Here is a 111,635-nt window from a genome sequence, read left to right as displayed (position 1 = left end):
TCGTCGCCGCGGTCATGGGCGCGATCGGCATCGTCTACGTGGCCCACACCATCCTGGCACCCTGAGCCGGAGCCGGCCCGGCAGGAACCGGGGGCCGGAACCTGGGGCCGGAGCCCGCGTTGGAGCACCCTCAACCCTGCCAAGGGAGGTTGCTCGTGAAATCCACGCATATCCTTGCACATGTCGCGGCGGCGGCCCTGCTGGCGGCCCTGCCCGTCCTGGGGGCCATCCCGGCCGATGCCCAGGCGAACCGGCGCACCGTCGAGACGACGACGACGCGCGAGACGACCGTCACGGTCGAGACGTTGCGCGACAAGGTCGAGCCGATGGGTCGGTTCGTCCGCGTCGCCCAGGTGGGCCAGGCCTGGCGGCCGGCCGACGTCGACCGCGACTGGAAGCCCTACACGCACGGCCGTTGGATCTACAACGCCGACGTGGGCTGGTATTTCGAGTCCGACGAACCCTGGGCCGAGGTGACCTACCACTACGGACGCTGGTTCGAGGATCCCGACCAGGGCTGGGTCTGGGTGGCCGACACGAAATGGGCTCCGGCCTGGGTCGAATGGCGGCGCAGCAAGCGGCATATCGGCTGGCGGCCGCTGCCGCCCGAGAACGTTCGCGTCACGGTGCGCCGCGACCGCTCCACCCCGATCCGCGAGGAGGAGGAGTGGGTGTTCGTGCCCGCCCGCGACATCACCGCCCAGCGCGTCAGCACCGTCTTCGTGCGCGAGACCGAGGTCACCGAGGTCTACCGCGAGACGCGGCCGGCCGGCCGGGTCGAGGTGCGCGGCGCCTATGCGGTGAACCTGGCACTGCGGCCCGAGGTGCTCGAGCGCGAAAGCGACGTGCGCATCGAGACGCGCAACATTCCGCGCGCCGAGGCCGTGCCCGTCCCCGCGCCGGTGCGCGCCATCGCCACCGAGGCCCGCACGGCTCCGGCCACGGCGCCTCAGCCGACGCAGGCCACGACCCCGCAAGCCACGCCCCCCAACGCGCCGGCCGCCGCCGACACGCCGGCGGGTACGGCCAGTGCGCCCGACGCCGCCACGGCTCCGGACGCCGCGGCCAGGGCCCGGCAGAACAGCGCCACGGCACCGGCCTCCCCGGGAGCGAAGGACGCCGGCAAGGTCGACGCGGCCCGAGAGGCGGACAAGCCCGGGACCAAGGACGCGGCCCAGACCGCTCCCAAGGACCTGTCCAAGGACGCCTCGAAGGACGCGACCAAGGACGACGCCAAGGGTGCCGCCAAGGATGCGGCGCGCAACGGCGACCCGTCCAAGGCCGATACCGCCGCGACCCCGCCCGCCCGCGACAAGGCGCGTGACACCGCGTCCGAGAAGCCGCGCGGCAACGACGCGGCGGGCCAGAACGCCGAGCGGCGCAAGCCCGCGAGCGACGGGCCGGACCAGAAGGCCGCCGAAAAGCCGGAGAAGACCCCGGCCAACGGTCGCGCCGAACGCCAGCCGGAGCCGGGCCAGGGCCGCTCGACGGCCGAGGACACCGGTCGGCGTGGCGCGCAGCCCGAGCGGGCCCAGTCGGACGAACGGCCGAGCCCGGGCGAGCAGCCGAAGGGCCGGGCCCAGGCCGACGAGCAGCAGCGGCCTCGGATGGGCGGCACGCCGGCCGAGGGTGCAGGCGCCCGTTCTGGCCAGCGCGCGGAACCCCTGGGAGCGGCCCAGCGCGCCGAACCCGCCCAGCGCAACGGCGGGGCTCCCTCGGAGGCGACCGGCACGGTCCGGCCGCGTTCGGGCGGCGCGGATGCGCCGTCGCGCGCCGCGCCGGACGGCGCCGCGGAACGCGGTGGAGCCGCCATGGCTCCAGGTCGTGCGAAGGGCGGCGATGCCGCCGGCCAGCCCCAGCGCAAGCTGCCTGCGGGCCAATCCGGCGACTGACGATCTCGACGGGCGGGGGCCGCGCGTTGCGGCCTCCGCCTCCTACAGTTCTTCGTGCGCCGTCCGGGCCGACCAGCCCCGCTGGATCCACGACCAGCCCGTCACGGCCAGTCCGACGCCGGCCACCGTGCCGAGCACCCAGATGCCCGATCGCGGCCAGGTCCATACGAGCGCCAGCCAGACGACGATCGTGACCGCGGCCGCCACCGCGAGCATCGTCCAGCCGCGTAGCGGCCGATCCCGCAGCCATGCCGTGGCGCGATAGACCGCGCCGGTGATGAAGGCCGCCGCCAGCACCAGCGTCAGCCAGAACGATCCGGCCAGCGGGTCGGCGATCACCACCATGCCCACGATCACGTAGAGCAGGGCGGGTGCGAGATCCTTCACGAACTCGGTCCAGGCCCTGCCGAACACGGCGAGAATGCCTTCCGCCACGCCGCCGATCAGCATGAACAGGCCGATCAGCGTCGGGTTGTCGACGACGTTGAAATAGGACCGGTAGAAGCACAGCACCGCGAGCGCGACGAGACCGGCGCCGAGGCCGAAGGGCCAGTACCACGTGCGCGGCGAGGACAGGGGCGGTGGCACCGGTTCGGTCATCGACGGTCTCCCGAAGGCGGATGAAGGTCACTCCGCCGCGTTGCGCGCGCCCTTGCCGAAGCGACCCTCGATGTAGTCCTGCACGAGCGTCTTGAACTCGGCCGCGATGGTCGGGCCGCGCAGGGTCACGGCCTTGCGTCCGTCGATGAAGACGGGGGCGGCCGGCGTCTCGCCCGTGCCGGGCAGCGAGATCCCGATGTCGGCATGCTTGGATTCGCCGGGTCCGTTCACGATGCAGCCCATGACCGCCACGTTCAGGACCTCGACGCCCGGATGCGTCTTGCGCCACTCGGGCATGGACACGTTGATCCAGTCCTGGATGTCGCGGGCGAGCTCCTGGAACACCGTCGAGGTCGTGCGCCCGCATCCGGGGCACGCGGCCACCAGCGGCACGAAGGTACGGAAGCCCATCGTCTGCAGGATCTCCTGCGCGACCTTGACCTCCAGCGTGCGGTCGCCGCCGGGCTCGGGCGTCAGCGACACGCGGATCGTGTCGCCGATGCCGTCCTGGAGAAGGATGCCCATGGCCGCCGACGAGGCGACGATGCCCTTGGAGCCCATGCCGGCCTCCGTCAGGCCCAGGTGCAGGGCGTAGTCCGAGCGCGCCGCCAGCATCCGGTAGACGGCGATCAGCTCCTGCACGGCCGACACCTTGGCCGACAGGATGATGCGGTCGCGGGCCAGGCCGATCTCCTCGGCCCGTTCGGCCGACAGGAGCGCCGATTGCACCATGGCCTCGCGGGTCACGGCACGGGCGTCGAGAGGCGCGGCGCTCGCCGCGTTCACGTCCATGAGATGGGTGAGGAGCTCCTGGTCCAGCGAGCCCCAGTTGGCGCCGATGCGCACAGCCTTGCCGTGGCGGATCGCCATCTCGACGATGGCCGAGAACTGCCGGTCCTTCTTGTCCTTGAACCCGACATTGCCGGGGTTGATCCGGTACTTGTCGAGCGCCTCCGCGCAGGCCGGATGGTTCGCCAGCAGCGTGTGGCCGATGTAGTGGAAATCGCCCACCAGCGGCACGGCGATGCCGCGCTTCAGGAGCTTGTCCTTGATGTGCGGGACCGCCGCGGCGGCCTCGTCGCGGTCCACCGTGATGCGCACGATCTCCGAGCCCGCCCGCGCCAGCGCCGCGACCTGCGCGACGGTGGAGTCGATGTCGGCGGTGTCGGTGTTCGTCATCGACTGGACGACCACGGGCGCGCCGCCGCCCACCAGGACGGGGCCGACCCGCACGCCCACGGTCCGCTTGCGGTCGGCCGGGCCCGACGTCACGGGCGGCGGCAGGCAGGACATGGCGTCAGGGGAGGGGCTGGTCATCGGGCCGAACCGGGCGTTTGAGGAGGTTGTCACTTCACAGTGTCAAGCATGGCGTCGTGCCGCGTCAGGATCGGTCATCCCGCGTCCGCGCGCAACACCGGCCCCGCGCAGGGCTGTCAGGTACAATGGGAGCAGCAACCTGCCAATTCGATGACACGCGTGCGCGGCTGGAAACCCTGCGCCTGCGTCAGCCGCGAGAGGGCGCTCGCCAGGTCCTCCGACACGGCCTCGTCCACGCCGCCGCAGCGCTCGCAGATGAGGAACACCACCGGCTCCCCGGGCTTGTGGGTGAAGGGACAGGCGATGAACGCGTTGCGGCTTTCGAGCCGGTGGACGAAGCCGTTCTCGAGCAGGAAATCCAGGGCCCGGTAGATCGTGACGGGCGCATGTCGCTTGTCGCCGCCGGCGGCCAGCGCGTCGATGAGGTCATAGGCACTGGCCGGGCGGTGATTGGCGTAGAGCGCTTCCAAAACCTGCCGCCGGATGGGCGTGAGCCTCAGGCCGCGCGTCTCGCAGGAGGCTTCGGCCTCGTCCAGCGCCGCCGGCACGCGCTCGCTGCGGCCGACCGCGTGCGCGCAGGGACCCTCGTGGTGGTGATGATGGTGCGATCCCCCGGCGGGACCGTGGTCGTGAGCGTGATCGCTGTCCTGCGACATGGCCATCTCCGGCGCCGGCGCGGCGCCTCGCTCTAATCTAGGGGCTCAAGGGCCTTCGCACCACTGTGGGGCAACCATGCCGTCCATGCTGCATTGCAGAAAGACCGGCAAGGTTTATGTTGCACTGCATGATGCGGCTCGTCCCGGCCGACCGGGCGCCGCCCAGTGGAGAACGGGTCATGACTCTCTCAACCTCCCTCAAGGGCCGCAACGCGGTCGTCACCGGCTCGACCTCCGGCATCGGGCTCGCGATCGCCCGGGCACTGGCCGCCGAGGGCGCCAATCTCGTCATCAACGGCCTCGGCAGCGCCGACGAGATCGAGGCCGTGCGTGCGGGAATCGAGAAAGACTTCGGCGTGCGCGTCGTCTACTCGCCGGCCAACATGCTGGCGTCCGACGAGGTGACGGGCATGGTGGCCGATGCCGAGGCGGGTTTCGGATCGGTCGACATCCTGGTCAACAACGCCGGCATCCAGTTCGTGTCGCCCATCGAGGAGTTACCCCTCGCGAAGTGGGACCAGATCATCGCGATCAACCTCTCGGCGGCCTTCTACGCCATCCGGACGGCGGTGCCCGGGATGAAGAGGCGCCGCTGGGGGCGGATCATCTCGACCGCCTCGGCCCATTCGCTCGTGGCCTCGCCGTTCAAGGCCGCCTACGTCACGGCCAAGCACGGGCTCACAGGGCTCACCAAGACGGTGGCGCTTGAGCTCGCCCCCTACGGCGTCACGGTCAACTGCATCTCGCCGGGCTATGTCTGGACCCCGCTCGTCGAGAAGCAGATCCCCGACACGATGAAGACGCGTGGCCTGACGCGCGAGCAGGTGATCGACGACGTGCTGCTCGCCGCCCAGCCCACCAAGCAGTTCGTCACCCCCGAACAGGTGGCGGCCATGGCGGTGTTCCTGGCGAGCGACGCGGCGTCCCAGATCACAGGGAGCAACCTCTCGATCGACGGCGGCTGGACAGCGCAGTGATGTCGGGCGTCAGAGCGGCCGGCCGGCCGAAACCGGTCAACCTCGCCCTCCAGGGTGGCGGCGCCCATGGCGCCTTCACCTGGGGCGTGATCGATGCCCTGCTCGCGGACGGGCGCCTCGCCATTGAGGGCATCTCGGGAACGAGCGCGGGGGCCATGAACGCCGCGGTCATGCTGGGCGGCATCGCCGCCGGAGGCCCAGAAGTGGCCCGCACCAAGCTCGCCGCCTTCTGGCAGGCGGTCAGCGTGGACGGCAACCTCAGCGGCCCGCAGCGCGCGCTCCTCGACGTGTTCCTGGGAGCCTGGGGCCTGGGCGGCGGAAACGGCGCCGGCTGGCTGCCCTTCGCGCCCGTCTTCGCGGCACCGACGACCTTCAACCCGCTCGAGATCAACCCGCTGCGCGACGTCGTGGAGAGCCACATCGACTTCGACGCCGTGCGCCGCTACGACCCCATCAAGCTCTTCATCGCCGCCACCAACGTGCACACCGGAAAGGTCCGCGTGTTCCGCCGCGACGAGATGCGCGCCGACGTGCTGATGGCGTCCGCGGCGCTCCCGACCCTGTTCAAGCCGGTCGAGATCGGCGGCGTCCCCTACTGGGACGGCGGCTACATGGGCAATCCCGTGCTGTTCCCTTTCTTCACCGAGACACAGACCGAGGACATCGTCCTCGTGCAGATCAACCCGATCAAGCGCGACGAGACCCCCGACAACGCCCGCGACATCCTCGAGCGCGTCAACGAGATCACCTTCAACGCGTCCCTGATGCACGAATTCCGCGCCATCGACTTCGTCCGCCGGCTCATCGACGCCGGCCGGCTGAAGGACACCCACTACAAGCGCATCCGCCTGCACCGCATCGACGCCCAGCACGAGCTCGCGGGCCTGGGCGCCGCAACCAAGCTCAAGGCCGACTGGGACTTCTTCCAGCGCCTGCACGAGCTCGGCGTCGCGGCCGGGCGGCGCTTCCTCAAGACCCAATTCGACATGATCGGCGTGGAGGGAACGCTGGACCTGCAGAAGGAACTGGCCTGAGGCCCGTGCCCCAGGCCACCCCTCACGCCACGCCACCCCTCACACCAGGCCGCGCTCCCGGGCCACCGCGGCCGCGTGGGCGCGCGACGTCGCCTCCAGCTTGGCGATGACGGCGGACACGTGGTGGTCCACGGTCTTCGGAGAGATGCCGAGCGCGCGGGCGATGGCCTTGTTGCTGAGGCCACGGTTCAGGTGCTCCAGGATGTCACGCTCGCGCGGCGTCAGCCTGTCCGGCCCGTCGGCGCGGGACGATCGGGCGCGCTGGCCCGGCCGGTCCCGCAGGACGCGGGTCAGGGCGGCCGTCGCCTGCAGGTCCTCGAGGATGGCCATGGCCCGGTCGACGTCCGCATCGGGACGGCACGACAGGAACACCGCGGTCTCGAACGGCATGTCGGCGGGTGGCTCGTCCTCCTGCGACAGGACGCCGTCGGCGTCGGGCGAGAGCACCCGGGCCCAGAACGCCACGTCCCGGTAGAGCGACGCGTTGGGCCGCAGCGAGAGCACCTCGCGCAGGTGGTCCCGGGCCGTCGCCACCCCTTCGCCGGAGATCCAGGCGCGTTCCGCCAGCAGGAGCGCGTAGGTTGCCAGGCGCTGCAGCTCGCGGCCGGCGACCAGGTAGTCCTCCGCCTCGCGCACCAGCTCGCCGGCGGCATCCCCGCGCCGGACCCGCAGCCGGGCCAGGGCCACGCAGGCCGGGAAGCGCGCGAGCGGCGGCGCCATCGGATTGGAGAGGACGCGCTGCGCCCAGGCCGCCGCGTCGTCCCAGCGCCCGATGCGCAGCAGCAGCTCCGCCTGCCAGGCACCCATGTAGTCGCGCCAGGTGTCGAGGTCGCGGTCGGTGCAGTAGCCGATGCCCTCCTCCAGGACCCGACCGGCCGGGATGTGGTCCCGGTCCAGCACCATCACGTAGGCGAGGTTGGTGTAGGCGCGTGCCGCGTGTTCCTGGAGCTCGCCCTGCAGCGCGAGGGCGAGGGCGTCCTCGAGCTCCCGCCTGCCGGCCTGGGGATCGATCCAGTGCCGCGCCGCGCCCATGTTGTTGAGGGCGTGGCTCAGGATGTCCGGTCGATCGAGGCGGCGGGCGAGATCGGCCGCCATCCGCCCGTGCTCCAGCGCCGGCTCGACCTCGTCGGCGAGCATGGCGAGCTGGGACAGGTTGGACCGGGCCATGGCCAGCTCCGGCCCCTCGGGCAGGCTCTCGAGGCAGGCTACCGCCTCCCGCCCATAGGCGTCCGCCGCGGCGCGCTGGCCGGCGAGGTAGTTCAGGCGCGACATCCAACGCAGGCCGTCGCCCTCGCGCAGGCGATCGCCCGTTTCGCGGAAGACGGCCAACGCGCGGACGAGGCACTCCATGGCCTCCGCGATCCGGCCGGTGAGGTGCAGTTCCGTCGCGTACTGGACGAGCCGATTCGCACGGTCCGGCAGCGCGTCGCCGCCCGGCGCCCCGAGGCTTGCCGCCAGGATCGACGCCGCCTCGCGATGCGCACCGACCTGCGAGGCCTGGCGCGCGGCATCGGGCGCGAGATCGTGGATCAATTCGAAATCGCCGGCCTCGCGCGCATGGTGCACCAGGTGCACGGGCGGGGTGTCTCCGCGCCGGAGCAGCAGGTCCAGGACCCGGGCGTTGATGTCGCGGCGGCGGGCCGCGCCGAGCGAGCGTTCCACCACGCGTCGCGCCATCTCGTGCCGGAACTGCACGAAGGGGCCGACTTCGACGAGCAGGCCGGCGCCGATGCAGTCCTGAATGCCTTGCCCGGCGTCCGGCCCCAGCAGCGCCGCGATCGTGGCCGCCTCCACGCGCGACGGGAACACCGACGCCCGGTCGAGGACAGCCCGGGCCGCCGACGCGAGGCGGTCGGCCCGCAGGAGCACGGTGTCCTCGATGCCGGCCGGGGTGGTCTCGGCGCTGCCCGACAGCACGGCTTCGGTGACGAAGAACGCGTTGCCGCCCGTGGCGCGGTGAAGCGCCCTCGGGTCGATCCGTGTGGCGCGCGCCAGTTCGGCCACCGCATCAACGCTGAGAGGGGGCACCTCGATCCGCACCAGCGCCTCGGCGGGAATGTCGGCCACGGCCCGGCGGACCCGCTTTCGCGCCTCGCTGCTCTCGTTGCGCGCCGTCAGGACCATGATGATGCGGGTGCGCGCCACGCGCCGGCCGATGTAGCGCACGAAATCCAGCGTGGCGTCGTCCGCCCAGTGGATGTCCTCGATCGCGATCAGCGTCGGGACCTCGCCCGCCGAGAGGAAGCCGAGGACCTCCGAGAACAGGGCGACGGGGGCCGCGGCGCTGCGGGCCAGCGTCACGTCGGCCTCGCGGGCGAGATCCCACAGGGGTCCCAGCGGCTCGGAGATGGCGAGGTCGTCGCAGGCACTGCGCAGCACGCGGGCACGACCGGCGACCTCGCGGGCGAACGCCTCGATCAGGCTGGTCTTGCCGATCCCGGCCTCGCCAAGCACCGCCACGACACAGCCCTGGCCCGTTGCCGCGGCCTCCAGGCAGCGCGTCAGCCGGTCGAACTCGCTGGATCGCTCGAGGAGCACGGGCCGCCACGACGCTCGGGGTTGCAGGTCGGCGAAGCCTAGCGCGCGGCCTGGTCCTGGGGAACCGCGGCGACCCGGCATGGGGAACCTTCCCCATGCGACCGGCGGGTCCCAGCGGCATCCTGCAAGCATCGCCCCGCCAGGGCGTCCACAAGGAGACCGACGATGCCGCGCTACATGGTCGAACGCACCTTTCCCGACGGCCTGAAGATCCCCGCCGACCCGGCCGGGGCCAAGGCCTGCTCCACGGTCGTGGACCAGAACGCCGAAGGCGGCGTGACCTGGGTTCAGTCCTACGTCTCGCCCGACAAGACCAAGACGTTCTGCATCTACGACGGGCCATCCCCCGAGGCGATCCGCAGCGCCGCCCGGCGCAACGGCCTGCCGGTCGACAGCATCACCGAGGTTCGCGTCCTCGATCCCTACTTCTTCCATTGAGGGTGGCCGGGCGTGGAACCACCGCCGCCGCTTCCGGCTTGGGACAATGATCCCTGTCCGAGATCGGAGACACCCGGTGCGCCGTCGCAGCCTCTTCGCCCTCGCCATCGGCGTCGCGACGGTCGCCCTCCCGGCCGCCGCGCGCGAGGCCAGTACCCCGCGCCAGGCAAGGCTCGATGCGCGAGCCATCAACGCGGCCGCCTGGACCGGCCGCGGCACGCGCGCGGCGGACCCCGCGCTGATCCGCGCCGAGGTGATGCTGGATCGCCTGCGGTTCTCGCCCGGCCAGATCGACGGGCGGGGCGGCGACAACGTGGACCGTGCGGTGGCGGCCTACCAAAAGGCGCAGGGACTGGCCGAAACCGGCAAGCTGGACCGGGCGACCTTCGACCGGCTCACGACGGGGGGGCCGGACGCCGTCGTCAGCTATCGCATCGGCAAGGACGATGTCGCGGGACCATTCACCGCCTCGATCCCCAGCGGCGTCGAGAACCAGGCGAAGCTGAAACGGCTGGGCTATCGCAACGCCGCCGAGGCGCTGGCCGAGCGCTTCCACATGGACGAGCGGCTGCTGCGCACCCTCAATCCCGGGGCGCGGTTCGAGGCCGGCGAGGACATCCTGGTCGCCAACACCGCGCGCGGCCCCGAGGACCAGAAGGCGGAGCGCGTCGAGGTCGACAAGGGCAAGCGCCGCGTCCGGGTGCTCGGCGGCAACGGCATCCTGCTGGCGACCTTCCCCGCCTCGATCGGCAGCGAGGAAAAGCCGGCGCCCTCGGGCTCCTTCGCGGTCAAGGGCGTGGCCCGCAACCCGACCTGGACCTACAACCCGAAATTCGCGTTTCGCGAGGTGAAGGCCAAGCGCGTCCTAAAGCTCCCGCCCGGACCGAACAACCCCGTCGGCGCGGTCTGGATCGACCTCACGGCCGAGACCTACGGGATCCACGGCACGCCGGAGCCGCGCATGATCGGCAGGAGCTTCTCGCACGGCTGCGTGCGTCTGACGAACTGGGACGCTCTCGACCTTGCCAGCCTCGTGAAACCGGGCACGCCGGTCGACTTCATCGAGTAATCGACCCCCGCGGCGTCATCGAAAATCGCTCTTCGCATCAGTCACATAGGCTGCTGGCGGGCGGTGCCGCGCGTCACTTGTTAAGTAATTGTTAATATGCAACCGTAGGTCGCCTTTGCCGCTCCACGGGTTCGCCGTGGAGCTGCGGGACCGTTCGGTTGCGGTGTTTCGCCGGCGGGGTCGGGCGCGTCCAGGGGCGCGGCTCTCGGATCCCCGGTTTCCGGCTCCTCCCGCAACCGCGCGCCACGCCGACGAGCCCGCGGACGGGACGAGAGGAAGGGGACCCCCAATGGCGCATTTCTTGAAGCCCAAGAACGCCGGCAAGGAAGGCTTCAAGCAGCGCGCCGACGGTGTCCTCACCGCCATGAGCATCAAGGCCTTCGACAAGAGCAAGGACGTCGTGCTCTGGGGCGGCGGCAACGGTGGAGAGGTGCTGAGCCTTGTTGCCTACAACAACAAGGGAAAGCTGATGGCCAACTGCTACCTCGTCGGCCAGGAGAAGCATGCCTACGACCCCGACGGAGACCACCTCTGGTACAATATCTATCGTGTGATCCCGTATGACGCGCACGAGGGCACGGGGACGCTCACCGCCGTGGACAAGAAGGGCATGCCGTTCGCGCGCATCGCGCTCTCGATTGAGAAAGGCGGCGTCGACGTGAAACTGGCGTCGGGCGGCACGTTTGCCCCTGCCCAGGAGGCCTCCGTCGACATCAGCAGCTTCGCGTCCTTTCGCATGAAGACGGCGAAGAAGGGCGAGACGCTCCGGGTCAGCACCGCCTTCGCGACGGTGGCGAAGATGCGTTTCGAGGTGACGCGTGCCGGCACGACGTTCCACGTCGGCGCCTGCGTGCCCGAGGGCACCGTCGACTTCACCAAGGCCTACATCTTCTTCCATCCCGATACGATGGAGCCCAAGGACACTCCGAACTACGCCAAGTTCACCGGCCGCTGGACGAGTGTCGAGCGCTACACCTCGATCATGGGCGTTCAGGGAGGACAGGTCAGGAAGACGGTCGTCCTCATCCCGTTCATGACCATCGAATCCCGCTCCAACCAGGGCAACACCAACGTCTTCGGCGACCATGGGCTCGAGACCCTCGACGCGATCCTGCATGCCTGCGCGACGGCCGTGAAGCGAGAGGTCACCGGACCCGTCAACCGGGTCGGAGTGCTGAGCTACAGCTCCGGCATCCAGCATCTCGTCCGCTTTGCCAACAAGCTTGGCGGGACCGGCATCATCCGGGAGCAGTTCGACCTGGACGGCCCGCACTGGAAAGCCAAGCACAACTCCGCGCCGAAACTGAAAAGCGCGAAGAACGTCACGGTCTCGCAGGACGGTCCCACGGATCCGTCCGTGGAATGGATCCACCTGCATGCCGGCACCTGGACCTCGACGGCCTACGGGCCGCCCACCGACCACATGGCGCTGCACGAGAACATCGGGAAGCTGACCGCGCGCGCCCTCATCGCCGGGAGCGTGATGTCCTGATCCGGCGCACTATGGCGGCAGCCGCCACACCGTCGTGCGCTTGACCTCGTTGTCCTCCAGTTCCCGCGTCGTCGGCACCTGGTACACGGCAAGTTCTTCCAGCCGCTCGCGCGGCAGGTAGGACCGGCCGGGGTCGCCCACCAGCACCCGCGCGCCGCGCGAGGCCAGGAGGCCGAGCCAGTCCGTGACGGCTCTGGCCATGTCGCGCTCGTAGCAGACGTCGCCGGCCAGGACGACGTCCCAGCCGCGGTCCAGGCCCACCACGTCCTCCAGGGTCGCATGGACCTCGACGCCGTTCGCCGCGGCGTTCACCCCGGCGGCCGCCACGGCGAAGCCATCGATGTCGGTCGCCTCGACGCGCGCCGCGCCCGCCCGGGCCGCGGCGATGGCCACGAGCCCGGATCCGGTGGCGAAGTCGAGCACCCGCCGCCCGGCCACCTCACCCGGATGATCGAGGACGTAGCGGGCGAGAGCCTGACCTCCGGCCCAGGCAAAGGCCCAGAAGGGTGGCGGCAGACCGATCTCGCCCAGCTCCTCCTCGGTTTTCTGCCACAGCGGCGTGGCCTCCGTGGCGACGTGCAGCACGAGTTCGGGCGTATGCGGGGGCGGCAATGGGCGGGTGTGGGACAGGATGAACCCGACGGGGTCCTCGATCATGGCTTGCCGCGTCCCCTGCGCGTCAGTCGCTTGCGCGCCTTGCGCTCCAGGCCCGACGCCGGCCCGTGCCAGCGCGCGTGAAGGCGCACCGCCTCGCGCTCGAGCCGTCGCTGGCGCCGGGCCAACGCCGCGAGCACGGCCTTGCCCACCGGTGCGGGCGGGGACGACGCGGCGATCCGGTGCGCCAGCAGGGCCAGGTCGTGGTGCTCGCCCAGCGCCGCGCGCAGGCGATCGAGGCCGCGCAGCCGGCCCGCGAAGCCTCCGCCCGCCGCGGCCAGCGCCTCGACTTGCACGAGCACCCGCACCACACTCGTCCGGGCATCGTGAAGGGCTTCCGCGTCGCCCAGGGCCAGGGCCTCGGCCAGCGCGCGCCGGGCACGGCGGTGCCAGCGGCCGAGCGATAGCGCGAGGTCGTCCGGCGTTCGCGGCCAGGACAGGCCCGCGAGCCGGGTCTCGATCGCGGCGATCGCGCGGCGCTGCCGGGCGGCGCCCTGCCGGTTGATCTCGCCACGCGCGGCCGCGGCGTGAGCCGTCTGCGCGAGGGAGGCCAGCCACGCGGCCGCCTCGCCCTTGCAGCGGCCGGCCAGACCGTCGGCCGTGCGGGCGGCGACCCGCTCGTCGCGGGCGGGGGCGAGATGATCGGCGAGGGATTTCAGGCTTCGGTCGAGGACGGCGATGTCGCCCGAGCGTGCTTCGCGGTCCGGCCAGGCCAGGCGCAGGAGGCCGCGCATGCTCTTGACGTGGCGCCGGGCCCGGTGGACGGCGCGCTCACGGTCGTCCTTGCGCGCCAGGTCCTCTCGCAGCGTCGCGAAGTGGAGGCGCAGGAGAGCCGCGAGATCCTGTGTCCCCCGACCGGGCCGGCTGGTCGGCTCGGCGGACGGTCGGTGGGCGGGGCGGGCTGCCAAGCATCGGGCTCCGGATGTCGCCCGTCATGAAAGCATGGGGAGGCCGGGGCGGCAAACGCCGCACGGGGCGGGGAGACGGACTCAGCCGGAGAAGAAGCCGGTCTTGATGCCGATGACGGTGGTGGAGGCGAGCACCGTCGCCGCCATGTGGAGCGTGACGCCGCGCGGCGCCGAAAGGGGGAAGGGGCGATGGGCAGGCTCGCGACGACGGGCCAGCGCGCTCACCCGCGCGTAACGACGATCGTCCTTCAGGCAGGCCCGCAGCAGGGCCGCACCGGCGCGGTCCTTGTCGAGGATCTCGGCGGTCATAACGGTCATGGCGAGCTCCCTTGTTCTGGTCACGCTCGCACAGTCGTTTGCCAATCCGGCCCGCGAAGGGCCGCACCTTGGCGGGAATCCGGCTTTTTCGCCGCACCGTCACCGCAATTGAAAGGGCGGTGGATCAGCTCCTCACGTCGCCGAAACGGCGCGCCAGATCGAAGCCGTAGCCCAGCGGATCCTCCGGCTCGATCACGAAGGTGCCGCGCCCGGCGTAGTAGGCCATGCCGCTCACCTCGACGCGGACGGCGCCGGCGAGCGTGGGATCAGCCCGGGTCACGCGACCGCTGAACGGCTCGCCGGAAATGCCGCGGAACACCCGGCCCTGGCCCAGCCCCACCAGGCCTCGGGCGTGGTCGAGCGCCATCCGTGCCGTGACGCCGGACCCGGTCGGGCTGCGGTCGATCTGGCGCTCGGCAAAGACGCACAGGTTCCAGCTTTCCTCGCCGGCCGGGGCATCGTCGGTGAAGATCGTGCCGTAGAGGAAGCCGAGGTCCGGCTCGGTGGGATGCCGGATCGTCATGCCGGAGCGGATCGTGTCCGTCAGCGCCCCGGCTGCCGCCACCAGGTCCTCGACCGGTGCGGCGAAGAAGTCGAGCCCCATCCGCGAGGAGGGCAGGATGGCGTAGTAGGCGCCGCCATAGGCGATGTCGCACAGAACCCGTCCGAAGCCCTCCACCGCCACCGACAGGTCACGGGCATGGACGAATGCCGGCACGCTCTCGAAGGCCACGTTGGTGACCTTGCCGTCCTGCACCGCGCAGGAGAGGGCGAGCGGCCCGCAGGGAGCCTCGATGGTGAAGCGCGTGATCGGCTCGACGACGGGCACGAGCTTGGCGTCGACCACGTAGCGGCCGAGCGCCACGGTGGCGTGCCCGCACATGGTCGAATAGCCCTCGTTGTGCGTGAACAGCACCGCCATGGCCGAGGCCGGCAGGGCCGGCCGGACGGGGATGACCCCGTACATCCCCGCGTGGCCGCGGGGCTCCAGCATCATCGCGCGCCGCAGCCGGTCGAAGCGGCCTTTGGCGTCGCGACGCTGCTCCAGGACGGTCTCGCCGGCGAGATCGGGATAGCCCCGCGTGACGATTCTGACCGGTTCCCCGGCCGTGTGCATGTCGACATAGTCGAGTTCGAGACGGCGGGGGACGGGGTCATGAATCGGCATGCCCGCGATTTAGCCGACCCGGCCGCCGCGCGGCAACGGTTCAGGCGCCCGGCGCCTCCATAAAAAGGCTGCGGGCGGCCTTGGTCTGCTCGACGACGAAGTCCGCGGTGGCCCGCACGCGGGCGACGTCGCGCAGCTCCGCATGGACGATCAGCCAGAAGGTGCGGGTCAGCGACACGTCGTCGGCGAGCACGGGCACGAGGTCGTGTCGCCCGCGCACGACGAAGGCGGGCAGCACGCACAGCCCGGCGCCGGCCGCCGTCGCCTCGATCTGCGCGACCAGGCTGGACAGCTGGACGCGCGGGCGCAGGCCCCTGCACACCTCGTCCAGGTAGTCGAGCTCGGGCATGAAGATCAGGTCGTCGATGTAACCGATGAGCCGGTGCTCGAAGAGGTCGTCCCGGGCGCGGATGGGCGCGTGTCCGGCCACGTAGCCCGGCGAGGCATAGAGGCCCAGCCTGTAGTCGGTCAGCTTGCGGGCGACCACGCGGCCCTCCTTGGGCGGGCCGAGCGCGATGGCGATGTCGGCCTCGCGCTTGGAGAGCGACAGGAGCCTGGGCATCGCGACGAGCTGCAGCTCGAGCCCAGGGTGGCGCTCGGCCAGGGCGCCGAGGCGGGGCGCGAGGAAGAGGCTGCCGAACCCGTCGGGCGCGCCCACCCGCACCGTGCCGGAGAGGGCGAGATCGGCCCCGCCGATGTCGGCGGAGGCGGCCATGGCCGCGGTCTCGATGGCCTCGGCCGCGCTCACCAGCCGCTCGCCGTGGGCGGTCAGCACGTAGCCCTGGGGGCGGCGATCGAACAGCGTCGTCTTGAGGGCGCTCTCCAGCGCGGTGACGCGGCGGCTGACCGTGGCGTGGTCGGCGCCGAGCCGCCTGGCGGCCACCGTGAGGCGACCGGCTCTTGCAACGGCCAGGAAAAAGCGCAAGTCATCCCAGTCGAAGTGGCTCACGGTCACCTCCCCGGCGCGGCTGTCCCATCAGCCGATCCGGGATCGATATGGGGATTTTCGCACCGCAACGTGCCCAAATTTCCCATGGCCGTGCGCCGATGGCAATGCTAACGCAACGCCACGAACCAGGATCTCGGCCGCCGCGCGCGGCCGGCAAGCGGGAGGACCTCGATGGTCGCTGAACTCACCCATTTCATTGGCGGAAAGCACGTCGCCGGCAAATCCGGCCGCTTCACCGACGCCTACTGGCCCATGACGGGCGAGGTCGCCTCTCGCGTGCCGCTGGCCTCGACCGCCGAGGTTCGCGCCGCCGTCGAGAATGCCAAGGCCGCGCAGCCGGCCTGGGCCGCGACCAACCCGCAGCGCCGCGCCCGCGTGCTGATGAAGTTCCTCGAGCTCGTCGCCCGCGACTACGACTCGCTCGCCGAAATCCTCGCCAAGGAGCACGGCAAGACGATCGCCGATGCCAAGGGCGACATCCAGCGCGGCCTCGAGGTCGTCGAGTTCTGCATCGGCGCGCCGCACCTGATGAAGGGCGAGTACACCGAAGGCGCCGGCCCCGGCATCGACATCTACTCGATGCGCCAGCCGCTCGGCGTCGTCGCCGGCATCACCCCGTTCAACTTCCCGGCCATGATCCCGCTGTGGAAGTGCGGCCCGGCCATCGCCGCCGGCAACGCCTTCATCCTGAAGCCGTCCGAGCGCGACCCCTCCGTGCCGCTGCGCATCGCCGAGCTGTTCCTCGAGGCGGGCCTGCCGCCCGGCATCCTCAACGTCGTCAACGGCGACAAGGAAGCGGTCGACGCCATTCTCGACGACCCGGACATCAAGGCCGTGGGCTTCGTCGGATCGACCCCGATCGCCGAATACGTCTATTCGCGCGGCTGCGCGGCCGGCAAGCGCGTGCAGTGCTTCGGCGGCGCCAAGAACCACATGATCATCATGCCCGACGCCGACATGGACCAGGCCGTCGACGCGCTGATCGGCGCGGGCTACGGCTCGGCCGGCGAGCGCTGCATGGCCATCTCCGTGGCGGTGCCGGTCGGCAAGGCTGCCGCGGACGCGCTGATCGAGAAGCTGATCCCCCGCGTCGAGTCGCTCAAGGTCGGCCCGTCCACGGACCCGTCCGCCGACTTCGGCCCGCTCGTCACGAAGGCGCACCTGGACAAGGTGAAGTCCTACGTCGACCTCGGCGTGAAGGAAGGCGCGACGCTGAAGGTCGACGGCCGCGGCTTCACCATGCAGGGCTACGAGAACGGCTTCTACATGGGCGGATGCCTGTTCGACGACGTGACCAAGGACATGCGCATCTACAAGGAGGAGATCTTCGGACCGGTCCTCTCCGTGGTGCGCGCCAAGGCCTATGACGAGGCGCTCGCGCTCGCCAACGACCACGAATACGGCAACGGCGTCGCGATCTTCACCCGCGACGGCGACGCGGCCCGCGACTTCGCGGCCAAGGTCCAGGTCGGCATGGTCGGCATCAACGTGCCGATCCCGGTTCCGATCGCCTACTACACCTTCGGCGGCTGGAAGCGCTCGGGCTTCGGCGACCTGAACCAGCACGGCGGGGACGCCTTCCGCTTCTACACCAAGACCAAGACGGTCACCTCGCGCTGGCCGTCCGGCATCAAGGACGGCGCCGAGTTCGTCATCCCGACGATGCGCTGACGAGACAGACGGGGCCGCCTCCACTCGGAGGGCGGCCCCTTCCGTGTCTCGATCCAAAATGATATCGTTCGCGATATCGTGACGCGGAGATCGGCTATGGCGGACTTCTTGCTGCGCAATATCGACGATGACGTCATGGACACGTTCAAGCGTCGTGCCCAAATCAAGGGCCACTCGCTTCAGCAGGAGCTTGCAGAGGTCATCAGGACAGCTGCGAGGCCGACGCGAGACGAAATCCTGCGATTGTTCGAGGAGTTCGATTCGCTCGGCGACGGTATCCCAGCCGATGTCGATATCGTCGAACTGATCCGCGAGGAGAGAGAAGGTCGCGGATGGAGGTGATTGACGCCAACAGCGTGCTTCATGCCTTCTCGCAGGGCGTGCTCCGACAGCCAGGCCGTTTGGTCCTGTCCAGTGGCGCTTCGTTCCTTGCACCCGACATCTTCGAGGGCGAATGCGCCAATGCTCTGACGAGATTGGTCAGAGTTCGACAGATGCAGGAGATGGCGGCACGCAAAGCTCTGGTCACGATCCGGCGTGTCATCGGGGTCGTCTTCGCGACGTCGGGCTTGGTCGATAGAGCCTTCGATCGATCGCTCAGCCTCAACCATAGCGTCTTCGACTGCCTTTACCTCGAGGGTGCGCGAGACCACGGGACCAGGCTCATCACCGCGGACGAACGACTGATCACCAAGCTCCGCGGCACGCCCGACGCAAATCTTGTCGTTCACCTCGCCGACTGGCGCCCCGGAATCTCGTCATGACCCTCTTCGCCCTCACCGAGGACCACATCGCCGTCCGCGACATGGCCCGCGAATTCGCGGCCGACCGGATGGCGCCGCATGCGGTGGAGTGGGACGAGCAGAAACACTTCCCGGTCGACGTGATGCGCGAGGCCGCCGCGCTCGGCATGGGCGGCATCTACGTCCGCGACGACGTCGGCGGCTCCGGCATGACGCGCCTCGACGCGGCGCTGATCTTCGAGGCGCTGGCCACCGGCTGCCCGACCGTGTCGGCCTTCATCTCCATCCACAACATGGCGGCGTGGATGATCGACCGCTTCGGCTCGGACGAGCAGCGCGCGCGCTGGCTACCGGGCCTGTGCACGATGGATCTCATCGCCAGCTACTGCCTGACCGAGCCGGGCGCCGGCTCCGACGCCGCCGCGCTGAAGACGCGGGCGCGCCGCGACGGCGACGACTACGTGCTCGACGGCGTGAAGCAGTTCATCTCCGGCGCCGGCGTCTCCGACGTCTACGTGGTGATGGTGCGCACCGGGGAGGGCGGCGCCGCGGGCGTCTCGACCATCGTGGTCGAGAAGGGCACGCCGGGCCTTTCCTTCGGCGCCAACGAGAAGAAGATGGGCTGGAACGCGCAGCCCACCCGCCAGGTGATCTTCGAGAACTGCCGGGTGCCGGCCGCCAACCGGATCGGGCCCGAGGGCATCGGCTTCAAGATCGCGATGGCCGGCCTCGACGGCGGGCGCCTGAACATCTCGGCCTGCTCGCTCGGCGGCGCCCAGGCGGCGCTCGACAAGTCGGTCGCCTACATGGCCGAGCGCACCGCGTTCGGAAAGCGCCTGCAGGACTTCCAGGCGCTGCAGTTCCGCCTCGCCGACATGGCGACCGAGCTCGAGGCGGCGCGGACCTTCCTGTGGCGCGCGGCCGCGGCCCTGGACGCCAAGGACCCGCAGGCGACCCAGCTCTGCGCCATGGCCAAGCGCTTCGGCACGGACGTGGGCTTCCAGGTCGCCAACGACGCCCTGCAGCTGCACGGTGGCTACGGCTACCTCGCCGACTACGGCATCGAGAAGATCGTGCGGGACCTGCGCGTCCACCAGATCCTCGAAGGCACCAACGAGATCATGCGCCTGATCGTCGCCCGCGGCCTCGTCGGCCGGGGCCAGGGCAGCAACACCTGACATCCTAGGGAGACCACCATGGCCACCATCGCCTTCATCGGCCTCGGCAACATGGGCGCGCCGATGAGCGCCAACCTCGTCAAGGCGGGCCACGCCGTCACGGGTTTCGACCTGGTGCCGGCCAACGTCGAGGCCGCCGTGAAGGGCGGCGCCAAGGCGGCCGCCTCGGCGGCCGAGACGGTGCGCGGGGCGGACGTGGTCGTGACCATGCTGCCGGCCGGCAAGCACGTGCTCGCCGTGTGGGGCGACGTGCTCGGCCAAGCGAAGGCCGGCGCGCTCTTCATCGACAGCTCGACCATCGACGTCGACAGCGCCCGCCAGGCACACGCCGCGGCCGAGAAGGCCGGCATGCTCTCCATCGACGCGCCGGTCTCCGGCGGCGTGGGCGGCGCCACGGCGGGCACGCTCACCTTCATGTGCGGCGGCAGCGACGCGGCTTTCGCGGCCGCCAAGCCGCTGCTCGAGGCCATGGGCCGCAAGGTCGTGCATTGCGGCGGCGCGGGCGCGGGCCAGGCCGCCAAGATCTGCAACAACATGATCCTCGGCATCTCGATGATCGGCGTCAGCGAGGCCTTCGTGCTCGCCGAGAAGCTGGGCCTCTCGCACCAGGCGCTGTTCGACGTGGCCTCCACCTCCTCGGGCCAGTGCTGGTCGCTCACGACCTACTGCCCGGTGCCCGGCCCCGTCCCCACCAGCCCGGCCAACAACGCCTACAAGCCCGGCTTTGCCGCCGCGCTCATGCTGAAGGACCTGAAGCTCTCGCAGGACGCGGCCTCGGCCTCGGGCGCCACGACGCCGCTCGGTGCGCACGCCGCGAAGATCTACGAGGCATTCGCCGGCGACGGTTTCGAGGGCAAGGACTTCTCCGGGATCGTCGAGTACCTGCGCTCGGGCAAGGGCGCCTGAGGCGACCTGCCAGGCCTCCAGCAAGGCTCAAACCCCTTCGCGCGTCCTGCCCGGGCTCGGCCCGGGCATCCACGACTTTGCCGGGGCCGTCCTGAAGTCGTGGGTGGCCGGGCCAAGCCCGGCCATGACGGCGGAGAGATGCAGGATCAATCCCGGCGATCGCTCACCACACCAGCTTCACCAGCCCGACGACCACAAGGTAGCGCGCGAGCTTGGCCACCGCGACGACCGCGGTGAAGAGCCACAAGGGCGTGCGGAACACGCCGGCGATGGCGGTCAGCGGGTCGCCGATGATCGGCGCCCAGGACAGCAGCAGCGACCACACGCCCCATCGGGCGTACCAGGCCTCGTAGCGGGCGAACTGCGCCTCGGGGATGGGGAAGCGCGGGTGGTGGCGCCAGTGGGCGAAGAACCGGCCCAGCGCCCAGTTCACGCAGGAGCCCAGCGTGTTGCCGAGGGTCGCCACCGCGACCGCGGGCACGACGACCGTCCGGTCGCTCGCCAGCAGCGCGGCGAGCGCCGCCTCGGAGGAGCCGGGGAGCAGGGTCGCCGACAGGAAGGCGGCCAGGAACAGGCCGGCGAGGGCGAGCATGGAGGACGGGTCACCGCGAAAGGCGCTCCCGTCTTGCGGGCGCGGCCATCCCATAGCTTAATCGCCGCCCGCGACAAACCGGCGGCCCCAGCGAGGCCGCGCACATGAGGGAGGCCCCATGCCCGTCATTCTCGCCATCGACCAGGGCACCACCTCCTCGCGCGCCATCGTCTTCCGCGCCGACGCCTCGATCGCGGCCGTGGCGCAGCAGGAATTCCCGCAGCATTTCCCCGCGTCGGGCTGGGTCGAGCACGAGGCCGAGGACCTGTGGTCGACGACCCTCGCCGTCTGCCGCGAGGCCATGGCCAAGGCCGGCGTCACGGCCGCCGAGGTGGCGGCCATCGGCATCACCAACCAGCGCGAGACGACGGTGGTCTGGGACCGGGCGACCGGCAAGGCCGTGCACCGGGCCATCGTCTGGCAGGACCGGCGCACGTCCGAAATCTGCGCCGGCCTGAAGCGCGGCGGGCACGAGGCGCTGGTCACGGCCAGGACCGGCCTGCTGCTCGACCCCTACTTCTCCGGCACCAAAGTCGCCTGGATCCTGGACAACGTGCCGGGCGCCAGGGCCCGGGCCGAGCGCGGCGAACTCGCCTTCGGCACCGTCGACAGCTTCCTGCTGTGGCGTCTCACCGGCGGCGCCGTGCACGCCACCGACGCGACCAACGCCTCGCGCACCCTGCTCTACGACATCCACCGCGGCACCTGGGACGACGAGCTCCTCGCCCTGCTGCGGGTGCCCCGCGCGATGCTGCCCGACGTGCGCGACTGCTCGGGCGAGTTCGGCACCACCGTGCCGGACCTTCTGGGCGGCGCCATCGCGGTGCGCGGCATCGCCGGCGACCAGCAGGCGGCGACCGTGGGCCAGGCCTGCTTCGAGCCCGGCATGATGAAGTCGACCTACGGGACGGGCTGCTTCGCGCTGCTCAACACCGGCGACGCGCCGGTCGCCTCGCGCAACAAGCTCCTCACCACCGTGGCCTACCAGCTCGGTGGCAAGCGCACCTATGCGCTGGAAGGCTCCATCTTCATCGCCGGTGCCGCCGTGCAGTGGCTGCGCGACGGGCTCGGCATCATCAAATCGGCCTCGGAAAGCGGGCCCCTGGCCGAACAGGCCGATCCGGCCCAGTCCGTCTACCTCGTTCCGGCCTTCGTCGGCCTCGGCGCGCCCTACTGGGACGCCGACTGCCGCGGCGCGATGTTCGGTCTGACGCGCGGCACCGGGCCGAAGGAGATCGCGCAGGCGGCGCTGGAAGCCGTCTGCTACCAGACGCTCGACCTGCTGGACGCCATGCGCTCGGATTGGCCCGGCGCCTCGGACGCCCAGACGGTGCTGCGGGTCGACGGCGGCATGGTCGCGTCCGACTGGACCATGCAGCGCCTCGCCGACATCCTCGGCTCGCAGGTCGACCGTCCGGTCGTGAAGGAGACGACCGCACTGGGCGCGGCCTATCTCGCCGGGCTGTCGGCGGGCGTCTATCCCGATCCCGAGCGCTTCGCCGACCTCTGGCGGCTGGAAAACCGCTTCACGCCCTCGATGAGCGCCGCCGTGCGCGACCGCAAGGTTGCGGGTTGGCGGGATGCGGTCGGGCGGACGTTGTCGATGAGGCAGTAGGGTTTGGGCAGTAGGGCTTGGGCAGTAGGCAGTAGGAATTGTCTTCCTGCCCACTGCCCACTGCCTACTGCCCTCTCCCCAAGCTCCTAGCCAAACCCCTGAATTCGTGTATAAGCCCGGCCAACCGCCCTGGCTCCCGGCCTGGGCGGTCTTTCGCTTGACCGCGCTGGACGACATCCCGGCTCGGCCGCCCGTAAACCCCAGTACAAGGATTTGTCCGATGTCGATCACCGCCGAACGCAAGCAGCAGGTCGTCAAGGATTTCGCCACGAAGGCTGGCGACACCGGCTCCCCCGAGGTGCAGGTGGCCATCCTGACGGAGCGCATCTCGAACCTGACCGAGCACTTCAAGACGCATGCGAAGGACAACCATTCGCGTCGCGGCCTCCTGAAGCTCGTGTCTCAGCGCCGTTCGCTCCTCGACTACCTGAAGCGCATCGACGAGAACCGCTACAAGACGCTCATCGAGCGCCTCGGCATCCGCCGCTAAGGGCGGCTTCCGGGCCGTGGTTCGCCCCGGCCCGGTTCGACGTAGCCGCGGCGGCATCGTGCCGCCGCAATGTGCGTGTATCCGCGGCCGCAGGTGCGGCGCGGAACCGTGTGTCGGGACGTCGGGCATGGTGCCCGCGTCCTCATAACCGGCCAGGCCGACCGTTCATGGCAGGATCGCCGGACGCTCCCGTCCTTCGGGGATGGCAGCGTCGAGCCGTCTTGCTCATGGGGTCGGCCCGGCCAGGAAAGGCTAGGAAACCTCATGTTCGACGTCCAACGTGTTGAACTCACCTGGGCGGGGCGCAAGCTCACGCTCGAGACCGGCAAGATCGCGCGCCAGGCCGACGGCGCCGTGCTCGCCACCTACGGCGAGACCACCGTTCTCGCCACCGTCGTGTCCGCCAAGGACCCGAAGCCGGGCGTGGACTTCTTCCCGCTCACCGTGAACTACCAGGAAAAGGCCTTCGCGGCCGGCCGCATTCCCGGCGGCTACTTCAAGCGCGAAGGCCGGCCGACCGAGAAGGAGACGCTGGTCTCCCGCCTCATCGACCGCCCGATCCGCCCGCTCTTCGTCGAAGGCTACCGCAACGACACGCAGGTCATCGTGACCGTGCTGTCGCATGACCTCGAGAACGATCCCGACATCGTCGCGATGGTTGCCGCCTCGGCGGCCCTCACGCTCTCCGGCGTGCCCTTCATGGGCCCGGTGGGCGGCGCCCGCGTCGGCTACATCAACGGCCAGCTGCGCCTCAACCCGACCATCGCCGAGATGGCCGACAGCTCGCTCGACCTCGTCGTCGCCGGCACGGCCGACGCGGTGCTCATGGTCGAGTCCGAGGCCAAGGAACTGCCCGAAGACGTGATGCTCGCCGCCGTCATGCACGGCCACAAGGGCTTCCAGCCGGTCATCGACGCGATCATCAAGCTCGCCGAGCGCGCCGCCAAGGAACCCCGCGACTTCCAGACCCCGGACAACTCGGCCATCGAGAAGCGCATTCTCGACCTCGTCGAGGCGGATCTCCGCGACGCATTCACGACCCCTGCCAAGCAGGAGCGCCAGGACAAGGTCGCGGCCGCCAAGGCCAAGGTCGTCGCCGCGCTCTGCGGCGAAGGCGTCGAGAACCCGCTCGACAAGAACCTCGTCGCCACGGTGTTCAAGGACGCCGAGGCCAAGATCGTGCGCTGGAACATCCTCGACACGGGCAGCCGCATCGACGGCCGCGACGTGCGCACCGTGCGCCCGATCGTCGCCGAGGCCGGCGTCCTGCCGCGCACCCACGGCTCGGCCGTGTTCACCCGCGGCGAGACGCAGGCGCTGGTCGTCGCGACGCTGGGCACCGGTGACGACGAGCAGTTCATCGACTCGCTCGAGGGCACCTACAAGGAGACGTTCCTCCTTCACTACAACTTCCCGCCCTACAGCGTCGGCGAGACCGGCCGCATGGGCTCGCCTGGCCGCCGCGAAATCGGCCACGGCAAGCTCGCCTGGCGCGCCGTCCACCCGATGCTGCCGCCGCACCACGAGTTCCCCTACACGATCCGCGTCGTGTCGGAGATCACCGAGTCGAACGGCTCCTCGTCGATGGCCACCGTCTGCGGCTCGTCGCTGGCGCTGATGGATGCCGGCGTGCCGCTACGCTCCCCCGTCGCGGGCATCGCCATGGGCCTGATCCTCGAGGGTGAGCGCTATGCGGTGCTCTCCGACATCCTCGGCGACGAGGACCACCTCGGCGACATGGACTTCAAGGTGGCGGGCTCCGAGACGGGCGTCACGTCGCTGCAGATGGACATCAAGATCGCCGGCATCACCGAAGAGATCATGCGGGTCGCGCTCGACCAGGCCAAGGAAGGCCGCCTGCACATTCTCGGCGAGATGTCGAAGGGCCTCGGCGCCGCGCGCAAGGAGCTCGGCCAGTACGCGCCGCGCATCGAGACGATCAAGATCCCGGTCGACAAGATCCGCGAAGTGATCGGCTCGGGCGGCAAGGTCATCCGCGAGATCGTGGAAAAGACCGGCGCCAAGATCGACATCTCGGACGACGGCACCGTCAAGGTGGCCTCGTCGGACCTCAACTCGATCACCGCGGCCCTCAACTGGATCAAGTCGATCGCCTCGGAGCCCGAGGTCGGCGTGATCTATGACGGCACGGTCGTGAAGACCACCGACTTCGGCGCCTTCGTGAACTTCTTCGGCGCCAAGGACGGCCTGGTCCACATCAGCCAGCTCGCCGCCCAGCGCGTCAACAAGGTCACGGACGTGATCAAGGAAGGCGACAAGGTGAAGGTGAAGCTGCTCGGCTTCGACGAGCGCGGCAAGGTGCGCCTCTCGATGCGCGCGGTCGACCAGCAGACCGGCGAGGACCTCGAGAAGAAGACCAAGGCCGAGCCGGACGCTGCCGCCGGCGAGTAAGCCAGCGGCCTCACGGCCATGAGTTGCGAAAGGCGGCCCGCGAGGGCCGCCTTTTTGCGTTGCGAAGCCGTCGCCGGTCCCTCGAAGACGGACGCCATCCTGGCGTGTCCCCGCGCGGCTAAAAACAACCTCCAATTCGTTGCGCTCAATTTCGAAACAAAAAAGACTCGGATAGGTTGTATCGGAGTCTTTTCATGTTTAATTTCAAAGCATTGGCCGTTTTGGCCGGTCTGGCGCTCGTCTCCTCCACCCCCGCGGCGCACGCCGTCGAGCTGAAGCGTTCGGGCGCATCCCTCCTGCTCCAGGGTCCGCTCAACTGGGGTGACCATCACGTCTTCAAGGCCTTCGTCGATGCCCAGCCGCCCGGCATCAGGACGGTGGTCCTGAACAGCGGCGGCGGCAGCGTCGAGGCCGCCCAGGAGATCGGCCGGCGCATCCGCAAGGAAGGCTGGGCGACGCTCGTCGACGCGCGGCGTGCGCGCTGCGCCAGCGCCTGCACCGCCATCTTCGCCGCGGGCACCGCGCGTCACTACGTGGGAGCGGACGGGATTGCCGACGGCGCGGTCGCGCCGAAGGCCATGCGCGGCGGGCTCGCCTATCACCAGGGCTCCAGTCCCCAGTCGCTCCACGCCAATCACTACAGCGGTGGAGCCAGCGCCTACATGGTGGCCGTGTACTACGAGTTCGGCTCGCGCGGGGCGGCTTCGATCATCGATCTCGCCGCGCCGAACATGCTCTATGCGATCTCCGGCCGAACGGCGCTCGAGAAGGGCATCGCCACCAGCCTGGCGACGCCGTGACTCATCGGTGGCTGGCGTCAGTCCCGCCGGCGAGTTCGCTGGCGTGCCGCTTGAAGAGCCGGGCGATCGCGGCGCAGAGCGCCGCCAGCGCGTCGCGATCCGGATGGACGGCGGGGCGGAGCAGATAGACGTCCTCGGCCCAGCGGTCGTCGTCGGCCGGGACGCGCGCCAGATGCGGATCGGCATCGCCGAGCCAACACGGCAGGACGGCGATTCCGAGGCCCGTCCGGGCGGCCTCGTGGCGCGATGGCATGTCGCCGATATGCGCCACCACGCGCCGGCCTGCCGCGGTCCGCGCGACGAACTCGCGCTGCAGGCGAAGTTCGGGATCGTCCGGCGGCGCGATCAGGGGCAGGTCCGGAACGCCCGGGCGCCCATAGAGTGCGAAGGCGATCCGTCCGACACGCCGGCACCGCACGGCAGGGTCGTCGGGCAGCGACCGCATCCGCAGGGCGACGTCCGCCTCGCCGGCGGCGACGTCCAACCTCTGGCGCGTCGGGATGAACGCGATCGGCCGCGACGCGGTGGCCTGCGCGAGGTCGCCGAGATGTCGCGACAGGAACAGGGTGACCGACGACGTCGCGGTGATGCGCAGAGCCTCTCCGGGCGCGCGCCGGTGTGCCTTCGCCGTCGCCTCGGCTGCCAAGGCCGCCTCGCCCATGCCCTGCGCCCGCGCGAGCACGGCGGCGCCGGCGGCGGTCAACGTGGTGGCGTTGGGTCCGGCCTGGAACAGGGAGATGCCGAGCCGGCTCTCGAGGGAGCGCAGGCGCCGCGCCACGGTCGGCTGGCTGACGCCGAGCACCTGGGCGGCCCGGTTCATAGATCCATGAGCAGCCACGGCCAGGGCGGTCTGCCAGTCGTCCCACGAGGGTGACCGGGCGGGGATGGCGGCGGACACACCGGTCCCGTGAGCTTCGTCAACCATGACAGCAGGTCCAGGCGCCGGGGCTCCGGCGGCGAGGGCGTCTCGAAACGTTCGGTGGGGTGCTTGCGAGCCATGAGCGCCACTGTCGGCGCGTTCGCCTCGCGGGGCAGCCCACCGGAGCCGTTGAAGGCTCCACGCCGGTGTCGAACCCCAGCTGGCCGACATCGCTCACCGCCAGCAGCGGCCCTCGTAGTCGAGCACGTAGTCGGCAGGGTTCAGGGCGATGGCGGCCATGCCGTGCAGGACCGCGTCGGGGGAGACGATCAGGCGGGTCGCGATCGCCTTCGGCAGCCACTCGACCGGGGCCTTGGCCTCGAAGGCCGCGCGGAAGGCCGCGGGATCGATCAGGCTCCGGATGCGCGGCAGGATCCCTCCGGCGAGGAACACGCCGCCCGTCGCGGCGAAGGTGATGGCCATGTCGCCGGCATAGCGGGCGAGGATCGCCAGGAACATGCGGATCGTCCCGGCCTCGTGGCCGGCCGGATCGGCCAGGGCCGCCTTCACCACCCCGGCGGCATCGAGCCCGCCGTCCGGCCGCCCGTGCACGCGGCAACGCGCCTGGTGCAGGCGCGCCAGCCCGCTGCCCGACAGGATCGCCTCTCCGGTCAACCGGCCCATGACGGGGTCCGCCACGGCGAGCGCCCTGGCTTCCTCGGCCGTGCCGAAGGCGAGGTCCACGTGCCCGCCCTCGCTGGGGACCGGCACGTGCCGCCCGGCAGCGTTGACCAGCGCTCCGACGCCCAGCCCGGTGCCGGGGCCCAGCACCAGCCGCGGGCCCTTCCCCGGCGGCAGGTCGGGGCCGATGGTCATCAGGCCGTCCGGCGGGATGGCAGGCAGGGACAGTGCCTGAGCCTCGAAATCGTTGAGCAGCAGGCCCTGGTCGAGCGAGAGGTCGGAGGCGAGCGCGTCACCGTCGATCGTCCACGCGGCGTTGGTGAGCTGGCATCGACGCCCGTCGATGGGCCCGGCACCGCAGAGCACGACCGACCGCGGTGCGGAAAGGCCTGCCGCCACGCTGTGAATGGCCTGCGCGGGGCCGGGGAAGTCCGCGGTCCGCAGGTTGCCGAGCGGGCGCAGGGCCGCTCCAGGCGCATCGACGGCGGCCAGGCGGACATTGGTGCCACCCACGTCGGCGACGACGAGCGGCAGCGGAAAGGACGGCGTCGGCTGTGTCACGGGCAGGTCCACGAATGCGTCCGGGTATCTCGCGTAAGGGCCGCGCCGGTGTCAACGCAGGGCTGGCTCCCGCTCACGGGCGACTTCGCCCATCGACGACTTGGAAACCCCGTTCCGGCATCCTAGAAGCTGACAGCTCTTCAAACGTCTTGCCGCGAGATCCCACCATGGCCAACGCCGTCAACGCCCTCTTCCCCCTCGCAGAGGACACCACGACCTACCGCAAGCTCGACGTCGGCGGCGTCGGCGTCGAGACGCTGGGCACGCGCGAGCTGGTGACGGTGGAGCCCGGCGCCATCCGCGCGCTCGCCAAGCAGGCGATGATCGACATCAACCACCTGCTGCGTCCCGGCCATCTCGCCCAGCTCGCCAAGATCCTGGACGATCCGGAGGCCACGTCGAACGACAAGTTCGTGGCCTACGACCTGCTGAAGAACGCCAACATCGCCGCCGGCGGAATCCTGCCCATGTGCCAGGACACCGGCACGGCCATCGTCATGGGCAAGAAGGGGCGCTTCATCTGGACCGACGGCACCGACGAGGACGCCATCGCCGACGGCATCCGTGACGCCTATTTCGAGAAGAACCTGCGCTACTCGCAGCTCGCGCCGCTCTCGATGTTCGAGGAGGCCAACACCCGCAACAACCTGCCGGCCCAGATCGAGCTCTATGCCGAGGGCGACGACGCCTACAAGTTCCTCTTCGTGGCCAAGGGCGGAGGCTCGGCCAACAAGACCTTCCTCTACCAGGCGACGCCGTCGCTGCTGACGCGCGACCGCATGCTCGCCTTCCTGAAGGAGAAGATCCTGACGCTGGGCACGGCGGCCTGCCCGCCCTACCACCTGGCCATCGTCATCGGCGGCACCTCGGCCGAGCAGACGCTGAAGACCGTGAAGCTCGCCTCGACCCGCTATCTTGACGGGTTGCCGACGCAGGGCTCGGCGAGCGGCCACGCCTTCCGCGACCTGGAGATGGAGGCGGAGGTCCACAAGATGACCCAGAGCCTGGGCGTTGGCGCGCAGTTCGGCGGCAAGTACTTCTGCCACGACGTGCGCGTCATCCGCCTGCCGCGCCACGGCGCGTCCCTGCCGATCGGGCTGGGCGTGTCCTGCTCGGCCGACCGCCAGGCCATGGGCAAGATCAACCGTGACGGCGTGTTCCTGGAGCAGCTCGAGACCAACCCGGCCCGGTTCATGCCGGAGGTCGACGAGACCACGCTCGGCGGCGACGTGGTGAAGATCGACCTCACCCGGCCGATGGCGGAGATCCTGAAGACGCTCTCGGCCCATCCGATCCGCACGCGGCTGTCGCTCACGGGTCCGATGATCGTGGCGCGCGACCTCGCTCACGCCAAGATCCGCGAGCGCCTGGAGCGCGGCGAGCCGATGCCGGACTATTTCCGCGACCACCCCGTCTACTACGCGGGCCCCGCCAAGACGCCGGCGGGCTACGCGTCCGGCTCGTTCGGCCCGACCACGGCCGGGCGCATGGACAGCTACGTCGACCAATTCCAGGCGGCCGGGGGCTCGATGGTGATGCTCGCCAAGGGCAACCGCTCCAAGGAGGTGCGCGAGGCCTGCGGCAAGCACGGCGGCTTCTACCTCGGCTCGATCGGCGGCCCCGCGGCGCGCCTGGCGCAGGACTGCATCCGCAAGGTCGAGGTGCTCGAATATCCCGAGCTCGGCATGGAGGCGATCTGGAAAATCGAGGTCGAGGACTTCCCGGCGTTCATCGTGATCGACGACAAGGGCAACGACTTCTTCAAGGAGCTCAATCTGGGCTAAGCTGGCCCTTCATGGCCGGGGAGGGTTCATGCGGGTCTTCAGTTTCACGATCGTCGCGGCGGGGCTCGCCGCCTTCGCCCTGGACGTCCAGGCCGGCACCGTCGACACGGCCGAGTGCCGCCGCGACCTGATCGTCATGGACAGCGAGCTCTCCACGGCCCAGGCCAAGCTGGTCAAGGCGCAGGACAGCTCGCGCCAGGAGCAATGTGCGGTCTGGCGCGAGCAGATCACGACCTTCAAGAAGGCCTCGGCACTCTACAAGCGCTGCAAGACCGACACCGACCGTCGTGTGATGTCGGGCCAGATGGACAGCCAGGTGAACGATTTCCAGTCAGCGCTGACCCAGATGTGCAAGGGCCGGTAGGGCGGTGACGTCGACCTGCCGATCGGAACACTGCGCAGTATCGAGAAGCAGTCTGGGGTGTCGTTGAGGACGTGAGCCAATGCAGTACATCGCTCTGCTCCACAAGAGGAGAACAGCGACTTCGGGGTGTCGTTCCCTGATTTTCCCGGTTGCGTGACCGCAGGCACGACGCTGGAAGAGGCTCGCGCCATGGCGGTCGAGGCACTGGCCCTTCATATCGAGGGCATGCGACTCGACGGCGAAGACGTCCCCGCACCATCCACGCTGGACGCCATCATGGCCGTCCGCGAGAACCGGGACGGTGTCGCCGTTCTCGTTGACGGGCCCCCAGCGAAAAGCTTGCGCGTCAACATCACGATGCCCGAGGATGTCCTCAGGCAGATCGACCGTAGAGCCGAGGCGCAGGGAACGACCCGTTCCGGGTTTCTGCTGCGAGCGGCCCAGCGCGAGCTCGAGTCGACCTGAATCCGTCGCTCAGCTCTTCGGAGCCGGCTTCTTGGGATCGGGCTTGGCATCGGCCTTGGCGTCGGGCTTGCCCTTCCCCTTGGCGTCCTTGCCGTCCTTCGCGTCCTTGTCGTCACCCGGGACGAAGAAGCCCTTCACGCGGCCGGCGCTCGGGCCGGACTCGACCAGCGCCACGCCGGTCTCGGTGTCGTAGATCAGCTTCTCGCCCTTGGTGACGTTGTCGCCCTGGCTGAGCGCGACGTTGCCGGTGAGGACGATCTTGTTCGAGGCGCGGTCGAAGACCCCGTCGTTGCCGGTCGCGACCTGATCCTTGGAGATGACCGTCACGCCGCCCTTGGCCTCGACGCGGCGCAATTGCGTGCCACCCTCGCCCTGGGCCCCGGACGCGGCCGCCTGCTGGGCCTGCGCCCCGCCGGCCGCGGCGCGGTCCTGCTGGCGGTCGTAGAACACGATCATCGTGGCCGACTTGATCGTCGTGTCGCCCTGCACGGCGACGACGTTGCCCGTATAGACCGCCCGCTGTTCCTTGCTGAACACCTCCAGGCGATCGGCATCGATCTGGATCGGTTCCTTCGAGTTGCTGCCGAAGCCCGGCACCACCGACTTCTTGTCGCCTTTGGCGTCCGCCTTCGCATCCGGCTTGGCGGCCTGCGCGAAAGCGAGGCCCGGAAGGGTCGTCGCTGCGAGGGCAACGGCGAGACTGGCGGCGGTCAGGCGACGGATCATTGGCTCTTGTCCTTGGCGCTGGCCGACTTTTCCTGCTGCGGCGTCAGGATGGTGCGGACCCTGCCGTCGAAGATGATGTGCTGGCCATTGTCGGTCATGTCGAGACGGCCGGCGTCGATCGTGCCGCCCGTGAAGCGCACGCTCACCGGCTCCTGGCTGGAGACGTTGCCGCCCTTGAAGTCGATGCGCGCGGAGTTCATCCGCACATCATAACCGCTATCGGTGCGCACCCGAACATCCGTTTTCAGGTCGAGCTTCTCGATCGAGCTGTCGTAGACGCCTTCCACCGACGTGACGTTGGCCATGCTCTTGTCCTGCATGGCGATGCGGGCCCGCAGTTCCTTGAGCTCGATGATGCTCGGCGTCTTCACGTCCTGGGCGGCCCACTGGGCGGTAACCTCGTAAGGACGGCTGTCCTTCTTGAAGCCGGTGAGCTTGGGCAGCTCCATCGTGATCTTGGTGCCGTTGAGGCTGATGTTGGAGATCGACACGCCGTCCGGCAGCGTGCGGAAGGGCTGCACGATGCCCACGAACACGATCGCGGCCACGGTCGCGGCGGAGCCCACGGGGATGGCCTTGCGCAGGAAGCGGACCCAGCGCGTGTGGCGCACGGCCTCGCGATAGCGCCGCTGGACGAGCGCCGCACGCATCTGGCTGGCCATGGGTGTCGGTCCGGCGCTCATGGCGATGGTCGAAGTCTCCCGGGGTGAGGTGGCCGGCCGACGGGCCGCCCCTCAGAAAAGCAAGTTCGAGGCCGCGCCACGCATCACAACCTCGTGGCGAGAGTGAGACGGTCCTCTACACGAGCGGGGGTTAACGCTCAGGTATGGGCGAAGATGTCGACCTCCGGCCAGCCCATCAGGTCGAGCCGCGCCCGGGTCGGCAGGAAGGCGAAGCAGGCGTCGGCCACGTCGCGCCGGCCCTCGCGGTCCAGCAGGCCGTCGAAGGCCGCCTTGAGCGCGTGCAGATGCAGCACGTCGGAGGCGGCATAGGCGAGCTGCGCGTCGCTGAGGACGGGCGCGCCCCAGTCCGAGGACTGCTGCTGCTTGCTGATCTCGGCGCCGAGAAGCTCGCGCACGATGTCCTTCAGCCCGTGCCGGTCGGTGTAGGTGCGGACCAGCTTCGAGGCGATCTTGGTGCAGTAGACCGGAGCCGGCATCACACCCAGGGTGTGGTAGAGGACGGCCAGGTCGAAACGGGCGAAGTGAAACAGCTTGGTGACCGCCGGGTCGCCCATGAGCCGCGCGAGATTGGGCGCGCGCACCGACCCCTGCGGAATCTGGACGAGATCGGCCGTTCCGTCGCCCCGCGACAGTTGCACGAGGCAGAGCCGGTCGCGCAGGGGATTGAGGCCGAGCGTCTCCGTGTCGATGGCGACCACCGGGCCGAAATCGACCCCGTCGGGCAGGTCGCCGTGATGCAGGCGGATGGTCATGGTGCAGCGTTCCAGGCCTTGCGGCGCCAGCCGCGGCGCCTTTCGGACGCCCCGTTATCATGGCCGCGATCCCGAGGCCACACGCCGTTTCGCCCGCCATCCCGGCCCGGCGGAGGCTGGGCCTTCCATGCGGCCGGTCAGTCCGGCCTGTCCACGTATCCGTAGCGGGCGATGACGGCTTTCGCCTCCGGCCCCTTCAGGAACGCCAGGAAGGCCTTCGCCGCGTCGGACTCCGCGCCGGTCTTCAGGAGCACGGCGTCCTGGCGGATCGGCCTGTACAGCGTCTGGTCGACGAGCCAGCGAGACCCGTCGCTGCGGTTGACGACCTGCGACAGGGCGACGAAGCCGAGTTCCGCATTGGCCGTGTCGATGAACTGGAAGGCCTGGGCGATGCTGTTGCCCATGACGATCTTGCCCTTCGCCGCCTCCTGAATCCCCAGCGCCGTCAGGGTCTCGATCGCCGCGACGCCATAGGGGGCCGCGGCGGGATTGGCGATGGCGAGCCTGTCGTAGGCGCCGGCCTTCAGCGTCTCGGCTCCCTCCACCCGCGCCGGATCCCTGCTCCACAGCACGAGCTTGCCGACGGCATAGGTGAAGCGGCTGTCGGCGATGGCGAGACCGTCCGCGATGGCCTTGGCGGGGCGCTCCTCGTCGGCGGAGAGAAACACCTGGAACGGCGCGCCCTGGCCGATCTGGGCGAGCAGCTGGGCCGACGAGCCGAAGCTCAGCACGGCCTCATGGCCGCTCGCCTTGCCGAAGGCGGCTGCGATCTCCCTGGCCGCATCGGTGAAATTGGCGGCGACGGCCACGTTGACCTGGGCCGCGCGCGCGGGAAGCACGAGGAACAGGGCGGCCGCGGCAAGGACGACGCAGCGCAGGACCGAACGAGCCGTCACGACAGCACTCCATGGCAGGGGAACCGGGGCATCAGTCCACCGCGAGGATCACGCGGTTGGACTCGAACAGCGCGACAACCGGCACGCCGGCCGTCAGGCCGAGAGCGGCGACGGCCTCGGCCGTGACAGAAGCGGTGAGGGTGCGCCCGTCGCCGATGTCGAGCGCCACCTGACCGCTGACGTCGGACACTTCGGCGCGCGCGACCGTTCCGGGAATGCGGTTGCGCACCGCCACCTTCCGCGCGTCCTCCGCCGTCGCCAGCGTGACGAAATTGGCCTTCACCAGCACCAGCACGTCCCGGCCCACGGCGACGCCCAGGTCGGCGAGGCCCTCGGCCGTGATGTGCGCGTGGATGACCGTGCTCGCGCCGACGGCGACGCTCACCTCCGCATTCAGCGCGTCCGCGCGGATGGAGGCGACGGTGCCGCGCAGGACGTTGCGGGCGCTGGTGCGCAGCATGAAGCCGCCGAGCAGGCTCGACGCCGGCAGGCCCGTTCCGGCGAGGTCGCGCTCCATGGCCCGCAGCGCTCGCGCCAGTTCTCCCTCGAGCCGGGTAAAGGCGGCGACCACGGCCTGGCCGAGCGGGGTCAGGTGCGAGCCACCGCCGCTCTTGCCTCCCGTCTGGGTGACCAGGAGCGGGCCGCCGAACAGGTTCGCCATGGCGGCCAGCGCGTCCCACGCTCCCTTGTAGCTCATGCCCGCCGCCCGGGCGCCGGCACTGATCGACCCAGCCTGGGCGACCGCCTCCAGCAGGCGGATGCGCTCGTGCCCGACGGAGGTCAGGTCGCCGCCGATCAGGGACACGCTGGCACGCAGCGGATTTGTCATGAGGCGCTGGCTCTATATAGTGAACTACATAACGCATCCTGCGCAGGCCGCCCGCCGCGCGTCAACCGGGAGACGGTCCGATGAAGATCAGCGCCCGCAACCAGCTGAACGGCACCATCGTCGACATCGTGCGGGGCGCGACGACCTCGCACGTGCGCATCGACATCGGCGGCGCGGTCGTCACGGCCTCCATCACCAACGAGGCCGTCGATGAGCTGGGCCTCGCCAAGGGCCAGGCCGCCGTGGCGGTCATCAAGGCGTCGGACGTCATGGTCGCGGTGGGGAGCTGAAGCTCCCCGCCCTGGTCGTGGCCGGTGCGCCCGTCAGGACGGGCCCAGCGAGGGCGCGGCGGTCGTGCCGTCGAACACCAGCCAGGAGCGGCACGCGGTGCAGCGCAGGACGAGGCGGGGCGGGTCGAGGGTCGACCGGTCGGGCGCCGCCCACTCTTCCAGGACGACCGGCGATCCCGCCGGCAGGAGACGCTGCAGCGACGGCGGGTAGGCGGTGCAGTGAATTTCGGCGACGCCGCCGATGCGCCGCGTGACGGCGAGGCCGGCAGCCGCGCTGGCGGTCTCGATCGGCGCCAGGTGGACGCACGTGGCCGGCCCGGGCACGTCGACGGCCGCTCCGTGGGACAGGCCGGCGCGGCGCCGGTGGTGCAGGACTGCCAGGGCGACGACCCCGGCCGCCGTGCCGACGGGCGGGACGAACAGGAGCAGGATGGCGGTGACCGTGACGACGGGCCGCCCCCACACCCGGCCGCGCAACAGGCCGATGCCACCCAGGAAGGCCGGGCCGAGCAGCCCCACGACGAGGAGCATGAACACCGGCAGAAGGTGGATCGCCGGGACGTGCAGCCAGGGATCGCCGGTGTCCCGGAACGCCGACAGCGCCGCGAGCCCCGCCAGGATGCCGCCGCCGCCGACGAACACGAACAGCCAGCCGATGCCCCGCTCGGCTGCGCTGGTCGCCGGCACCGACACGCCAGCCACCGTGGCCCTCGCCAGCCGTCGCGCTTCGCGCCGGCGTGCCCAGGCCGTCACCGGCCACGGGAGCCGACCGGTCCAGGCCCAGGCCGCCAGCCAGGACCCGCCCGCGAGGGCAAGCGCCGGGCCGACGACGAGGAAAACCGTGGCGGCGATCATCTTGGTCGGATCGGGCGTGGGCACGAAGGACCAGAAGGTGAAGGCCGCGACCAGCACCAGCACGTAGCTCAGGAGGGTGCCGCCGACGAAGACGGCCAGGACGCGAAGCAGCCGGAGCATGTGGGGACCCGACCAGGGAAGGTCGAACGGAGGTCGGGCTACACTGGAACGGGCGCGCGAACGCGTAAAGCGGGATCGCTGGCGCCGCGCGACGTCACGCCGGCCTGGCGCCGTCGGCCCGGCGGGCGGCGAAGAATGCGACGATCCGCAGCGCCACCGCCGCCACGATGGCCGCGCCCATGACGGTCGAGAACACGCCCAGATGGGGCCAGCTGCGCAGGACCACGAGCGAGAAGAACTTGAGCAGGATCACCTGGGCGCCCACGCCGTGCAGGACGCCCCACCAGCGCCCGAGGACGCGCCGCGACGCCTGGTTGGAGGTCAGCGCCATCAGGTAGATGAACACGTAGGTCAGCCCGCCGCTGTCGATCACGTGCACCGCGTGCGGGTCCCGCGACACCGCGCCGTGCCCGAGGATCGCGCCGACATGGACGGTCATGATGGCGGCGACGGCGAGGCCGAGCGACCGCCGGTTCACCAGCAGGGCGCGCGGCAGGCGTCCGCCGAACACGCGCACGAGGCTCGAGGCGCAATAGGCGGCGAGGAACACCGGGACGGCGGTGCGCGCGGTCACGTTGGCTGCATTGCGCCAGCCGGTGACGATGTCGTCGGCCCGCAGCAGCGACAACCCGCCCAGCGCCGCCGCGACCACGGCGCCGGCCAGCATGGCGACAAGCGGAGACACTTTGACGTCAGCCGTGAGTCCGAACCGCTGCAAGCCGCCCTCCACCGAACGCCACCCATCGCCCGAGGAGTGCCACGACCGCCCCCGGCAGCTCAAGTCGCCAGAGCGCCGCGCGCGCAAGGCACGCGACCTGAACGACTCGACGCTGGGGACAGTCATTCGGGGCGAAACGAAAGCCGGCGTGGGGCTTTCCGCCGATCAGGCGCCGGGCGAACCCGCGGCCCCGGAGGGCCTTGAACCGCTCTTCGGCGGTGGGTCGGCGCACACAATCGAAAAAAGATTGGTGCCCAGGAGAGGACTCGAACCTCCACGGCTTTCACCACTGGTACCTGAAACCAGCGCGTCTACCAATTCCGCCACCTGGGCCCGGCGGGGTACATACGGGGACGGGAGGGTGGTGTCAACGGCGTCTGGGGCCGCTTTCGAAAGGAACCGGTGACCGTCACCGAAAGTTCACTCGTCGAAAGTGCGGTCTGCCCTTGTCCTGACACGGTTCTCGTCCCACCATAGGACAATCAGCACGGAGGCGGCGATGCCGAAGGACCTCGAGGACCTGTTCAAGCGCAACGAAACGTTGCGGCTCGTCCTCGCGCACGCCGGCATCGGCGCGTTGTTCGGATTCGCTTTCGCGGTCGCCCTGGTGGCGTTCGACGCCCATGGCATCGGCGCGCTGATCATGAATTCCGACAGCGGCGCCATCGCGTTCATCTTGCTGGCGGGTGGTTTCATGATCACCTTCGGCAGCCTCGTGGCGGGCAGCGCGGTCATGCTGCTGCCGCATGACGGCGATGACGGGCATGGCGGAGGCGGAGGCGGGCGTCGCGACCGCCGGGTGCTGGTGCCGATTCCCGTCCGGGCGCGCCGTCGCAACTGACCGCGCGCCGCCGCAACAGGCCAGCCGGCCCGGACTGCGCCGAAAATCCGAATTCCCCTTTCGGTCTGCATGTTCTAAGAGCCTGCGGGACATCGCTTCCGGAGGCACGAGAGCATGAGCACGGCGCGCAACCAGCTGGTCACGGTCTTCGGCGGATCGGGCTTCGTCGGTCGGCATCTCGTCCGGGCGCTCGCCAAACGGGGCTACCGCGTGCGCGTCGCCGTGCGCCGGCCCGACCTCGCCAAGTTCCTCCAGCCCATCGGCAATGTCGGCCAGATCCACGCGGTCCAGGCGAACCTGCGCTACCCGCAGTCGATCGCCCAGGCGATCTCCGGCGCCGACGCCGTCGTGAACCTCGTCGGCATCCTGTCGCAGGCGGGCCAGCAGACCTTCGACCGCGTGCAGGCCGAGGGCGCCGCGGCGGTGGCCCGGGCCACCGCAGCCGCCGGCCTCACGCGCCTGGTGCAGATGTCCGCCATCGGCGCGGACGCGAACTCCGAATCCGAATACGCCCGCAGCAAGGCCGCCGGCGAGCAGGCGGCCCTCGATGCCGTGCCGGACGCCATCGTCGTGCGTCCCTCCATCGTGTTCGGCCCCGAGGACAGCTTCTTCAACCGCTTCGCTTCGCTCGCCCGGATCGCCCCGGTCATGCCGCTGATCGGCGGCGGCGAGACGCGCTTCCAGCCGGTCTTCGTCGGCGACGTGGCGGAAGCCATGGCGCGCGCCGTCGACGGCACGGCCCGCCCCGGCACGATCTACGAGCTCGGCGGCCTCGAGGTGAAGAGCTTCCGCGAGCTCATCGAATACGTGCTGCAGGTGACGGAGCGCCGTCGCGCCCTCGTGCCGCTGCCCTTCGGCGTCGCCCGCCTGCAGGCCGGCGTGCTCGAAGCGGTCAAGTATGCGAGCTTCGGCCTCCTGCCGGAGGAGTTCCTCCTGACGCGTGACCAGGTGACCCTGCTCGGCCAGGACAACGTGGTCTCGCAGGCCGCGGTCGACGACGGCCGCACGCTGGCGGGTCTCGGCATCCAGCCCGAGATCATCGAGGCGATCGTGCCGAGCTATCTCACGCGCTACCGCAAGACCGGCCAGTTCGACAACCGTCGCCTGGCCTGATCGCCGCCCCGCCGCGGCAGGCCGGCCCGCTCAGGCGGCCGGCAGGGCCCGCGCCTCGCGGGCCGAGAGCCCCTTGTGGACGTGGACCATCAGCGCCACGCCGAAGAGCGGCGTCAGCAGGTTGACGATCGGGATGGCCGCGCAGCCGGCCACCAGCAGCCCGGCCAGCGCCACCGTGCCGGGATGGCGCTGGCGCAGCGCGCGCGCATCCTCCTTGGGCCGGAACCGGCCGGCGGCCAGCGCGAAGTACTCGCGTCCGAGCAGGAAGGCGTTGGCCAGGAAGAAGGCCACGATGTTGACCCCGGGCACGAACAAGAAGAGCAGGGCGAGAAGGTTCACGCCCAGGCTGAGGACGGCCAGCTTGGCCGCGTCCAGGAGCGCCGGGCCCAGCGGCAGCGGCTGGCCGGGCGGATCGGCGGGGTAGGATTCGGTCTCGACCTTCTCCGCGACGTCATCGAGGAAGAAGCCCGCCACGAGCATCGAGACCGACGGAATGAGGTAGGCAAAGCCGATGACCAGGCCGAAGCCGGCCAGCAGCACGGCATAGACGTCGAGCCAGGCATGGTCCGTCATGAAGGTCGTGCCGGCCACCCACCAGGAGAACAGCTTGGTGAGCGAGGCCCAGGCCAGCGCCAGCAGCGCGAGCGTCAGCCCCAGCGACTTCCACAGAAGGGAGCGCAGCCCCGGCGAAAAGACCTGTCCGATGGCTCGGAAGGCGGCGGCGATCAGCATGGTACCCTGTCCTTCGATCCGGGAAAGAGCCGGACCGGCCAACATATGGTGACGATATGGCCGTTGGTGAGGCCCGGACGTGCAACGGCGGCGGTCAGTCCCGTCCGGCGAGCGCGGCGGGATCGAGTAGGCCCTGCAGTCTCACGGCGGCGACCTGTCCGAACCGCACCAGGAGCGCCTTGCGCGTCGCGGCCGGAAGCCGGTGCTCGGGGGCCTCGCGCAGCACCTCGGCCCCGTAGGCGTCGGCCACGATCAGCCCGGCGTCCTCCGGCATGATCTCCGGCGGCACGTGCGGCGGGATGGCGAAGAACAGGCGGTCGCTGTAGGCGCGGTAGTCGGGCCACTTCGCGTCCGTGCGGAAGTCCTCGATGCTGGACTTGATCTCCACGATCACGAGGCTGCCGTCGCCCCCGAGCGCGAGGAGGTCGGCGCGGCGGCCGGAGGCGAGCGTCACCTCGGGCAGCGTGGCATAGCCGAACCCGGCGAACAGGCGCGACACGCCGCGCGCCACGGCGAGCGTGGTCTCGGACTGCCGCCCGTCCCGGGGCAGAGGCGCCGCCTCGCCGATGCCGACGACGACGTGCTCCACCACCATCCTAGGCACGGGCGTCCTCCCGCATCATGGCGGCGGCCTTCTCGGCGATCATCATCGTAGGCGAATTGGTGTTGCCGGAGGTGATGCGCGGCATGGCCGAGGCGTCCGCCACGCGCAGGCCCGCGAGGCCGCGGACCCGCAGGCGCTCGTCGAGGACCGCCAGGGGGTCCGACGCGGTGCCCATCTTCGCGGTCCCCACCGGGTGGAAGATGGTGGAGGCGACCTCGCCCGCGGCGCGGGCGAGATCCTCGTCGGAGACGAGGTGCGCGCCCGGCTTGAACTCCTGGGGATTGTACCGCTTCAGCGCCTGCGCCGAGACCAGCCGGCGGACCAGCCGCAGCGCGTCGGAGGCGACCCGGCGGTCTTCCTCGGCCGAGAGATAGTTGGGCGCGATCGCCGGGGGCGACGCAGGGTCGGGCGAGGCCGCGTGGATGCTGCCGCGGCTCGCCGGCCGCAGGTTGCAGACGCTGGCCGTGACGGCCGGGAAGGGGTGCAGCGGGTCGCCGAACTTGTCCAGCGACAGGGGCTGGATGTGGAACTGCAGGTTCGCCGTCGCGTAGTCGGGCGAGGAGCGGGTGAAGATGCCGAGCTGCGAGGGCGCCATGGTGAGCGGCCCGGTGCGGAACAGGGCGTATTCCAGGGCCATGCCCGCCTTCTTCAGGAGGGAGCGGTTGTCCACGTTGAGCGTGCGCACGTCCTGCACCGTGTAGACGGGGCGCACCTGGAGGTGGTCCTGCAGGTTCTCCCCGACGCCGGGGAGGTGATGCACCGTCTCGATGCCGAGCGCCTGCAGGCGCCCGCCGTCGCCGATGCCCGACAGCTCGAGCAGATGCGGCGTGGCGACGGCACCGGCCGAAAGGACGACCTCGCGCGCGGCGCGGGCAACCCGCTTTCCGCCGTCGGGGCCGCGGTAGACGACGCCTGTCGCGCGGCCGTTCTCGATCAGCACGCGCTCGGCGGCCACGCGGGTCTCGAGCTTCAGGTTGGGGCGGCCGAGCACGGGCTTGAGGAAGCCGCGCGCCGCGCTCCAGCGGCGGCCACGCCGCTGGTTCACCTGGAAATAGGACGCGCCCTCGTTGTCGCCGGCGTTGAAGTCGTCGACCTCGCGGATGCCCAGCTCGATCGCGGCGGCCTTGAAGGCGTCGAGGATCTCCCAGCGCACGCGGGGATATTCGACGCGCCACTCGCCGCCCGAGCGGTGGGCCGCGTTGGGCGGCGCGACATGGTCCTCCTGGGCGAGGAAGGCCGGAAGCACGTCGTCCCAGCCCCAGCCCGACAAGCCGAGCTGCCGCCAGCCGTCATAGTCGGCGGCCTGCCCGCGCATGTAGATCATGGCGTTGATCGCGGAGCAGCCGCCGATCACCTTGCCGCGCGGATAGGCGATGGCGCGGTTGCCGAGCCCGGGCTCGGCAACGGTGCGGTAGAGCCAGTCGGCGCGGGGATTGCCGATGGCGAAGAGGTAGCCCACCGGAACGTGGAACCACACCCAGTCGTCCATGCCGCCGGCCTCGAGAACCAGCACGCGGCAGGCCGGGTCGGCGGACAGGCGGTTGGCGAGGACGCAGCCGGCCGAGCCGGCGCCGACGACGACGTAGTCGAACTGCTGGTCCTGCGCCATGCGTCCCCCTCGGGCTGCGCTCAGCGCGCCGCCACGATTACGATTTCGACCGTGTATTCGGGTGCGGCGAGCTTGGCTTCGACCGTCGCGCGGGCGGGCGTGTTGCCCTTCGACACCCACGCGTCCCACACGCTGTTCATCTCGGCGAAGGTCTTGATGTCGGCGAGATAGATGGTGGCCGACAGGATCTTGGTCTTGTCCGAGCCGGATGCGGCGAGGGTCTCGTCGATCTGGGCGAGGACGTCCTTGGTCTGCTCGGAGACGCTCTTGCCCTTCGCCGTGTCGGCCACGTGGCCGGCCAGGTAGACGGTGTTGCCGTGGACGACGGCGGCGCTCATGCGCGGGCCGGGTTCGATGCGCTGGATGGTCATGAAGGGCTCCCTCTGCGGATTGGTCCCGCCGAGGTATCAGGGCGGCGGGCGGCTGTCATCCCGCCTCGCGCCCGGTCAGAGCCCCCCGGCGCTCGCGAGGCGAAGATCGACCCGCTCCAGGGCGGTGCGGATCGTGCTCGCCTGCCGGACCTGGATCCGGGCGACGGCAGGGTCGTCGACCTTGATCAGGGCGATGGCGCCGCGCACGGCCGTCAGCGCGTCGCGGACGGCGCTGCGGGCCTCGCCGATGGTGCGGGCCGACCGCACGCGGGCCGCGGCCTCCCGGATCACTGCCGAGATGCCGCGCAGCGGCGGGGGCAGCTGCAGCGCCCGGTCGTCGAGCGCCGACGCGAACTGGTTCATGGCGTCGCCGACGCAGCCGGCATAGCCCGCGCCGCCCCGCTCGCAATCGGAAAGCCTGGTCTGGAAGGTGTCCGCGCTGCGCTCGATCGAGGTGAGCGTGACGCGGGCGGTCTCCACGGTGGCCGGCTGCTGCCCGGAGCCCAGCGTTGGACCGCCGCCGCTGCCCGAGCCGCCGCCCTCGCCGGATCCGCCGGACGTCCCGGAGGCCGGCCCGCCGCCGTCGCCCGACGAACCCGACCCGCCTCCGCCGCCATTGAGGAGCGGGCCCACCAGCTCGTCCCCGGCACCGAGGCTGACCGGCACCGTGGAGAAGGACAGCGGCTCGCCCGGCTGGGTGAACGGGTTCGACGTGCTGACGAAGGTGGCCGCCACTTCGGTCGGGGGCGGGGCCACCGACAGCGGCCCGATGTAGAACGTCGTGTCGACGCCGTAGAGGGCGGGATAGATGCCAGGGCCACCGGGTGCCCAGACGCTCGTGAAATCCCAGCCGCTGGCGGTGGCCATGAATCCGGCCGTGTTCTGAAACTGGCCGGTGGTCAGCGCAATGCCGCCCGCGGACGTGGGGAGGCCGGATGCCGTGATGTCCCAGAAGGAGTTCGACACGGTCCCGACGAACGAGGCGACGAGCTGGGCGGTTTCCACGTCCCAGGTCGACAGCAGCGGGCTGGCATTGTCGAGCCCGACGAGGCCGCCGACGATGGTGGCGGTGCCCGCCACCGCCGGGATCGTGATGCCGCCGGTGGAGTACGAGTTGATGATCGATCCCAGGTTCAACCCGACCAGGCCGCCCGCGGCGCCGTTGATGGTCGTCGGGGTCGCCGGTGCGGATCGCGACACGGTGGCACCGCCGAACACGATCCCGACGCGTGCATAGCTGTTGACGATCGTGCCGCCATTGGCGCCGACGAGGCCGCCCACCGCGGTGGTTTCGGCAAGCCCGCGCACCGTCCCCGACCCCGATCCGGGCACCACCGCGGCCCCGGAAATGGTGCCGAGGTTGGTCCCCACGATGCCGCCGACGCTCGCTTCGCCGGTGAGGTCGGAGCTCGAAATGTCCGCGACGGTCACCTTCACGTTCGAGATGACGCCGCCCATGTCGTTGAGGCCGGCGATGCCGCCGACCTGCTGCAGGCCCGAGCCGAGGCTCGACACCGTGACGTCGGCCAGGGTCAGGTTTCGGATCTGACCGGCATTGGTGCCGAAGAGCCCGACCGTACCCGTGTCCGAACTCGCGATGGTGAGGTTGCTGATGGTGTGGCCCTGGCCGTCGAACGTGCCGGTGAACGTGCCCGTGATCGGGTCGAAGCGGGGGCCGCCGGCATTGATGTCGTTGGCGAGGGCGAAGCTGAGGCCGAGCATGCCGCTGGTGCCGATGCCCATGACGCCGTAGATGTCGCCGAGCTGATACGGCGTGGAGACGCCGTCGCCGCTGAGCACCCGCAGGAAGGTGGCCGACGGCGACAGCGCGAAGAGGTCGGTGACGGTGAAGGCCGGCAGCACGCCGCCCGATCCGACCTGCGACCAGGTTCCGCTGCTGAGGACGAAGGTGCCGGCGGAGATCGGGCCGGACGAGGTCAGGCTGGTCCCGCTCAGGACGAGGCTGCCGGCCGTCACCGATCCGCCGAACTGGACGGAGCCTCCGGTCACCGAGAAGCTCGAGCCGACGTCGTAGGTGCCGTTGAGGACGATCGATCCGGCGGAATCGCTCGTCAGGTCGAGCTGCGACAGCGTCGCGCCGCCCAGCGCGCTCGCGCCGCCGGCGGCGGTGACCGTCCCGTTGGAGCGGGCGACCGTGTTGTCGTTCTTGATCGAGGACGCGTTGATCACGACGGCGCCGGCCGGGGCGTTGAAGCCGTAGCCGATGTCGACGATGCGCTCCGCGTTCAGCGTCAGCGTCGATGCGGACGACCAGGTCACCGGCGCGCCGACGATGATGTCGCCGGCCTGCGAACCTCCCACCCCGTCCGACGAGCGCGTCGAAAGGGTGACGTTGGCCGTCTCCAGGGCGCTGGACAGCACGGTGACGTCGAGGACCGAATTGTCGGACGACGGCAGGAAGGAGCCCGACACCACCGCGTTGCCGTTGCCGGGGAAGGGCACCGCCTCGATGTAGAGGTCATAGGGGTCGAGCAGCAGTGTCCCGGTCCGGCCCGCCGAGGCGCGCAGGTCCGTGAAGCCGCGATAGTCGAGGATGCCCTTCGACGACACTTCGGCCTGGCCGCCGTCGCCCATCGTGACGCCGCCCCTGGCGAAGATGCTTCCGGCGAAGGTCGTGTAGCGGTCGGACCAGATCACCACCGATCCGCCCGTCCCGGTCGAACCGGCGTCGGCGAGGATGGTCGTGCCTGCGTCCACCGACGTCGTCTCCGCCCGCTGCAGGGTGCCGAGGCCCTTGTAGTCCCCGCCGATCCGGACGGAGCCGCCGCCGGCATCGCCACTCACGTCGATCCTTGCCCCTTTCAGGGCGACCTGCTTGCCGGTCACCGTGACCGAGCCGCCCTTGGCCTTGCTCCCGGCGGCCGCGGTCGCCGTGAGCTTGCCGGAGACGGTGACCCGGCCTCCGTCGCCGCCGCCAAGCACGATCGCGCCGGACCGGCCCGAGACGGTCTTGGCCTCCACGATCCCGGACAGGTTGATGGCGTTGCGGGCGAGGTCGCGGGCCGTGGCGGCCTTCATCTCGACGCGTCCGCCGTCGGCGACGATGCGGCCGCTGTGCCGGATGAGGTCCGTGTCGGTCGAAAGGCCGGTGGAGGGCAGGGCCACCTGGAGGAAGCCGTCTCCCGAGGGATCGAGGGTGACCTGCTCGCCGGCGCCCAGCCCGACCTTGCCCAGGGGCACCGTGATCGTGCCGCTGGAGTCGATGGAGCCGCCGATGAGCGCGGCGTAGCCGCCCGAACCGATCTCGATCGACCCCTGGTGGACGACGCCCCTGGACGACCCGGTGCCCCGGAAGGTCCGCTTGCCCGCGATGAAATCGTCGTCGGCGATGTCGAGGGTCGAAGCCACGAAGCCGCCGCCGGCCTTCACCGTTCCGGTGGGCGTGATCAGGATGCCGTTGGGGTTGATGAGATAGACCTGCCCCGTCGCCGTGAGCTGGCCGGCGATGGTGGAGGTGGTCGTGCCGGTGACCCGGTTGAGGAGCGCGGCGTCCGTCGAGGGCTGCTGGATGGAGACGACACCACCTTGCCCGATCGAGAAGCTCTGCCAGTTCACGATGGCCGTGGGCGAGGTCTGCACGACCGAGAGGGTGCCCGGGCCGCCCGGCCCGACGGTGACCGCGCCATACGCCACGCTCGGCGCGGAGGGCAGTTCCGCGGCGCGGGCCACCGTCGACCCGGCCAGGACGCTGCCGGCCAGGACGCTGCCCGCGAGCGCGGTGCTGGCCAGGAGGGCGGCGATCAAGCGTGCCCGTTTCGACATGTCAGAAGCACCCGTTCCTGAGGGCCCGGTTCAAAAGCGCACCGCCCCGACGACGGTGAACCGATTCGAGTCGGGTCCTCCGTCGTCGCGATAGGCACGGCCGAATTCGATGGTGACGCTGGCTTGCGAGAACACGTCGATGGCCGACAGCACGCGCAGCCCGAGGCCGATGGAGCTTGCGCGCGTGGTCGCCTGTTCCACCGCCGTCGGCTTGCTCAGGGAGAGGCCGGCGGTGGCGGCGAAGACGTAGGGGGCGACCCGCCACTGCAACTCCTCGAAGCGGACGTCCCACGGCGACGAGACTTCGCCGCGCACGACCCATCCGCTGTCGCCGCCGAGCGCGCCGGCGTTGAAGGTCGAGAGCTCCTGGAACGAGGCGAAGCCGATCTGCTCGGCCTGGGGTAGGGCCTGGTTGAACGAGGTCTGCGCGCGGGCATAGAGCGCCACGTCCGCGTGGTCGAACAGCCGCTTGCCGTAGCTCGCGGCGACCTCGAGCTTCTGGAACTCGGGCGACGACCCCGTCCGCGAGAGAGGGTAGAACGATGCGGCGGTTCCGGAGCGGGCGCCGAACGCGGGAAGCCCGAAGGACAGCGTCGCCTTGCCGGACACGAGGCCGAGCGTGTCGGTGTTGTAGGCCGCGTCCGACGACAGGCGCAGCACCCGCAGCCGGTCCTTCGCCACCGGCGTGTGCTGCTGGGCGAAGAGAACCCCCTGCAGGGCGTTCTCGATGTCGAACGACAGTTCCGAGGACACGGTCAGGGCACGAGACCGGATCCAGGGGTAGCGCAATCGGCCCGAGACGCGGTCGAAGGTGCTGTAGGACTGCAGCGCCGGCAGGCCCGGTGCCGGCTTCGGCGTGGTCCGGCTCTTGGCGGCCTCGAGGTTGAAGGTGAGCCCGTCCTGGCCCAGCGGCACGACCACGCCCGCGGCGAGGGTGCGGACGCGCGGATCCTCGTCCACGAGACCGCCGTTGCCGTTGGTCGTGTTGCCCAGGTGCCCCGCGGCCCTCAGGTAGATGAGCTCACCCTGGGACAGGACCGAGTTGGCGTCCAGGCCGACGGTCGTCTGGGAGCGGCCGAGCTGCCCGGACAGGGTGTTGTCGAAACCCACGAAGGATCCGAGCGCGTGGTAGCGCGGCTCCAGGACCAGGACCGTGGTCCCGGGGGTCTTGCCCGCCTTCAGGGCCGAGCGCAGCGCGACGCCGGGCGTGTCGCCGGCGATCAGGAGCCGCCGCTCGATCTCGGCGAGCGTGAGGCCCCTGCGGCCGACGAGGGGTTCGACCACGGCCGCGATGCGGCCTTTGATCCGGTCGGACATGGTGCGGTAGTCAACGCGCTCGATCACGCCGTCGACCACCGCCAGCTTGAGCAGGCCGCCGTCCTTCAGCGTCTGCGCGGGCAGCACCACGCGCATCAGCACGAAGCCCGCCCGGGCATAGGCGGCTTCCAGCTCGCGAACCGCGGCGAAGATCTCGGACGCGGGGATCCTCCGGCCGACGAGGCGTGCCTTCAGGGCCGCCAGCTCGCCGGTCCTGTCGGGCACGTCACCGACGACGGCGACGCCCGACAGGGTGACCGAGAGGCGGTCGGCGCCCTCGGGCGTATCGAGGCCGGGCTGCCCCGAGAACACGATGGACCCGCCGGAGCGCGTCGCGGCGGGACGAAAGCTGGGGGGCGTGATCTGGGAGGCGGACTGGGCCAATGCGCCCTCCGAACCGGCGGCCGCGATCACCACGCCGGCAAGGCAGAGAGGGAGTACCCGCAAATGACGAGTCACAACCATCGGGGGTCATATGTCCTAATCAACCCCTGCTTCTTAAACACAAGACGTGTGATTCGCGTAAACAGACTGGTGACTTACTGACTTTCTACCCTGGAGCGAGTCGAATTCGGAAAGTCGAATCCGTTCCGCGGTCCTCGCGCCTGCGTCCTCGCCTCGCTGCCGACAATCCTCGCCGGGCTCCTCGTCCGCTCGGGCGGCGGCATTAGCCAGCTGGAAATCACGCCTGGAGTAAACAGGGGCATGAACGCCCTTCCGAGGTGTCGATGATCCTGGCTCTCCTGCGCGCGCGACCGGCCCGGCCGTCGCGGCGGACGACGCGGACGCTGGCCGCCGCCGTCGCCTCGGCCATCCTGGCGGTGGCCATGGCGGCGGGCTTCCCGGCCCGCGCGCACGCCGAGCGCCGGGTCGCGCTGGTGATCGGCAACGCGGCCTATGCCGCCTTGCCGCAGCTCGACAAGCCCGCCAACGACGCGGCCGACATCCGGTCTGCGCTCGAGGCGCTCGGCTTCGAGGTGCGCCTGGGCGTCGACCTCGACCTGGGCGCGATGCGCGCGCTCATCGACGCGTTCGCGCGCGACGCCCGCACCGCCGACGTGTCGCTGTTCTACTATTCCGGCCACGGCTTCCAGCTGGGCGGCGCCAACGTCCTCGCGCCGGTGGACTTCAAGGGTCCCGACAGCATCCGGTCCGGCACGATCGCCGTCCAGGACGTGCTGGCGAGCCTGGAGGGAGGCGCGGGCGGCGCCGGGGCGGATCGGGGGCCGATCCACCTGATCTTCCTGGACGCCTGTCGGAACAACCCGCTCAAGGGTCGGCCCGGAGCCGACCAGCAGGTGCTGCGCGACGGCCTCGCGCCCGTCCCCAAGCGGCCGAACTTCCTGATGGCCTATGCCACGCTGCCCGATGCCTATTCGTACGAGGGCGACGCCGGACGAAACAGCTTCTACGCCAAGGCCTTCCTCACCCATGTCGGCACCCCGGGCCAGCCGCTGGAGCGGTTCATGCTCAAGGTGCGCAGCGAGGTCTTCCGGCAGACGGGCGGCGCGCAGTCGCCGGTGGACGAAAGCGCGCTCCTGAGGGAGTTCACCTTCGCCCAGGGCGAAGAGGACCTGGCGAGCCTGGAGACCCAGCTCTGGCAGTACGCATCCGCGACCGGCAGCACGAGCCTGATGGACGCCTACCTGCGCCGCTACCCCGCGGGCGTGCACGCCGCCGCCGCCCGCGACCGCATCCGGGTCGCCGCGCTGTCGCCGCAGGCCGCGCCGACCGGCCTTTCGCGAGGGCTCGTCGCCGGCGAGGAGGAGAAGCTCTGGGCGCTCGCCAGCCGCATGCGCGACCGCGCGCTCGTGCAGGAGTATCTGCGCCGCTTCCCGTCGGGGGCCCACGGTCCGGCGGCCCGCAGCCTGCTGCAGGCCGCGCCGGCGGCCGGCGACGACACCCCCGGCGCGCTCTGCGCGCGGCTAGCCACGCACGACCATGACGGTACGGACGCGGTGCGCGGCGTGCCCTGGGAGATGCTGGTCGACCAGGCCCAGGCCGCGGTGAAGGCCTGCGAGGCCGCCGCCGTGCGCTGGCCGGACGATCCGCTCTACAAGACGCACCTGGCGCGCGCGCTGAGCGCGGCCGGACGCCAGAGCGAGGCCATTCCCCTGTTCGAGGCCGCGGCCAGGGCCGGCAACGCCCGGGCGATGGTGAGCATCGGCCTGGCGCTGAAGCAGGGCACCGTCGTGCCCAAGGACGAGGAGGCCGCCTTCGCCTGGTTCGAGAAGGCCGCCGAAACCGGCTTCGAGGACGGCGTGATCAGCCTGACCAACGGCCTTCTGACTGACCCCAGGCGGCGCGATCGCGCGCGGGCGGTGCAACTCCTGACGAAGGCCGCCGATCTCGGATCCGCCAAGGCGACCTTCAATCTGGCGGTGATCGCCAACGAGGAGAAGCGCCAGGCCGAGGCGGCGCGCCTCTTCGAGCAGGCCGGCGATCTCGGCTATGCCGACGGCTACACCATCGCGGCCGCGTTCCTCGACAGTCCCAAGATGGGCCCCGTTCGCAATCCGGAGCGCTCGGCGAAGGTCATCCTGAAGGCGGCCGCCGCCGACACCGGGAGCTTCGTGCAGTCCTTCGCTATGAAGGCCTACACCGTGGAGACCGTGGCAAGCCTGGGCCGGCAGCTGCGCGCCATGGGGCACCTGTCCGGCGCCAAGCCCGGCGAGGCCGCCTTGAAGGACGCACTGCGCAGCTGGAGCGCCTACGGCAGCAACCCGAAGATGGCGAGCCGCTGAGCCGGATCGCGGCGCGGCACCCGGCCTTCAGCCGACGGGGCGCGTCTCGACCCGCCGGTTGGCGGGGTCCAGCGGATTGGCCGTCCGCGGCATGGTCCGGCCGAAGCCCTTGGCGATCAGCTGGCCGGGCGGCACGCCCTGCTCGGCGAGGAAGCGCACGACGGCCGCGGCGCGCTGTTCGGACAGGGCCTGGTTGTAGTCGTCGCTCCCCTGGCCGTCGGTGTGGCCGGCGACCTCGAACTTGAGCCCGACGAGCTTGGGCGACTTCAGCGCCTTGGCGAACTCCGCCAGGTTGCGCTTCGCCTCCGGCCGCAGCACGAAGCTGTCCCGCTCGAAGGTGACGACGAGGTCCATGGGCGCCGCCGGTGCGCCGACGGACGCCGGCACCGTCGCCGTGGTCTGGCATTCGTCCTCGGTGCCGAAGCAGACGGCCTTCTGCTTGCCCAGGCCCTGCTTTCCAACGTCCTGCGGCGCGAAGCGGTTGACGATCTCGTCGGCCGAATAGGCGGTCTGCGCCACGGCCTGGCCGGACAGGGGCGCTGCCAAGATGGCGATCGCGAGCATGCCGATCGGGCGGGGCAGCGCTTTCAGGAAGCGGTACTGGGTCATGGCGGGCAGGTCCGGTTGGGGCGTCGGGGCGTGGAAATGTCCTTGCCGGTCGTCGTCGGATCACGGTGTCCAGGGTTTGGCGTCGGTCGGCGCGACCGCGGCCGTCGGGCGCCAATAAGCCGCGGCCACGGCCGCACCGTCACCCCTCTCCCGCACCTCCTCGAGGAGTGCCGCGAGCCTGGCCTCGCCCGTCCGCCCCTTGCCACCCAGGCTGCGGAGCGGCTTGTCGGTGGCGATGGCGAGCGCGAGCTGCGGCTTCTCCAGGCTCGCCGCCGGCAGGCTGGGCCGCGCCGAGAGGACCGCCAGGCCGTCGCGACGGCGCAGCTGCGGGGTGAGGTCGTACAGCGTTCCGTCGTGGGCCACGACGACCAGCGCGAGCGAGCGGCTGCCGAGGTTCGACACCACGGCCGCGAGCGGCTGGCCCGGCCGCACGAGCGTGCGGGGCATGAAGATCTGCGGACCGGCCTCGTTGCCCCAGGCCAGCTCCTTCATGAGCGTGACGGCGCCGCATTGCGCCGGGCTGACGAGACGGGCGCGGATCTGCGCCTCGGCGCCGAAGCGGGTCTTGAACGCGTCGTCGAGGGCCGAGAACGGTGCCGGCACGGGCCCGAAGGCCTCCACCCGCAGCGCGCTTTCGCCGGAGCCGGCGGCCACGCCCATGGGACGAGCCGCGAAGCAGTCGCCGCCCGCATAGGAGCGCAGGAAGTCATCGACGCGCGAGCGGGCCGAGGAGACGGCGGCGGTCTCGTCCGCGGTGACGTGCGAGTCCCTGGCCGTCGCGGCCGCCAGCACCGCGGGCCGGGTCGCCGGATCCGGCACGGGCGCCTGCCCGGGCCGCGACTCGACCAGCCGCTCGCGTTCGCCGCGCGCGAGGTCGGCGTAGAAGCCCTTGCCGTTGCGGGCGAGGAAGACGTCCCACGCGGCTGCCGTGCCGGCGCGGCGAGCGGCCATGAACTCGGCCTGGACCGCCGTGTCCGCAGCCGCGTCGGATGCCGCGAGCCGCAGCGGCTGCGCCGCCGCGGGCGGCACGAAGTAGAAATCGTCGGCGGGCAGCGAGCCGTAGACGTAGGGCTCCTGCCGCCGGCCCGTGGACTTGAGCACGTCGTCGCGCACCGCGCGGAACACCTTGTTGAGCTCGAGCCCCTGCGTGCTCACCGCCTTCGCCAGGGCGGTGACGAAGGGGCTGTTCTGCCCGTCTCCGTCGAGCGCCACCTGCCCGACCTTGGCGGCGTAGGCGACGAGGGTGCCGCCGTCCGGATCGACCCGGGCCAGGCCGCGCGTGGTCGACCGCGTGGCGGACGATGTGCGCATCTGGGGGGCGAAGGGATTGTTGCGGCAGGCGTCGACGATCACCAGGCGCAGCTTCCTCGCGCCTTCGACCGACTGCAGCACCTGGTCCAGCGCCACCGTCTCGAATGGGACGTCGCGGTCGGTCTGCAGCCGCGCATCGACGGGAACCAGGAAGTTCTGGCCGCCCATCTCGAGCCCATGGCCCGCATAGTAGACGATGGCCCAGTCGGCCCGCTCGGCGTCGCTGGCGAAGTCGCGCAGCGTGCGCCGCATCGCCTCGCCGCTCAGGTCCGTCTCGATCCTGACCTCGAAGCCGGCTTTGCCGAGCGCCTCCGAAAGCAGGGCGACGTCCTTGGGCGGGTTGAGCAGGGGGCTGACGCCCTGGTAGCCCGCATTGCCGATCAGAAGGGCGATGCGCGTCTCGGCCCGGGCGCCCAGGGGCACCAGCCACAGCCATGCCGCGAGGGCGGCAGCGCACCAACGACCGACCTGGACCATGAGACCTCGCCACCCCGTTGACGGCCGGCGGAGCCGCGCCGAACTGGCCCGGTGCTACCATGGGTGACGTTAAGGTTCATTTGCCGAGCCCTGCTCGAAATCGAGAAAGCTCTTGGTTTATCAAACGCTAAGGCGGGACGCGCCGGAGCGGCTCCGGCCGTGCCGCGCGAGAGGGCAGCGCGGCACGTCCGGGGTCCGTTGGCCGGCGTCGAAGGCGGTGCCGGCGTTCTGGCGCGCCACGTCACTGGCGCCGCCGGCGCGTCTCGGCCCGCCGGGCGAGTTCGCCGGTCGGATCGATGTCGCGCGGCAGCGCCGAGACGTCGGACACGTCCGAGCGGGACAGGCCGATGTCGGCCAGTTCGTGGTCCGTCAGGCGCGCGACCTCGGCGAAGCGCGCCCGCGCCTCGTAGAAGCGCACCGGAAACAGCAACGCGCGAAGGGTGGCCCGGCCGAACCGGCCTGCGGCGGTCGGCAGGGGGGCGAGCGGGGTCGTTCCCGGCCGCGAGGCCGGGCTGCGGTAGAGCAGCGCAAACATGGTCTTCTCCCGTGGGCGTCTGAGCGCGGCGAACGCCGGCTCCATGCGGGGCGCCCCGGTTTTCGATCCGGGCGACGCACCGCCGATGCAAGTCAGGATGCCGCGCCTCAATTGATCGGTCCAACGAATGCTTGTAATGTGTCCTATCAGTGATGGAGATGGAACATGCTCGACACCGACCAGCTGCGAAGCTTCGTGTCCATCGTCGATACCGGCAGCTTCACCCGGGCGGCGGAGCGCGTGAACAAGACCCAGTCGGCCGTCTCGATGCACATCCGCCGGCTCGAGGAGCAGCTGGGCCGGCCTCTCTTCGCCAAGAACGGGCGCGGCGTGCGGCTGACCGACGACGGCGAGAAGCTCGTCGACTATGCCCGCCAGATGCTGCAGCTGGAGGCGGCGGCCTTCGCCAGCGTGTCCAACAAGGCACTTGCCGGCAAGATCCGTCTCGGCATCCCGGACGACTATGCCGAATCCTTCCTGCCCGACATCCTGACCCGCTTCATTCGCCGGCATCCCCTCGTCGAGGTGTCGGTGATCTGCGAATCCTCCCTGCAGTTGCATGAGCGCGTCACCGCCAAGGACCTGGACCTGGCCATCGTCACGGAATGTGCCGACCTGAAGGGGGCCGAGATCCTGCGCGAGGAGCCGTTACGCTGGGCCGTGGGGGCGACGTCGCGTATCCACGAGATGCGGCCGCTGCCGCTGGCGCTGTCGGGCCCGGCCTGCGCCTGGCGCCGCAACGCGATCAGCGCGCTGGACGCCGCCGGCATCGGCTGGCGCCAGGTGGTGGTGTCGGCCAATCAGGCCGCGATCAGCGCCGTGGTGCAGGCGGGCATCGCCGTCACCGTCTTCCCGGAGAGCGCGCTTCGCTCGGGCCAACGCCTGATCGACGGCCGCGAGGGATTGCCGGCGCTGGGCCCGAATCGCATCGGGCTCCTGGAGGGCGCCGGCCGGCGCACGGCCGAGGGCCTCGCGCTGGCCGAGGAGATCCGCTGCGCCCTGCGCTGCAGCCAGCGGCCCGCCGCCGAGGCCCGGGCCTCGGACCCCGTGCTGCCGATCCCGGTCGAGGCCATGCGCCAGCGCCGCAGGATGATCGCCGCGGAGTGACGCGGCGCTCCGGCGTCACTCGCCGGGTGCCTTGGCCGACACCGCCAGCGCGTGAAGCCCGCGCGCGAACGCGTCGGCGGCGAGAGCGTTGACCATGCGATGACGCTCGACCCTGCTCTTGCCACGGAAGGCTTCGGCCACCACTTCAACCCTGAAGTGGGTTTCTCCCCCCTCGCGCCAACCGCCATGGCCGATGTGGCCGTCCGATTCGTCGATGACGGCCAGGGACACTGGGGCCAGGGCCTCCTCGATTCTCGTCGTGATGAGTTCGGCCATCCGCATCGTCCGTCTCCTCCTGCAGGCGATCCCGCGCCACGGTCCGGTCCTCTGAACCGGAGCCCGGCCGGGGCCTCGCCTGTGTCCTGCCGGTCGCGGCGCCGTGCCGCGTACCAGCCCCTCGGCCGCCGCGCTTGCTCACGGCGCCCAACCACCCATAATGCCCCTGTCATGAATCTCAACTCGCGCATCTTCGACCGCATTCGCTCCCGCCCGCGCCGCGCCGAGGACGCGCGCGCCAGCGTCGATGCGCCCGGGTGCGAGCACCCCGGCTGCACGGCCAAGGGCGAGCACCGGGCGCCCAAGGGGCGCGGCCAGGAAGGCCAGTACTGGCGCTTCTGCATCGACCACGTGCGCGCCTACAACCAGTCCTACAATTACTTCTCGGGCATGACCGACGACGCGATCGCCCGCTACCAGAAGGAGGCGATCGTCGGTCATCGCCCCACCTGGAGCATGGGAACGCACGGGCCGGGAGCCAAGCCGGCCGCCGCCGAGCCCAGCGGGGAATTCGTCTACAACGATCCCTTCGGCGTGTTCCGCGCGGCGGGATTCGCCGGGCGCGCCGCGCCGGAGCCCGAGGGACGCCGGCCGGGCGTGGGCCCGGTCGCCCGCCGGGCCTACGAGACGCTGGGGCTCGAGGAAACGGCCGACGCGGCCGCGGTGAAGGCCCGCTACAAGGCCCTCGTGAAGCAGGTTCACCCGGATGCGAACGGCGGCGACCGCTCGCTCGAGGACCGGCTTCGCGAGATCATCAATGCCTACAACACGCTGAAGGCGGCCGGCCTCGCCTGACCGGCGGGCTCCGAACCTTCGGCCAGGGCGGGAGAACCGGGGAAGAGCCGCGCCTGTCGTCTGGCTGGCGCGACGCTTGCGAATTGCCTAGGGCCCTGTAAGCCCTTAATGATGCCTGAAGGACTGTCGCCCGCGGCTCGGACGCGTGGCGGCCCCGCGGGGCAAGTGCCTCGCCTGCGCCAGTGAGGAACGATGTCTGCCACGACTGCAACGGTGCCGGGTCTGCCCGACATGAAGGTGTCGGCTCGCCAGCTGTTCGGAATCGACACCGACATGGAAGTGCCCGCCTACCGCGAGGCTGAGGCCCATGTCCCGGATCTCGACCCGGACTATCTCTTCGATCGCGACACGACCCTCGCCATCCTGGCAGGGTTTGCCCGCAATCGCCGCGTGATGATCACCGGCTACCACGGCACCGGCAAATCGACCCACATCGAGCAGGTCGCCGCCCGGCTGAAGTGGCCCTGCGTGCGCATCAACCTCGACAGCCACGTCTCGCGCATCGATCTCGTCGGCAAGGACGCGATCGTGCTCAAGGAAGGCAAGCAGGTCACCGAGTTCCAGGACGGCATCCTGCCGTGGGCCCTGCAGAACAACGTGGCTCTCGTGTTCGACGAATACGACGCGGGCCGTCCGGACGTGATGTTCGTGATCCAGCGCGTGCTCGAGGTGTCCGGCAAGCTGACGCTCCTCGACCAGAAGCGCGTCATCCGGCCGCATCCGGCCTTCCGCCTCTTCGCCACCGCCAACACGGTGGGCCTGGGCGACACGTCGGGCCTCTATCACGGCACCCAGCAGATCAACCAGGGCCAGATGGACCGCTGGTCGATCGTCTCGACGCTGAACTACCTCCCGCACGACAAGGAGGTCGACATCATCCTGGCCAAGGCCAAGCACCTGACCGGCAAGGAAGGGCGCGACACCGCCAACAAGATGGTCCGCGTCGCCGACCTCACCCGCAACGCCTTCATCAACGGCGACCTGTCGACGGTGATGAGCCCGCGCACGGTGATCACCTGGGCCGAGAACGCCGACATCTTCAAGAACCTCGGCTTCGCCTTCCGCCTGACCTTCCTGAACAAGTGCGACGAGCTCGAGCGCCCGCTGGTGGCCGAGTTCTACCAGCGCGCTTTCGGGCAGGAACTGCCGGAGAGCGCCGTCAACGTGGCTCTGAGCTGACCAGGAGTCCGCCGGCCCCCCGGCGGACGGGACCAACGTGAGCGCACCGACCAACCGCAAGCCCGCCCAGGCGAAGGAAGCGCCGGCCGAACCCTTCAAGCGTTCGGTCGCAAGCTGCCTGCGCGCCATCGCCCGCAACCGCGACCTGGAAGTCACCTACGGCTCCGACCGGCCGTCGCTGACCCCCGAGCGCGCGCGCCTGCCCGATCCGCCCCGCAAGATGTCGGCGACGGACGCCGCGATCGTGCGCGGCCATGCCGACGCCATGGCGCTCCGGCTGGCCTGCCACGACCAGGGCCTGCACAAGCGCCTCGCCCCGGAGGGACAGGCGGCGCGTGCCGTGTTCGATGCCGTCGAGCAGGCGCGCGTGGAGGCCATCGGCTCCAAGCGGATGGCCGGTGTGGCCGGCAACCTGTCGGCGATGCTCGAGGACCGCTATCACCGCGGCAACTACCACGAGATCACCGAGCGGGCCGATGCGCCGCTCGAGGATGCGCTGGCCATGATCGCGCGCGAGCGCATGACCGGCCTGAAGCCGCCCAAGGCGGCCCAGCGCATCGTCGACCTGTGGCGCCCCTGGATCGAGGAGAAGGCCGGCGCCGAGCTCGACAAGCTCGGCGACAGCCTCGAGAACCAGCGCAGCTTCGCCCGCTCCGTGCGCGACCTCCTGGTCAGCCTGGACATGGCCGAGGATTCCTCCGCCGACCAGGACGACAGCCAGGACGAGGACGAATCGTCGGAGGAGGGTGAGGAGCAGGATCCGCAGGAGGGTGAGTCCGAGGAGCTTCAGCCCTCCGACCGCAGCGAGGCGGAGCGCTCCGAGGAAGCCACCGACGAGATGGAAGAGGGCATGTCGGAGCAGGCCGAAGGGCCGACCGGCGAGATGCCCGAGGATGTCGACGAGGCCGACGGCGAGGACCCGTCCGAGGCCTGGCGGCCGCCGACCTCGAGCGCCAAGGATGCCCGTGCGCCGGACTACAAGGCGTTCACCGGAAAGTTCGACGAGACCATCTCGGCCGAGGATCTCTGCGACGCCGACGAACTGGCGCGCCTGCGCGCCTATCTCGACAAGCAGCTCGGCCATCTCCAGGGCGTCGTCGCCCGTCTCGCCAACCGCCTGCAGCGCCGCCTGATGGCGCAGCAGAACCGGGCCTGGGAGTTCGACCTCGAGGAAGGCCAGCTCGACCCGGTGCGCCTGCCGCGCATCATCATCGATCCCTTCCAGTCGATGTCGTTCAAGCGCGAGAAGGACACCAACTTCCGCGACACGGTGGTCACGCTGCTGATCGACAATTCGGGGTCCATGCGCGGGCGCCCGATCACCGTCGCGGCGACCTGCGGCGACATCCTCGCCCGCACCCTCGAGCGCTGCGGCGTGAAGGTCGAGATCCTCGGCTTCACCACCCGGGCGTGGAAGGGCGGGCAGTCGCGCGAGGCCTGGCTGCAGGCCGGCAAGCCGGCCAATCCGGGGCGCCTGAACGACCTGCGCCACATCGTCTACAAGTCGGCCGACGCCCCCTGGCGGCGGGCGCGCAAGAATCTCGGCCTGATGATGCGCGAGGGCCTGCTGAAGGAGAACATCGACGGAGAGGCGCTGGACTGGGCCCACAAGCGCCTCTTGGCGCGGACCGAGCAGCGCAAGATCCTGATGATGATCTCGGACGGCGCGCCGGTCGACGACAGCACGCTGTCGGTCAATCCGGGCAACTATCTCGAGCGGCACCTGCGCTGGGTGATCGAGGAAATCGAGAACCGCTCGCCGGTCGAGCTGATCGCGATCGGCATCGGGCACGACGTGACGCGCTACTACCGGCGCGCCGTCACCATCGTCGACGCCGAGGAGCTGGGCGGCGCGATGACGGAGAAGCTGGCCGAGCTGTTCGACGACAACGCGTCGTCGCCGGCACCGCGGCGCGCGGGCGGCCGCCGGGCGTGAGCGAACCGACCCGTCGCTCCGCGCTGGGCGCCCTGGCCGGTGCGGCGGGCGTCCTCGCGACCGCGGGACGGAGCGGCCGCGCCCATGCGGCGCCGCCCATGGAGGCGCGCCCCGTCGCGATCCGGGCGGTTCCCATCGATCGCTTCTCGCTGCGCAATCCGGACCTGGTGCGATTCGGCAGCCTCGACTTCCTGGGCGGGATCGAACTCAGCTGCCCCGACGAGCGCTTCGGCGGATGGTCGGCCCTGGCCGTCTCGCCCGATGGGTCCCGCCTCACCTCGGTCAGCGACAAGGGGACCTGGCTGACGGCGACGCTCGTCACGCGCGGGGACGCTCCCCTCGGCCTCACCGACGCGATGCTGGCGCCGGTGATCGGGCCGGACGGGCGCCCCGTGGCCGGCACGAGGCGGTGGGATTGCGAGAGCCTCGCGATCCAGGACGGCACCACCTGGATCGGGCTCGAACGCGTCAACGAGGTGCTGCGCTTTTCCATCGGCAAGGACGGTCTTGCAGCCCGCGGCGTGCCGATCCCGGTGCCGCCGGACGTCAAGCGGTTCTCGGCCAATCGCGGGCTGGAGGCTCTCGCCCTCGTGCCGTCCGGTCCCTATGCCGGCAGCCTGATCGGCGTCGGGGAGCGCCCCTTCGACGGCCGCGACGGACCGGTCTCGCCCGGCTTCTTCATCACCGGTCCGTCGGGCGGCTTCGAGATCGTCCGGCGCGACGGGTTCGACATCACCGATGCCGCCTTCCTGCCCTCGGGCGACCTGCTCCTGCTGGAACGGCGCTTCGCCTGGCTGTCGGGGATCGCGATGCGCATCCGCCGGTTCGACGGACGGGCCCTGCGCCCGGGAGCCCGCCTGGACGGCGACACGCTGGTCAGCGCCGACATGGCCATGCACATCGACAACATGGAGGGCCTGTGCGTCCATCGCGCCGCCGATGGCGGCACGATCCTCACGCTGATCTCCGACGACAACTTCAACGTCCTGCAGCGAACGCTGCTGCTGCGGTTCCGGCTGGCCGGGGCCTGAGCCGGAAACGGCAACGCGGGTTCAGCGCCGGGGGGCGAGGGCCTCGACCGGACGCACGATGGACAGCAGCGCGCCGTAGGGCAGCAGCGCGACGAGCGCCAGCCCGACCTTCACCGCGAAGTCGCACACGGCGAGGCTCACCCACAGCGGCATCGGAGCGAGCCCGAAGAACGACACGGTGCCGGACATCTCCGGATCGCCGGCGAAGGCCAGCGAGAAGAACAGCGCGGTGTCGAGGGCGGAACCGACGATGCTCCCGGCCAGGGGTGCGTGCCACCAGGCCTGCCGGCGCAGACGGTTGAAGACCGTGACGTCGAGCAACTGGCCCACGAGATAGGCGGTGCCCGAGGCCAGCGCGATGCGCGGGGTGGCCAGCGCGATCGACAGGATGACCGCGATCACGAAGCCGACGGCCACGAGCCGGCGGGCGACGCCCGCTCCGTAGCGGCGGTTGGTGAGGTCGGTGACGAGGAACGAGACGGGGTAGGTGAAGGCGCCCCAGGTCAGGTAGTCGCCGAGGCCCCAATAGGGGAACGGGTGCTGGACCAGCACGTTCGAGGCGACGACCACCAGGGCCATGGCCGCGACGGGCAGGCCGAGGGTGCGGACGCTGGAGGTGAAGCCGTCGCTCATCGCACATGCCCCTCTGGCGGCTGAAAAGAAAAAAGCCTCGCGCGGTGGCGAGGCTTCATCATTCTGTCGGCAGGCGCGAGTTACTGCGCGGCCGCCTCGGCGCTCTTCTTCTGGATGGCGCGCTTCAGCTCGCGGGCGCCCTGCGACAGCTCTTCCTCGTGGGCTTTGGCCAGGAAGGCGTCCAGACCGCCACGGTGCTCCACCGAACGCAGGGCGTTCGCCGACACGCGCAGCCGCACCGAACGCTGAAGAGCGTCGGACTGCAGGGTCACGTTGAACAGGTTGGGCAGGAACCGCCGCTTGGTCTTGCGGTTCGAGTGGCTGACAAGGTGCCCGACCTGCACGCCCTTGCCCGTCAATTCACACCGACGCGCCATGGTTTTACGTCCTTGTTCCGGTTTCGCGCTTCCCGTGGCCTTGTCGCTCTGGACAAGCCACCCGCCATAAAGACAGATGGCGGCCGAAGCCGCCGCCGGGATCACGCAGCAATCAAAGGTCGCGGTTCTATAGTGGAGGGGGACTTGAGCGTCAAGTCGCGCCGAGGGCCCCGAATCAGGCACAATGGGCCGTCACGAAACGGACTCTTTCCGCCGGTGCCCTTGTGGGGCAGGGTAACTGGATCGTGGTGAACGGTTCTACGCCAGGAACGTGCTTCTCAACGCCAGGAACGTGCTTCGACCCCCGAATGAGCATGCCCACGACATCCGACGAGGCCCGGCAGGGCCGCCGCTTCCTGCAGTCCCTGACCGCGGGCTGGCATTTCGTGCTCGCTGCGACGGTCGCGACGACCCTCATCGGAGCGGCCGCGGGAGCCGTGCGCGCCGACAGCCTCGACGTGCAATACGACCTGAGCCTCGCGGGCCTGCCGATCGGTACGGCGGCGATGGGCGGGACGGTGAGCCCGGGCAACTACAAGGTGGACGTGCGGGCCCGCATGACCGGCCTCGCCGGCCTGCTCACGGGCGGCAAGGGCGCCGGCACGTCCTCGGGCACGACCTCCGGCATGCGGGTGGTGCCGAGTGCCTACGCGCTGACCTCGACCAACTCGAACGGCACCTACACGGTGCGCATGGCGCTGAGCTCCGGCTCGGTCGCGGCCGTCGACATCAATCCTCCGCTCGACGAGAAGGTGGACCGGGTGCCGCTCCTGGACACCCACAAGCGCAACGTGGTCGATCCCGTCGGTGCCCTGCTGATGCCGGTGGCCAGGCCGGGACCGCTCCTCGATCCCGCATCCTGCAACCGGACGATCCCGGTGTTCGACGGCGCGGGGCGATTCGACGTGACGCTCACCTATGTCGGCACCGAGAAGGTGGACATCCAGGGTTATCGCGGACCGGTGCTGGTGTGCGCCGCGCGCTACAACCCCATCGCCGGCCACCGCACGGGCCGCAAGGCCACCCAGTTCATGGCGGACAACACCGACATGTCGACCTGGCTGGCACCCGTCGAGAATGCCCGCATGCTGGTGCCGGTGAAGATCTCGGTCCGCACCATGATCGGTACCACGGTCATCGAGGCCACCCGCTTCGCGACCGGCCGCTCGACCGCCTCGGGCGCCGCGCCGAAGGGCGACGCCGGCAACCCGAACTGACTGAACGGCCTGATCGTTTCGGACACTCCGAGCGGGGGCCGCTTCGGACCGGGCGAAGGCCTCACAGCCTCCCGGTCTTGCAGAACGCGTCGAGCGCCGCGCGCGGCGTGTCGAGGTCGAAGCCCTGGGCGGCGATCCAGGCCGAATCGTAGTAGCTCTTGAGATAGCGCTCGCCCGGGTCGCAGATCAGGGTGACGATGCTGCCCGTCTCGCCGGCGGCCAGCATCTCGCCGGCCAGCGTCAGCGCGCCCCAGACGTTGGTGCCGGTGGAGCCGCCACATTTGCGGCCCAGCACCGTCTCCAGCCAGTGGATGGCCGCGATGGAGGCCGCGTCCGGGACGCCCAGCATGCGGTCGACGACGCTGCGCAGGAACGACGGTTCGACGCGCGGGCGGCCGATGCCCTCGATGCGCGACGGCTTGCCCGAGGTGAGGCTTGCGTCGCCGGTCTCGAAGTAAGGCAGGAACACCGAATTCTCGGGATCGACCACCGCGAGCTGCGTCTGACCGCACAGGGTGGCGGAATAGCGGATGTAGCGGCCGATCGTCGACGACGTGCCGCCGGTGCCGGCGCTCACCACGATCCAGCGCGGCACCGGAAAGCGCTCCCGCGCCATCTGCGCGAAGATGGATTCGGCGATGTTGTTGTTGCCGCGCCAGTCGGTCGCGCGCTCGGCGAAGGTGAACTGGTCCATGTAGTGGCCGCCGAGCCTGTCGGCGAGCTCGCGCGCCTCCGCATAGATCCGCGCCGCCGGCACCTTGCGGCACTCTCCGCCATAGAAGGCGATGGCCGCGATCTTTTCCGGCGCGGTAGTCTCCGGCACCACGGCGATGAAGGGCAGCCCGAGCAGGCGCGCGAAATACGCCTCGGAGATCGCGGTCGAGCCCGACGACGATTCCACCACGGGCATGCCCTTGCGGATCCAGCCGTTGCACAGCCCGTAGAGGAACAGCGAGCGGGCGAGCCGGTGCTTCAGGCTGCCGGACGGGTGGGTCGATTCGTCCTTGAGGTAGAGGTCGACGCCCTGCAGGCAGGGCAGGTCGAGCTTCACGAGATGGGTGTCGGCCGAGCGATTGAAGTCGGCCCCGATGGCGGCCACCGCATCGCGGACCCAGGCGGCGTCTGCATCGATCGTGTGGGGCACCGGCGGGCTCCTCGCTCGTCCTCAGCCGCCGACGCGGCTGGCGGCAATGTTGATGGTGAGCGCGACGATGGCGGTGTTGTAGGCGAAGGCGAGCACGCCGTGAACGAGGGCGAGCCTGCGCATCGAGCGCGAGGTGATGTCGATGTCGGCGGTCGCCGTGGCGCAGCCGATCACGAAGGAGAAGTAGAGAAAGTCGCCATAGTCCGGCTGCGTGCAGCCGGGCACGTCGAGGCCGCCATGCTCGCCGTCGCCGTCCGGGGCATAGAACCGGTGGGCATAGTGCACGGCGAACATCGTGTGCGTGAACAGCCAGGACAGCAGCACGGTCGCGCCCGCCACCGCATAGGACCGCCACGGCACGCCGCCCGCGGTCGTCGCGGTCGCCAACTCCACCACGATGGCCACGAAGCTCGCGACGATGCAGGCGATCAGGACGGCGAGGATGACGGGCGCGCTGTCGTCGTTCGCCGAGGCGCGCCGCCGCATGTCGCCGGCATGCGACCGAACCATCATCACGCCCGTCAGGACGAGGTAGATCAGGGCAAAGGCGTCCCACGCCACGAGCGCCTGGGTGACGACCCGGCCCTCGGATCGGGCCGTCAGGACCATGAAGATGGCCAGTCCGAGCCCCAGCGCCACAAGCAGGCGCGGCCGTGCCCTGGTGAAGCCGACGAGGCGGGCCCGGGCGCGGGCCAGCGTGCTCACGAGCGCCGCTCGGCCGCGAAGCGCGCGGCCTCGCGCAGCCGATCGGCGGCGGGCCCGAAGCCGGCGAGGCTCTCCACGGCGTCGCGCGCCAGGCGGTCGCGCTCGGCCCGTGCCTCCTCCAGCCCCAGGATCCCGACGAGCGTGCCCTTGCCCCGGGCGGCGTCCTTGCCCGTCGCCTTGCCCATGGCGGCGGAGGAGGCTTCCACGTCGAGGATGTCGTCGGCGACCTGGAACGCGGCGCCCAGCGCCTTGCCGTAGGCGAGCAGCGCCTTGCGCTCGGCCGGGGCGGCTCGCCCCAGAATGGCGCCGGCCTCCGCCGCGAAGGCGAGCAGGGCGCCGGTCTTCATGGCCTGCAGCCGGCGGATGGCCGGGGCGTCGAGGGTGAGCGGGCGGCCGCCGTCGTAGCGTCCCTCCGCCTCCAGGTCGAGCATCTGGCCACCGGCCATGCCGCCCAGCCCCGAACCGCGCGCGAGGCCCAGCACCAGGTCCGCCCGCACCGACGGCTCGGCATGGGTGGCGGGGTCGGCCATCACGTCGAAGGCGAAGGTGAGCAGCGCGTCGCCGGCCAGGATCGCGGCGGCCTCGTCCATGTGCCGGTGCAGCGTCGGGCGGCCGCGGCGCAGGTCGTCGTCGTCCATCGCCGGCAGGTCGTCGTGCACCAGGGAATAGCAGTGCACCATCTCCAGCGCAGAGGCGGCGCGCAGGACCCCCTCGCCCGAGGCGCCGAACAGCGCCGCGCTCTCCACCATGAGGAAGGGGCGCAGGCGCTTGCCGCCGCCCAGCGCCGCATAGCGCATGGCGTCCGTCAGCCGCGCGGGTCGTGCGATCTCGCCGGGCTGGACGGTGGCGGCGAGGAGCCCGTCGAGCGTGCGCTCGATCGCATCGGCGCAGGCCGAAAGCGCGGCTTCGAAGCTGAGGGCAGTGGTGCTGGCCATGGCGGGCGTCCGGAACGCGTCCCATCCGGCTTGCCCCAGCCGTTGAGTTCGGTCAAGGCTCGGGAATGGCGGGCAGCAGGACAACCGGCGGGGGAACAGTGAACGTGGTCCGCACCGTGATGCGCTGGACGTTCCGCCTCGTCGTCGGCCTCGTGGTGCTCTTCCTGGCGCTCACGGCGCTGTGGGCGGTGGTGCCGCCCGTCTCGACGCTGATGCTGGGCCGCTGGGCCACCCTGCAACCGGTCGATCGGCGCTGGGTGCCGCTGGAGCGCATCTCGCCACGCCTGGTCTCGGCGGTGATCATGTCGGAGGACGCCCGCTACTGTGAGCACCGGGGCGTGGATTTCGACGCGCTGCGCGACGTCATCTCCGACGCCGAGGACGGCAGCCCGTCGCGCGGGGCCTCCACCATCACCATGCAGACCGCCAAGAACCTGTTTCTGTGGCCGTCGCGGTCCTACGTGCGCAAGGCGCTCGAGATCCCGCTGGCGCTGTGGCTGGACCTCGTCTGGTCGAAGCGCCGGATCATGGAGGTCTATCTCAACATCGCCGAATGGGGCCCAGGCGTCTTCGGCGCGGAGGCTGGCGCGCGCAGCCAGTTCGGCAAGGCCGCCGCGGACCTGGGCACCCGGGAGGCCGCGCTGATGGCGACCTCCCTGCCGAACCCCCTCAAGCGGAACGCCGGCCGGGCTAGCCGCGGCCACCAGCGCCTCGCCGCCGTCGTGGCGGCACGCATGGCCAGCGCCGAGCCGTGGACGCGCTGCGTGCTGCGCTGAGGCCCTCGCGGGGCCCCGCGAAAAAGAGGTCAGCGGCTACTGGCGTTTCCGTGAGCTTGCCTGTATAAGCCCGGCTTCGAATTCGCGGCCGGCGGCTGCGGGCGCCGCGCGCCCGTGCCCGGGGTCGCCGACCACACCGGAGAGTGACATGGCCGTTCCGAAGAGAAAGACCTCGCCGTCCCGGCGCGGCATGCGTCGTTCCGCCGACGCCCTGAAGCAGCCCACCTATGTCGAGGACAAGGACTCGGGCGAGCTGCGCCGTCCCCACCACATCGACCTGAAGACCGGCATGTACCGCGGTCGCCAGGTGTTGAAGGTGAAGTCGGAAGCCTGATCGCTTCCACCATCGACAACTGCTGAGAGCCGGCCTTCGGGTCGGCTTTTTGCGTCTTTGGGGCTCAGCGGAGCTCACGTTTCGCCTGCCCGGCAACCAGTCAGCCGTCCTGCCCCGGCGAGGCAAGGCAAGGGTCGAGCGTGCGGGACGAGGGGGCCGTGGCGTGAGCTCCGGACGGCCGCCCGCAAGGCAGGCGCGCCGCGGCACGCCGGGTCGCTCAGGCGTCGAGGTCGAGGCTTTGCAGCGGGCCACCGGGGCGCCTCAGCGCCAGGCCGTCGCGATAGGCGGCCGCGCCGACGTCCGGCTCGGCGCGCATCCGCTGGCGCGCCTGGGGCACGCCCGCCCGCATGGCGAGAAGCTGGGTCAGGAAGGCGGCCTGGGGCCGCACCGTGGGACCGGGACGCTCGGAGGGCCCCGCCGTCATGGCGACGATCCAGCGCCCGGCCGCAGCGGTCCGCCCGGTGTCGATCTCCGGGTCGTGCGCGTCCATGCGGGGCGGGTGGTCGGTCATGACAATGCGGTTTCAACGCGTCCCAAGTTCTTAACTCCTTCTTAACGCTGTCGCGAGCACCGTGCACGCGGGAACGTGTGCCATGGTTAGCGGTGATGGGAGCGGCCGTGGCGCACCGGACGCCATGGGGGACGCAGCGTTGACCGGCATGCATGCACCAGATGACCGCGCTTCGGCGGTGCGCGACCGTGACGAGTCCCCTGCCGGCGCGGACCTGCGCGGTATCCTCGGCTCCATCGGCGAGACGGTCTACGACTGGGACATGACCGACGACCGGCTGACCTGGGGCGCCCAGGCCATGGCCGTGCTGCGCGCCGCCTCGCCGGCCGCCATCGCATCCGGGCGCGCCTATGCCCGCCTGATCGTGCCGGGCGATGGACGCTCGCGCTACGACACGGTGACGACATCCACCGACCGCGACGCCGGACAGGGCGTCGCCTTCCAGACCGTCTATGCCGTGAAGACCGCCGGGGCCGAGGTCCTGCGCGTCGAGGACACCGGGCGCTGGTTCGCCGGGCTCGACGGCAAGCCGATCCGCGTCCATGGGGTCGTGCGCGTGCTGCCGGCGCAGGCCGGGGGCGGCCTGGCCACGCAGGCCGCGGGCGCGGATCCCCTCACCGGAGCGCTGACGCGCGCGCAGCTCCTGGACCTGCTCGCCGACCAGATCAGCCGGTCGCGCAAGTCCCATGGCTCCTTCGCCATGCTGCTGTTCGGCATCGAGTCCCTCGGCGAGATCAACGAGGCCTACGGCTTCGACGTGGCCGACGAACTCATCGCCGGGGTCGCCCAGCGGCTTCGCTCGGTGATGCGCCGGGCCGATGCCATGGCGCGCGTCGCCGGAAACAAGCTCGCCATCGTGCTCACCGGATGCACCGAGGACCAGCTGCCCGTTGCGGCGGCCCGCTTCCTCGGTTCGTTGCGCGACGCCGCCATCCAGACCTCCGCCGGGGCCCTGGCAGCCAGCGTGCGCGCTGGCGGCGTGCTGCTGCCGCGCTTCGGCCACACGGTCCAGGACGCGCTGCTGCATGCCGACGAGGCCCTGGCCGCGGCGCGCGCCTCGGTGTCGGATGCCTACGTTGCCTATTCCCCCGACCGGCGCCGTGACACGCGCCGGATGGGCAATCGCCGCTTCACCGACGAGGTCGTGGCCGCGCTCAACGAGCAGCGCGTGACGCTGGCCCGCCAGCCCATCGTCCATGCCGGCACGCGCAAGGTGGCGATGCGCGAGGCGCTCATGCGCATCAAGCGCACCGACGGCTCCGTGATGGCCGCCGCCTCCGTCATCCCGATGGTGGAAAAGCTCGGCTTCATGCCGATGCTGGACCAGCGCGTGCTGGACCTCGCCTTGGCCGACCTCCAGGACGATCCGCAGGCGCGGCTCTCGATCAACGTCTCGCCCGCGAGCCTGCGCAGCCCCGACTGGCTCGCCGCTCTGGCGGCCCGTCTGAGCGCGCGGCCCGACCTCGCCGGCCGGCTCGTGGTGGAGATGACGGAGACCTGCCTCGTCGACGACGTGGAGGCCATGCGCCAGCGCCTCGCGGCGATGAAGGAGCTCGGCCTCCGGCTGGCGGTGGACGACTTCGGCTCCGGCCACACGTCCTTCCGGCACCTGCGCGCCCTGCCGTTCGACATCGTCAAGATCGACGGGGCTTTCGTGCAGAACATCGGCCGCTCGACCGACGACCGCTTCTTCGTGCGCACGCTCCTGGACCTCGCCCGGCACCTGGGCGTCGAGGTGGTGGCCGAATGGGTCACCGACGAGACGGCCGCCCAGATGCTCACCGACTGGGGCGTCACCTACCTGCAGGGCGAGCTGTTCGACGACGCGGCGGCGGGCACCATGCCGGCCCGCGCGGTGGCGTGAGGCGGATCCACGCCCCTGCCTACCGCTGGTGTCGATCCTGAGGGCTTTTAAGTCTGGCTGCGATGCAGCTCAGCGACTGAGTTTTCCAGTTCGCAACTCCCTCTCCGCCGTCCTGCCCGGGCCTGGCCCGGGCATCCACGACTCTGCTGGGCCATTCTCAAGTCGTGGGTGGCCGGGCCAAGCCCGGCCATGACGCGGAGAGGGTGAGGCAAGCTGGAGTCACCGACGATTCACGCGCTCTCAGGATGAGGGGTGATGCTTCACCATCCAGAGAAGAGGGGTCGCGCCCGCGCGTCTCAGCTGCCCGACAGCTTGTCGAGCCGCTTCTGGACTTCGGTCAGCTGGCGCTTGAGCTCGTCGATCTCGCCGGGCGGGTCCGCCTTGGCGGGTTCCGCAGGAGCGGCCGCCTCGGGCTCCGTCGCGCCGCCCTGCATCGTGAACGGCGTGAACATGCGCAGCGCATCGCGGAACATGGCGATGTTCTTCTGGACCTGGTCATCCACGGCGTGGAAGGCCACGGTGCCGAACGGGTTCGCGCCGAAGGCGGTGTCCATCTGCTCGCGGAAGGCCTGGTGGTTCTGCGCCAGCGTGTGCAGCGAGTGTTCCAGGTAGCGGGGCACGAGGGCCTGCATGCTGTCGCCGTAGTAGCGGATCAGCTGGCGGAGGAAGGTGATGGGGAGGAGGTTCTGCCCCTCCTTGCCTTCCTGCTCGAAGATGATCTGGGCCAGCACGGGGCGGGTGATGTCCTCGCTGGTCTTCGCGTCGTAGACGACGAAGTCCTCGCCGCCCTTCACCATGGCGGCAAGATCGTCCAGCGTGACGTAGGTGCTGGTGCCCGTATGGTACAGACGACGGTTCGCGTACTTCTTGATGACCGTCGGTTTCTTCTCAGTCGCCATGAGCCGTCCGTCGAACCCCCCTGCCGGCCAATTCCACATCCGCCGGAGGGCGAACCGTAGCGTCTTTGCGGCAGCGCGAAAACAGAATTCCTCCAACTTTGGTCAGGGATTGGGCAAGATGCAAAACGAAAGAACGATGCGGCACGGCGTTTGGGCGGCTTGACGCCCGCGCGCTGCCGTCCGAAAGATCGCGACAGAGATGACAGGGGCGTCCATTTCGCAGGTGCGGAAGGCCCTCGCCGAACTCCCGGAGGAACACCATGGCCACGGATATCGTCGTCGTCAGTGCCGCCCGCACCGCGGTCGGATCGTTCAACGGGGCGCTCTCGTCGCTGCCGGCCCATGAGCTGGGCGCCGTCGCGGTGAAGGCCGCCGTCGAGCGCGCCGGGATCGCGCCGGGCGACGTGGACGAGGTCATCCTCGGCCAGATCCTCGCCGCCGGGCAGGGCCAAAACCCCGCCCGCCAGGCCGCCATGAAGGCCGGCATCCCGCAGGAAAAGACGGCGTGGGGCCTCAACCAGCTCTGCGGCTCGGGCCTGCGCGCGGTGGCGCTCGGCCTGCAGCAGATCGCCAACGGCGACGCCAGCGTCATCGTGGCGGGCGGCCAGGAGAGCATGTCCCAGGCCCAGCACGTCGCGCACCTGCGCAACGGCACCAAGATGGGCGACATGAAGTTCGTCGATTCGATGCTGCGCGACGGCCTGATGGACGCCTTCCACGGCTACCACATGGGCAACACGGCCGAGAACATCGCGACCCGCTGGCAGATCACCCGCGAGGAGCAGGACCAGTTCGCCGTGGCCTCGCAGAACAAGGCCGAGGCCGCCCAGAAGGCCGGCCGCTTCGCCGAGGAGATCGTTCCGGTGACGGTGCCCGGCCGCAAGGGCGACGTGATCGTCGACCAGGACGAGTACATCCGTCCCGGCACCACGATCGACGCGGTCGCCAAGCTGCGTCCCGCCTTCTCGAAGGACGGCACGGTGACGGCCGGCAACGCCTCGGGCATCAACGACGGCGCCGCCGCCGTCGTCCTCATGACGGCGGCCGAGGCCAGCAAGCGCGGTCTCACCCCGCTGGCCCGCATCGCCTCCTGGGCGACCGCCGGCGTCGATCCCGCGATCATGGGCTCGGGCCCGATCCCGGCCTCCCGCAAGGCCCTCGAGAAGGCCGGCTGGAGCGTCAACGATCTCGACCTGATCGAGGCCAACGAGGCCTTCGCGGCCCAGGCGATCGCGGTCAACAAGGACCTCGGCTGGGACACCTCCAAGGTCAACGTCAACGGCGGCGCGATCGCCATCGGTCACCCGATCGGCGCCTCGGGCGCGCGTGTCTTCGTGACGCTGCTGCACGAAATGAAGCGTCGCGGTGCCAAGAAGGGCCTTGCGACGTTGTGCATCGGCGGCGGCATGGGCATCGCGCTCACCGTCGAGCGCTGATCGACACGAAGCTTGGGCGCTCCGACGAACGGGGCGCCCCAACCTGACATCGGAGGGGAGACGCATGGCACGGGTAGCAGTGGTCACCGGCGGCACGCGCGGCATCGGCGCGGCCATCTCGAAGGCCCTTCATGCGAAGGGCTACAAGGTCGCGGCGAACTACGCCGGCAACGACGAGGCCGCCCAGAAGTTCAAGGCCGAGACCGGCATCTCCGTCTACAAGTGGGACGTGTCCAACGCCGACGCCTGCGCCGCCGGCCTGAAGCAGGTCGAGGCCGAGCTCGGCCCGGTGGACGTGCTGGTCAACAACGCCGGCATCACCCGTGACGGCTTCTTCCAGAAGATGACCTTCGACCAGTGGAAGGCGGTCATCTCCACGAACCTCGACTCGATGTTCACGATGACCCGCCCGGTGATCGACGGCATGCGCGCCCGCAATTTCGGCCGCATCATCTCGATCTCGTCGGTGAACGGCCAGAAGGGCCAGATGGGCCAGACGAACTATTCGGCCGCCAAGGCCGGCGTCATCGGCTTCTCCAAGGCGCTCGCGCAGGAGAACGCGACCAAGGGCATCACCGTCAACGTGATCTCGCCCGGTTACGTCGCCACCGAGATGGTGCAGGCCGTGCCGGAAGAGGTGCTGAAGTCCAAGATCCTGCCGCAGATCCCGATCGGCCGCCTCGGCGAGGCCGAGGAGATCGCCGCCGCGGTGGTCTACCTGGCCAGCGACGAGGCCGCCTGGATCACCGGCTCCACGCTCACCATCAACGGCGGCCAGTACATGGCCTGAGCCGGCCTGGTGCTCGGAACGCGAAGGGCGGGGGTGACCCCGCCCTTTTTCGTTGGGTACTGGCGAGCCGCGAGACCTCGGCGCTCTTCCGAACGATGCGCCGACCCCTCCGGGCGTCCTGCCCGGGCTCGGCCCGGGCATCCACGACTCCTCTCAACCGCTCCAAGGTCGTGGGTGGCCGGGCCAAGCCCAGCCATGACGGCGGAGAAGTGAGCGCACACCGGTCTAGCGCGTCTACTCCCGCCCGAGCCGCTGCCCGGTGCCCTTGTCGAACACGTGCACCTGCGACGCGGCGATGGTCAGCGCGAGCGCCTTGGTGTCCACCGGAATGCGGCCCGTCTGGGCCTGGATGACCATGGTGGCGCCGCCCAGCGTGCCGTGGAAGAGCTGCGTGGCGCCGAGCTCCTCGACGAAGTCGACCGCCATGGCACCCGCCGTGCCGGCGGCCGCGGGCGTCGCCTCGAGGTCCTCCGGGCGCAGGCCGACTTCGATGTCCGTGCCGGTGGCCACGCCCGCCCGGATGTCGTCGACCGCGAGGTCCAGGCCGCCCACGCTGACGCGGCCCGGGCCGGTAACGCGGCCGGGAAGCATGTTCATGGGTGGCGAGCCGATGAAGGTGGCCACGAAAGTCGTCGCCGGGCGGCGATAGACGTCGGTGGCCGTGCCGATCTGCTCCATGCGCCCGCCGTTCATCACCACGAGGATGTCGGAGAGCGTCATCGCCTCGACCTGGTCGTGGGTGACGTAGATCGAGGTGACGCCGAGCGCGCGCTGCAGCTTCTTGATCTCGACGCGCATCTGCACGCGCAGCTTGGCGTCGAGGTTCGAGAGCGGCTCGTCGAACAGGAACACCTGCGGCTTGCGCACGATGGCGCGGCCCATGGCGACGCGCTGGCGCTGGCCGCCGGAGAGCGCGCGCGGCTTGCGCTCCAGGAACGGCTCGATGGCCAGGATCTTGGAGGCCTCGCGCACGCGCTTGTCGATCTCGTCCTTGGGCGTGCCGCGGTTGCGCAGCCCATAGGCGATGTTGTCGTAGACGCTCATGTGCGGGTAGAGCGCGTAGTTCTGGAACACCATGGCGATGTCCCGGTCGGCCGGCTCGACCTGGTTGACCACGCGCCCGCCGATGGCGATCTCGCCGCCGGAAATCGTCTCGAGCCCGGCGACCATGCGCAACAGCGTGGACTTGCCGCAGCCGGACGGCCCCACCAGCACGCACAGGGAGCCGTGCGGGATGTCGAGGCTCACGCCCTTCACCGCCTCGACGTTGCCGGCGTAGACCTTGCGGACGCCGCTCAGGGTTACTTCCGCCAAATCACTTCTCCCGACACGTCACTTCTCCGTCTCGACGAGCCCGCGCACGAACAGCTTCTGCATCACCAGCACGACGAGCACGGGCGGCAGCATGGCCAGCACGGCCGTCGCCATCGCGAGCTGCCATTCGGTGAGGGCGTCCTGGGTCACGATCATCTTCTTGATGCCCAGGACGATGGTCTGCATGTCCGGCCGCGTCGTGATCAGCAGCGGCCAGAGGTACTGGTTCCAGCCATAGATGAACTGGATGACGAACAGCGCCGCCATGGTCGTGACCGAGAGCGGGAGCACCGTGTCCTTGAAGAACTTCATCGGCCCGGCGCCGTCGATCTTCGACGCCTCGACGAGCTCGGGCGGCACGGTCATGAAGAACTGCCGGAACAGGAGCGTCGCGGTGGCCGACGCGATCAGCGGAATGGCGAGCCCGGCATAGGTGTCGAGCAGATGCAGGTCGGCCACGACCTTGTAGGTCGGGTAGATGCGCACCTCGACCGGCAGCATCAGCGTGATGAAGATGAGCCAGAACGCCGCCATCCGGAACGGAAAGCGGAAATAGACGATGGCGAAGGCCGAGAAGATGGAAATGGCGATCTTGCCGAAGGCAATGGCGAGCGCCATCGTGAGGCTGTTCAGCATCATCATGCCGACCGGCTCTCCAGTGCCTGAACGGCCCTGCAGGATGGTCCGGCTGTAGTTCTCGAACAGATAGGGGCCGGGGTAGAGCGGCATCTTGCCGTTGGCGATGGTGCCGGCGTCCCAGGTGGAGCCGACGAAGGCGAGCCACACGGGGAAGGCGACGACGAGCACGCCCAGGCACAGCACGATGTGCGGCAGGAGGTCGGTGAACCAGTGGCGGCGCTCGACCATCATGCGCTCCGCGGGAAAAGGGTCATCAGTACGTCACCTTGCGCTCGACGTAGCGGAACTGGATCGACGTCAGCGCGATCACGATGATCATCAGGATCACCGACTGCGCGGCCGAACCGCCGAGGTCGCCGCCCAGGCGCCCGTCGTTGAACACCTTGTAGACGAGCGTCTCCGTCGCCCGGGCCGGACCGCCCTTGGTGATGGCGTCGATGATGCCGAACGTGTCGAAGAAGACGTAGACGATGTTGACGACGAGCAGGAAGAACGTCGTCGGCGACAGCAGCGGGAACACGATGGTCCAGAAGCGCCGGGCCGGCCGCGCCCCGTCGATGGCGGCGGCCTCGATCAGGCTCTTGGGGATCGACTGCAGGCCGGCCAGGAAGAACAGGAAGTTGTAGCTGATCTGCTTCCAGGTGGCGGCCAGCACCACGAGGGTCATGGCATCGCCGCCGTTCAGAAGGGGGTTCCAGTCGACGCCCATGGCGCGCAGGTTGCGGCCGATCATGCCGAGCGAGGGCTGGAACATGAAGAGCCACAGCACGCCGGCGATGGCCGGCGCCACGGCGTAGGGCCACACCAGCAGGGTGCGGTAGGCGGTGCCGCCGCGGATCTGCTTGTCGGCCATCACCGCGAGCAACAGCGCGATGGACAGCGACAGGAACGCGACCAGCGCGGAGAACACCGCGGTGTTCAGCATGGCCTGGTAGTAGGCCGGGTCCTTGAGCAGGACCTGGTAGTTCTCGAGGCCGACGAACTCCGTGCTCGTGCCGAACGCATCCTCGATGCGGAACGACATCCAGGCCGCCTGCGAGGTCGGCCAGTAGAAGAACACGATCGTGATCGCCAACTGCGGCAAGAGCAGCAGATAGGGCAGCAGGCGGTTGCCGAAGACGGCGCGGTGGTCCATGGGGCCTTACCGATGCCCGAGGGGCGGGAAAATGCTGCGTCCTTCGAAACGGTCGCTGCGCGACCTGCTCAGGAAGAGGATTGTGGTCGTCGGGGCTGGCCCGAACAGTCCTCATCCTGAGCAGCGGCCACAGGCCGCGTGTCGAAGGACGCACAAGGAGTGGGTCCCCTCCTCGCGAGAGGGGGGACCGGTAGCATCAGCGGGTGACCGTGCGCTCGAACTGGCGCAGCGACGTGTTGGACCGGGCCACCGCGTCGTCGAGCGCCTGCTGGGGCGACTTCTTGCCGGCGAGCGCGTTCTCGAGCTCCTCGGAGATCATGTCGCGGATCTGCACCATGTTGCCGAAGCGAAGGCCGCGCGAGTTCTCGGTGGGCTCCTTGTTGGTGAGCTCCTTGAGGGGGGTCTCGCGGTCCGGGAACTGGGTGTAGAACCCCATTCCCTTCACCTTCTCATAGGCGGCCTTGGTGATCGGCAGGTAGCCCGACTCGATGTGCAGCTGCGCCTGGCGGTCGGTGTTCGACAGGAAGGTGAAGAACTTCGCCACGCCCTTGTACTCGGCGGCCGACTTGCCGCCCATCACCCACAGCGAGGCGCCGCCGATGATGGAGTTCTGCGGCGCGCCGGCGACGTCCGGGTAGTACGGCATCGGGGCGGCGGCGAACTCGAACTTCGCGTTGGCCTTCACGTTGCCGTAGAAGCCCGACGAGGTGAGCATGATCGGGCATTCGCCCGAGGTGAAGCGCCCCTCGTTCTCGTTGGCGCGGCCCGAATAGTCGTAGGTCTTGTCCTTCTGCAGGTTCACGAGGTCGGTCAGCAGCCGCACATGCGTCGGGCTGTTGAACTTCATCTCGGTGTCGAACCCGTCGAGGCCGTTGGCCTTCGTGCCCATCGGGACGTTGTGCCAGGCCGAGAACTGCTCGACGAGCGCCCACGGCGACCAGGCGGCGGTGAAGCCGCACTTGTCGTAGCCGGCGGCCTTGAGCTTCTTGCCGGCGTCGAACACCTCCGGCCAGGTCTTCGGGATCTCGGCGATGTTTGCCTTCTTCAGCGCGTCCTTGTTGACCCACATGACCATGGAGGACGAGTTGAAGGGGAACGACAGCATGTCGCCCTTGGCGGTCGAATAGTAGCCCGTGATGGCCGGCAGGTAGGACTTGGGATCGAAGGCCTCGCCGGCCTCCTTCATCAGGTCCTGCACCGGCTTGATGGCGCCCTTGGCGCCCATCATGGTCGCCGTGCCGACCTCGAACACCTGCATGATGTGCGGGGCGTTGCCGGCGCGGAAGGCGGCGATGCCGGCGTTCAGCGTGTCGGCGTACGAGCCCTTGTAGGTCGCGACGACCTTGAACTCGGTCTGCGAGGCGTTGAAGTCGGCCGCGAGCTTGTTGACGACGTCGTTGTTGGCGCCCGTCATCGCGTGCCACCACTGGATCTCGGTCTGGGCGAGAGCCGGCGCCGCGGTGAGCATGGCGGCGACCGAGAGCGTGGCGAACAACTGGTGCTTCATGAGTTTCTCCCTCTGCGCCCCTGGGGCGTGGAACGCTTGTTGTGGTTCTCTGTCACTTTAGCATGAATGTTCCACGACAGTTCAATGACGAAATGTGACGCGGGGGGAGATGGTGAACGGGCGCGTTTTTTCCAGATGGCAGAAGGCCGTGCGCCGTCGTCCCCGGGCTCTGCCCGGGGATCCGCGACGTGGTCTCAGCCGGGCTCGCGTCGTGAATGCCCGGACCGCGCCCGGGCATGACGTGCGCGGCGAGGCGCGACCCGCTACTTGCCCTTGCGGATCGTGAGCGCGACCGTGCCGACCGGCACGAACCAGAACGCCTTCAGGTCGGCGGTGTTGAGCACCGTGCGCTTGTCGGTGAGGCGCAGGACGTCGGCGAAGCGGATGGAATAGGCCGACCCGTCCTTGGTGGTGACCCGGGCGGTGTACGACAGGCGCACGTCGTTGCCGTCCTGGACGACGTCGGCGGTGCCGAGCACGTCCTCGCGGGTGCCGGTGTAGCGGCCCTCGCCGACACGGGTGAAGCGCCAGGTCTTGCGGTCCTTCTCGCCGTCGGACCAGACGAAATCCTCGACGAGGGTCAGCGTGGTGCCGTCCCAGGTGCCGTTCATGCGCACCTTCATGGAACGGGTCGTGCCGTCGCGGGTGTTGGTGAAGACGCCCTGGGCCGTGAGCGGGCCGCGGAAGAACTCCTCCAGCACGAGCTTGCCGGCCGAGGCCGGTGCGGCGGGCGCGCCGGCGGCCAGCGCGGGCATGGGGACGAGGGCGGCGGCCGCGAAGGCCGCCGCCCGGATGCGGTTGAACAAGGGCTCCTCCAGGGTTTCGACGAACTCAGTCGTCTACGCCCCGAGAGCCTCCGCGGACCATTCCGGCGCCGCGACCGGGCGACGCGGGGGGAGGACGAGCTCGGGCTCGGCCCACAGCTTCAGGCTCTTCCACACCTTCCGCTCGAGGCGGAAGAAGTCGACCGGGTAGAGCCCGCCGCGCGCCGGGAAGGATTCGAGCCCCGTGCCCACGGTGGCGAAGCCGCACTTGCGCAGCACGCCCTGCGAGGCCGCGTTGACGACCCGCACCTTGGCCTCGATGGCCGGCTCGTCGGTGAGCATGAAGATCGCGTCGACGAGCGCGTGCACCGCCTCGGTGGCGTAGCCCCGGCCCCAGTGCTCGGGGGCGAAGGCATAGCCGATCTCGATGCGGCCCTCGTCGTTGTGCCTGGCGCTGACCGTGCCGATGACCTCGCGCTTGCCCGTGGCCAGCATCGCCACCAGCGCGATCTCCTCGCCGCTGGTGTTGGCCTCCCGGGCCTGCAGGATGAACGCCTCGGCGGCACCAGCCGGATAGGGGTGCGGGATGCGCGACGTCATCTCGGCCACCTCGCGGCGGCTGGCGATGGCGGTGAGAGCGGCGGCATCCTTGGCGCGCGGCCAGCGCAGCCAAAGCCGCCGGGTCTCCAGTCTGAACACGTCGTCTCGAGTGATGTCCGGAAACATAGCCGGCCCTCCGATTCGGTTGGGGCTAACTGGCCCATAGCGGGAACGCGTGACCCTGGAACGACGAAGGGGAGGTGGTTGCCCACCTCCCCTCGAAGTCCCCTGGTCGGGGCCTTTTCCGGACTTTGGATCGCAGGTCGCGACTTGGGTCCGCCGGGGCTGTGGGCGCCGGCGGAGGTCCTTCGTCTGACCTACGCCGTCATTCTGCTGCTTCTTGCGTCTGCACGGCTACGAAAATTCGGCCGTTCGCTTTGTTCTGGAACTCGACTTTGCCGGCCGTGAGCGCAAAGAGCGTATGGTCCTTGCCCATGCCGACATTCGTGCCCGGGTGCATCTTCGTGCCGCGCTGGCGCACGAGGATGTTGCCGGCGAGCACGGCTTCGCCGCCGAACTTCTTCACGCCGAGACGTCGACCCGCGGAATCGCGACCGTTGCGCGAGGAACCGCCTGCCTTTTTGTGAGCCATGATCGTGCTCCGTAAATCCGATGCGGGCTTATAGCCCGGAACTTCCGTTTCGTCAGGTGCCCGGCGAACCGGGCGCTCGTGATCCTGGAGAGAGGCCTTTTCAGGCCGTCGCGATCTCCGTGATCTTCACCACCGTCAGCTCCTGGCGGTGACCGCGCTTGCGCTTCGAGTTCTGGCGGCGGCGCTTGTGGAACGAGATGGTCTTGGGACCGCGGGTCTGCTCGACCACGGTGCCGGTGACCTTCGCACCCGCCACGGTCGGCGCGCCGATCGTGTTGCCGACCATCAGCACCTCGTCGAAGGTGACCGTCTGGCCGGCCTCGACCGCGAGCTTCTCGATCGTGATGACGTCGTCGGCGGCAACCTTGTACTGCTTGCCGCCGGTCTTGATGACTGCGAACATCGTTCTTGTCCTCGTGTTCGACCCGGCTCTGCCCGCAGGAACCCGCAAGCGGCCGGCTTTTTCACAGTTGTGACCGGGATCACGCCTGGACGGGAGTCCACGCGCGAAGGCGGTTCACTACAGGCGAGGCCCGCCGGTGTCAACCGACGCGCCGCCGGGCCGCCCGCCCGGCCGGTCCGCGCCCCGTCACCCTCATCCCCCTCGACAGGCCCGCTTGTGGAACCCAAGGACGCGTGCTATTGCCCCCGCCGACCACCGGGGCATCGCCCCGCGGGCCCCCGGGCCCGACACCTCGTGATCTGCGGAGAGGTGGCAGAGTGGTTGAATGCACCGCACTCGAAATGCGGCATGGGTGCAAGCCCATCGGGAGTTCGAATCTCCCCCTCTCCGCCATCTTCCACCCACGCAATCCAGCAATCATCCCCGGCGGGGTTCACCCCCCCGCAGGCTTTCCGCGCGCCCACAGCAGGCTCGCCACCGCCAGGACGGTAACGGCGGCCACCAGGGCCCAGGCCTCGTTGATGGCCAGCAGGGTGGCGAGGCGCTCGATCTTGGGAGCGAGGAAGGCCAGGAGGTCCGGCGGGGGCGGGCCGGGGGGCTGGGCGCGGAACAGGGCGAGCGGGATCTGCGCGGCCGTGGCGGTGGCCTCGTCGCCGGCGGCGAGGCGGGCCTGGACCTCGCGGCCGAGCTCCGGCGCGCGCCCGTAGATCACGGTGTCGATGAGCGCGATGCCGATGGCGCCGCCCAGGTTGCGCATGAGGTTGAACAGGCCGGACGCATCCGCCACACGGTCGGCCGGCAGGAAGCCCAGCGCCATGCGCGTCGGCGGCAGGAGGCAGAGCATGATGGCGACGCCGCGGATCGCCTGCGGCCACAGCATCTCGTCGAAGTCCGCGCCGGCCGTCTGGCGGGCGCTGAGCCCGAGGCCGACCCCGAACAGGAGAAATCCGGCGAGCGAGAGCCAGCGTGGGTCGACTCGCTTCTCCAGCGCGACCGCCACGGGCGCGGTGACGAGCTGCGCGACGCCGGTGACCAGCATGATCTCGCCGATCCGCAGCGCGCCGTAGCCGTGGGACACCGCGAGGAAGACGGGCATCATGTAGACCGAGCCGAAGAGCCCGATGCCGAGCACGAAGCTGAGCAGGCAACCGGTGGCGAACCAGCGCTCCCGCAGCGTCCGCAGCTCGACGATGGGGTGCGGGGCGCCCCAGCTGCGCCGGACGAACAGCACGAGCGAAGCTGCGAACAGCGCCAGGAGGCCGATGACGAGGGGCGACGCCCAGCCTTCGCGCGGGGCCTCCTTCAGGCCGAGGATCAGCGCGGCGAGGCTGGTGGCCATCAGCGCGAGCGCGGGCAGGTCGATCAGGCGGAGATCGCCCGGCGAGGCCTCGTCGCGGGGCAGCGTGACGAGACCCAGGCCCGCGGCCACGAGGCCCGGCGCCAGGTTGATGAGAAACAGCCAGTGCCACGACCACGTCTCGGTGATCCATCCGCCGACGACGGGACCGACGGTGGGCGCCAGTACGGCGAGCACGCCGGCCATGGTCGTGGCCACCCCCTGCAGGCGCACCGGGAACAGCAGGAACACGGCCGAAAAGACGGCGGGGATCAGCGTGCCGCCGGAGAACCCCTGCAGCACCCGCCAGGTGATGAGGCTCGCGAAGCCCCCGCTCAGGGCACAGCCCACGGAGGCGAGCGTGAACACCGACACGGCCGCCACGAACAGGCCGCGCATGGTGAGGATGCGGGTGAGGAGGCCAGTCAGCGGAATGGCGACGACCTCGGCCACCAGATAGGCCGTCTGCACCCAGCTCATCTGGTCGGCGGCCACGCCCAGCGCGCCCTGGATGGTCGGCAGCGACGTCGCCACCACCTGCACGTCGAGAATGGCCATGAACATGCCCAGCGCCATCATGGCGAAGCCCGTCCATGTCCTCGCGCCGACGCCGGGCGCGGCGTCCGTCCCAACGGGTCTCATCGGGCGAGTGGGAAATCCCGTCCCATGCTGTCACCGAGCCTTCGAGCCAATGGAGGTCGCCGAAGCCGCGCGGACTGCGCGCCTCCCAAGCTCGATGTGGTAGCACGGCGCCACCACCGATGCCGTGGACGCGAAGCCGCAGCGCCAAGCGTCCCGCGTCATTCAAGGCGGATATGGCGCCGCCCAAGCAAAGTCATTTGTAGGAATTGCGCCGGGTCACTAGTCTGGCGAGGCCTCGATCGTCCCAGGCGCCCGCTTGACCTCCCAGCCCCGGGGGCGTCGCGCGCGGTCATCCGTTCTTCCCGGCCATTGCCCAGCAGCAGGTTCTCCGGCGCGTCGTGGATATCTATCTCCCCATTGCGGACATGCCGGTCAGCATTTTCCTGGTCCTGGGGCTGAGCGCGGCCGTCGGGTTCATTTCCGGCATGTTCGGCGTGGGCGGTGGGTTTCTCCTCACGCCCCTGCTCATCTTCATCGGGGTCCCGGCCGCCATCGCGGTGGCCACCGTGTCCGCCCAGATCACCGCCTCGTCGGTCACGGGGGCGCTCGCCTACTGGCGGCGCCGGGCGCTCGACGTGAAGCTCGGAACCATCCTGCTCGCCGGCGGCCTGATCGGCACGGTGCTCGGTGTCTGGTTCTTCAACGCCATGCGGCGCCTGGGGCAGCTCGAGCTCGTGATCATGCTGTCCTACATCGTCCTTTTAGGCGGTGTCGGCTCGCTCATGCTGGTGGAAAGCCTGCGCGCCTTGTGGAGCACCCGCAAGGGTGCGGTCCCGCCGCGCAAGGCCAGGGGCGCGCATCCCTGGTATTTCGGCCTGCCGTTCCGCGTGCGATTCCACCGGTCGCAGATCTACTGCAGCGTCATCCCGCTCGCGGCCCTGTCGATCACCATCGGGTTCCTGGGCGCGGTGCTCGGCATCGGCGGCGGATTCCTGATCGTCCCCGCCCTGATCTACCTGTTCCGGGTGCCGACGGCCGTCGTGGTGGGGACCTCGCTGTACCAGATCCTGTTCACGATGATCGCGGCCACGATGCTGCACGCCGTGACCAACTACGCCGTCGACGTGGTCCTGTCGTTCCTGCTCGTCCTGGGCGGGGTGTTCGGGGCTCAGTTCGGCGCCCGCGCCGGGCGCAATCTGCGGGGCGAACAGTTCCGCCTGCTGCTGGCGCTCATCGTGCTGGCCGTGGGCGTCCGCTTCCTGGTCGAGGCGGTCGTGCGGCCCGTCGAGCTCTACTCGATCGGCGCCGTCGAGGTGCGCCAATGATGCGTTGGCTGCTGGCCGGGATCCTCGCCGTCGCGGCGCCGGTGGCGGCCCGTGCGGAAACGATCATCCTGTCGCTCTCCAGCCACCAGGTGCGCATCACCCAGACCTATGGCGGCACCGACCTCGTGGTGTTCGGCGCCATCCTGCGCGATCGCGCCAGCGTGGCCCGGCAGGGTCCGCTTGACATCGTCATCACGGCCCGCGGGCCGGCCGGCGTCTTCTCGGTGCGCAGGAAGGTCCAGGTGGGACCGGTCTGGGTCAACCTCGAGCAGCGCAAGTTCGGCGCCCTGCCGGCCACCATCGCCGTCCTGGCGAGCCGCCCGCTCGACGAGATCGCGCCGGCCGACCTGCGCGAGCGCTACCGCATCGGCATCGAGGCGCTGGTTCCCCGGCCCGGCTTTGGCACCAGCGACGACGTGCAGTTCCGCGCCGCGCTCCTGCGCCTGCGCCAGGAGAACGGCCTCTATGCCGAGGAGGACCGGGGCGTCACGTTCATCGCGCCGGACGTGTTCCGGGCCTCCATCCCGGTGCCGGCGACGGCGCCCGTGGGCAACTACGAGGTCACGGCCGCCCTGCTCGCCGACGGCGTCCAGCTGGCCCAGGAAACCACGAGCTTCGAGGTCCGCAAGACCGGCTTCGAGAGCTTCGTGTCGCAATCCTCCCGCGACTGGCCCTGGCTCTACGGCCTCGTGACGTCGGCCATCGCGGTGGCCATGGGGCTGCTTGCCTCGGTGGTCTTCCGCAGGGATTGAGGGCGCCGGGCCGTCGTTACGTCCTGTTTGCCGTCCCGTGCTAGAGCATGCTCCCGGCCATCCGCAGTGCCTGGAGCTTTCGATCCCGTGCAACGGTCCTCCGTGTTCTCGACGCTGGTGCGGCGTCCCCTGTCCGGGCGGTGGGGGGCGGTGTGGCTCGTCGTGCTGCTGGTGGGACTGGCGGGCATCGTCGCGTACGGGCCGGGCCTGAAGCGGCGGGCGCTGTGGGCGGCGATCAACGCGTGCGAGGTGGCCGAGCGATGGACGGGCAGCGCGTGGCCGTGCCTGTTCGTGTCGCAGACGCCCGGCGGCCGCGACATCGTCGTGCTCAACGCGCCGCTCGAACCCGGTCACGTCCTCGTGGTGCCGAGCGAGCGGATCGACGGGATCGAGAGCCCCGAGCTCGCCGGCAGGTCGGGCAGTGACTACCTCGCGGCGGCCTGGCGGCTGCGCGAGCAGGCCACGGCGCACATCGCCGGCAAGCCGGGCTGGGCGGATTTCGGCCTCGCCATCAACGGCCCCTGGAACCGCACGCAAAAGCAGCTGCACATCCACGTCGAATGCCTGACCCGCGAGGCGGCCCAGGCCTTCGCCGCCTTGCGCGGCATTCCCGCGGGTCCCTGGGTAGCCCTGGAGGGCTATCGCCGCACCTTCGCGCGCCGGTGGGCCTCCGACGACCTCTCGGGCCTCGACTTCCGCCGCGACCTTTACGACGCGGTGCCCCTGCCGCCGGACATCGACGCCGGGCGCATCAATCTCGGCGCCGCGGGGATCGTGGGGCCGAGCGGGCAGAACGAGTTCGTGCTGCTCTACACGACCGGCCGGACCCTGGAGCGGTTTCTCGATCCCGACTGCGGCTTGGTGCGGGCCCGCGCGGCCGGCTGACGCCGGCCTCCGGCGCCTTCGACGGTGGACGCCGCGCGTGCGCCGGGACACTCTGCGGTCGCCCCGGGAGCCGTCCCGGGGCGCGCGCGCGAAGGGGAGGATGGAACATGGCCGGCTCGCAGTGGCTCGAGGCTCTGGGTGTCGAACTCCCGATCATCCAGGCGCCCATGGCCGGCTCCACCACCGTCGACCTCGTCGTCGCGGTCGCCGAGGCCGGCGGCCTCGGCTCGTTGCCCACGGCGACGCTGGGGCTCGACGCCGTCCGGTCCGAGTGGCGCGCCATCCGCGCGCGCACGGCCAAGCCCGTGGCGGTGAACTACTTCTGCCATGCCCGGCCGGTGGACGATGCCGCGCGCGACGTGGCGTGGCGGGCGGTGCTGGCGCCCTACTACGCGGAGCACGGCATCGATCCCTCGACCCTGCCGTCGGGCGCGGCGCGCCACCCCTTCGACGAGGCGGCCTGCGCGTTCGTGGAAGAGGCGCGGCCGGAGGTCGTGAGCTTCCATTTCGGCGTTCCGGCCGACCCTTTGCTGGCGCGGGTCAGGGCGACGGGGGCCGTGGTCATGGCGTCGGCGACCTCGGCGGAGGAGGCACGCTGGCTGGAGCCGCGCTGCGACGTCATCATCGCCCAGGGCGTCGAGGCCGGCGGCCACCAGGGGCACTTCCTCACGCAGCGGCCGCCGGGGATCCCGCTCGCCAGCCTGTTGCCGGCGGTCGTCGCCAGCGTGTCGCGTCCCGTGGTCGCGGCAGGCGGCCTCATGAACGGCGCCGACGTCGCCGCGGTGCTGGCGCAGGGGGCGTCGGCGGCGCAGCTGGGAACCGCGTTCCTGTTCTGCCCGGAGGCCGGCACCAGCGCGCTGCACCGCGCCGCGCTGGTCGGCTCGCGCGGGGAGGAGACCGCGCTCACCACCCTCTTCACCGGCAGGCCGGCCCGCGGCATCGTCAACCGCATCATGCGCGAGCTGGGACCGCTGCGCGAGGATGCTCCCGCCTTCCCGCTCGGAGCCAACTATCTCGCCCCGCTGCGCGCGGCCGCCGAGCGCGCCGGCCGGGTGGACTTCACGCCGCTCTGGGCCGGAACGCGGTACGCCGAAGGCCGGGTCATGCCGGCCGCGGAACTCGTCCGTCGGCTGGCCGACGAGGCCGGCCTGGCTCCGGCGTCCTGAGGGACGCCATGTCGGTGGGCGACCCCGAGCAGAGCATCACGGCGCCCCGCCGCCGCGGCCGGCTGGCCGACGGGCTCGCGGGTCTGGCCGTGGCGGGCCTGCTGCTGCCCGAGGCCATCGCCTATGCCGGGATCGCGGGGTTGCCGCCGCAGCGGGCGCTGGTCGCGGCGGTGGTGGGCGGCCTCGTCTACCTGGCGGCGGGCCGCAGCCGCTTCGCCATCGTGGCGCCGACCTCCTCCTCGGCCGCGATCCTGGCGGCGGCGCTGGCCAACCTGCCGGGCAGCGCGGTCGAGAGGACCGAGGCCGCGACGCTGGTCGTGGCCTTCGTCGGCCTGTTCTTCCTCCTCGCCTCGGTGACCCGCGTCGGCAACCTCTCCGGCTTCATCTCCCGGCCGGTGCTGAAGGGGTTCGCCTTCGGGCTCGCGGTGACGATCATCCTGCGGCAGATCCCGCTCCTGCTCGGGCTCGACATTGGTCCCGGCGGCCTCCCGCACGTCGTGCTGGCCTCGGCGGCGGCGCTTCGCACCGCGAGCCCGGCGAGCCTCGCCACTGGGTTCTGCGCGCTCCTCGTCCTCGCCGTGCTGCGTCGCTGGCGGGCCGTGCCGGCCGCCTTCCTCGTCCTCGTCGGCTCCGTCGCGATCTCGGCGGCCATCGACCTGCCCTCGCGCGGCGTCGCCACCGTCGGCGTGATTCCGCTGGGGCTCGCCTGGCCCTCGGGCCTGCACGTCTCGGCGCAGGTCCTGTCCCACGTCGCCCAGCTCGCGCTCCCGCTGGTGCTGATCCTGTTCGCCGAGAGCTGGGGCACCATGCGCACGCTCGCGCTGCGCCACGGCGATGCCGTGCAGCCGGACCGCGAGATGCGGGCCCTCGGGCTGGCCAACGTGGCGAGCGCCGTGACGGGCGGGATGCCGGTCGGGGCGGGGTTTTCCGCGGGCGCGCTGGCCGAGGCCGCGGGTGCGCGCTCGCGGCTCGCCGGGGTCGTCGCCGTCCTGGGCTTGGTCGCGCTGCTGCTCGCCGGCCGCGACGCCCTGGCGTTCCTGCCGGAACCGGTGCTGGCGGCGGTCGTGATCGCGGCCGTGGCGCACGCGCTGGACCCTCGTCCGTTCGCCAGGCTGTGGCGGATCGACCGCGACCGGCTCATGGGGCCGGCGGCGGCCATCGGCGTGCTGGCGCTCGGCGTCGTCAACGGCATGCTGCTCGCCATCGCGCTGTCCGTGGTCGCGCTGCTCCGCCGGCTCGCCCAGCCCATCGTCATGCGTCTCGGGCGGCTTCCCGGCAGCCACGACTTCGTCGACGTCGGCCGCCATCCGGACGCCGAGGGCGTGCCCGGCCTCGCCATCTGGCGGCCGGCCGAGCCGCTGTTCTTCGGCAACGCCGACCAGGTGCTGGGCTCGGTGGAAACCGCTGCCACGGCGGATCCGCGGGTCTCGGCCGTGATCCTGAGCCTCGAGGAAACCTTCGATCTCGACAGCACGGCGCTGGATGCCTTGCTGGAGTTCGACCGGCGCCTGCAGGGCACGGGGCGGACGCTCTACCTGGCGCGGGTCAGGGATGCCATCCGCGACCTGTTGGGAGAGGCCGGCGAGGTCGGCCTGCTCGGGCGTTGCGGCTACAGCGTGGACAACACGGTGGACCTCGTGGCCTCGCGGCAGCCGCCGGCGCCGTGAGCCTCAGTCGTCCATGGCCGCGTGGTCCGTCAGGCCGTGGCTCTCCCACTCGCGCCGCGGGATCTCGGGCCCGACGGCGAAGTCGAACGCGGCCACGCGCTGCGTGCCCCGCGCCAGGCGGCAGCGGAAGTCGAGGCGATACCAGCGGTGCACGCTGAGGAAAGCCGCCCCCGGCGCGACGATCGCGTCCCCGTCGGCGCGCACGTCGCCCAGGGCGTAGGCCACCACGTTGGTGGGCTGGTAGCCCGCCCGCAGGCCCGCGATCTGGGCCAGCGCCTCGATCCCGCAGATCTGTTCGAGGCGGGTGGTGAGGTCCACGCGGGCGAGCTTCTCCCGGGTTCGCCGGCTGCGGGGCGAGTCGAGCACCGCCGTCGACAGCACGGTCGTGGCGTGGACCCTCGCGCCGAAGGCCGGCGGGGCCGCGACCGCCGGCGCGGTGAAGCCGGGCACGGTCTCGGCGGGCGCCGAGGCTGGCGGCGGCGGCAGGGTCTCGGGGGCGGGGAGCGCGGGAGGCGGCGCCGGCGGGCGGGTCATCGCGTCGAACTGCTGCGCGGTGAGCACCTCGACCGGAACCTCGTCGGCGAAGTCGGGCGGCTGGGGCGCCTGGACGATCTCCGACAGGAGCGCGGCGGCAAGGCAGACGTGCAGGGCGAGCGAGGCGGCCAGGCCCCACGGAGCCTGCGGGGGACGGCGCGGCACGTGCAGCGAAACGCCCCCCGACGGCATGAACGCTCCCTCACCGCGTGCCACGAGCGCAAGGCACGGTCCGGCCCTACCCTCCCGCCGCCTGCTCGGCCTCCACGGAGGGCCGCCGGCGGAACATGTCCTTCGAGGCGATCACCGCCCCCGCCACGATCAGCGCGCAGGCCGCCGCGACCGACCAGCTGAACGCGGCGTAGCCCGCCACGATGAGGACGATCACCGAGAACAGCGGCGAAAGATAGGAGAGCGCGCCCAGCACCATGATGTCGCCGTGCTTGCAGCCCCAGTCCCACACGTAGAAGGCCACCCCGAGCGGGAAGGCTCCCAGCAGCGCGATCGCGGTCCACTGCGTGGCGGTCTGCGGCACCACCGTGGTCTCGAAGGCGAGGTGGAGCACCAGCGAGGTGACGGCGGTGATGAAGCAGTAGCCGACCACCATGTCGGTGGGCGCGGAGCCGTAGCGGCGCGTCAGCACCGAGTAGCCCGACCAGACGAAGGCGCAGAACAGGGCCACGACGTGCCCCGCCCGGATGCCCTCCGCCAGCCCCACGCTGCCGCCCTTGGTGATCACCAGCACCGCGCCCGCGAGCCCCAGCAGGACGCCCACCACGTGGTGCGCCGCCAGCCGCTCGCCCGGCAGGAAGGAGGCGAACACCACGATCAGCAGCGGCCAGAGATAGGCGATCAGGCTCACCTCGATCGGCGGGGCCGCCTGGATCGCGAAGAAATAGGCGTTGTGGTAGATGCACAGCCCCGCGATCCCCAGCGCCCACACCTGCCAGGGCTGCCGCAGCGTCGCGATGGCACCCGGCCGCCACACCCACGTCGCCGCCCCCACCACACCCCCGATGAAGAACGTCATCGCCGCCAGCTGGAACGGCGGCACGGACCCGGCCGCCGTGGAGAGCCAGGCGAGGAACGACCAGGTGATGACGGCGACGAAGCCGATGAGCGTGGCGAGCGTGCGGTTCATGGCGCGGTGGTGAAGGCGGAGCGGGGTGGCTGTCAAGCCATCGCCGGGCATCCGGCCCGTCGGCGTCGATCGGCTCAGCCAGCCCGGCGCAAGGTGAAGCGGCCATCCGGGGTGGTGGCGAGGCGGCCAGTGCGCGAGGCGGCCCCGAGGATCGCGGCGATGGTGGGCGTGGTGCGCCGGCCCTGGCGGAAGGCGGCGGCCAGCGAGCCTGGGTCGACGGGCCCGGGAGCGGCGGCAAGCATGGCCATGACGGCGGCGGTTTGCTCGAGGTAGCCGCGCGGGAAGGCGGGGCGGCCCGCGGCGTCGCCGGGCTGGCCGGGCGCGGTCCCGCCGAGATCGAACTCCGCCTTCTGCGCGGGGGTGCCGAAGCGCGGCACCTGGTAGTCGGGCCGCAGCCAGCGCACCTGCCCGGCCGCCTCCTCCGCGGAACGGCGTCGGTTCAGGGCGACGAGGCGGGCCAGCACCTCCTCGTCCGGCAGGTCCGCCGACCAGCCATAGGCGGCTGCGACCGCCGCATCGAGCGTGTCGTGCAGCTCCTTCAGGATCAGCACGAGCCCATCCTCGTAGATGCGCCGGCTCTTGGCGGAGAGGGCGTCCGGCGCGGTGCCGGCCCGAAGCTCCTCGAGGACGTTGTAGAGGCCGGTGAGCGTCAGATGCGGATGGGCGGCCAGCCGCGCCTTGCGGTGCGCGTCGAGTTCCTCGGCGAGGCGCCGGATGGCCTCGGCCTGGGCGGGGGAAGCGTCGGGAAAGGGGAAGGGGTCGAAGGTACGAGTCTTAACGTATACTGGGTCATTGCCGACACCCAGTCGACCTCCTGCTCTATTCGCCCAATCTACGTGGATTCTTGACGAAAGGATGCCGAGTATCAGTGCGTCGTCATGGCAGATAAGGACGCATTTATCGTCATACACGACGTTTGTGTTTGTAAACTGAAAGACCCGGTGGCGAGCCGTGTCAACTGTAACTATACATCGGGACAAAGCACTACACGCGCTTCGCAGATCGGGCCGCGGTTTGCCGAAGAGCCACCAGTATTCGGCATACGTCTGAGCATCCTTTTTTCCTGATCGGCGAGCCTCTGCATCGCGAACAGGCTTCACTCGCTCCAGGAGAAACTGATATATTTCAGGAAAAGCGGCCCGAACATCAGAAGCGGCCAGGCCATAGAGATCTATCACCATTAGATCTCTTGATTTTTTAGCTAAGTCTCGTCCATTCCGGTACGGTCGGATGTATCGGTCGAGCCCAGGCTTACTTCCTAGTCCAAGCCATTCGGCTTCACGCGGGTGAAGCCTGAAGCCCGTTCCATGTAGTTTGACGCCGTCGTGGCAGACACCCGAATTCCCAAGCAGTTCGCTAGCTTTTGTAATATCTACCCCCACCGTCAGATCCGCATGGATCCGCCCGGTCCGCTCTTCGAAAAAGATCGCCGGCTGGTCGGTTTCCAGCCCCGCCTCGCTCGTCACCTCGCGCAGCACGCCGTCGCGGCTGCCGGCCTCGGCCACCGTCATGGCGATGCGCACGGCGGCGGCGTCCGGCGTGGCCTTGGTCCACGGGTGGTCCGGGATCGCCATTACCAGCGAAACCGGCGTCTTGCCGGCCATGTAGCGTTCCAGCGTGCGGCGCTGGAAGACCTGGCTGATGGAGTTGGTGGTGACGAAACCGAAGCGGCGCAGCACGCTGCCCTTGCGGGTGATGAGGTCGGCCGCGCGGTCCCACCAGTACATGACGAAGTCGGCGCTGTCGTTCATGTCCGGGTGGGCGTCCCACAGGGCCTGGGCATAGGCATCGCCGAGACGGGCGCGAACATCCTTGCCGCCGATGAAGGGCGGGTTGCCGACGATGAACTCCGCCGCCGGCCAGGGCGGCAGGCGGGGGTTCGGGAAGGCGTGGATCTCCTCGCTGGCGCCGTCCACGAGCCGCGTCGCGGGGCGGCCGGCCGCGTCGCGCTGCAGCACGGGGTGGGGATAGCCGTCCCAGGCGAGCACGGCGTCGCGCGTCTCGATGTTGCCGAAGGCGCGCAGGATGGGCTCGGAGGGAGCGCCGCCCCGCGTGCGCAGGTGCCATTGCAGATGGCCGATCCACAGCACCAGCTCCGCGATGGCGGCGGCACGGGGATTCACCTCGATCCCGAGGAACTGGTGCGGATCCACGGTGTGGCCGGCGAGCCCGGTGAGGGCCTCCTGGCCGCCGAGGTCGGCCAGTGCCTCCAGCACCTCGCCTTCGAGCCGCTTCACGAGTTCCAGTGCCACGTAGAGGAAGTTGCCGGTCCCGCAGGCTGGGTCGAGGACGCGCACGGCGCAGAGACGGTCGTGGAAGGCGCGCACCGTCGCCGACGCCTCGCCGGCGCGCCCCTCCTCGCGCTGGCGCTGCGCGGTGGCGAGCACGGCGGACCAGTCCTCGCGCAACGGCTCGACCACGGTGGCGGCCACGAGGCGCTCGACATAGGGGCGCGGGGTGTAGTGGGCGCCCAGCCGGCGGCGTTCGCCGGGATCCAGCGCCTGTTCAAGCAGGGTGCCAAAGATGGCGGGCTCCACGCTCCTCCAGTCCTGCTCGGCGGCGACGCGCAGGGCGCCGATTTCCTCGCGCGCCAGCGGCAGAACGGCGCGCCGCTTGAAGAAGCGGCCGTTAAAATGCGGGACGCGCCGGCCGATGGCGAAGGCGAACTGGCCCGTGTCCATGGCCTCCCAGAGCTGGCCCACGAAGGGCACGAAGTCGGCCGGGTTCCGCTCGCAGCGCTGCAGGAGATCGCGGAAGCTCCTGTGCGGCAGGAGGCCGGCGTCCTCGGCGAACATCGTGAAGATGCAGCGCGTGAGGAAGCCCGCGACCTCCTCGGCGGGATGGTCCGAGCGTTCCAGCACCTTCGACACCGCGGCGAGACGCTCGGCGACGAGGCGCGTGACCGCCGCGGCACGCCGGGCGGGGTCGAGGCTCTCGGGATCGCACCACACCGCCCTCAGCCGCGCGCGCACGGCCGGATCGCGCAGATCGTCGAGATAGACGCGGAAGCCCTGCCTGTCGGGGAACTGGTCGTAGGCCTTCCCGTCCCGCCGGAAGTTGGCATAGAGCTCGATGCAGTGGCCCACGTCGCACACGACCACGAAGGGCGGCGGCCGATGCCCGTCCGGCAGCAGGCGCACATAGTCCTCAGCCTGGGCGCGGGCATTCATCATCAGCACGTCCCAGGCTCGCGAGGCCCCGCGCCGGCCGCGCTCGGCGGGGACGTGCGCCGACCGTGCGGCCGGATCCACTGTGCGCTTGTCGCCGTCCATGCGCGACTGCTTGGCCTCCAGCACGAAGCAGTCGCGGCGGTAGAGATCGATCCGCCGGGTGGAGGAGGAGCCGTCGCGAAGCCGTTCCGTCACCGGCCGCTCGAAGCAGTAGTCGTTCTCCCCGCGGACCGCCGCCGGATCAGGAGGCGGCGCGCCGATCACGGCCGTGAGCTCGGCCAGGAACATGGCGTAGTTGGCACGCTCCGCCCCGCCCGGCCGCCCATCCCAGCGCGCGATGAAACTCTCGACGGGATCGTCCCCGGCGGTCGCCGGAGGCACGGGCAGGACCATGGCGGCAATTCGGCGGTGCTCGAAATGCCGGGAGGTTAGCCGGGCCACGCGGAGGAACAACGAACCGGAGGTTGCTGCCGCAGGCGTTTGGGCGGTGGTTCGCGCGGGGAGGGTGGTGGCGTGTGCCCCAGCCCCCAATTCCCCTCATCCTGAGCCGGCCGCGGAGCGGCCGAGTCGAAGGACGCAGAATGGTCGTGGCGGTTCAGTGCCTTGACCTCCCATTGTGCGTCCTTCGACACGCCCGCTCCGCGGGCTGCTCAGGATGAGGGGATTGAGGTTTCCGGCACCACGATGACCCGTGCAAAGGTCTCCAGGATGAGGACATCGTTGGAATGACCGGGAGAAACCGCGCCCCCCGCCTATGCCGCCCCCGCCACGTGCCGGAGCAGCGCCGTCGCTTCGCCCGGGGGGCGTTTTTCGATGCGGCGGTACTGGCGGCAGTCGCTGGTGCGCCAGAGCCACCCGCCGTCGACCAGCTCGCGGCGCAGCAGGGCGTAGTCGCCGAAGGTGTGGGCGGCGGTCAGCGCCGCGTTGACCTGCTTTTCCGTCACGGTCTCGCGCGAGGGCAGATGTGACCACATCGCCCACAGGCAGAGCTGCCGCTCGGTGTGCTTGCCGGGCCAGCGCACGAGCCGGCCCTCGCCGTCGAAGTGGCGGGCCGTGCGGCGCACCTTGACGAAGTCGACGGGTGGCGGGGGCGGATCGGCGGGCCGTGCCAGCGCGGCCTGCGCGCCCGCCTGGGCGCGGAAATGCTGGAAGTTCCGCCAGCCGATGCTGCGGGCCAGCATGTTCAGGAGCTCGACATGGCCGGGCTGGCGGTCGAGACGGGACAGTTCGCCGCGCAGCGCGCGGGCGAGCGCCGAGATGTCCTCGGCATGAAAGGGGTGCGTGGTGCGAGACATCGCCAATCCTCGGGCGTGCCGGGAGATCCTTGTGGATCGTCGGTGGTCGCCGGCTTCCGACAGGGCACGCGGAGGTGACGTGTCGAAGGGAAAGGACTGCGGCAGGTTTAGCTCCCCTCGCGGGGCGGCGACGCCTGGGTGAACTGCCGACCGGCGCCGCTTATAGCGGGTCGCCCCGGCCGTGGCCAGCCCGGACCCGGTGAGGAACGTCAGGCGGCGTGGGAGGTCGGCGTCTGGGTGAGCACGGCGTAAAGCGCATCGCGGTCGCGCGCGGCGCGCAGCTTCGCCGTGGTGGTCGGCTCCCGCAGCACGCGGGCGACCCGGGCCAGGGCCTTCAGGTGGTCGGCGCCCGCCGATTCGGGCGCGATCAGCACGAACATCAGGTCGACGGGCTCGCCGTCGAGGGATTCGAAGTCGATCGGGCGCTCCAGCCGCGCGAACACGCCGAACAGCTTTTCCACCTTCGGCAGCTTGCCGTGGGGAATGGCGATGCCCTGCCCGATGCCGGTGGAGCCGAGACGCTCACGCTGCAGCAGCGTGTCGAAGATCTCGCGCTCGGAGAGGCCGGACAGTTCGGCCGCCTTGGCGGCCACGTCCTGAAGCGCCTGCTTCTTGGAGGCCACCCGAAGGCTGGGAACGACCGCGTCCGGCGTCAAAAAATCGGTAAGGGGCATGAGGGCGTTTTTCGCTTGCAGGGCGTTTCTTGCCGGATGGCCTTGCACGAAGCGGGCCACCCGGGTTGCGAGCACCTTGGTCCTGTCCGAACTTCCTAGGCCGTATCGCCGGCCGCCAAAGCGGGCGGATCGATCCAGCCGATATTGCCGTCGCTCCGGCGGTAGACGAGATTGACCCGTCCCGAGCCGGCGTGACGGAACATCACGACGGGGGCGCCCGTCAAGTCCAGATCCGTCACCGCCTCGCTCACCGACAACGTCTTCATGCTCTTCTTCGTTTCAGCGATGACGATGGGATGAAACTCGCCGTCCATCGCCTCCTCGTCGTCGTGGTCGGGAGCCTGGATGACGTAGGACGGGATTTCCGGCCCCGCCGGGCCGGGACCGGGCGCGTGGTCCTTCAGCTTGCGCTTGTAGCGGCGCATGCGCTTCTCGAGCTTGTCGGCGGCGCGCTCGGCGCTCTGGTAGGCATCGTGCGCCATGCCCTCGACCTGCAGCGTCATGCCGGAGGCCAGGTGCAGCGCGCAGTCGGTTCGAAAACCGGTTCCCTCCCGCTCCACGGTCACGTGACCGGAAAAACTGCCGTCGAAATATTTGGAGATCGTCTGGGACACCCGGTCCACGACCTGGGCGCGCAGCGCCTCGCCGATGTCCAGGTTCTTTCCCGAAACGCGCAGCGGCATGATGTCTAACTCCGGCTTCTCAAAGGGTCCGGTCGCTGGGCCTGGCCTTGACCGTGAGCGGCCACCCTCCGAAAGACGTAAGCAGGCCCCCCCGGGAAGTCAATCGAGGGCCATCCCGGAGCGGTGGCGCATCGCGCCCCCTTTTTGTCCCGCAACAAGCTCGCTCATCCTGAGCCGGCCGCGTAGCGGCCGAGTCGAAGGACGCACAATGCCTGGCTGCTCCGTGGCGCGACCTTCGACTCACGGCCCTAGGGGCCGTGGCTCAGGATGAGGGGCATTGGTGGGAGAAGCGATCCAGCGCCTCACGCCCTGGCGGAGGCCATGGCGGTCTTTTCGCGGCGGCGCTCGACAGAGGAGGGGATGCGCATGCCCTCGCGGTACTTGGCGACCGTGCGCCGCGCGATGTCGATGCCCGAATCGCGCAGCTTCTGGACGATCGCGTCGTCGGACAACACGTCCTCGGGCGTCTCGGCGTCGATCATCTGCTTGATGCGGTGGCGCACCGCCTCGGCCGAGTGGGCGTCGCCGCCACGGGTGCCGGCGATGGCGGCGGTGAAGAAGTACTTCATCTCGAACACGCCGCGCGGCGTGGCGACGTATTTGTTCGAGGTGACGCGGGACACCGTCGATTCGTGCATGCCGATGGCGTCGGCGACGGTGCGCAGGTTCAGCGGACGCAGGTGCTCCACGCCGAGCGTCAGGAAGGCGTCCTGCTGGCGCACGATCTCGGTCGCCACCTTGAGGATCGTCTTGGCGCGCTGCTCCAGGCTGCGGGTCAGCCAGTTGGCCGTCTGCAGGCAGTCGGTCAGGTAGCTCTTCTCGGGCTCGCTGCGCGCCGACTTCGACACCCGGGCCAGGTAGGTCTGGTTCACGAGCACCCGGGGCAGGACGTCGCTGTTGAGCTCGACGATCCAGCCGCCGTCGGTCGCCTGGCGGATGTAGACGTCCGGCACCACCGGCTGGATGGGCCCGCCCGCGAAGCGCAGGCCAGGCTTCGGGTCGAGCCGCCGCAACTCGGCCACCATGTCCGCCAGGTCTTCCTCGTCCACCCCGCACAGCTTGCGCAGGGTCGAGAAGTCGCGCTTGGCGAGGAGGTCCAGGTGATCGACCAGCGCGGCCATGGCCGGGTCGAAGCGGTCGGCTTCCATCAGCTGGATGCGCAGGCACTCGGCGAGATTGCGGGCGCCGATGCCGTTCGGCTCGCAGCGATGGATCAGGCCCAGCACCGCCTCGACGCGCTGCAGCGGCACGCCCAGCTGCTCGGCCACCGGCTCCAGCGGCTCGGTGATGTAGCCGGCCTCGTCGATGAGGTCGATGAGCATGCTGCCCACCAGGCGATCGACGGGATCGGTGGTCGCCACCGCCAGCTGTTCGGACAGGCTGTCCTGCAGCGACAGCTCGGCCGCGACATAGGCCTCCAGGCTGACGTCATCGTCACCGTCGCGCTGGGTGCCGCCCACGCCCGACCAGCTGGTGGCGGAGAGGCCCAGGCCCTCGCCCTCCGGTCGCGATTCCGCCGGCGTGACGGGCCGATCGTCGGGGAAGACGTTGCCGAGGTCGGTGTCCATGCGGCCCTCGATCGCGCCGCGATCGCTGCCCATGTCGTCGGAGAGCCAGTCGGAGGCCACCGGGCCCGCGTCCGCGGTGGACGGGGCCGGCGCCTCGGGAAAGCGATCCTCGCCGAAGCCCTCGGTCGGCTCGGGGCCGGCGGGCTCTTCCGCCCGCTCCAAGAGCGGGTTTCGCTCCAGCTCCGCCTCGATGTAGTTGGCCAGCTCGAGGCTCGAGAACTGCAGGAGCTTGATCGCCTGCAGAAGCTGCGGCGTCATGACCAGGGATTGACCCTGGCGCAGCTCCAGCCTTTGCGAAAACCTCATACGCGACGCCCCCGCCACTCTCGTCGAGAGTCGGCACGAAAATTGCCTTATGCCTAAGACATAGCCCTAAATCGGGCTGGTGGTCAAAGCCTGACCACCGTTCCGGTAAACCGCCCGGGGAGGCGCCGGAGCTAGAGGCGGAAATCCTCGCCCAGATACAACCGGCGCACGTCCGGACTGGCGATGATCTCGTCCGGCGTTCCTTCCATCAGCACGCGTCCGGAGTGGATGATGTAGGCGCGGTCGATGAGGCCCAGCGTCTCGCGCACATTGTGGTCGGTGATCAGCACGCCGATGCCGCGGCCGGTGAGATGTCGCACGAGGGCCTGGATGTCGCCCACCGCGATGGGGTCGATGCCGGCGAAGGGCTCGTCCAGCAGCATGAACGACGGCCGGCCGGCCAGCGCCCGCGCGATCTCGCAGCGCCGCCGCTCGCCGCCCGACAGGGCGATCGAGGGCGACTTGCGCAGCCGCTTGATGTCGAATTCCTCGAGCAGCGAGTCGAGCTGTTCCTCGCGCTTGCCCTTGTCGGGCTCCACCACCTCGAGCACCGCGCGGATGTTGTCCTCGACGTTGAGGCCGCGAAAGATCGAGGCTTCCTGCGGCAGGTAGCCGATGCCGAGGCGGGCGCGGCGGTACATCGGCAGGTGCGTGATGTCGTGCCCGTCGAGATTGATGCGCCCGCGGTCGGCCGCCACCAGCCCGGTGATCATGTAGAAGATCGTGGTCTTGCCCGCGCCGTTGGGGCCGAGCAGGCCCACGGCCTCGCCGTTGCGCACGGACAGGCCGGCATCCTGGACGACGGCACGGCCGCGATAGCTCTTGGCGAGGCCCTCGACATACAGGGTCCCGACGCCTTCGGCGGCGAGGGCGGAGGCATCGTCCTGGACGAGGTGCTGGGCCTCGTTGGTGGCAGCGGAGCGGAAAAGACGCACGGGCGGCCCGATCTGGAGACGCCGCCCGTTTACCGGACTGCGCGGTCCGCTGCAACTTCGGCGCTCTCCTCCGGCGGAAACGCCCGGTCCGTCCGACCGCTGTTCAAGCTTTGCCTGAGCGATTGAATCGGGTGGCCACCAAGATCACCATCGCGGGAGCCCCTTCATGAACGACAGTCCGATGCCCCTGCCGCACGCACCGCGCTCCCAGCCGGGCTGGACGCGCGACCATGTGCTCGGATGCCTCCTGCTCGGGGTGACGCAGATCGAGGCCGAGGGCAAGGTGCGGATCGCGTCCGAGCTCAGGCACCTCGCCATGCTGTGGTACACGGGCGCGCGCCGCGCGAGCCCGGCCCGGACCCACGGGGAGGAGGACGCGCCGGCGCCCGCGCTGAAGGTGCGCCGCCGTCCCAAGCAGGCCGACCCTCCGGAGCCCGTCGACGCCGACGCCTGAGCCGGAGCGGGCGGCAGCGGCGCGTCAGCGCCAGCCGTCGCGCACGGCCGTGTCGAGCCAGGCGAGGTCCGGCGCGATCGCGGGCAGGCGCTGCCACCACCCATGGAAGCCATGGAGCATGCCCGGCACGACGCGCAGCGCGTGCGGCACGCCCACCTCGTCGAGCCGGCGCACGAACAAGGCCGCGTCGTCCACCAGCGGGTCGCAGCCCGCCGCGAGGACGAGCGTCCGCGGCCATCCGGCGGGAACCGGGTGGCGGGCGGGCGACAGCTCGGGATGGCCCGGGTCCATTCCGGCCGGAATGGTGTCGCGGCAGAAGCTGACGAGCGACGAGCGCTCCAGCTGGTGCCCGGTGGCGAAGATCTCGGTCGACGGGCTCGTGAGGGTCATGTCGAGCCAGGGGCTCAGCAGCACCAGCGTTCCGACCAGCGGACGGCCGGCGAGCACCAGGCGCCGCGTTGCCGCGGCCACGAGACCGGCCCCGGCACTGACGCCGGCGAGCGCCAGCCCGGTCGTGTCGAGGCCGGGCACGGCGCCGCCGGCCAGCGCCAGCAGCCCGTCCTCGATGTCGTCCACGCCCGCAGGCCAGGGATGCTCCGGGGCGAGCCTGTAGCTGAGGGAGACGACCGTGGCCCCGGTCGCCATCGCGAAGCGGCGGGCTTCGAGCTCGGTCTCGTCGACGCTGCCCACGACATAGCCGCCGCCATGCACGTACACGAATGTCGGTCCGGCGGCTCCGGCCTTCGGCCGCAGCACGCGGGCGGGCCGCGGGCCGGCGCGCGTGGCCAGCGTCACGTCCTCGACCGAGGCCATCGGCGGCATCTCGCCGGCGAGCCGCAGCTCCGCGGTGCGCCGGCCCCACTGGCGCTGCTCCACCACGGTCTGCTGCGACCGCGGCGGCACGCCGTTCTCGCGCTGCCAGCGCCCCATGAGGTCGAGAATGCTCTGGGCTTCGGGATGGATCGCCATGGAAGGCCTCGGTGTTCGCGTGGTCGGGACTCGATCGGTCCGGGGGATCCACGGTCCTCGTCGAAGACCATCACCCGGGCCCAAGCCCAATCTTCCTCATCCTGAGCCGGCCGCAAAGCGGCCAAGTCGAAGAACGCAAAGCGGTGCGGCTGGCCCGTTCTGCGTCCTTCGACTCACGGCCCTGCGGGCCGTGGCTCAGGATGAGGGACTTGAGAGCGGGTGGGAGAACAAGTCGGCGGCTCTCCGGCCCGCCCGGTTCGCGTGTCCTCGCGGGGTTCAGAACCGCGGCCGGGCGCTGCTCCAGGTCGGGTCGTACTTGCGCATCTCGGCCGCGTCGTCGCGCTTGCGGATGCCGCAGTCCAGGAAGTTCTGGTGCAGGCGTGCCAGAGCCTTGCGGTCGAGCGTCACACCGAGGCCGGGACCCTTCGGCGGCTCGACGCAGCCGCCCTCGATCGCCAGCTTGCCGCCCTCGATCACCTCGTCCTCCTGCCAGGGGTAGTGGGTGTCGCTGGCATAGGTCAGGTTGGGAATGGTCGCGCCCACATGCGTCATGGCCGCCAGGCTGATGCCCATGTGGGAGTTCGAATGCATCGAGATGCCGATGCCGAAGGTGCGGCCGATCATCGCGAGCTGCTGCGTGGCGCGCAGGCCGCCCCAGTAGTGGTGGTCGGACAGGATCACCTGCACGGCGTTGAGCCGGATGCTCTCCGGGATGTGCCCGAAGGCGACGGTGCACATGTTGGTGGCGAGCGGGAGCGGCGAGAACTTGGCCACCTCGCCCATGCCGGGGATGGTCTCGACCGGGTCCTCGAGATACTCGAGCAGGCCCGGCTCGGAGAGCTGCGGCATCAGGCGCCGCGTCGTCTCGACGCTCCAGCCGCCGTTCGGGTCGATGCGCAGCGGCGCCTTGGGGAAGGCGCGGCGCAGCGCGCGGATGCTCTCGATCTCGAAGTCGGGCTCGAACACGCCGGCCTTCAGCTTGATCGAGCCGAAGCCGTACGCGTCGACCATGCGCCTGGCCTCGTCGACGAGCTGGTCGTGGGTCAGCACCTCGCCCCAGTCGTCGGCCGGATAGCCGGGATCGTCCTTGTGCTGCTTGAACTTGTAGAAGAGGTAGGCGGAGTAGGGCACCCGCTCGCGGACGCGGCCGCCGAGGAGCTCGTACAGCGGCAGGCCGAGCACCTGGCCCTGCAGGTCGAGGAAGGCCACCTCGAAGGCGGCGAGCACGGAGGCGCGGGTCTTGTCGCCGGCGGGCTTGAACGAGGCCGCGAGGTCTGGCTCGGTGCCGACCCTGGCGTAGACGGCGCGCGTGAGGCCGTTCAGGTCGAACGGGCTCAGGCCCACCAGCGTGCCCTTCACCTGGTCGAGATGGGCCAGGATGTCCTGGTCGCCGTAGCTCTCACCCAGACCGACGCGCCCGTCCTCGAGCTCGACCTCGATGATGGAGCGCAGCGCCCAGGGCTCGTGCACGCCCACGACGTTGAGCAGCGGGGGATCGCGGAAGGCGATCGGGGTGACGCGGACATCGGCGATGCGCATGGCGTTTCGTCCCTGGTGTTTCTTGTCGGCTGTCGTGTTGGTGTCACGAGGCGCCCAACCTTCCGCCCGTCATGGCCGGGCCTGGCCCGGCCACCCACGACTTGCGGGGGGCCCCGGCAAAGCCGCGGATACCCGGGCCGAGCCCGGGCAGGACGAGCGGAGAGACTGCGGCGACGTCCCTCAACCCTTCGCGGGCACCGGCGCGCCGGCGTACTCGATCGAGCAGAAGGGGCCGCCCTGGTAGTACTCGGCCACCGCGTCCTGCTTCACCGACTTCTCGCCTTCGAGCGCCTTGTCCGTCTGGTCCTCGGCGTGGTCCTGCGGCTTGTAGCCGAGCGCGTAGGCGGCCGCGTTGTCGTACCAGCACGCCTTGTTGTCGGAGACGCCGTAGACGATCGTGTTGTGGATCTCCGGGTGCTCCAGGCCGATCATCACCAGCTGCGCGAGGTCGCGCGCGCTGATCCAGATGGCCAGCGCGCGGACGCTGCCCGGATAGTCGAAGGCGTTGCCGATGCGGATGTGCATGCTCTTGACGCCGTACTTGTCGGCATAGAGCGCGCCCACGTCCTCGCCCCAGCACTTGCTCAGCCCGTAGCGGCTGTCGGGACGGCCGGCGACGGTGGTGTCAATCTTCTGGGAGCGCGGGTAGAAGCCGACCGCGTGGTTGGACGAGCCGAAGATCACGCGCTTGGCGCCCTGCCGGAAGGCCGCCTCGTAGACGTTGTAGGTGCCCACGATGTTCGACTGCAGGATCTCCTGGAACGAGCCCTCGACGGGCATCGCGGCCAGGTGGATCACCGCGTCCATGCCCTGCGTGGCCTTCAGCACCGCGTCGAAGTCGGCGACGTCGCCGACGATGCTCTCCTCGTTGGGGGCGAGCGTGTCGGCCACCCGGTCGAAGATGCGCACGCGCTCGAAGCGGGACCCCAGCTCCTTGCGGAGCTTCAGTCCCACGCCGCCGCAGCCGCCGGTGATGAGGATCTTCATGAGCGTTTTCTCCTGATTGTGGATGCGTTCAGCGCAGCAGTTGGGCGCGCAGGGCGCGGTCGACGGCGAAGACCCGTCCGGAGGCCGGAGCTTCGGTGAGCTGGTGGGGCGAAAGCCCCATGCGGCAGGTGGTGACGTAGAGGACGTCCCCGGACGGGCCGCCGAAGGCCAGTCCGGAGGGGCGCGGCACGGGCAGCGGCAGGAGGCGCATCTCGCTGCCGTCGGGGCGGAAGCGGGCCACGCTCCAGCCGTCCCACAGGGCAACCCAGATGAAGCCCTCCGGGTCGACCGCGATGGCATGCGGCCGGCCGTGGATCGGGTCGATGCGAAAGGCAGGGCTCACCGCCGCGGCCTGGCGCCCGGTCGGCAGGGTCACCCGCAGGATCTCGCCGGTGTCCGATACGGCGACGAGGAGTTGTCGCGAGCCCGGCAGCGCCACCACGCCCGAGGGCGTTCCCTCGAACGGCACGGCCGCGACGACGGCGCCATCCTCGATGCGGTGCAGCCCGGCCCCGGCCCCGCCGGGAACGCCGGCCGCCGCGAGCCAGACGGCGCCGTCGGCGGTGGCCATGCCGGCGGTGCGGGCGAGAAGACCGGGATCGCCGTCGCGCCAGATGGCCTCGAGCGTCCCGTCCGGCGACACGGCATAGGCGCCCGCCTGCGTCACGACGACGAGGCGCCCGTCGGGATCGCGCGCCATGGCGCAGGCCGGCAGGTCGAACCACGAGACGACCGCGGCGGGGGCGGCGGCATTGGCGGCCATCAGGGCCGGTCCCAGCGCGTCGAGCCACATCAGGCGGTGGCTGGCGGCGTCCCACAGCGGCGAGCGGCCGAGAAAGCAGGTGCCTTCCGTGAACTCGGGAACGCTGGCGCCCGTGCCGCGGTGCGGCACGTCCCGGCGCTGCCGCAGCGCCTCGCCGAGCCGGCGCGCCGCGCCCGCCACTTCCGGACCGAGCAGGTGCGCGCGGTCCTGGGTGAGGCGGAAGCCGGGGCCGGCGATGGCGAGCGCGCCCACGGGGCCCACGCCGTCGATCACCACGGCGGCGGCGACGCAGCGCCGCCCTTCGGCGAACTCCTCATCCTCGATGGCGTAGCCGCGCAGGCGGAAGACGTCGAGCTGGGAGCGCAGCTGCGCGGCATCGACGACGGTGCGTTCCGTGTGCCGGTCGAGCGACAGCCGCCCGATCAGGCCCTCGCGCTCGGCCTGGGGCAGGGCGGACAGCCAGGCCTTGCCCATGCCTGTCGCATGGAGCGGACGGCGGCTGCCCACGGCGGCTCCCGGCCGGGGCGTGAACGCCGGGTCGGCCTTCTGGATGATGACCATGTCGGTGCCGCCCGGGACCGCGAAGTAGACCGTCTCGCCCGTGACGTCGCGCAGGGCGCGCACCGCCGACATGGCGAGCAGCGGCAGATCGGGCAACGGCCACACCGCGTGCGCATAGTCGAGGAACTTGAACCCCGGGAAGTAGCCCTGGCTGTTGGTGTCGAGCCGCACCATGCCGCGCTGCTGCAGGGTGTTGAGGATGCGGTAGGCGGTGCTGCGGGTCAGCCCGAGTTCGTCGGCGAGCGTCTGCGCCCGGTGCTGGCCGGGCGCCGCGGCGATCAGGTCGATCAGGTTCAGCGCCTTGAGCACGAGACCGGTTCCGGCCTGGGCCGGACTGTCCTCGATGCTCACGATCTCGGCTGCTGGCTTGCGCATGGGCGCGCACTTTCCCGTTCCGCTGGGCGGCTCACAGGCAGACCCTAGGCGGATCGAAAATGGGTTTCAACATGTGCGTCCCAAAATATGAGAAGAACTTATGCTGCAGGTGCGAAATGACGCAACTTGTCGCATTCTTTGGGAACCACGGTTGACAGGTCGTCGGACGACTCATAGCGTGCCGTCCCAATCGCCGGCGTGACCGGCCTTGGAGGACGTCCCGCGTGAGCGCTGCCCCTGCCCTGGTTGCGGACAAGGACGTCCACGCCCTCGCCTTCGGAGCCATGCGGGCGACGGTGCGCGCGGCAGACGGCGGCCGCGTTGCCTCGTTGTGGCGGGACGATCCGAAAGGGCGGCGCGTCGACGTGCTCGTGCCCATGGCGCCCGGTGCCTACGACCCGCAGATCTGGCCGAAGGCGGGATGCTACCCGCTCGTGCCGTGGTCCAACCGGATCCGCGACGCCCGCTTCCCCTTCGGCGGCCGCACCATCGCCCTGCCTCCGCATCCCGCCTCGGCGCCCCACGCCGTGCACGGCTTCGCCCAGACGCGCCCCTGGCAGGTGACGGCGGCGGGCGAGTCCACCCTCGAGATGCGCTACGACCACGAGCCGGACGCCTGGCCCTGGGCCTTCGCCGCGGTGCAGAAGCTCTCGCTCGACGCCGCCGGGCTGACGATCGCGATCGCCGTCACCAACCGCGCGTCGGAGCCGATGCCCTGCGGGCTGGGCGTGCACCCCTTCTTCAAGGCCGGCCCCGGAGACCGCGTCCGCTTCACGGCGGACCTCGCCTGGGACCAGGACTCCGCCGGCTGCGGCACCGCCGCCCGCGCGCTGTCGCCGGCCGCGAGCCGTCACGATGCCGCGCTCGACGCGACGGCCGTGACCGACTACCGGGCGGGCTTCGGCGGCATGGCCTCGATCGCCCGTGCCGACGGATCGCGCATCGTGCTGCAGACCGGCGCTCCCTTCGACCACGTGGTGTTCCACGTGCCGGCGGGCGGCGCCTATGCCTGCATCGAGCCCGTGACCCACGTCGCCGACGCCTTCAACCTCGCCGCGCGCGGGGTGGAGGGCAGCGGCATGCGGACGCTCGCGCCGGGGCAGACCCTCGCGGGATTGGTGAGACTTGGACTAGCATAGCCAGGACGGCCTCAGCGGGTCGCCCCTGCGGGCCGCAAGAGCCGCGTTCACAGACTTCTCTGGGAGGAGATGCAATGAGCAAAGACCGTATCGACCGCCGCGACGTCCTCAAGGGTCTCGCCGGCGCTGCCGCGCTGGCCACGATGGCCGGCCCGGCCCTGGCCCAGGCCGCGGGCGAGGCGCCCGACTTCGCCAAGGCCGCCGCCGACGGCAAGCTGCCGAAGCTCGCCGACCGCCTGCCCTCCAACCCGCTGGTCATCAAGGCCGACAAGGTCGGCAAGTATGGCGGCTCGCTGCGTCGCGGCCTGCGCGGCTCGGCCGACCACAACGGCATCCTGCGTCTCGTCGGCAACCAAGGCCTCGTGCGCTGGAACCTCGAGTTCACCGAGGTTCTGCCCAACGTCGCCGAGAAGTGGACGGTCAACGCCGACTCCACCGAATTCGTCTTCACCCTGCGCAAGGGCATGAAGTGGTCGGACGGCAAGCCGTTCACCGCCGACGACGTGATCTTCTCCGTCGAGGACTGCGCCAAGAACAGCGAACTCTACAAGTCGGTCCCCTCCACGCTCGTCATCGGCGGCAAGCCGGGCACGGCGACGAAGGTCGACGACAACACGGTGAAGTTCACCTTCGCCTCGCCCTACGCCCTGTTCCTCGAGATCATGGCAACGCCGCTCGGCCAGCACCCGACGCTGTTCTGCAAGCACTACGCCAGCCAGTTCCATCCCAAGTACAACCCGAACGTCGCCGACCTCGCCAAGGCCGCGAACCTGTCGAGCTGGCCGGACCTGTTCCGCGCCAAGAACGGCGACATCGAGATCCCGTCGCGCTGGTCGAACCCCGAGAAGCCGACGCTCGATCCCTGGGTCATCAAGGAGCCCTACGTCGGCGGCGCCACGCGCGTCGTGATGGAGCGCAACCCCTACTTCTGGCAGGTCGATCAGAACGGCAACCAGCTGCCCTACATCGACCGGCTCACCTTCAACATCTCGCAGGACGTCGAGTCGCTCATGCTCGACGCGATCTCGGGCCGCCTGGACATCCAGGAGCGCCACATCGACACCCTGCAGAACAAGCCGACCCTCTCGCAGAACATGCAGAAGGGCGGCTACCGCCTCGTCGAGCTCATCGCGTCCGGGTCGCAGCAGGTTCAGATCTACCTGAACATCACGCACAAGGACCCGAAGATGCGGGAGATGTTCGCCAACAAGGAGTTCCGCCAGGCGCTCTCGTTGGGCATCAACCGCAAGGAGATCGTCGAGATCGTCTACCTCGGGCAGTCGCAGCCCTGGCAGACGGGCCCGCGCCCGGGTCACCCCTGGGAGCACAAGCAGCTCTCCACGCAGTTCACGGACCATGATCCGAAGAAGGCGGCCGAGATCCTCGACAAGCTCGGCTACAGCAAGAAGGACGCGCAGGGCTTCCGCCTGCGTCCCGACGGCCAGAAGGTGTTCTTCGCCATCGACGTGATCCCGACGCTCTATCCGGACGCCGTGGACACCCTCGAGCTGGTGAAGCGGCACTGGGCCGAGATCGGTGTCGACATGAAGGTCAACACCATCGAGCGCGCCCTCTACTACACCCGCGGCGACAGCAACGACCACGACGCGGCCGTGTGGCCGGGCCCGGGCGGCCTCGACCCGATGCTCGACCCGCGCGACTTCTTCGCCCAGCATCCGCAGGGCTCGCGCTACGCCATTCCGTGGACCCTCTGGTACGTGTCCAACGGCAAGGACGGGCAGGAGCCGCCGGAGAGCCAGAAGCAGCGCATGAAGCTGTTCAACGACGCGCTGGCCACGGCCGACCTGAAGAAGCGCGGCGAGATCATGAAGCAGCTCATGGACCTCACCGCCGACGCCTTCGAGACGATCGGCGTCTGCCTCGCGGTCAACGCCTTCGGCATCGTCCGCAACAACCTGCAGAACGTGCCGCAGAAGTACCCGAACGCCTGGTCCTGGCCGAACCCCGGCCCGGCCCTGCCGCAGCAGTTCTTCTTCAGCTGAGGCCTCCGCCTCCGATCCTCGCCCCCGCGCCCGGTCCCACCGGGCGCGGGGGACGACCCTCGACGACCGCCGTCCTCGCGATGGCGGACTGATCCGGGACCCTCCGAAGGGACGCCGCCATGCTGCGCTTCATCATTTCCCGCACCCTCTGGATGATCCCGTCGCTGTTCGTGGTCAGCTTCCTGGCCTTCGTGCTCATCCAGCTGCCGCCGGGCGACTACGTCACCACCTACATCGCGACCCTCGCGGCCTCCAACGAGGTCGTGGACCAGAACACCGCCGCCGACCTGCGCCAGCGCTTCGGCCTCGACCAGCCGCTGATCGTCCAGTACGTGAAATGGATCACGGGCATCCTGACGCGCGGCGACTTCGGCCTGAGCTTCGAGTGGCAGCAGCCGGTCAGCGACCTGATCTGGGAGCGCATGGCGCTGACCCTGATCCTCACCTTCTCGACCCTTCTCGCCACCTGGGGCATCGCCCTGCCGATCGGCGTCTTCTCCGCCGTGAAGAAGTACTCGATCGGCGACTACATCGTGACGTTCTTCTCGTTCCTGGGCCTGGCCGTGCCGAGCTTCCTGCTGGCGCTGGTGCTCATGTACATCGCCGCCGTCCAGTTCGGTCAGGAGGTCGGCGGCCTGTTCTCCGAGCAGTACGTCAACGCGCCCTGGAGCATGGGCAAGGTCTTCGACCTCATCCACCACCTGTGGATCCCGGTGATCATCCTGGCGGTGTCGGGAACGGCGAGCCTGATCCGCGTCATGCGCGCCAACATGCTCGACGAACTGGGCAAGCCCTACGTCACGACCGCGCGCGCCAAGGGCCTGTCGGAGTTCCACCTCCTGGTGAAGTACCCGGTGCGCATCGCGCTGAACCCGTTCATCTCGACCATCGCCTGGCTGCTGCCCAACCTCGTCTCCGGCTCGATCATCGTGGCCATCGTGCTCAGCCTGCCCACGGCCGGCCCGCTGCTGCTGCAGTCGCTGATGAGCCAGGACATGTATCTCGCCGGCGCCTTCGTGCTGCTGATCTGCACCCTGACCCTCATCGGGTCGCTGGTCAGCGACATCCTTCTCGCCTTCGCCGATCCGCGGATCCGGCTCGAATAATCCGCGGACCTGGAGCTTTCCCATGACCGACGCAGCCCTCGCCGCCGTCGACCAGAAGCGACTGGCCGTCGCCTCCCAGTGGCAGCTGATGTGGTGGGCGTTCAAGCGCCACCACCTCGCCATGATCGGCCTCGCGATCACCGCCTTCTTCTACCTGATCGCGTTGATCCCCGGCTTCTTCGCCGTCAACGACCCGAACAAGCAGAACGCGCGCGCGGCCTATCACCCGCCGCAGGCGATCCACTTCATCGACACGGCGCAGGACGGGAGCTGGTCCTTCCGGCCCTACATCCGGCCCTACGTGCTGAAGCGCGATCCGCAGACGCTCGCCGCCATCTACACCGAGGATCCGGCGCGCAAGGTCTACCTGCAGTTCTTCGCGAAGGGCTACGAGTACAACCTGCTCGGCCTGTTCCCCTCGACGACGCACCTCATCGGCACCGACAACCCGAACCAGCCGCTGTTCATGTTCGGCGCCGACCGCCTCGGCCGCTGCGTCTACAGCCGCATCATGCAGGGCGCCCAGATCTCGCTGTCGGTCGGCCTCGTCGGCGTGTTCCTGTCGCTGACGCTGGGCGTGCTGCTCGGCGGCATCTCCGGCTACTACGGAGGGCGCGCCGACTTCGTGATCCAGCGCGCCATCGAGTTCGTGCTGGCGCTCCCCACCATTCCGATCTGGCTGGCGCTCGCCGCGGCGCTGCCGCAGGATTGGCCGGCGACGCTCAACTACTTCATGATCACGCTGATCCTGTCGCTCACCGGCTGGGCCCAGCTCGCCCGCGTGGTGCGCGGCCGCTTCCTCAGCCTGCGCACGGAGGAGTTCGTCACCGCCGCGCGCCTCGACGGCGCCAGCGAGGGCCGCGTGATCTTCCGGCACATGCTGCCGAGCTTCCTCAGCCACATCATCGCGTCGATCACGCTCGCGATCCCCGCCATGATCCTGGCCGAGACCTCGCTGTCGTTCCTGGGCCTCGGCCTGCAGCCCCCGACCATCTCCTGGGGCGTGCTGCTGCGCGAGGCCCAGAACATCCGCTCGATCGCCACGGCGCCGTGGCTCTTCGCCCCCGGCGCCTTCGTCGTGATCGCCGTGATCGCCCTCAACTTCCTGGGAGACGGACTGCGCGACGCCGCGGATCCGTACAACAAATGACCGTCACCGAGCTCTCCCCCCGCGGTGCCCCCGGCGCCGCCTCCGCGCCCGGTCGCACCGTGCTCGAGGTCCGCAACCTCACCACGCACTTTCCCGTCCGCACGGGCGTGGTGAAGGCGGTCGACGGCGTCTCGTTCAACCTGGAGCGCGGGAAGACCCTGTGCGTGGTCGGCGAGTCCGGATCGGGCAAGAGCGTCACGGCCCGTTCGATCCTGCAGATCGTCGACGCGCCCGGGCGCATCGTCGCCGGCGAGATGATCCTGCACCGCCCGGACGGCAGCTCGGTCGACCTCGCCAAGCTCGGCAACCGCAGCCGCGAAATCCGCGCCGTGCGCGGCGCCGAGATCGCGATGATCTTCCAGGAGCCGATGTCGTCGCTGTCGCCGGTGCACACCGTCGGCGACCAGATCATGGAGGTGCTGCGCCTGCACCTGAAGATGAGCAAGGCGGAGGCCCGCGCGCGCTGCGTCGAGCTGCTGCGCCAGGTCGAGATCCCGCATCCCGACCGCGCCGTCGACCGCTACACCTTCGAGTTCTCCGGCGGCATGCGCCAGCGCGTGATGATCGCCATGGCGCTGGCCTGCAACCCGCAGATCCTGATCGCCGACGAGCCCACGACCGCGCTCGACGTCACGACCCAGGCCGAGATCCTCGACCTCATCAAGAAGCTCCAGCAGCAGCACGGCATGGCCGTGATGTTCATCACCCACGACATGGGCGTCGTCGCGGAAATCGCCGACGAGGTGCTGGTGATGTACCACGGCAAGGTGATGGAGGCGGGCGACGTCGACACCATCTTCCACGCGCCCAAGGACGAGTACACCAAGATGCTGATCGGCTCGGTGCTGCGGCTCGAGCAGAAGGCCGAGATCCGTCTCAAGCGCCCGCCGATCGACACCACGGCCGAGCCGGTCATCGAGGTGAAGAACCTGCAGATGCATTTCGGCTCGCCGAAGGCCCCCATCAAGGCCGTCGACGACGTGACCCTGAAGGTGCTGCCCGGCGAGACGCTCGGCATCGTCGGCGAGTCGGGCTCCGGCAAGACGACGATGGGCCGCTGCCTGCTGCGCATCTATGACCCCACCGGCGGGCAGATCTCCTACAAGCGCGCCGACGGCTCCAAGGTCGACATCGTCGCCGCCGACAAGGAGACCCTGAAGATCTGCCGGCGCGAGATCCGCATGATCTTCCAGGATCCCGTCGGCTCGCTGAACCCGCGCATGACGGTGGCGCAGGTCATCGGCGAGCCGCTGCTCGTCAACGGCATCGCCAAGGGCCGCGAGCTCGACGACCGCGTCGCCGACCTGATGCAGCAGGTGGGGCTCAATCCCGAGTGGCGAGAGCGCTATCCGCATGCCTTCTCCGGCGGCCAGCGCCAGCGCATCGGCATCGCGCGGGCCATCGCGCTGAACCCGCGGGTGATCGTCGCCGACGAGGCGACCTCGGCGCTCGACGTGTCGCTGCGCTCGCAGATGCTCGACCTGATGATGAACCTGCAGGACAAGCTGGGCCTCAGCTACGTCTTCATCAGCCACGACATCGGCGTCATCCGCTACATGTGCGACCGCATCGCGGTGATGTACCGCGGCAAGGTGGTCGAGACCGGCTTCACCGAGCAGGTCTGCGACGCGCCCACGCACCCCTACACGCAGGCCCTGCTGTCGGCCATTCCGCGGCCGGATCCGCGCATGCGGTCGATGCACAAGCGGCACCGGTATACGGGGTGATATCGGCAGGAGGCAGTTAGGCAGTAGGCAGTAGGCAGTAGGCAGCAGGCAGCAGGGTTTCGCGCCGACTGCCTCTGCTGCATGCCCGACATGTCGGCCTGGGCCTCGTGCCGGCTGCCCGCTTCGACGATCCTGCCTAGTGCCTACTGCCTCCAAAAGAAGACCGATCCGGGAGGACCGATGAAGATCACCGAAATCCGCACCTACCTGATGCATGCCGGCGCACCGAACCTGCGCAAGTGGGCGGCGGACGGGTCCTTCGGCACGCAGAGCTTCTCGAAGAACCTGACCGGCACGCGCAACTGGCTGTTCGTGAAGATCTTCACGGACGAAGGCATCACCGGCATCGGCGAGTGCTCGGGCTGGCCGCGCGTCATCGAGACGGCGGTGAAGGACCTCTCCCGCCTGCTCGTGGGCGAGGACCCGACGCACATCGAGCGGCTCTGGCAGAAGATGCACATCGGCATGATGGGCCACGGCCTCACCGGCACGGTGGGGGCCGGCGCCATCAACGGCATCGACATGGCGCTGTGGGACATCAAGGGCAAGGCGCTCGGCGTGCCCGTGTGGAACCTGCTCGGCGGCAAGGTCCGCGACCGCATCCGCATCTACGCCCACGCCAACACGCCGGAGGTGGCGCTGAGCCTGAAGGAGCGCGGCATCACCGCGTTCAAGATGGGCGGCGTATCCAACCCCGTCCGCAAGTTCGGCCAGCTGCGCGAGGCGGTGGGCGACGAAATGGACATCGCCATCGACCTGCACGGCCCACCGTGGCTGACGCCGGCCGACGCGGTGCAGGTGTGCCGCGAGCTGGAGCAGTTCCGCCCGATGTGGGTGGAGGATCCCGTCTCGCCGGACAACCTCGAGGGCTTCCGCCGCATCCGCCAGCACTCGAGCGTGCCGCTGGCCGCGGGCGAGCGCCAGGCGATGATCTTCGGCGAGCGCGAGCTCATCGAGGACGAGCTCGTCGACGTCATCCAGCCGGACACGGGCCGGGCCGGCGGCATCACGCAGATGAAGAAGATCGCGGCCATGGCCGAGGCCCATCACATCATGATGGCACCGCACTCGGGCTCGCTCGGCCCGGTGGCCGAATACGCCGCGCTGCACATCCTCGCCGCCATCCCGAACGGTCTCATCCTCGAGCGCATCGAGGACGACTGGGAGGGCCGCGAGAAGACCATCGTGCCCCACCCCAAGCAGACGGACGGCTTCATCCCGGTCCCGGACGCGCCCGGCCTCGGCTGCGACATCGACGAGGAGTTCGTCGCGCAGTTCCCGAGCGAGGCCAACGTGTCCGTGCCCGTGACCGAGGCCTCCGGCAGCTACCAGCCCGGCACCTTCAACGAGCACGTCTACGTCCAGACGCGGCTGCGGCGGGGTGTGTATTTTCCGAAGTCGTAGGGCTGACCCTGCGACGGGTGTCTTCCATCGAGGCGCCCCTCTTTCCGCCGTCATGGCCGGGCTTGGCCCGGCCACCCACGACTGAAGCCTGCCCCTGGCAAAGTCGTGGATGCCCGGGCCAAGCCCGGGCAGGACGCGGAGCGGGGTGAGGGCCCTTGGTGAGGGCCATCAAGCAGCGCCGACCACCAGCGAAAGAAAAGACCCATGAAGATCGAACGGCTGCGCGCCTTCATGTCGCGCGACAAGGACCGGCCCCGCGTCGTCATCGCGATGGACACGGACGACGGCATCACCGGCTGGGGCGAGTGCTACAACCACGGGCCGGACCAGGCGCTGTTTCCGCTGCTCGACTACCTGATGACCTTCATCAGGGGCCAGGATCCGACGCGCATCGAGTACATCATCCACTACCTCATGCAGCAGACGCGCTTCCCGCCGGGCGCGCTGGGGCTGGCCGCGATCTCGGCCATCGACCACTGCCTGTGGGACATCTCGGCCAAGGCGCTGGGCGTGCCGGTCTACAAGCTGCTGGGCGGCAACGTGCGCGACCGGGTGAAGGTCTATGCCGGCGTCTACACCGCGCCCGACCCGCAGGCCGCCAAGGACGAGCTCGACAAGCTCAACGAGCAGTGGGGCCTCACCGCCTTCAAGCTCTCGCCCTACCGCATCGACATGCACCGCCACCGCTGGGGCGAGGTGGTGCGCACCTCGGCGGAGTATTTCCGCCAGCTGCGCGAGACGATCCGCGGCGACTACGACATCGCCTTCGACGCCCATGCCAAGATCTTCGAGCCGGCTCAGGCCATGCAGCTCGGCAACGCGCTGGCGCCCTACGACCCGCTGTTCTTCGAGGAGCCGATCCGCCCCGAGAACTTCGAGGCCTGGGGCGAGCTCAAGCGCGGGCTCCAGTGCACGCTGGCGACGGGCGAGTCGCTCTACAGCCGCTTCGAGTTCCTGCGCCTCCTGCAGGTGCGCGGCGCCGACATCATCCAGCCCGACATCTGCGTGGTGGGGGGCGTGCTCGAGATGATGAAGATCAACGCGCTCGCCGAGGCGCACTTCGTCTCGATCGCCCCGCACAACCCCATGGGGCCGCTGGCGACCGCGGTGAACCTGCATTTCTGCGCGTCCGCCAGCAATTTCCGCTTCCTCGAGTACCGCCTGCCGCACGGCCCCGGCTACGTGTTCGGCACGGGGTCGCAGGAGGCGCCGACGGCCGACCAGCGCCTGCAGGGCGCCTGGTACGTCAAGGACCCGTACCTGCCCAAGGACGGCTACCTCGAGCTGCGGCCCGATCGTCCGGGCTGGGGCGTCGAGATGGACGAGAAGCTGCTCGGCACTGAGGACTACGTGCATTGGCAGCGCAAGGTGCCGGTGAAGCCCGACGGCTCGACCGGGTACGTTTGAGGAACGGCGGGCTGCTTCCCTCTCTCCGCGTCATGGCCGGTCCAGGTGTTTAGACCGGGGAGATGGTGGACACCTGTTCGGGGACAT

Annotated in this window: 103 protein-coding genes, 2 tRNA genes and 1 pseudogene (1 of these 106 running past the window's edge); 48 read left to right on the top strand and 58 right to left on the bottom strand. The window is 70.1% G+C overall.

What is annotated here, in order from left to right; all coding sequences use genetic code 11:
- Positions 1-65, top strand: partial view of a hypothetical protein gene (locus Q0Q47_RS05685; protein WP_293855692.1) — the final stretch only. The gene continues 112 nt to the left of window position 1, outside the view; the window shows 65 of its 177 coding nt (coding positions 113-177); the start codon falls outside the window, past its left edge; the stop codon is at positions 63-65.
- Positions 66-155: 90 nt separating this feature from the next.
- Entirely contained in the window at positions 156-1,892 is a 1,737-nt protein-coding gene (locus Q0Q47_RS05680; RefSeq protein WP_293855689.1) for a DUF6600 domain-containing protein, read from the top strand.
- Between the two features lie 42 nt (positions 1,893-1,934).
- On the opposite strand, the gene Q0Q47_RS05675 is transcribed toward Q0Q47_RS05680, so the two are convergent.
- From Q0Q47_RS05675 to Q0Q47_RS05665, 3 genes are all read right to left on the bottom strand, one after another.
- A complete protein-coding gene (locus Q0Q47_RS05675) occupies positions 1,935-2,492 on the bottom strand; it encodes an HdeD family acid-resistance protein (protein ID WP_293855686.1) in 558 nt (185 codons plus the stop codon).
- Positions 2,493-2,519: 27 nt separating this feature from the next.
- Positions 2,520-3,809: a flavodoxin-dependent (E)-4-hydroxy-3-methylbut-2-enyl-diphosphate synthase gene (gene ispG / locus Q0Q47_RS05670; protein WP_293855683.1), complete on the bottom strand. Its 1,290-nt coding sequence runs from the start codon at positions 3,807-3,809 to the stop codon at positions 2,520-2,522.
- A 116-nt stretch (positions 3,810-3,925) separates the two neighbouring features.
- Complete coding sequence (locus Q0Q47_RS05665; RefSeq protein ID WP_293855680.1) at positions 3,926-4,465, bottom strand: transcriptional repressor; 540 nt, start codon at positions 4,463-4,465, stop codon at positions 3,926-3,928.
- Between the two features lie 179 nt (positions 4,466-4,644).
- Between Q0Q47_RS05665 and Q0Q47_RS05660 the strand changes: the two genes are divergently transcribed.
- Both Q0Q47_RS05660 and Q0Q47_RS05655 read left to right on the top strand, forming a co-directional pair.
- Entirely contained in the window at positions 4,645-5,442 is a 798-nt protein-coding gene (locus tag Q0Q47_RS05660) for a 3-hydroxybutyrate dehydrogenase (RefSeq protein ID WP_293855677.1), read from the top strand.
- Positions 5,442-6,476: a patatin-like phospholipase family protein gene (locus Q0Q47_RS05655; RefSeq protein ID WP_293855674.1), complete on the top strand. Its 1,035-nt coding sequence runs from the start codon at positions 5,442-5,444 to the stop codon at positions 6,474-6,476. The genes Q0Q47_RS05660 and Q0Q47_RS05655 overlap by 1 nt, the downstream gene beginning before the upstream one ends.
- A 39-nt stretch (positions 6,477-6,515) precedes the next feature.
- Here the strand turns inward: Q0Q47_RS05655 and Q0Q47_RS05650 are convergent, their stop codons facing one another.
- On the bottom strand, positions 6,516-9,014 hold the full coding sequence (locus Q0Q47_RS05650) for an AAA family ATPase (RefSeq protein ID WP_293855671.1): 2,499 nt from the start codon (positions 9,012-9,014) through the stop codon (positions 6,516-6,518).
- A gap of 165 nt (positions 9,015-9,179) precedes the next feature.
- Here Q0Q47_RS05650 and Q0Q47_RS05645 point away from each other — a divergent pair, with 165 nt between their 5' ends.
- The 3 genes from Q0Q47_RS05645 to Q0Q47_RS05635 all read left to right on the top strand — a co-directional run bounded on the left by Q0Q47_RS05645 (position 9,180) and on the right by Q0Q47_RS05635 (position 12,013).
- Positions 9,180-9,452 (top strand): DUF4242 domain-containing protein, encoded by a 273-nt coding sequence (locus tag Q0Q47_RS05645; protein ID WP_293855668.1) that lies wholly within the window; start codon positions 9,180-9,182, stop codon positions 9,450-9,452.
- Positions 9,453-9,528: 76 nt separating this feature from the next.
- Positions 9,529-10,521, top strand: a complete 993-nt coding sequence (locus tag Q0Q47_RS05640) for a L,D-transpeptidase (RefSeq protein ID WP_293855665.1) — start codon at positions 9,529-9,531, stop codon at positions 10,519-10,521.
- A gap of 289 nt (positions 10,522-10,810) precedes the next feature.
- Positions 10,811-12,013, top strand: a complete 1,203-nt coding sequence (locus Q0Q47_RS05635; RefSeq protein WP_293855662.1) for a hypothetical protein — start codon at positions 10,811-10,813, stop codon at positions 12,011-12,013.
- A 9-nt stretch (positions 12,014-12,022) separates the two neighbouring features.
- On the opposite strand, the gene Q0Q47_RS05630 is transcribed toward Q0Q47_RS05635, so the two are convergent.
- The 5 genes from Q0Q47_RS05630 to Q0Q47_RS05610 form a co-directional block, all read right to left on the bottom strand.
- Entirely contained in the window at positions 12,023-12,670 is a 648-nt protein-coding gene (locus Q0Q47_RS05630; protein ID WP_293855659.1) for a methyltransferase, read from the bottom strand.
- Positions 12,667-13,575 (bottom strand): CHAD domain-containing protein, encoded by a 909-nt coding sequence (locus tag Q0Q47_RS05625; RefSeq protein WP_293855656.1) that lies wholly within the window; start codon positions 13,573-13,575, stop codon positions 12,667-12,669. The genes Q0Q47_RS05630 and Q0Q47_RS05625 overlap by 4 nt, the downstream gene beginning before the upstream one ends.
- A gap of 81 nt (positions 13,576-13,656) precedes the next feature.
- Positions 13,657-13,893 (bottom strand): hypothetical protein, encoded by a 237-nt coding sequence (locus tag Q0Q47_RS05620; protein WP_293855653.1) that lies wholly within the window; start codon positions 13,891-13,893, stop codon positions 13,657-13,659.
- A gap of 124 nt (positions 13,894-14,017) precedes the next feature.
- A complete protein-coding gene (locus Q0Q47_RS05615; RefSeq protein WP_293855650.1) occupies positions 14,018-15,061 on the bottom strand; it encodes a proline racemase family protein in 1,044 nt (347 codons plus the stop codon).
- A gap of 40 nt (positions 15,062-15,101) precedes the next feature.
- The gene (locus tag Q0Q47_RS05610) at positions 15,102-16,010 is read right to left on the bottom strand and encodes a LysR family transcriptional regulator (RefSeq protein ID WP_293855647.1); all 909 of its coding nucleotides are present in this window, start codon (positions 16,008-16,010) and stop codon (positions 15,102-15,104) included.
- A 171-nt stretch (positions 16,011-16,181) separates the two neighbouring features.
- On the opposite strand from Q0Q47_RS05610, the gene Q0Q47_RS05605 reads away from it, so the two are divergent.
- The 5 genes from Q0Q47_RS05605 (at position 16,182) to mmsB (ending at position 20,508) form a co-directional block, all read left to right on the top strand.
- Positions 16,182-17,681, top strand: coding sequence for a CoA-acylating methylmalonate-semialdehyde dehydrogenase (locus Q0Q47_RS05605; protein WP_293855644.1), 1,500 nt, complete (start codon positions 16,182-16,184; stop codon positions 17,679-17,681).
- A gap of 96 nt (positions 17,682-17,777) precedes the next feature.
- On the top strand, positions 17,778-18,023 hold the full coding sequence (locus tag Q0Q47_RS05600) for a hypothetical protein (protein ID WP_293855642.1): 246 nt from the start codon (positions 17,778-17,780) through the stop codon (positions 18,021-18,023).
- The gene (locus Q0Q47_RS05595) at positions 18,014-18,445 is read left to right on the top strand and encodes a type II toxin-antitoxin system VapC family toxin (RefSeq protein ID WP_293855639.1); all 432 of its coding nucleotides are present in this window, start codon (positions 18,014-18,016) and stop codon (positions 18,443-18,445) included. Before Q0Q47_RS05600 ends, Q0Q47_RS05595 begins: the two co-directional genes overlap by 10 nt.
- Positions 18,442-19,602 carry an isobutyryl-CoA dehydrogenase gene (locus Q0Q47_RS05590; RefSeq protein WP_293855636.1) on the top strand — a complete coding sequence of 387 codons (1,161 nt, stop codon included), beginning with the start codon at positions 18,442-18,444 and terminating at the stop codon, positions 19,600-19,602. Before Q0Q47_RS05595 ends, Q0Q47_RS05590 begins: the two co-directional genes overlap by 4 nt.
- 18 nt (positions 19,603-19,620) lie before the next feature.
- Positions 19,621-20,508, top strand: coding sequence for a 3-hydroxyisobutyrate dehydrogenase (gene mmsB, locus Q0Q47_RS05585; RefSeq protein WP_293855633.1), 888 nt, complete (start codon positions 19,621-19,623; stop codon positions 20,506-20,508).
- A 163-nt stretch (positions 20,509-20,671) separates the two neighbouring features.
- On the opposite strand, the gene Q0Q47_RS05580 is transcribed toward mmsB, so the two are convergent.
- Entirely contained in the window at positions 20,672-21,100 is a 429-nt protein-coding gene (locus tag Q0Q47_RS05580) for a VTT domain-containing protein (protein WP_293855630.1), read from the bottom strand.
- A gap of 118 nt (positions 21,101-21,218) precedes the next feature.
- Between Q0Q47_RS05580 and glpK the strand changes: the two genes are divergently transcribed.
- From glpK to Q0Q47_RS05560, 4 genes are all read left to right on the top strand, one after another.
- Positions 21,219-22,715, top strand: coding sequence for a glycerol kinase GlpK (gene glpK, locus Q0Q47_RS05575; RefSeq protein ID WP_293855627.1), 1,497 nt, complete (start codon positions 21,219-21,221; stop codon positions 22,713-22,715).
- 220 nt (positions 22,716-22,935) lie between these two features.
- Entirely contained in the window at positions 22,936-23,205 is a 270-nt protein-coding gene (gene rpsO, locus Q0Q47_RS05570; RefSeq protein WP_293855624.1) for a 30S ribosomal protein S15, read from the top strand.
- A 264-nt stretch (positions 23,206-23,469) separates the two neighbouring features.
- Positions 23,470-25,617: a polyribonucleotide nucleotidyltransferase gene (gene pnp / locus Q0Q47_RS05565; RefSeq protein ID WP_293855621.1), complete on the top strand. Its 2,148-nt coding sequence runs from the start codon at positions 23,470-23,472 to the stop codon at positions 25,615-25,617.
- Between the two features lie 194 nt (positions 25,618-25,811).
- The gene (locus tag Q0Q47_RS05560) at positions 25,812-26,417 is read left to right on the top strand and encodes a hypothetical protein (protein WP_293855618.1); all 606 of its coding nucleotides are present in this window, start codon (positions 25,812-25,814) and stop codon (positions 26,415-26,417) included.
- A gap of 1 nt (position 26,418) precedes the next feature.
- On the opposite strand, the gene Q0Q47_RS05555 is transcribed toward Q0Q47_RS05560, so the two are convergent.
- Positions 26,419-27,342 (bottom strand): LysR family transcriptional regulator, encoded by a 924-nt coding sequence (locus tag Q0Q47_RS05555; RefSeq protein ID WP_293855615.1) that lies wholly within the window; start codon positions 27,340-27,342, stop codon positions 26,419-26,421.
- A gap of 168 nt (positions 27,343-27,510) precedes the next feature.
- A complete protein-coding gene (locus tag Q0Q47_RS05550; RefSeq protein ID WP_293855612.1) occupies positions 27,511-28,518 on the bottom strand; it encodes a glucokinase in 1,008 nt (335 codons plus the stop codon).
- Positions 28,519-28,685: 167 nt separating this feature from the next.
- Here Q0Q47_RS05550 and Q0Q47_RS05545 point away from each other — a divergent pair, with 167 nt between their 5' ends.
- From Q0Q47_RS05545 to Q0Q47_RS05535, 3 genes are all read left to right on the top strand, one after another.
- On the top strand, positions 28,686-30,302 hold the full coding sequence (locus Q0Q47_RS05545; RefSeq protein ID WP_293855609.1) for a fumarate hydratase: 1,617 nt from the start codon (positions 28,686-28,688) through the stop codon (positions 30,300-30,302).
- Between the two features lie 28 nt (positions 30,303-30,330).
- Positions 30,331-30,666, top strand: coding sequence for a hypothetical protein (locus Q0Q47_RS05540; RefSeq protein WP_293855606.1), 336 nt, complete (start codon positions 30,331-30,333; stop codon positions 30,664-30,666).
- 126 nt (positions 30,667-30,792) lie between these two features.
- Positions 30,793-31,131 carry a type II toxin-antitoxin system HicB family antitoxin gene (locus Q0Q47_RS05535; protein ID WP_293855603.1) on the top strand — a complete coding sequence of 113 codons (339 nt, stop codon included), beginning with the start codon at positions 30,793-30,795 and terminating at the stop codon, positions 31,129-31,131.
- Positions 31,132-31,140: 9 nt separating this feature from the next.
- Here the strand turns inward: Q0Q47_RS05535 and lptA are convergent, their stop codons facing one another.
- The 5 genes from lptA to Q0Q47_RS05510 form a co-directional block, all read right to left on the bottom strand.
- The gene (gene lptA, locus Q0Q47_RS05530; protein ID WP_293855600.1) at positions 31,141-31,857 is read right to left on the bottom strand and encodes a lipopolysaccharide transport periplasmic protein LptA; all 717 of its coding nucleotides are present in this window, start codon (positions 31,855-31,857) and stop codon (positions 31,141-31,143) included.
- Positions 31,854-32,540, bottom strand: coding sequence for an LPS export ABC transporter periplasmic protein LptC (gene lptC / locus Q0Q47_RS05525; RefSeq protein WP_293855597.1), 687 nt, complete (start codon positions 32,538-32,540; stop codon positions 31,854-31,856). Before lptC ends, lptA begins: the two co-directional genes overlap by 4 nt.
- Positions 32,541-32,677: 137 nt before the next feature.
- Complete coding sequence (locus tag Q0Q47_RS05520) at positions 32,678-33,292, bottom strand: ribonuclease D (RefSeq protein ID WP_293855594.1); 615 nt, start codon at positions 33,290-33,292, stop codon at positions 32,678-32,680.
- Positions 33,293-33,429: 137 nt separating this feature from the next.
- Positions 33,430-34,140 carry a molybdate ABC transporter substrate-binding protein gene (gene modA, locus Q0Q47_RS05515; protein ID WP_293855976.1) on the bottom strand — a complete coding sequence of 237 codons (711 nt, stop codon included), beginning with the start codon at positions 34,138-34,140 and terminating at the stop codon, positions 33,430-33,432.
- Positions 34,141-34,219: 79 nt separating this feature from the next.
- Positions 34,220-35,017, bottom strand: coding sequence for a TOBE domain-containing protein (locus tag Q0Q47_RS05510; RefSeq protein ID WP_293855592.1), 798 nt, complete (start codon positions 35,015-35,017; stop codon positions 34,220-34,222).
- An 80-nt stretch (positions 35,018-35,097) separates the two neighbouring features.
- Between Q0Q47_RS05510 and Q0Q47_RS05505 the strand changes: the two genes are divergently transcribed.
- Entirely contained in the window at positions 35,098-35,307 is a 210-nt protein-coding gene (locus tag Q0Q47_RS05505) for a molybdopterin-binding protein (protein WP_293855589.1), read from the top strand.
- A 33-nt stretch (positions 35,308-35,340) separates the two neighbouring features.
- On the opposite strand, the gene Q0Q47_RS05500 is transcribed toward Q0Q47_RS05505, so the two are convergent.
- The 3 genes from Q0Q47_RS05500 to Q0Q47_RS05490 all read right to left on the bottom strand — a co-directional run bounded on the left by Q0Q47_RS05500 (position 35,341) and on the right by Q0Q47_RS05490 (position 37,333).
- Positions 35,341-36,282 carry a hypothetical protein gene (locus Q0Q47_RS05500; protein WP_293855586.1) on the bottom strand — a complete coding sequence of 314 codons (942 nt, stop codon included), beginning with the start codon at positions 36,280-36,282 and terminating at the stop codon, positions 35,341-35,343.
- A 94-nt stretch (positions 36,283-36,376) separates the two neighbouring features.
- The gene (locus Q0Q47_RS05495) at positions 36,377-36,967 is read right to left on the bottom strand and encodes a hypothetical protein (protein ID WP_293855583.1); all 591 of its coding nucleotides are present in this window, start codon (positions 36,965-36,967) and stop codon (positions 36,377-36,379) included.
- Between the two features lie 281 nt (positions 36,968-37,248).
- A tRNA-Leu gene (locus tag Q0Q47_RS05490) sits at positions 37,249-37,333 on the bottom strand.
- Positions 37,334-37,499: 166 nt separating this feature from the next.
- Here Q0Q47_RS05490 and Q0Q47_RS05485 point away from each other — a divergent pair.
- Both Q0Q47_RS05485 and Q0Q47_RS05480 read left to right on the top strand, forming a co-directional pair.
- Positions 37,500-37,841: a hypothetical protein gene (locus tag Q0Q47_RS05485; RefSeq protein ID WP_293855580.1), complete on the top strand. Its 342-nt coding sequence runs from the start codon at positions 37,500-37,502 to the stop codon at positions 37,839-37,841.
- Between the two features lie 114 nt (positions 37,842-37,955).
- A complete protein-coding gene (locus tag Q0Q47_RS05480) occupies positions 37,956-38,954 on the top strand; it encodes a complex I NDUFA9 subunit family protein (RefSeq protein WP_293855577.1) in 999 nt (332 codons plus the stop codon).
- A 30-nt stretch (positions 38,955-38,984) separates the two neighbouring features.
- Here Q0Q47_RS05480 and Q0Q47_RS05475 read toward each other — a convergent pair whose 3' ends face one another.
- From Q0Q47_RS05475 to Q0Q47_RS05450, 6 genes are all read right to left on the bottom strand, one after another.
- Complete coding sequence (locus Q0Q47_RS05475; RefSeq protein WP_293855574.1) at positions 38,985-39,686, bottom strand: sulfate transporter family protein; 702 nt, start codon at positions 39,684-39,686, stop codon at positions 38,985-38,987.
- A gap of 94 nt (positions 39,687-39,780) precedes the next feature.
- Entirely contained in the window at positions 39,781-40,281 is a 501-nt protein-coding gene (locus Q0Q47_RS05470; protein ID WP_293855973.1) for an MmcB family DNA repair protein, read from the bottom strand.
- Between the two features lies 1 nt (position 40,282).
- A complete protein-coding gene (locus Q0Q47_RS05465; protein ID WP_293855571.1) occupies positions 40,283-41,899 on the bottom strand; it encodes a GMC family oxidoreductase in 1,617 nt (538 codons plus the stop codon).
- A 20-nt stretch (positions 41,900-41,919) separates the two neighbouring features.
- Positions 41,920-42,270: a RidA family protein gene (locus Q0Q47_RS05460; protein ID WP_293855568.1), complete on the bottom strand. Its 351-nt coding sequence runs from the start codon at positions 42,268-42,270 to the stop codon at positions 41,920-41,922.
- 75 nt (positions 42,271-42,345) lie between these two features.
- Positions 42,346-46,053 carry a filamentous hemagglutinin N-terminal domain-containing protein gene (locus Q0Q47_RS05455; protein ID WP_293855565.1) on the bottom strand — a complete coding sequence of 1,236 codons (3,708 nt, stop codon included), beginning with the start codon at positions 46,051-46,053 and terminating at the stop codon, positions 42,346-42,348.
- A 30-nt stretch (positions 46,054-46,083) separates the two neighbouring features.
- Entirely contained in the window at positions 46,084-47,754 is a 1,671-nt protein-coding gene (locus Q0Q47_RS05450) for a ShlB/FhaC/HecB family hemolysin secretion/activation protein (protein ID WP_293855562.1), read from the bottom strand.
- Positions 47,755-48,098: 344 nt separating this feature from the next.
- On the opposite strand from Q0Q47_RS05450, the gene Q0Q47_RS05445 reads away from it, so the two are divergent.
- Positions 48,099-50,114 carry a caspase family protein gene (locus Q0Q47_RS05445; protein ID WP_293855559.1) on the top strand — a complete coding sequence of 672 codons (2,016 nt, stop codon included), beginning with the start codon at positions 48,099-48,101 and terminating at the stop codon, positions 50,112-50,114.
- Positions 50,115-50,141: 27 nt separating this feature from the next.
- On the opposite strand, the gene Q0Q47_RS05440 is transcribed toward Q0Q47_RS05445, so the two are convergent.
- The 3 genes from Q0Q47_RS05440 to Q0Q47_RS05430 all read right to left on the bottom strand — a co-directional run bounded on the left by Q0Q47_RS05440 (position 50,142) and on the right by Q0Q47_RS05430 (position 53,046).
- Positions 50,142-50,723: an OmpA family protein gene (locus tag Q0Q47_RS05440; RefSeq protein WP_293855556.1), complete on the bottom strand. Its 582-nt coding sequence runs from the start codon at positions 50,721-50,723 to the stop codon at positions 50,142-50,144.
- A gap of 60 nt (positions 50,724-50,783) precedes the next feature.
- Entirely contained in the window at positions 50,784-52,511 is a 1,728-nt protein-coding gene (locus Q0Q47_RS05435; protein WP_293855553.1) for a caspase family protein, read from the bottom strand.
- A 241-nt stretch (positions 52,512-52,752) separates the two neighbouring features.
- The gene (locus Q0Q47_RS05430; RefSeq protein WP_293855550.1) at positions 52,753-53,046 is read right to left on the bottom strand and encodes a DUF1127 domain-containing protein; all 294 of its coding nucleotides are present in this window, start codon (positions 53,044-53,046) and stop codon (positions 52,753-52,755) included.
- Positions 53,047-53,211: 165 nt separating this feature from the next.
- On the opposite strand from Q0Q47_RS05430, the gene Q0Q47_RS05425 reads away from it, so the two are divergent.
- Positions 53,212-54,153 (top strand): LysR family transcriptional regulator, encoded by a 942-nt coding sequence (locus Q0Q47_RS05425; RefSeq protein WP_293855547.1) that lies wholly within the window; start codon positions 53,212-53,214, stop codon positions 54,151-54,153.
- 15 nt (positions 54,154-54,168) lie between these two features.
- Here Q0Q47_RS05425 and Q0Q47_RS05420 read toward each other — a convergent pair whose 3' ends face one another.
- Complete coding sequence (locus tag Q0Q47_RS05420; protein ID WP_293855544.1) at positions 54,169-54,435, bottom strand: BolA family transcriptional regulator; 267 nt, start codon at positions 54,433-54,435, stop codon at positions 54,169-54,171.
- A 165-nt stretch (positions 54,436-54,600) separates the two neighbouring features.
- On the opposite strand from Q0Q47_RS05420, the gene Q0Q47_RS05415 reads away from it, so the two are divergent.
- The 4 genes from Q0Q47_RS05415 to Q0Q47_RS05400 all read left to right on the top strand — a co-directional run bounded on the left by Q0Q47_RS05415 (position 54,601) and on the right by Q0Q47_RS05400 (position 59,370).
- Complete coding sequence (locus Q0Q47_RS05415) at positions 54,601-55,224, top strand: J domain-containing protein (RefSeq protein ID WP_293855541.1); 624 nt, start codon at positions 54,601-54,603, stop codon at positions 55,222-55,224.
- A 192-nt stretch (positions 55,225-55,416) separates the two neighbouring features.
- A complete protein-coding gene (gene cobS, locus Q0Q47_RS05410; protein WP_293855538.1) occupies positions 55,417-56,403 on the top strand; it encodes a cobaltochelatase subunit CobS in 987 nt (328 codons plus the stop codon).
- 37 nt (positions 56,404-56,440) lie between these two features.
- Positions 56,441-58,339: a cobaltochelatase subunit CobT gene (cobT, locus tag Q0Q47_RS05405; protein WP_293855535.1), complete on the top strand. Its 1,899-nt coding sequence runs from the start codon at positions 56,441-56,443 to the stop codon at positions 58,337-58,339.
- Positions 58,336-59,370 (top strand): esterase-like activity of phytase family protein, encoded by a 1,035-nt coding sequence (locus tag Q0Q47_RS05400; protein WP_293855532.1) that lies wholly within the window; start codon positions 58,336-58,338, stop codon positions 59,368-59,370. Before cobT ends, Q0Q47_RS05400 begins: the two co-directional genes overlap by 4 nt.
- Positions 59,371-59,391: 21 nt before the next feature.
- Here Q0Q47_RS05400 and Q0Q47_RS05395 read toward each other — a convergent pair whose 3' ends face one another.
- A complete protein-coding gene (locus Q0Q47_RS05395) occupies positions 59,392-60,003 on the bottom strand; it encodes a queuosine precursor transporter (RefSeq protein ID WP_293855529.1) in 612 nt (203 codons plus the stop codon).
- 80 nt (positions 60,004-60,083) lie between these two features.
- Positions 60,084-60,380, bottom strand: a complete 297-nt coding sequence (gene rpmB / locus Q0Q47_RS05390; RefSeq protein ID WP_293855526.1) for a 50S ribosomal protein L28 — start codon at positions 60,378-60,380, stop codon at positions 60,084-60,086.
- A 314-nt stretch (positions 60,381-60,694) separates the two neighbouring features.
- Here rpmB and Q0Q47_RS05385 point away from each other — a divergent pair, with 314 nt between their 5' ends.
- Positions 60,695-61,597 carry a DUF3108 domain-containing protein gene (locus tag Q0Q47_RS05385; RefSeq protein WP_293855523.1) on the top strand — a complete coding sequence of 301 codons (903 nt, stop codon included), beginning with the start codon at positions 60,695-60,697 and terminating at the stop codon, positions 61,595-61,597.
- A 61-nt stretch (positions 61,598-61,658) separates the two neighbouring features.
- Here the strand turns inward: Q0Q47_RS05385 and Q0Q47_RS05380 are convergent, their stop codons facing one another.
- The 3 genes from Q0Q47_RS05380 to Q0Q47_RS05370 are packed head-to-tail and all read right to left on the bottom strand — an operon-like array spanning position 61,659 to position 64,381.
- Positions 61,659-62,741 carry a PLP-dependent cysteine synthase family protein gene (locus tag Q0Q47_RS05380; protein ID WP_293855520.1) on the bottom strand — a complete coding sequence of 361 codons (1,083 nt, stop codon included), beginning with the start codon at positions 62,739-62,741 and terminating at the stop codon, positions 61,659-61,661.
- 21 nt (positions 62,742-62,762) lie between these two features.
- Positions 62,763-63,446, bottom strand: a complete 684-nt coding sequence (locus Q0Q47_RS05375) for a DUF1345 domain-containing protein (RefSeq protein WP_293855517.1) — start codon at positions 63,444-63,446, stop codon at positions 62,763-62,765.
- Positions 63,443-64,381 carry a polyprenyl synthetase family protein gene (locus Q0Q47_RS05370; protein WP_293855514.1) on the bottom strand — a complete coding sequence of 313 codons (939 nt, stop codon included), beginning with the start codon at positions 64,379-64,381 and terminating at the stop codon, positions 63,443-63,445. Before Q0Q47_RS05370 ends, Q0Q47_RS05375 begins: the two co-directional genes overlap by 4 nt.
- Positions 64,382-64,485: 104 nt before the next feature.
- On the opposite strand from Q0Q47_RS05370, the gene mtgA reads away from it, so the two are divergent.
- On the top strand, positions 64,486-65,157 hold the full coding sequence (gene mtgA, locus Q0Q47_RS05365; protein ID WP_293855511.1) for a monofunctional biosynthetic peptidoglycan transglycosylase: 672 nt from the start codon (positions 64,486-64,488) through the stop codon (positions 65,155-65,157).
- A gap of 148 nt (positions 65,158-65,305) precedes the next feature.
- Complete coding sequence (gene rpmF, locus Q0Q47_RS05360) at positions 65,306-65,491, top strand: 50S ribosomal protein L32 (RefSeq protein ID WP_293855508.1); 186 nt, start codon at positions 65,306-65,308, stop codon at positions 65,489-65,491.
- Positions 65,492-65,708: 217 nt separating this feature from the next.
- On the opposite strand, the gene Q0Q47_RS05355 is transcribed toward rpmF, so the two are convergent.
- Complete coding sequence (locus Q0Q47_RS05355; RefSeq protein ID WP_293855505.1) at positions 65,709-66,002, bottom strand: hypothetical protein; 294 nt, start codon at positions 66,000-66,002, stop codon at positions 65,709-65,711.
- A 148-nt stretch (positions 66,003-66,150) separates the two neighbouring features.
- Between Q0Q47_RS05355 and Q0Q47_RS05350 the strand changes: the two genes are divergently transcribed.
- Positions 66,151-67,866: a GGDEF and EAL domain-containing protein gene (locus tag Q0Q47_RS05350; RefSeq protein WP_293855502.1), complete on the top strand. Its 1,716-nt coding sequence runs from the start codon at positions 66,151-66,153 to the stop codon at positions 67,864-67,866.
- Positions 67,867-68,162: 296 nt separating this feature from the next.
- Here Q0Q47_RS05350 and phaR read toward each other — a convergent pair whose 3' ends face one another.
- Positions 68,163-68,765: a polyhydroxyalkanoate synthesis repressor PhaR gene (gene phaR / locus Q0Q47_RS05345; protein ID WP_293855499.1), complete on the bottom strand. Its 603-nt coding sequence runs from the start codon at positions 68,763-68,765 to the stop codon at positions 68,163-68,165.
- Positions 68,766-69,025: 260 nt separating this feature from the next.
- On the opposite strand from phaR, the gene Q0Q47_RS05340 reads away from it, so the two are divergent.
- Complete coding sequence (locus Q0Q47_RS05340) at positions 69,026-70,201, top strand: acetyl-CoA C-acetyltransferase (protein WP_293855496.1); 1,176 nt, start codon at positions 69,026-69,028, stop codon at positions 70,199-70,201.
- 64 nt (positions 70,202-70,265) lie between these two features.
- Entirely contained in the window at positions 70,266-70,991 is a 726-nt protein-coding gene (gene phbB / locus Q0Q47_RS05335; protein WP_293855493.1) for an acetoacetyl-CoA reductase, read from the top strand.
- Between the two features lie 234 nt (positions 70,992-71,225).
- Here the strand turns inward: phbB and ugpC are convergent, their stop codons facing one another.
- From ugpC to rplU, 8 genes and pseudogenes are all read right to left on the bottom strand, one after another.
- Entirely contained in the window at positions 71,226-72,305 is a 1,080-nt protein-coding gene (gene ugpC / locus Q0Q47_RS05330) for a sn-glycerol-3-phosphate ABC transporter ATP-binding protein UgpC (RefSeq protein ID WP_293855490.1), read from the bottom strand.
- Between the two features lie 18 nt (positions 72,306-72,323).
- The gene (ugpE, locus tag Q0Q47_RS05325) at positions 72,324-73,172 is read right to left on the bottom strand and encodes a sn-glycerol-3-phosphate ABC transporter permease UgpE (RefSeq protein WP_293855970.1); all 849 of its coding nucleotides are present in this window, start codon (positions 73,170-73,172) and stop codon (positions 72,324-72,326) included.
- A 25-nt stretch (positions 73,173-73,197) separates the two neighbouring features.
- Positions 73,198-74,079 (bottom strand): sn-glycerol-3-phosphate ABC transporter permease UgpA, encoded by an 882-nt coding sequence (gene ugpA / locus Q0Q47_RS05320; protein WP_293855487.1) that lies wholly within the window; start codon positions 74,077-74,079, stop codon positions 73,198-73,200.
- Between the two features lie 196 nt (positions 74,080-74,275).
- Positions 74,276-75,547 carry a sn-glycerol-3-phosphate ABC transporter substrate-binding protein UgpB gene (ugpB, locus tag Q0Q47_RS05315; RefSeq protein ID WP_293855967.1) on the bottom strand — a complete coding sequence of 424 codons (1,272 nt, stop codon included), beginning with the start codon at positions 75,545-75,547 and terminating at the stop codon, positions 74,276-74,278.
- A 302-nt stretch (positions 75,548-75,849) separates the two neighbouring features.
- Complete coding sequence (locus Q0Q47_RS05310) at positions 75,850-76,392, bottom strand: DUF3833 family protein (RefSeq protein ID WP_293855484.1); 543 nt, start codon at positions 76,390-76,392, stop codon at positions 75,850-75,852.
- A gap of 33 nt (positions 76,393-76,425) precedes the next feature.
- The gene (locus Q0Q47_RS05305; RefSeq protein ID WP_293855481.1) at positions 76,426-77,049 is read right to left on the bottom strand and encodes a GNAT family N-acetyltransferase; all 624 of its coding nucleotides are present in this window, start codon (positions 77,047-77,049) and stop codon (positions 76,426-76,428) included.
- Between the two features lie 226 nt (positions 77,050-77,275).
- Positions 77,276-77,542 (bottom strand): 50S ribosomal protein L27, encoded by a 267-nt coding sequence (gene rpmA / locus Q0Q47_RS05300; protein WP_293855478.1) that lies wholly within the window; start codon positions 77,540-77,542, stop codon positions 77,276-77,278.
- 106 nt (positions 77,543-77,648) lie between these two features.
- Positions 77,649-77,945 (bottom strand): annotated as a pseudogene (gene rplU / locus Q0Q47_RS05295) (50S ribosomal protein L21); the annotation flags it as partial.
- A gap of 303 nt (positions 77,946-78,248) precedes the next feature.
- On the opposite strand from rplU, the gene Q0Q47_RS05290 reads away from it, so the two are divergent.
- A tRNA-Ser gene (locus Q0Q47_RS05290) sits at positions 78,249-78,338 on the top strand.
- Between the two features lie 40 nt (positions 78,339-78,378).
- Here the strand turns inward: Q0Q47_RS05290 and Q0Q47_RS05285 are convergent.
- Positions 78,379-79,923 (bottom strand): DHA2 family efflux MFS transporter permease subunit, encoded by a 1,545-nt coding sequence (locus Q0Q47_RS05285; RefSeq protein ID WP_293855475.1) that lies wholly within the window; start codon positions 79,921-79,923, stop codon positions 78,379-78,381.
- Positions 79,924-80,261: 338 nt separating this feature from the next.
- Between Q0Q47_RS05285 and Q0Q47_RS05280 the strand changes: the two genes are divergently transcribed.
- The 5 genes from Q0Q47_RS05280 to Q0Q47_RS05260 all read left to right on the top strand — a co-directional run bounded on the left by Q0Q47_RS05280 (position 80,262) and on the right by Q0Q47_RS05260 (position 85,658).
- A complete protein-coding gene (locus Q0Q47_RS05280; RefSeq protein ID WP_293855472.1) occupies positions 80,262-81,188 on the top strand; it encodes a sulfite exporter TauE/SafE family protein in 927 nt (308 codons plus the stop codon).
- Positions 81,185-81,940, top strand: a complete 756-nt coding sequence (locus Q0Q47_RS05275) for a TIGR02186 family protein (RefSeq protein ID WP_293855469.1) — start codon at positions 81,185-81,187, stop codon at positions 81,938-81,940. Before Q0Q47_RS05280 ends, Q0Q47_RS05275 begins: the two co-directional genes overlap by 4 nt.
- Positions 81,941-82,027: 87 nt before the next feature.
- Positions 82,028-82,825: a CDP-diacylglycerol diphosphatase gene (locus Q0Q47_RS05270; RefSeq protein WP_293855466.1), complete on the top strand. Its 798-nt coding sequence runs from the start codon at positions 82,028-82,030 to the stop codon at positions 82,823-82,825.
- 107 nt (positions 82,826-82,932) lie between these two features.
- A complete protein-coding gene (locus tag Q0Q47_RS05265; RefSeq protein WP_293855463.1) occupies positions 82,933-83,991 on the top strand; it encodes a nitronate monooxygenase family protein in 1,059 nt (352 codons plus the stop codon).
- Between the two features lie 8 nt (positions 83,992-83,999).
- Positions 84,000-85,658 carry a SulP family inorganic anion transporter gene (locus Q0Q47_RS05260; protein ID WP_293855460.1) on the top strand — a complete coding sequence of 553 codons (1,659 nt, stop codon included), beginning with the start codon at positions 84,000-84,002 and terminating at the stop codon, positions 85,656-85,658.
- A gap of 3 nt (positions 85,659-85,661) precedes the next feature.
- Here the strand turns inward: Q0Q47_RS05260 and Q0Q47_RS05255 are convergent, their stop codons facing one another.
- The 8 genes from Q0Q47_RS05255 to lptB form a co-directional block, all read right to left on the bottom strand.
- The gene (locus tag Q0Q47_RS05255) at positions 85,662-86,384 is read right to left on the bottom strand and encodes a DUF930 domain-containing protein (RefSeq protein WP_293855457.1); all 723 of its coding nucleotides are present in this window, start codon (positions 86,382-86,384) and stop codon (positions 85,662-85,664) included.
- A 46-nt stretch (positions 86,385-86,430) separates the two neighbouring features.
- Positions 86,431-87,333: a DMT family transporter gene (locus Q0Q47_RS05250; protein WP_293855454.1), complete on the bottom strand. Its 903-nt coding sequence runs from the start codon at positions 87,331-87,333 to the stop codon at positions 86,431-86,433.
- Positions 87,334-87,407: 74 nt separating this feature from the next.
- On the bottom strand, positions 87,408-90,896 hold the full coding sequence (locus tag Q0Q47_RS05245; RefSeq protein WP_293855451.1) for a DNA methyltransferase: 3,489 nt from the start codon (positions 90,894-90,896) through the stop codon (positions 87,408-87,410).
- A gap of 359 nt (positions 90,897-91,255) precedes the next feature.
- Positions 91,256-91,798: a DUF2087 domain-containing protein gene (locus tag Q0Q47_RS05240; protein ID WP_293855448.1), complete on the bottom strand. Its 543-nt coding sequence runs from the start codon at positions 91,796-91,798 to the stop codon at positions 91,256-91,258.
- A 209-nt stretch (positions 91,799-92,007) separates the two neighbouring features.
- Positions 92,008-92,472, bottom strand: coding sequence for a PTS IIA-like nitrogen regulatory protein PtsN (gene ptsN / locus Q0Q47_RS05235; protein WP_293855964.1), 465 nt, complete (start codon positions 92,470-92,472; stop codon positions 92,008-92,010).
- 95 nt (positions 92,473-92,567) lie between these two features.
- Positions 92,568-93,155 carry a ribosome-associated translation inhibitor RaiA gene (raiA, locus tag Q0Q47_RS05230; protein WP_293855445.1) on the bottom strand — a complete coding sequence of 196 codons (588 nt, stop codon included), beginning with the start codon at positions 93,153-93,155 and terminating at the stop codon, positions 92,568-92,570.
- A 302-nt stretch (positions 93,156-93,457) separates the two neighbouring features.
- Positions 93,458-95,029: an RNA polymerase factor sigma-54 gene (rpoN, locus tag Q0Q47_RS05225; RefSeq protein ID WP_293855442.1), complete on the bottom strand. Its 1,572-nt coding sequence runs from the start codon at positions 95,027-95,029 to the stop codon at positions 93,458-93,460.
- Between the two features lie 131 nt (positions 95,030-95,160).
- Complete coding sequence (lptB, locus tag Q0Q47_RS05220; RefSeq protein ID WP_293855439.1) at positions 95,161-95,964, bottom strand: LPS export ABC transporter ATP-binding protein; 804 nt, start codon at positions 95,962-95,964, stop codon at positions 95,161-95,163.
- Positions 95,965-96,130: 166 nt separating this feature from the next.
- Here lptB and Q0Q47_RS05215 point away from each other — a divergent pair, with 166 nt between their 5' ends.
- The gene (locus Q0Q47_RS05215) at positions 96,131-96,418 is read left to right on the top strand and encodes a hypothetical protein (protein WP_293855436.1); all 288 of its coding nucleotides are present in this window, start codon (positions 96,131-96,133) and stop codon (positions 96,416-96,418) included.
- Positions 96,419-96,442: 24 nt separating this feature from the next.
- Here Q0Q47_RS05215 and Q0Q47_RS05210 read toward each other — a convergent pair whose 3' ends face one another.
- From Q0Q47_RS05210 to Q0Q47_RS05195, 4 genes are all read right to left on the bottom strand, one after another.
- A complete protein-coding gene (locus Q0Q47_RS05210; protein WP_293855433.1) occupies positions 96,443-97,387 on the bottom strand; it encodes an alpha/beta hydrolase in 945 nt (314 codons plus the stop codon).
- A 276-nt stretch (positions 97,388-97,663) separates the two neighbouring features.
- Positions 97,664-98,926, bottom strand: coding sequence for a glucarate dehydratase family protein (locus tag Q0Q47_RS05205; RefSeq protein ID WP_293855430.1), 1,263 nt, complete (start codon positions 98,924-98,926; stop codon positions 97,664-97,666).
- Between the two features lie 180 nt (positions 98,927-99,106).
- On the bottom strand, positions 99,107-99,913 hold the full coding sequence (locus Q0Q47_RS05200) for an NAD(P)-dependent oxidoreductase (protein WP_293855427.1): 807 nt from the start codon (positions 99,911-99,913) through the stop codon (positions 99,107-99,109).
- 28 nt (positions 99,914-99,941) lie between these two features.
- Positions 99,942-101,612 carry an SMP-30/gluconolactonase/LRE family protein gene (locus tag Q0Q47_RS05195; protein WP_293855424.1) on the bottom strand — a complete coding sequence of 557 codons (1,671 nt, stop codon included), beginning with the start codon at positions 101,610-101,612 and terminating at the stop codon, positions 99,942-99,944.
- Between the two features lie 224 nt (positions 101,613-101,836).
- Here Q0Q47_RS05195 and Q0Q47_RS05190 point away from each other — a divergent pair, with 224 nt between their 5' ends.
- From Q0Q47_RS05190 to Q0Q47_RS05160, 7 genes are all read left to right on the top strand, one after another.
- Positions 101,837-102,751 carry an aldose 1-epimerase gene (locus Q0Q47_RS05190; RefSeq protein WP_293855421.1) on the top strand — a complete coding sequence of 305 codons (915 nt, stop codon included), beginning with the start codon at positions 101,837-101,839 and terminating at the stop codon, positions 102,749-102,751.
- A 74-nt stretch (positions 102,752-102,825) separates the two neighbouring features.
- Positions 102,826-104,754, top strand: a complete 1,929-nt coding sequence (locus tag Q0Q47_RS05185; protein ID WP_293855418.1) for an ABC transporter substrate-binding protein — start codon at positions 102,826-102,828, stop codon at positions 104,752-104,754.
- A 119-nt stretch (positions 104,755-104,873) separates the two neighbouring features.
- Positions 104,874-105,860, top strand: a complete 987-nt coding sequence (locus Q0Q47_RS05180) for an ABC transporter permease (protein ID WP_293855415.1) — start codon at positions 104,874-104,876, stop codon at positions 105,858-105,860.
- A 22-nt stretch (positions 105,861-105,882) separates the two neighbouring features.
- Positions 105,883-107,010, top strand: coding sequence for an ABC transporter permease (locus Q0Q47_RS05175; RefSeq protein WP_293855412.1), 1,128 nt, complete (start codon positions 105,883-105,885; stop codon positions 107,008-107,010).
- Positions 107,007-108,737, top strand: a complete 1,731-nt coding sequence (locus Q0Q47_RS05170; RefSeq protein WP_293855409.1) for an ABC transporter ATP-binding protein — start codon at positions 107,007-107,009, stop codon at positions 108,735-108,737. The genes Q0Q47_RS05175 and Q0Q47_RS05170 overlap by 4 nt, the downstream gene beginning before the upstream one ends.
- A 180-nt stretch (positions 108,738-108,917) precedes the next feature.
- Positions 108,918-110,141 (top strand): mandelate racemase/muconate lactonizing enzyme family protein, encoded by a 1,224-nt coding sequence (locus tag Q0Q47_RS05165; RefSeq protein WP_293855407.1) that lies wholly within the window; start codon positions 108,918-108,920, stop codon positions 110,139-110,141.
- A gap of 204 nt (positions 110,142-110,345) precedes the next feature.
- A complete protein-coding gene (locus Q0Q47_RS05160) occupies positions 110,346-111,548 on the top strand; it encodes a mandelate racemase/muconate lactonizing enzyme family protein (RefSeq protein WP_293855404.1) in 1,203 nt (400 codons plus the stop codon).
- Positions 111,549-111,635: the final 87 nt, after the last annotated feature.

The sequence above is a fragment of the uncultured Alsobacter sp. genome (genome assembly GCF_945952055.1).
Lineage (GTDB): Bacteria > Pseudomonadota > Alphaproteobacteria > Rhizobiales > Beijerinckiaceae > Alsobacter.
This window is presented reverse-complemented; position numbering and strand designations above follow the sequence as displayed.

What these genes read in the sequence shown, in the direction of transcription:
- Q0Q47_RS05675 (WP_293855686.1), bottom strand. Translation starts at nt 2,492, where the DNA reads ATGACCGAACCGGTGCCACCGCCCCTGTCCTCGCCGCGCACGTGGTAC.
- ispG (WP_293855683.1), bottom strand. Translation starts at nt 3,809, where the DNA reads ATGACCAGCCCCTCCCCTGACGCCATGTCCTGCCTGCCGCCGCCCGTG.
- Q0Q47_RS05665 (WP_293855680.1), bottom strand. Translation starts at nt 4,465, where the DNA reads ATGTCGCAGGACAGCGATCACGCTCACGACCACGGTCCCGCCGGGGGA.
- Q0Q47_RS05660 (WP_293855677.1), top strand. Translation starts at nt 4,645, where the DNA reads ATGACTCTCTCAACCTCCCTCAAGGGCCGCAACGCGGTCGTCACCGGC.
- Q0Q47_RS05655 (WP_293855674.1), top strand. Translation starts at nt 5,442, where the DNA reads ATGTCGGGCGTCAGAGCGGCCGGCCGGCCGAAACCGGTCAACCTCGCC.
- Q0Q47_RS05645 (WP_293855668.1), top strand. Translation starts at nt 9,180, where the DNA reads ATGCCGCGCTACATGGTCGAACGCACCTTTCCCGACGGCCTGAAGATC.
- Q0Q47_RS05635 (WP_293855662.1), top strand. Translation starts at nt 10,811, where the DNA reads ATGGCGCATTTCTTGAAGCCCAAGAACGCCGGCAAGGAAGGCTTCAAG.
- Q0Q47_RS05630 (WP_293855659.1), bottom strand. Translation starts at nt 12,670, where the DNA reads ATGATCGAGGACCCCGTCGGGTTCATCCTGTCCCACACCCGCCCATTG.
- Q0Q47_RS05620 (WP_293855653.1), bottom strand. Translation starts at nt 13,893, where the DNA reads ATGACCGTTATGACCGCCGAGATCCTCGACAAGGACCGCGCCGGTGCG.
- Q0Q47_RS05615 (WP_293855650.1), bottom strand. Translation starts at nt 15,061, where the DNA reads ATGCCGATTCATGACCCCGTCCCCCGCCGTCTCGAACTCGACTATGTC.
- Q0Q47_RS05605 (WP_293855644.1), top strand. Translation starts at nt 16,182, where the DNA reads ATGGTCGCTGAACTCACCCATTTCATTGGCGGAAAGCACGTCGCCGGC.
- Q0Q47_RS05600 (WP_293855642.1), top strand. Translation starts at nt 17,778, where the DNA reads ATGGCGGACTTCTTGCTGCGCAATATCGACGATGACGTCATGGACACG.
- Q0Q47_RS05595 (WP_293855639.1), top strand. Translation starts at nt 18,014, where the DNA reads ATGGAGGTGATTGACGCCAACAGCGTGCTTCATGCCTTCTCGCAGGGC.
- Q0Q47_RS05590 (WP_293855636.1), top strand. Translation starts at nt 18,442, where the DNA reads ATGACCCTCTTCGCCCTCACCGAGGACCACATCGCCGTCCGCGACATG.
- mmsB (WP_293855633.1), top strand. Translation starts at nt 19,621, where the DNA reads ATGGCCACCATCGCCTTCATCGGCCTCGGCAACATGGGCGCGCCGATG.
- Q0Q47_RS05580 (WP_293855630.1), bottom strand. Translation starts at nt 21,100, where the DNA reads ATGCTCGCCCTCGCCGGCCTGTTCCTGGCCGCCTTCCTGTCGGCGACC.
- glpK (WP_293855627.1), top strand. Translation starts at nt 21,219, where the DNA reads ATGCCCGTCATTCTCGCCATCGACCAGGGCACCACCTCCTCGCGCGCC.
- rpsO (WP_293855624.1), top strand. Translation starts at nt 22,936, where the DNA reads ATGTCGATCACCGCCGAACGCAAGCAGCAGGTCGTCAAGGATTTCGCC.
- pnp (WP_293855621.1), top strand. Translation starts at nt 23,470, where the DNA reads ATGTTCGACGTCCAACGTGTTGAACTCACCTGGGCGGGGCGCAAGCTC.
- Q0Q47_RS05560 (WP_293855618.1), top strand. Translation starts at nt 25,812, where the DNA reads ATGTTTAATTTCAAAGCATTGGCCGTTTTGGCCGGTCTGGCGCTCGTC.
- Q0Q47_RS05555 (WP_293855615.1), bottom strand. Translation starts at nt 27,342, where the DNA reads ATGGTTGACGAAGCTCACGGGACCGGTGTGTCCGCCGCCATCCCCGCC.
- Q0Q47_RS05545 (WP_293855609.1), top strand. Translation starts at nt 28,686, where the DNA reads ATGGCCAACGCCGTCAACGCCCTCTTCCCCCTCGCAGAGGACACCACG.
- Q0Q47_RS05540 (WP_293855606.1), top strand. Translation starts at nt 30,331, where the DNA reads ATGCGGGTCTTCAGTTTCACGATCGTCGCGGCGGGGCTCGCCGCCTTC.
- lptA (WP_293855600.1), bottom strand. Translation starts at nt 31,857, where the DNA reads ATGATCCGTCGCCTGACCGCCGCCAGTCTCGCCGTTGCCCTCGCAGCG.
- lptC (WP_293855597.1), bottom strand. Translation starts at nt 32,540, where the DNA reads ATGAGCGCCGGACCGACACCCATGGCCAGCCAGATGCGTGCGGCGCTC.
- Q0Q47_RS05520 (WP_293855594.1), bottom strand. Translation starts at nt 33,292, where the DNA reads ATGACCATCCGCCTGCATCACGGCGACCTGCCCGACGGGGTCGATTTC.
- Q0Q47_RS05510 (WP_293855592.1), bottom strand. Translation starts at nt 35,017, where the DNA reads ATGACAAATCCGCTGCGTGCCAGCGTGTCCCTGATCGGCGGCGACCTG.
- Q0Q47_RS05505 (WP_293855589.1), top strand. Translation starts at nt 35,098, where the DNA reads ATGAAGATCAGCGCCCGCAACCAGCTGAACGGCACCATCGTCGACATC.
- Q0Q47_RS05500 (WP_293855586.1), bottom strand. Translation starts at nt 36,282, where the DNA reads ATGCTCCGGCTGCTTCGCGTCCTGGCCGTCTTCGTCGGCGGCACCCTC.
- Q0Q47_RS05485 (WP_293855580.1), top strand. Translation starts at nt 37,500, where the DNA reads ATGCCGAAGGACCTCGAGGACCTGTTCAAGCGCAACGAAACGTTGCGG.
- Q0Q47_RS05480 (WP_293855577.1), top strand. Translation starts at nt 37,956, where the DNA reads ATGAGCACGGCGCGCAACCAGCTGGTCACGGTCTTCGGCGGATCGGGC.
- Q0Q47_RS05475 (WP_293855574.1), bottom strand. Translation starts at nt 39,686, where the DNA reads ATGCTGATCGCCGCCGCCTTCCGAGCCATCGGACAGGTCTTTTCGCCG.
- Q0Q47_RS05470 (WP_293855973.1), bottom strand. Translation starts at nt 40,281, where the DNA reads ATGGTGGTGGAGCACGTCGTCGTCGGCATCGGCGAGGCGGCGCCTCTG.
- Q0Q47_RS05465 (WP_293855571.1), bottom strand. Translation starts at nt 41,899, where the DNA reads ATGGCGCAGGACCAGCAGTTCGACTACGTCGTCGTCGGCGCCGGCTCG.
- Q0Q47_RS05460 (WP_293855568.1), bottom strand. Translation starts at nt 42,270, where the DNA reads ATGACCATCCAGCGCATCGAACCCGGCCCGCGCATGAGCGCCGCCGTC.
- Q0Q47_RS05455 (WP_293855565.1), bottom strand. Translation starts at nt 46,053, where the DNA reads ATGTCGAAACGGGCACGCTTGATCGCCGCCCTCCTGGCCAGCACCGCG.
- Q0Q47_RS05445 (WP_293855559.1), top strand. Translation starts at nt 48,099, where the DNA reads ATGATCCTGGCTCTCCTGCGCGCGCGACCGGCCCGGCCGTCGCGGCGG.
- Q0Q47_RS05440 (WP_293855556.1), bottom strand. Translation starts at nt 50,723, where the DNA reads ATGACCCAGTACCGCTTCCTGAAAGCGCTGCCCCGCCCGATCGGCATG.
- Q0Q47_RS05435 (WP_293855553.1), bottom strand. Translation starts at nt 52,511, where the DNA reads ATGGTCCAGGTCGGTCGTTGGTGCGCTGCCGCCCTCGCGGCATGGCTG.
- Q0Q47_RS05430 (WP_293855550.1), bottom strand. Translation starts at nt 53,046, where the DNA reads ATGTTTGCGCTGCTCTACCGCAGCCCGGCCTCGCGGCCGGGAACGACC.
- Q0Q47_RS05425 (WP_293855547.1), top strand. Translation starts at nt 53,212, where the DNA reads ATGCTCGACACCGACCAGCTGCGAAGCTTCGTGTCCATCGTCGATACC.
- Q0Q47_RS05420 (WP_293855544.1), bottom strand. Translation starts at nt 54,435, where the DNA reads ATGCGGATGGCCGAACTCATCACGACGAGAATCGAGGAGGCCCTGGCC.
- Q0Q47_RS05415 (WP_293855541.1), top strand. Translation starts at nt 54,601, where the DNA reads ATGAATCTCAACTCGCGCATCTTCGACCGCATTCGCTCCCGCCCGCGC.
- cobS (WP_293855538.1), top strand. Translation starts at nt 55,417, where the DNA reads ATGTCTGCCACGACTGCAACGGTGCCGGGTCTGCCCGACATGAAGGTG.
- Q0Q47_RS05395 (WP_293855529.1), bottom strand. Translation starts at nt 60,003, where the DNA reads ATGAGCGACGGCTTCACCTCCAGCGTCCGCACCCTCGGCCTGCCCGTC.
- rpmB (WP_293855526.1), bottom strand. Translation starts at nt 60,380, where the DNA reads ATGGCGCGTCGGTGTGAATTGACGGGCAAGGGCGTGCAGGTCGGGCAC.
- Q0Q47_RS05385 (WP_293855523.1), top strand. Translation starts at nt 60,695, where the DNA reads ATGCCCACGACATCCGACGAGGCCCGGCAGGGCCGCCGCTTCCTGCAG.
- Q0Q47_RS05370 (WP_293855514.1), bottom strand. Translation starts at nt 64,381, where the DNA reads ATGGCCAGCACCACTGCCCTCAGCTTCGAAGCCGCGCTTTCGGCCTGC.
- rpmF (WP_293855508.1), top strand. Translation starts at nt 65,306, where the DNA reads ATGGCCGTTCCGAAGAGAAAGACCTCGCCGTCCCGGCGCGGCATGCGT.
- Q0Q47_RS05355 (WP_293855505.1), bottom strand. Translation starts at nt 66,002, where the DNA reads ATGACCGACCACCCGCCCCGCATGGACGCGCACGACCCGGAGATCGAC.
- Q0Q47_RS05350 (WP_293855502.1), top strand. Translation starts at nt 66,151, where the DNA reads ATGCATGCACCAGATGACCGCGCTTCGGCGGTGCGCGACCGTGACGAG.
- phaR (WP_293855499.1), bottom strand. Translation starts at nt 68,765, where the DNA reads ATGGCGACTGAGAAGAAACCGACGGTCATCAAGAAGTACGCGAACCGT.
- Q0Q47_RS05340 (WP_293855496.1), top strand. Translation starts at nt 69,026, where the DNA reads ATGGCCACGGATATCGTCGTCGTCAGTGCCGCCCGCACCGCGGTCGGA.
- phbB (WP_293855493.1), top strand. Translation starts at nt 70,266, where the DNA reads ATGGCACGGGTAGCAGTGGTCACCGGCGGCACGCGCGGCATCGGCGCG.
- ugpE (WP_293855970.1), bottom strand. Translation starts at nt 73,172, where the DNA reads ATGGTCGAGCGCCGCCACTGGTTCACCGACCTCCTGCCGCACATCGTG.
- ugpA (WP_293855487.1), bottom strand. Translation starts at nt 74,079, where the DNA reads ATGGACCACCGCGCCGTCTTCGGCAACCGCCTGCTGCCCTATCTGCTG.
- ugpB (WP_293855967.1), bottom strand. Translation starts at nt 75,547, where the DNA reads ATGCTCACCGCGGCGCCGGCTCTCGCCCAGACCGAGATCCAGTGGTGG.
- rpmA (WP_293855478.1), bottom strand. Translation starts at nt 77,542, where the DNA reads ATGGCTCACAAAAAGGCAGGCGGTTCCTCGCGCAACGGTCGCGATTCC.
- Q0Q47_RS05285 (WP_293855475.1), bottom strand. Translation starts at nt 79,923, where the DNA reads ATGAGACCCGTTGGGACGGACGCCGCGCCCGGCGTCGGCGCGAGGACA.
- Q0Q47_RS05275 (WP_293855469.1), top strand. Translation starts at nt 81,185, where the DNA reads ATGATGCGTTGGCTGCTGGCCGGGATCCTCGCCGTCGCGGCGCCGGTG.
- Q0Q47_RS05265 (WP_293855463.1), top strand. Translation starts at nt 82,933, where the DNA reads ATGGCCGGCTCGCAGTGGCTCGAGGCTCTGGGTGTCGAACTCCCGATC.
- Q0Q47_RS05260 (WP_293855460.1), top strand. Translation starts at nt 84,000, where the DNA reads ATGTCGGTGGGCGACCCCGAGCAGAGCATCACGGCGCCCCGCCGCCGC.
- Q0Q47_RS05255 (WP_293855457.1), bottom strand. Translation starts at nt 86,384, where the DNA reads ATGCCGTCGGGGGGCGTTTCGCTGCACGTGCCGCGCCGTCCCCCGCAG.
- Q0Q47_RS05250 (WP_293855454.1), bottom strand. Translation starts at nt 87,333, where the DNA reads ATGAACCGCACGCTCGCCACGCTCATCGGCTTCGTCGCCGTCATCACC.
- Q0Q47_RS05245 (WP_293855451.1), bottom strand. Translation starts at nt 90,896, where the DNA reads ATGGTCCTGCCCGTGCCTCCGGCGACCGCCGGGGACGATCCCGTCGAG.
- Q0Q47_RS05240 (WP_293855448.1), bottom strand. Translation starts at nt 91,798, where the DNA reads ATGTCTCGCACCACGCACCCCTTTCATGCCGAGGACATCTCGGCGCTC.
- ptsN (WP_293855964.1), bottom strand. Translation starts at nt 92,472, where the DNA reads ATGCCCCTTACCGATTTTTTGACGCCGGACGCGGTCGTTCCCAGCCTT.
- raiA (WP_293855445.1), bottom strand. Translation starts at nt 93,155, where the DNA reads ATGCCGCTGCGCGTTTCGGGAAAGAACCTGGACATCGGCGAGGCGCTG.
- rpoN (WP_293855442.1), bottom strand. Translation starts at nt 95,029, where the DNA reads ATGAGGTTTTCGCAAAGGCTGGAGCTGCGCCAGGGTCAATCCCTGGTC.
- Q0Q47_RS05215 (WP_293855436.1), top strand. Translation starts at nt 96,131, where the DNA reads ATGAACGACAGTCCGATGCCCCTGCCGCACGCACCGCGCTCCCAGCCG.
- Q0Q47_RS05210 (WP_293855433.1), bottom strand. Translation starts at nt 97,387, where the DNA reads ATGGCGATCCATCCCGAAGCCCAGAGCATTCTCGACCTCATGGGGCGC.
- Q0Q47_RS05205 (WP_293855430.1), bottom strand. Translation starts at nt 98,926, where the DNA reads ATGCGCATCGCCGATGTCCGCGTCACCCCGATCGCCTTCCGCGATCCC.
- Q0Q47_RS05200 (WP_293855427.1), bottom strand. Translation starts at nt 99,913, where the DNA reads ATGAAGATCCTCATCACCGGCGGCTGCGGCGGCGTGGGACTGAAGCTC.
- Q0Q47_RS05195 (WP_293855424.1), bottom strand. Translation starts at nt 101,612, where the DNA reads ATGCGCAAGCCAGCAGCCGAGATCGTGAGCATCGAGGACAGTCCGGCC.
- Q0Q47_RS05185 (WP_293855418.1), top strand. Translation starts at nt 102,826, where the DNA reads ATGAGCAAAGACCGTATCGACCGCCGCGACGTCCTCAAGGGTCTCGCC.
- Q0Q47_RS05180 (WP_293855415.1), top strand. Translation starts at nt 104,874, where the DNA reads ATGCTGCGCTTCATCATTTCCCGCACCCTCTGGATGATCCCGTCGCTG.
- Q0Q47_RS05175 (WP_293855412.1), top strand. Translation starts at nt 105,883, where the DNA reads ATGACCGACGCAGCCCTCGCCGCCGTCGACCAGAAGCGACTGGCCGTC.
- Q0Q47_RS05170 (WP_293855409.1), top strand. Translation starts at nt 107,007, where the DNA reads ATGACCGTCACCGAGCTCTCCCCCCGCGGTGCCCCCGGCGCCGCCTCC.
- Q0Q47_RS05165 (WP_293855407.1), top strand. Translation starts at nt 108,918, where the DNA reads ATGAAGATCACCGAAATCCGCACCTACCTGATGCATGCCGGCGCACCG.
- Q0Q47_RS05160 (WP_293855404.1), top strand. Translation starts at nt 110,346, where the DNA reads ATGAAGATCGAACGGCTGCGCGCCTTCATGTCGCGCGACAAGGACCGG.